Origin of the sequence: Chitinophaga sp. Hz27 (genome assembly GCF_042263525.1) — a bacterium.
Classification (GTDB): domain Bacteria; phylum Bacteroidota; class Bacteroidia; order Chitinophagales; family Chitinophagaceae; genus Chitinophaga.
Window position 1 is genome coordinate 230,686 of sequence record NZ_JBHKFJ010000007.1, and the last position, 115,343, is coordinate 346,028.

Below are 115,343 nucleotides of genomic sequence, written 5' to 3' on the forward strand. Positions count from 1 at the left end.
AGGCTAGGTTTGAGGTCGGCGCCCTTGCTGTCTACGCCTGATACCGGCACATATTGGCCGCTGGCATTCTGACGATACAATTTAAATTGTTTGGTAAATGTTTTATCGCCGTAGTTATTACGATCGAAAGCCGCCATGGCATGCGCACTTAATCCTTTTACAAAAGGAATGGTATAATCTATACGTAGTTTACCATTAAAGTAGTTAGCTGTTTTGCGGTAATAACCGGAAGAGGATTCCTGCACTACAGGATTCATAATCGTACCTGTGTAATTGGCTGCAGGCAATCCATTACTAAAGTATACCGGTTGCAATGGCGAAGCGAGGTATACGTTGTTCAGTATGGAATTGGTGCCTGCAGCAATAGGATCGTTCAGCTGCTCATATACATAGCGGACATCGAAGCCCATGCTCAGATTTTTATTTACCCTTGCATCGAGGTTGGAGATCAGTGTATAACGCTTAAAGCCATCATTGGAAACTAAAGAACCCTGGTTGTTATAACCGCCAGCTACATAGTATTTCATCATATCGTTACCACCCGTCATGTTCAGGTTATAGCTCTGCGATTTGGCCCAGTTCATCAAAGCGGCTTTCGACCAGTTGGTATTTGCATATCTGTCGGGGTTCAGGCCACGCTTAATGGTATCCAGTGTAGCATCTGAATAAATAATTCCTTTATTGGAATTGATGGAGAATTCATTCTCTAAAAGCGCTTGCTGATAGCTGTCAACAAACTTAGGTTGTTGTGTCGGCTGCGACCAGGCAGTATTTGCGCTGAAATTAAAAACTGTTCTTCCTCTTTTTCCCCTTTTGGTGTTGATGAGAATAACGCCGTTACCGCCTCTGGAGCCATAGATCGCAGTGGAAGCAGCATCTTTTAATACGGTTACTGTTTCAATATCAGCTGGGTCCAGGTCATTGATGTTCGCTTGTCCCACGAAACCGCCGGAATTACCCGGATCATTGAGCGGCACGCCATCAATTACTACCAAAGCAGCATTTGCTAATGAAGACCCACGTACCAGCAGGCGGGTGTTATCTCTTCCCGGAGAGCCACCAGCTTGCTTTCCGAACAAGCCAGGAATCGTACCTACCAGCGCATTACTCAACATAGGCGTTGGCATCTGCGTGATAGTCTTATTGTCTACCGTGCTAACCGCATTGGTGATCGCTTCTTTACGCTTGGTGCCATACCCTACATCCACTACTTTCACTTCATCCAGTGTATGCGTATTCTGATTTAGGTAAATGGACATATGCGCCCCCGTTACCTTTACTATTCTGCCGCCATAGCCTACAAAGCTTACAGACAGCGAGGCATCGCTGATATTATCTTTTGCTGTCTTAATCGTAAACTGCCCATTATTATCAGTTAAGGCGCCAGCGCCACCTGGAAGCAATCTTACCGTTACGCCAGGCAAACCTTCCCGGCTAACTGAATCATAGACCATGCCTTTAAGTTCATGTATAACACCTGCCGCTATTACAGCCTGCTCATCTACATTTGGCTGCGCCGCTGGTAATATAGGCGTGCTCGTTGTTCCCGCAGGCCGCTTAATAATCATATAGGTGTTATCGTTAACATAAACGAAAAGCAGGTTGTTAGGATATAATACCCGTTTCATCAACTCTTCCAGCGGCAGCCTGGAATTTTCATCTATGACAACATTGGTGAAATGTCCTTTTAGTAATGCTGGCTCAAATACAAACTGCGTTTTATAACGCTTGGTGATCTGGTCCAATGCATTGGTAACAGGTGTTTGTTTGCCATTGCCTGGCGACTGAGCATAGGTTCCCAGCGTCAGAATGCTGCAAAGCAATAGCAGCCAAAATTTCATTGAAATTTTTTGCATAAGAATTTGTTGGTTAGTAGCTGATTTGGTTGAAACGCTAGTTATGTTGCTTAAAAATCAGTTGGTGATCCTTTTTCTCTATGTTCATTTGTAATATCCCCTGGAGAATGAAAATGATATCATCTTCATTTTTTACAGCGATAGCTCCCTGTACTGTTTTATTTAGAATAGTTGTATCAGTGATGACGGAATGATAGCCATAGGTATCTTCCAGGAGATGCGTAATCTCTCTGACAGACATATTATCCATCATAAGCTGATGATTTTTCCAGGCGCTGACGGCTACCACAGCCTTGGGTGATAACATTATTAGTCCTGATGATGTGCTGAACTGGGCAACATCTCCTGGCTTCAGGCGCATCTGCTGCTGATTCTGCGCCAGGAGTTGCACTGCGCCATAGCGGAGCCCTACTTCAGTAACACCTCTACGCGCTTTCACATTAAAAGTAGTACCTAATACTTCCACATCCAGTTGTTGAGTATGCACGACAAACCGCTCCCCTGGCCGGATTGGGGCGCTATCTTTTTTCAGGTGTCGCACTTCAAAAAATGCTTCTCCCTGTAACCATATTTCGCGAGTAGCCCCTTCTTTCCAATATTTTTTATAAGAGATGACCGAATTGCTATTCAGTACAATAGTGGAACTATCTGGCAACACGATGTTTGCTACCTTTCCATAATCAGTATGGATAGTAGTTTTTGCAAGTCTATAGTAAGCAGTACTGCTAATAATCAGTAGCAATATAGCTGCCGCGGCAGCTATCCAACGCCTGCGAACTAGTCGCATGGCAGGTTGCCGGGCATCTACAGCAATCTGTTGTTGGATAGATATCCACACCGCTTCTTCCGTTTGTCTGGAAGGCAGGATACGCCTGGCTGTCAACAGGAGTCGTAGTTCATCCGCAGCATCCTCTAATGCTTTCAAATTATCAGGCGCCGACCGCACATATGGCTCCCAAACGGCCGAATCACGCGATTCTCCACGTATATAACGGATAAAACTATCGTCGTCCAGGAAATCCTGTTTACTATATTGCTGATACCTTTCACTCATTACGCTACATCCACACCTTTAGAGAAGGGCGATTTTTAATTAAACACCAGGGTAGATTTAATTACCCCACGGAAAAGAAAAAAATTTTTACTTTTTTTTCAGATCAATAAATAAATGCATGTAAATAGGGAGATAAGAGGAAGTAAATCACTTGCTGGCAGCGACTTTCAGCAGGCATATGACTGCTACCAGGGAGATGTCCAGTATTTCGCGTAGTGCTTCCAGTGAGCGGGCAGCAAGCTTGTACGCACCTTTCACAGAGACATCCATGATAGATGCAATTTCTTTGTAATCTAATTCTTGGAAATAGCGTAGATAGATGATTTCCTTTTGCCGGGGTGTAAGCTGTTCCATGGCTACTTTCAGGGCAGTCAGTTTATGATCGTTCACCTCCCGCTGAATATAGGCAGCTTCCGGCGAAAATTCCAGTTCAAAATCGTAAGACTCCGCCAACTCACTGATACGACGGCGTTTTTCGTCTCTAAACTTATTATAAATAATTGTCCTAAGAGAAAACAATAGGTAAGGCTTGATACGGTTCACTTCTCCCAGGTTGCTTCTATTGGTCCAGATCTTTACAAACAGCTGCTGGATACATTCTTTAATCAGTTCCTCCTCTGCCGAAAAACGCATACCATACTCATATAACATCGTAAAATGTGTATGGTAAACCTGTTGAAATGAATTGTCATCCCCTCCTACTATCGCTTTCCACAATTCATTATCATCAGTCATTATTTGCATTGGCAGATATTATTACTTCCGGAAAAAGCCGAAAAAATACAACCTTTCCGGGAAATTTGGGTAGAAAAATACTTTATCTGGCTAATAATCTGTACTATTTACCACTTCATCGAATAATAAACCTGCTTTATCCAATTTATTAACCTACCTTTATTGATATTACCTCAGGCTCCTGCCTCTGCTTCTGCTGATCTAGTCTGGATACCCTCTTTTCTTCCTCAGTCTTCGCTTTTCCAGCTGCCATATTAATCATATTAAACATTATTATAATGAACATCTTTATTGGCAATTTAAGTAGCCAGACATCCGAGCAACAATTATCAGACTTGTTTTCTCCATTTGGTATTGTACGCAGTACCAAAGTAATTTATGACAATTTCACCGGCCGATCTAAAGGTTTCGCCTTTGTAGAAATGCCTGATGAGGGAGCGGCAGAAAGAGCCATAAGGAACTTAAACAACACTGTCGTTGACACACAAAAAATCGTTGTCAATGAAGCAAAACCAAGACCTGAAAGGTCCAGATACTAATATCTTCTAATTTTTTGTATAGAAAACCTCTTTTCGCAATCACGCGATTTCACTTAAACTAATAATTATGGGAGAATCTTTTTCCAAGAAAGAAAACAGAAATAAAAAAGCCAAAGCAAAAGAAAACAAAGCGCAGAAAGCGCAAGAACGAAAACATAATAACAATAAAGGGAAAAGCCTAGAGGATATGCTGGCATATGTGGACGAAAATGGTAACCTGAGCACTGTTCCTCCTGACAACACCAGGAAAGCGGAAATAGATGCAAAGGATATCCGAATCGGTGCCACTCCACGCCCAGCTGAAGACCCTGTAAAAACAGGCATGGTCGACTTCTTTAACCAATCAAAAGGGTTTGGATTTATTTCTGATGACAAGTCCAGGGAAAAAATATTCTTTCATATAAATGATTTAACAGAGCCTATTAAGGAGAGAGATAGAGTTAGTTTCATTCAGGAGAAAAATGCAAAAGGATATTATGCTATGGACATAAAGAAAATCAGCTCTGTTAACAAACCTACCCGATAATAATTCAAAGTAATTAAATACTTCAATTAGCAATCAGTAATAATATTTTTGTTTAAATATTATTACTGATTGCTTTTTTTATGCTTAAGCAACTGCTAACTGTTTCTTTACAGTAGGAGCCAACTTAATAACCCTTAGCCATTCAAACAACCTGATAACATAATACACTGGATCAATCTCAAACCAGCGTCGTCCGAAGTTTACAGAAGAAGGATGCTTATGATGATTATTATGATAGGATTCCCCTAACATCAACACATCAACAAACAATAGATTCATTGCGGTATTCCTTAACCTGAAATTGATGTAGCCGTATTTATGCGCAAACCAGTTAACGATAGCGCCATGAAATGCGCCCATCGACACTACTATCGGCAATAATAAATACTGGTAAGGATTTGTTGCAAAATAAACAAAGAAAACTATGTATCCTGCAACCCAAAGCAACCTCGAAAAGGTACTGCTAGCAAATCTATCAAGCGATGCCCACTCTGGAAGGTTCTTGGTATAACGGGGTTCTACTACTTTCTCATCATGAAGTATTTCCTGATACGCTGCCCTTGTACCCCACATCATAGAAAATATATTGGACGAATTAGCTGGTGAATGTGGATCTAATTCCGTATCCGTATGTGCATGGTGCAATCTGTGCATAATGCCATATGCCCTGGGACTCATATAGGAAGATCCTTGTGTGATATATGTAAAAATAAAAAAGAATCGCTCCCATCCCTTGCTCATCGTAAATGCGCCATGCGCGGCATATCTATGTTGAAAAAAAGTTTGCGAAAACAGTGATAGGTACCATAAAGCGGCAAAAAAAATATAAATGGCCATACTTGATTTTTTGTAGAAGCGAGGAATAAGTCTCAAATATGCCAGTAGAATAGATGATAATATAAAGCGCTGTCCGGGTGAGTTATTGATTATATCTAAATGTAGCTGTTTTAATGTTAACAAAAAGGTAAAAGAAAGGAACAACTGTAAGAGGACATCTATTTAATTTGGATTCCAATCATAACCTTTTAGCATATGTAAAAAAGGCTGCTTACAATTACCCCAAGACTATTGACAGCAGGCCATTTGTTTTATTATTAATAATTCAGTTCATCAGTAATTTTATCCCTTTGTTCTCCATCATTTTTTTGCTTCCTATATTGTACGGAATTTATTTATCTCCATATCACCAGAATATACTTCGCTTTGCAATGGCCTTGGTGATCGCTGCTGGTGCTACTGTAAAACAAAGGCGCCCCAAACTATGGAGCGCCTTCATTATCTTTCCTGTAATTTAATATCTACCTTATTGTTTTATGAAACTTCCTCATAACTCACCGCTTGCTGCTGCTTTGTATTACGCTGCCGTGGCACACTGCAATTACCACCACCACAGCCAAAATTCAATATCGGAATGAGGCTCAGCAGGCCGCCTATCAATACAAACTGCATATCATGCGAATAAAAACCCTGTACCATGATGGCGATGCCCATACCTAATCGCAGCCATCGCATAAAGTTCCATCCTGTTAAAATTCTGCTTTTCATTCCTTCAAAATTAAGTTTCAAACTATATGTTGATGTAAATATCGGGAAACTGGAATGATTATATGGTGACTTTTGTTACATAAGCGTATTTACTCCATCGATACTACTACCTTTCCCTGGTACTGCCCTTTCAGATAGTATTGATAAGCTTCTTTAGCGTCCGTAAAAGGGAAGACGCGATCAATCAGTGGTCGCAACTTGTTTACGGCAACGGCACTGTTCATCTGCTGCTGATGCTGACGATGGCCGGCAGCAATTGCGCGTATAGTCGCGGCCGTAGTCAACAATAAATTAGGATTTGATAAAGGATCTCCAGTGGCCATGGAGCCAATCATACTGATCTGCCCTGTTGCCTGCACAGCCCTGATGGATTGCGGCAAGGTAGCGGCGCCACCTACTTCAATGATATGGTCCGCGCCCTTGCCATTGGTAAGCGCTTTCACGGCTATGTGCCACGCTGGTTGTTCTTTGTAGTTGATCACTTCATCTGCCCCAAACTGTTGAAGTAATCCAATCTTTTCTGAAGAAGAGGTAGTTGCAATCACCCGGGCACCCGCGGCCCTGGCAAATTGCAAAGCCATCATAGATACCCCGCCAGTGCCCAGCGTAAGCACTGTTTGTCCTGGTAGCAAAGCTGCCCCACCAAACAAGGCATTCCAGGCAGTAACGCCGGCACATGGATAGGCAGCAGCTTCCACATAGCTAAGGTGATCCGGAATAAGCACAACACCAGCTGCTGGGAGTATTTTATATTCTGTCAACATACCGTCCAAGGCCCCGCCCAACTGCCCGGAAAACTCCGCCTGGAAAGGCCCGGATTGCCAATAGGGAAACATCACCGCTGCCACACGATCACCCGCTTTAAAATTTGAAACCGCTGATCCCACCGCTATAATTTCGCCTACGCCGTCAGCCATTGGAATAAAGGTATCCTTCACTGGTAGCGGATATACGCCCGACTCTATGATCATCACCTCCCGGTAATTAAATGCTGCAGCCTTTACCTGTATCAATACTTCCTGTGAACCCGGTGCAGGAAGAGTTTCTGTCACCATACGTAAACTGTCGGCGCCCTTTGCCTTATCCGCCCAAAATGCCTTATTGATAATTTCGCTCATTTCTTTTTTCAGCAAATCTCTCTCAGCGATCACTCGCAAACAATAACGGAAAATTTTGTTCGTATCTTTAAGTATGCGAAAATTACAATCTACCAATACCAGTAATTTGCAGCAGCTGGTAACCCTCTGCCCTATTTCTTACACCCTAATCGTGATGGGTGGCCGCTGGAAGGCGCTCATCATCGATCGGCTGACAAAGCAGCCAATGCGCTACAGTGAGCTTAAAAAATCTATTCCCTTCGTTGCAGAAAAAGCACTCACACTACAGCTGAAAGAATTGGAACAAGATGGATTGATTCAAAAAATAATTTTGCAGGAGAAACCACCCCGAAATATAGAATACCACCTCACAGACAAAGGAAAATCCTTACATCCTGTACTCACAGCATTATATGAATGGGGCAAAGAAAATAATCAACCGATTTTTATGGAGATGCCCGCTATAGCTTTGTAAAGGAGATGAATAGCGAAATACCGCACAAGTGTGCGACGCAAGGATGTCATATAGTATTACAGAAGCTGGGACAAAAAACAAACAAATTTAATACTGATTACCGCCGCATAATCAGATCATGCTAAATTTCGCTATCATGGCGCCTAAAGATAGCCAACAACACCAGACTGTACTAACCGCCAGGAAACAGAAAGCGTATCTGGCTGTAGCAACCAAATCCGCTTTCATCGCCGTTATTGTAAATCTGTAGCCACCTTGTAATGAGGATCTTCCACTATATTTACGTCAATCACAGTTCCAGCATTTTTAAGTAGAAGACGACAGTCTGCACTTAGATGCCGAAGATGTAATTGTTTATTCACTTGTCGATAGCGATCAGTGAGTTTATGTAAAGCATCAATGGCACTCATATCCGTAACCCTGCTCTCTTTGAAGTCGATGATTACTTCCGCCGGATCGTTGGCCACATCAAATTTTTCAAGAAAAGTAGTCACGGAGCCAAAGAACAGCGGCCCGTAAATTTCATAATATTTGATCCCCTTTTCATCTGTGTACTTCCTGGCACGGATACGTTTAGCGCTTTCCCAGGCAAATACTAACGCAGAAATTATAACGCCAATAAGTACAGCCAACGCAAGATTATGCAACCATACCGTAATGGCCGCCACTAATATGCCTACTATCACATCATGACGTGGCATTTTATTGACAATACGTATACTGATCCATTCAAATGTACCAATAGCAACCATCATCATCACCCCCACCAATGCCGCCATAGGCAAATGTTCTATCACAGGCGCACCGAAAAGAATGATCATTAGGATGGTCAATGCGGCGATGATACCGGATAACCGTGCCCTGGATCCAGCGGATAAATTCACGAAAGACTGCGCGATCATCGCACAACCTCCCATGCCTGTAAAAAATCCATTGACAATATTCGCGGTTCCCTGTGCCATTGCTTCTTTATTACCTTTTCCTTTGGTACCGGTGATTTCATCTACTACATTCATGGTGAGTAAACTCTCAATCAGGCCAACACCTGCCATCACCAATGAATAGGGAAAAATTGTTTTGATCATATCCAGGTTAAACGGCACAGCAGGGATGTGGAATAACGGAAAACCGCCGCTGATACTGGCAATATCTTTCACTGTTTTTGTATGGATTCCGAAGCCCAGCACCAGCAGGAACACTACAACAATAGCCACCAGCGAGGCTGGCACCACCTTGGTAATTTTTGGTACAATGTATACGATCAATATCGTCAATAGCACTAGTCCTAACATGATCCAGAGTGGTGTTCCACTAAGCCATTCCGTACCAGCAGGTGTAGTTATTTTGAATTGCTGTATCTGTGACATGAAGATGATGATAGCCAGACCATTTACAAAGCCATACATCACAGGTTGTGGCACCAAACGTATGAATTTCCCTAACCTGAATACACCTACGGCAATCTGAAATATTCCCGCCAATGCCACAGCTGCAAATACATATTCGACACCGTGTGATTGCATTAATGCGATCAGCACTACTACAGTTGCGCCAGCGCCACCGGATACCATTCCCGGACGGCCGCCAAACACCGCAGTGATAAGGCCCATTAGAAACGCAGCATACAAACCAGTTAAGGGCGACAACCCAGCTAATATAGCAAAGGACAAAGATTCAGGAATCATGGTCATGGCTACGGTGAGCCCTGCCAATACTTCTGTCTTGTAATTGACTTTTTGCGAGAAGTCAAACAAATTAAAGTAGCCCTTCATGTTTGATGAAAGATTAAGACGTATAAAATAAATAATGTTATTAATGGACAGAACAGTAAGCCAGGCCGGAAATCCGCGCTTATACTGATAACTCATGATCAGGCTATCAAGGTGGTGTCAGCAGAGAGAAGTGCGTATTGTTGTTCATATCAGGCGCAAAGGTAATATAATACAGCTAAAAACAAAAGGAACTTGTAGAAAAACAAGTTAGGTACAAAATTGTGGCGTTTCACTTTCTATTAGTAAAGAATATATAGCATGATGAAAAAAAAATCATCAAAGTGAAAAGCTAATGCTAAAATCAATCAAATACTTATTATAAGAAGGCATCAACAACACTCAATTCACCTCGGTTATTACAATAAGTAACAATAAAAATCAGCTGTATAGATACAACAAAAATGAATTAAAAACTCAACGAACAAAAATGCTTTTGGAGGAATTTCACGAATGAAAATGGATAGAAAACAGTTGGCTTTTACCAGGTACCGTTTTTATCAATTGTTGGTTCTCTACTTATAAAAGTAAATGAATCATTCCTCTTATGAAAGTATAATAATTGGTGATAATAATAGTGCTTACGAATTCTTTAGTATAGGACCCAAAGGTGTCATATTGAAAAGGATATATTTTTCTCCAACAGAAAGCACAGAACTTGTTAATTTAAGCTTTGGCGATATTAATATCAATGGTGATATAGATGATTATAGTATAAGCAACAATGGTGACATGTATAAAATCATTGCCACAATATGTCAAACAATTGAGGTTTTTTTGCAAAAATTCCCAAACAGAAAAATTTATTTCAAAGGAAGTACAAAAGAAAGAACGAGACTTTATAGAATTGTAATAAGTAAATACATTAAGGAATTTGAATTACATTTTAATATTTGGGTTGAGCAAGAAGATCAATTCATTCCATTTCACCCCAATATTGAAGCGCAAGGCTTCGTAATTACCAGTAAAAAATATTAAATTCACTTTTATGAAAAAGAAAACTTTCCAAGTAAAAAGCACATTATTAAATCAAATTATTACTTATACCATTGATCAAAGATTAGACAAAATTGATCTTAGAATGGTCAATCCCAGAGCATTGGAGGAAGCCAATAAGGCTATCCCTAAAATGGGTAATATATTTTGTGACAAAAAAATCTAAGATATTAATAAGCCATCTGCTCCCGCAGATGGCTTATTAATATTATCTCTTTCTCTACCTGTTCTCCATCCACTCCAAAAAATGTGTAATCTTCTCCTTCCCCACTGTCAGCACTTCCTCCGTAGGAACACTCATCTGTAACGCCAGCTTTCGCGCAGAATAATGCTCCACCTCTTTGATAGCATCAAAATTCACCAGGTACTGCCTGTTCAAACGATAAAACTGTTTCGCCGATAACTGCGACTGCAACTGCTCCATCGTTTGCGAAATAGTATATTTCTGTTGCTGGAATGTTACAATATAGGGCGATTCAAACTTAATATATACATATGCGATATTCTCCGTTCGAACCGTGATATACTTGTTATTGTGCATCACCAGAAAACTGGTCTTGGTCTCCGGCTTATCCAATCGCTTGATCAGCTCCTGCCAATCAGATTGGGTACGCTGCTGGAAAAATGTTTTAAAGGTATCCACCTTTTCAAATGCCGCCTCTAAATCTGCTGCTGCAAAAGGTTTTAACAAATAATCTACACCATTGGACTTAATCGCGTCCATTGCGTATTCACCAAAAGCAGTACAAAATATCACAGGAGCCGTCACCTTCACCATCCGGAAAATCTCAAAACTCAATCCATCTGATAACTGCACATCCATAAATATCAAATCAGGTTGCGGATTGTTAGAAAGATAACTCACCGCCGTTTCAATACTGCCCAACATCGCCTCTATCGTGTACGAAGGCCTCAACTTTGTAATCATTGCTGATAAAGACTTTGCCGCCTTTATCTCATCTTCAATTATGACGATCCTCATGTATAACGGGTAATTTTACTGTAAACGATTTAGTGTCAGGTATAATTTCAATATTTTTGCTGATAAGATGATCATAACGCTCATTTATATTCTCCAAACCAATGCCAGTAGAGACTTCCGGCGTAATCTTCGGCTGAAGGTTATTACTCACTACAATAGTATCTCCCTCAGAAAAAATCTTTACCTGCAACGGCTTATCCCAGGAAACCACATTATGCTTGATCGCGTTTTCCACCAGTAACTGCAAGGTAAATGGCGGTACTACAGCAGCCTTATGCTCCTCGCTGACATCAATAGAAACATCCAGCCCCTCTTCAAAACGTGCATGCAGCAAATAAATATAAGCATCCAATATCTTCAGTTCCTCCGACATCGTAATCAGGTCCAGTTTTCTGTTCTCCAACGTAAAACGATAAAAATCTGACAATTTTAAAATAAAATCAACACTATGCTCGTCCCCACTTTCTACCATATACTTGAGTGTATTCAATGTATTAAAGAGAAAATGCGGATTTACCTGCTGACGCAACAGCTCAAACTGTGCAGCCAGATTATCCATTTTGCTGCGTTCCAGCTCTATACTCACGCGCTGGTTCTGATAGGTTTGATAGATCAGGTGAATGAACATATAGAAAGTCAGATTGATCAATACTCCTCTCACCTCAAACATCAGCATCGTAGGGCCAAAATTGATATGCGTCAGGATCTGCTGCTGAATATAGGATAAGAGAAACATGACCACCACACCCACCACGAGGTTTTTCATCAAAGGTCCTAAAGAAAAGCCTTTTGCTACCTGCCTGGAAGTATAGACCGGCAATGTCTGCATGTTATAATACCATACAAATAAGGAAAACAAAAAGGTAATCGTCGAATTGGCAATGACCTCATATATATTGTACTGATGCTGAATCAGACTGGGCAAAGCCACAATTACGCCCAAAAACAAGGAGCTTAACCAAATGATCCTGCCTGATATCTTAAATGGTTGTCTTTTATTCATGATAGCTCAAAGATAATCGTATTTGGTCTCCATAGGGAATATTCAACCATTGAAGCCGGCGTTTAGGCTCCTGAAGTGGACATCCTTGCTCCTGGTCCCGGCAACCCTTCCCCCCAGGCTGTTTGCCCGCTTAAACGGCGCCTGATTATTCACCCCGGTACTTGTCCGGCTCACCTCCAAATTTGCCGGATACAGGGTATTGCGTTTCCGCAGCGCCCCAGATTTTTTTCTCTTTGTGTCATAATACTTCGCCACATGAAAACAACAAATAAGATAAAGATCACCGCCATGAGCGCAGGCATAGCAGTAGTAGTAACTGCAGCCATGTCATTCACCACACATGTGGTTAATAACCCGCCAATTACTGCAGAAGTAAATATACCCGCTCCTGTAAAACAGATCTTTCAAAGGGCTTGCTATGATTGCCATTCCAATAATACCAAACTGCAATGGTTCGATAAACTGCCTGTTGTGGCGGGGATAGTAAAAAAAGATGTACAGGATGCACGCAAACACCTGAATTTCTCCGAGTGGGATAAGCTCTCCCCCGCTGAACAAGAGTCCATGATCTGGGAAGCTTACAATATGATCAAGGCAGGTAATATGCCTTTACCTTCTTACGCAGCCCTGCACAGCAATGCTAAAGTCACTGCGGATGAAATGACCGTCTTACGCAATTATCTCGATACTAAACGTAAAACAGTACAGCCAGACTGTGCACAAAGCGCACAAACATTACCACAGGTTACCAACCACGGTGCCTCCGCAAAAGCAATACCAGTGGCACCTACGGGTATCAGGTTCATGCCAGAGTTCCGCCAATGGCAGGTGATGAGTACTACTTCCCGCTTCGATAACACCACTATGCGCGTCATGTTTGCCAATCCTATCGCAATGAAAGCCATCAAGGAAAAGAATATCAGCCCATGGCCCGACGGTGCCATCGTTGCCAAAGTAGTATGGGAGAAACAAATCGACAACGATGGAAATATTCATCCGGGAAAATTTGTAAACGTACAGTTTATGGTCAGAAACCAGACACAATACGAAAGCACCGATGGTTGGGGCTACGCGAAATTTGAAACACAGGAACTCAAACCTGCCGGCACGCTACTCACCGCCCAAACCTGCGCTTCTTGCCACAAAGCAGCCAATAAAACCGGCGGCATCTTCGATCTATCCACCTTAAATTAATATAATCATGCGCGTTATCATACCCATCTACATCGCAGCAATGCTGTTTATTAGCTGCTCCGCCAAAAAAGATATTCCAGCTATACGTCCTTATGCTTTCAACGATAGCGGCTTACAGGTGATCACCACCGTTATCAACGAGAAAGCTGGGTCAGTGTCCTTACTGTATGGCAACAAAGCCGCCTTGACACAGCAGCTAAACCTAACCACTCCACAAACAACGACAGCACAGTATACCCTGGTAACCTATCGCAATCAGGATAATAAATTCTGGTACGGCAGCTACATCAACGGAGAATTATTAAGTGTAGAAAAACTGGATATGAGCGGACAACAACCTGCCTACTCCATCCAGCAATATAACGGCCCTGCCTTTACTCCTGAAGATGTCAACAAACGAAGCGCCTTCATACAAACATTAACACCTGCAGCTTTTCCCTGCGATCCTTATTAATAACACACTAACATCTAGATAAAATGAAAAAAATAATAGCATCAACACTCAGCATAGGTATGATTTGCCTCAGTACATTCATCGGCGCCTGCAATACCTTATACGGTAATAACAACGCTGCCGTTATCAATACCAACGACAGCACCAAAGGATTCGCAGTCGTAGAACTTTTTACATCCGAAGGCTGCTCCAGCTGTCCTCCCGCCGACGCACTGCTGGAAAAACTGGAACAACAAAGTAACGGTAAGCCACTTTACCTCCTCGCCTTCCATGTAGATTACTGGGACCACCAGGGATGGCGCGATAGCTTCAGTCAGCATGACTTCTCTACCAGACAGGAAGAATATGCAGGTTACCTCCGACTGAACACCGTATATACGCCACAGGTAGTAATCAATGGTAGCAGCGAATATATTGGCTCCAATGCAGCAGACATCACCTATGCCATCAACAAAGCCCTGGAAACGCCAGCAGTCACGGATATTAGCCTGAAAACCCAAACAAATAACCAGCAGATAAAAGTATCCTGGGAACTCCCTGCGATACAAAAAAATACACGCCTATTGTTGGCTCTCGTACAAAAGAATGCACAAAGCAATGTTAGGGCTGGAGAGAATGCAGGCAGGAAATTATCTCACGTACAAATCGTTAAAAATTTAACGACCGCTAATCCGGATGATACAACCGCTACCATCGCGCTACCTACCAACTTCCAGCAACAGCAATGGGAATTGATCGGATTTCTGCAAAACAGTAACAACGGTCATATCATCGCTGCAACAAAAGTTAACATTCAATAACCTCATATCATCTAACTAAAATTATCTAATCACAATAAACTTTTTAAATACAATAACTATGAATACTACAAACACACTCGCAACAAATGTCGTGTATACAGGTAAAACACATACTACTGGCGGAAGAGAGGGACAAGCGCTTAGCAATGATGATCAACTCCAAATTAAACTCGGATTAGCAGGAAGCGGCAAAGGCACCAATCCTGAACAGTTGTTTGCCGCAGGATGGTCCGCCTGCTTCATCGGCGCCATGGGCCTGGCAGCAAAAGCACTGGGCGTAAAACTGCCAGCAGATACCGCTGTTGATGCAGAAGTAGACCTCCTCCACGACAATGGTGATTACAGCTTGCAAGCCAGATTAAACGTTGCATTACCTGGCCTCCACAAAGAACTCGCCGAACAGATCATCAACAGGGCACATAATACCTGCCCATACTCAAAGGCTATACGAAATAATATACCGGTAGCACTCCAACTTATGTAAGATTTATTCTTATCAAGGTTAGAATGGCAACATGCCCGCAGATACTATATTTGCGGGCTTCTTTCTTTATTCAAAGGCATCACATACCACTATCATCAACAGCAATAAATTGGAAATCCAGTATTTTTTATGGAAAATTGCTTCCCGAAATAATCCCCTACAAACCTATGAAACAAGCATTTTTGACTGTATTGGTATGCCTGATTTCCCTGAGCACCGCTCATGCACAGAAACAAAAGAAATACAAGAAATTAACCGGTATAGATGAAGTGATGGCAATTGCTAAATGGGAAACCGCGCATATCAGACGCAGCTCCCCAGTCCCCTCTCCTACAACTCCCGCAGAATGGGAAGAAAAATACGGTAACTATACCTTCTCTGAAGAAGTGCTTAAACATATGTATACCCAAACCGAAACCCTTCAAGGCGATCCGGTAGTAAAGAACCGGTTTGAAAGAGACTTCCGCAGTCAGATGGACAAAGAAATGTTTTATCACGAGGAAGTATATGAAGACATGATGGATATCCACTATGCGTTAGATTCAACGTCTAGATACCTCAATAGCTATAGCAATGAAGCCCCCGTTTGGAAACTCGACACCATTTCTCAACGCCTCGAAGTATTCAAATCACATTATCCTAAAGTAAATGTCAGCAACCTGGAGAAAGAAATTGCCTTCTTTAAAGCGCATCCTAAAACGCGCGACCAGCTGAAAGCTGAAGAGAATGCAGAAAATGCCCGTAAGGATAGTATAAAAAATGCTGAATGGCGGGTAGAAGTAGCAAAAAGCCGTAACACCCTCGAAAATTTACGCATAGAAGATTCTATTAATGGCGTAAAATGGTATGGCAACTATAAAGAATACCGCTTCCAGCAAGACCTGAGAAAAGAAAGTAAACATGGAGATCTGGTAGTTTTCGGGAATATGAATTTTAACTGGATGGGCATGATTCATAACTACCTCCAAAGACAGGAATGGGAAATTACGAGCGAGTCTAAAACAGCCAATTCCAAAACATATCTCATGAATGGCCCTTGCGCACTTTGTGTAGATAGAAAGCCTTGGATCAGGATCACCTGTACCTATAACCCTGCAACAAAGAAAACTATCTCACTGACGATTACCGGTTCTGCAGGTGTGTTGGATAATATATTCGTGGGTTATTGGGAACGGACAGATATTTGGCTGCTCAGCAGATGGGACTATACATATTATTATACCTTTACTTCCGACAAAATCTCTTATGTCCGCAAGCCACAGGGAGGCGTCATTAAAGTGGTGAAAGACCCTAACCTGGAAGTAGACCTTGATTCCTTTACAAAGTGGAAGGAAAAACACCCTTACGGAAATTAAGCAATTGCTAATAAATAAATGCCGCCTTTACTGAGTAGAGGCGGCATTTTCTTTTATCGACCTTTATTAAATGATTCAAAAGCCGTTTTTGCATGGGGCGGCTCTATTTTAAATCTATATATATGTAACACCGTTTCCTCCGTTGAGGAAGTATCTGTCCAGATCATGGAATAATTCCCCTTCTCATCAAACCAGTCATATTGCATAACCTGACCTATGAGAAAGTCTGCCTCCAGTTGGCTCTGACAGTTTGCGGTATATAGGACGGCGCCATCCGGCCCTTTAAAATCTAATCTCGTTGACATCGAATCAATTTACTACCCACCTAATTTCAGAAATTATTCCCAATTATGAATATACCTGTTCATTTTTATGAAGCCGGTAGGTTATTTTATTGTACGTGATAACATTAAAATTCAGCGCCAATTCAGACTTCCTTCTTCCATGGCTATCGTTCACGGCTTATTTCGCTTGTTCATTTTGTTCAAATATACTTATCATGATCATTTTATTCAAATCATATAGAGATAATTTTACAAAGGTGATTTTTTTGTAAATTCAGTAATGTATCCTAACTACACGCATCTCCCCAAATTATATGAAGACCTAGTGTACACTAGTGATACCAGCGCATGTTTACAGTCTGGATGCAATACAAGGTATCGCATCCACCATTGTAGCGTCATATCATTGGCAAATATTTTTTTTTAAAAGATGAGGTATGGGTACAGGATCGATATCATTCACTATCCATTGCAGCTAACCATTGTACTGGTATTTCATCACTTTAATATCAGTAGGCAGATATTGTCTTCGCCATGGGCAATGCTGGCATTATTCTCCATATTAATAAGTAACAATATTGCTGCTTATTACTGGTACCAATTACCTATACAGGAAAAGATCAGGCGACTGGCTTTTCCTAAACATTCAAAACTGGCAGTGTAGGCGCCCGAATAAATAGGGTAACAACACTTCCAGTAACTATTGTATAACCATATAAATTGAACTGCAATTATCCATTGCAAATTAACCGATATCTTAAAAAAGAATGGCATTCATGCGATACTACTTACTAACCCTTTTCTTCGTCGTTACCGCTTGTCAGAGCAGTAAGAACATTACCTATTTTAATGATATAGCCATGGCTAACGGTCGCGATACTACGATTCATGTACCCCCACTCCGCGTTCATCCAGGTGATGTATTACAAATAACGATTACCACGCTGGACAAAGACATTTCCCTCATTTTCAACCCTAACCCAACTGGTACCAATGTTGTCAACTCCAATGGCATAGACCAGGGATACCTTGTAGATGCTACTGGAAATATCAATCTACCCATTGTTGGCCAGGTAAATGTAAAAGATAAAACAACCTCAGAAATCAATACAGAGGTCAGCGAAAAACTTGATAAAACTTTAAAAAATGTATACGTATCCACCCGCATCGTAAGCTTTAAAGTGTCTGTTCTCGGAGATGTAGCCCGCCCGGGCTCCTTCAAGATAGGCACGGAAAGAGTTTCTATACTGGATGCCCTTAGTATGGCCGGCGATCTTAATGTCACCGCCGAAAGAAATGGCGTCATGGTTATCAGGGAAGTAGATGGCGTAAAACAATACGCCAGCATTAATCTCAACGATAGTAAAACACTTAGCTCTCCTTACTATTACCTGGAAAACAATGACGTAGTGTATGTCAGACCCGGATCCAATAAGAAATTCCCGACATCAAAATCCGTCATTCTGCTACCAGCGATCATATCACTTATTTCTCTCGGTACCACCATCGTACTCCTGAGCAAATAATAAAACCTTTTATATGGCGCCACTGAAAGTAGTACATAATACCACCAAGGCATTGGACCTTTCCGACCTTCTCCGGAAAATGCTGTTCCATTGGCCTTTATACCTGATAGCAATCCTGTTAGCTACTACCGCAGGTTATACCTATCTCAAATATGCAAGGCCTGACTATATGTCCAGCGCACGCCTGTATATCCGCGATGATAAAAAAACCAGCGGTGATGAAGCTGATGCCCTCAAATCACTATCCCTCTTTAAAGATGGGAAAAATATGGAGAATGAAATGGAACTGTTGCAATCACCAGTACTGCTCCAGCGTGTCATCAGCGCTAACGATTTCAACCTTCGGTATTTTATCAGAGAACCGCTTCATACCAAAGAATGGTATAACAATCCTCCGCTACTGATTAAAGTGCTAAGCAATAAAGCCCGTATTGGTAATTACACATTTGATGTAACTGCTGCAAACAAAGGCTATACGTTGAAAGCCAAAGCAGGAAAGAAATCCGGGACAACCGTATTATCTGTACTCCCTGATCAGCCATTTACTTTTGGCAGAGATACTTTCGCCATTTATACCAATCCGGCAGCCACCGAGGCCTTACCAGGCAACTACCGCATTGCTATAGATTCTGTCATTGAGCTTGCTACCAAAACAGTGGAAAATATCAATGCTACATTAGTTAACAGAGATGCTACCGTTATATTGTTGAGCTATAAAGACCCGGTGGCACAGCGCAGCGCCGATTTCCTCAATGCGCTCCTGGATGAATACAATGAATACACGCTCAGCGACAAAAATAAATCCGGACTTAATACCATCCACTTCCTCAATGCACGCATCGACAGTCTTCAAGGAGAATTAGGCTTGCTGGAAGGTCAGGAAGAACATTTTAAAGTTCAACGTGGCATCACTGATATAGATGCCAGCTCCAAACTAGCCCTGGAACAGGTAAAAGAAGCCGACACTCGCCTCAGTGATGCCAATATGCAGGTTTCTGTGCTCGACCAGGTAGAAGATTATATCAATAATCCTAACGCTAATTACCCTTTTGCTCCTGTAGGTGGTAGCGTGGACGGCACACTCACTTCCATGATCAACCGGTACGAAGAAGCACTACGCGAAAATCGTAGGTTATCGCTTTCGCTCCAGCCAGGCAGCGTAATCATGGAAAGTGCCACAGCACAAGTAAACGACGCCCGAAACACAATCCGGGATTATATCAATGGCTATAAAAGAAATGCGGGTGTAATACAGCAGCAAACACAACAAAAAGTAAATGGTATCAATAATAAAATAGCTCAAATCCCTTCTTATACCAGGGAATATGTCAATATCAAAAGGCAACAGGGCGTTAAAGAAAACCTTTATCTCTTCCTGTTGAAAAAGAAAGAAGAAGCCTCCGTTACAAATGCAAGTAATGTTACTGATAATAAAGTAATCGCTCCTGCTTATGTACCAGAAGATCCGGTAAGCCCTAAGAAACCACTGGTGTATATCAGTTTCGTTTTACTGGCCGTAATAGCTGTCAGCATCTATATCTACACAAAATATTTCCTCAATCCAAGAATCATTAGCAGGCCGGAGATAGAAGAAATATTTGATTTACCAGTGATCGCCGAAATATTCCAGCAGAATGAAAAAGCGACTGATCTTTCTTTGCCACAGAGATCGGTGCTCACAGAACAAATACTCAACCTGCGCACAAACCTGCGTTTCCTGCTAGCGGATCATAAAGGCTCCGCTACTATCATGCTCACCTCCAGCGTCTCAGGAGAAGGCAAAACTTTCCTGACTACGCATATTGCCAATTCATTGACGGTGAATGGTAAAAAAGTAGTAATGCTGGAAATGGACCTACGCAAACCCAAGCTCTCCGCATTTGTAAATATGGACCATAGTACTGGGATTACCAATTACCTCCTGGGACATAAAACAATGCAGGAAATTGTACGTAAGGTACCGGATAGCGAAAACCTGTATATCGTGTCTTCTGGCCCCATCCCGCCTAATCCGGTGGAATTGATCGAGAGTCAACGCATGGTAGCCCTCCTACAGGAACTGAAATCTGCATTTGATTATATAGTAATAGATACTTCCCCTGTAGGTATCGTATCCGATGCTAAAAGCATCGCACAATATGTCGATTGCACACTCTTTACCATCCGTTACAACTACACCCTCCGAGCCAAGCTGGTACAGATGGAAGAGGTATTACGCGAGAGCTATTTCAAGAAAAAAGGACTTGTATTTAATGGTATAGAACAACACTCCTTCTATCCTTTTTATTACTATGGTAAATATAGCTACGAAGAAAACATCAGCCGCAAAGGTGGTTGGCGATCATTGATCAAAAAAACAGCGAAAAGAATTGCATAAACTATTTGAAAATACGGGTTGGTTGCTCGCTGATAAAATCAGCAGGCTATTTCCAGGAATACTGGTGCTGGCATTACTTGCTCGCCACCTCGGCCCCCGTGTATTTGGTATCTGGAGTTATACCATCGCCGTGAGCGCCATCATGGGAAGCATTGCCATACTCGGTATGGATAAGCTCATCATAAAGGAACTGATGAGCGAGCAAAGTTCGGAAATAACGGTATCGACTATACTTTCTATGCGGATGTTGTCATCCCTGCTCTGCATGGCCGCCAGCATAGGACTGGTATACTTCATGAACCCTGATCCATTATATCTGCTCTGTATTTCGTTTTCCAGCACTACTATCCTGTTTCAATCTTTCGATGTCATGGACGGTTATTACCAGGTTAGCAAAAGCCTGAAATCAGTGATCATTCCAAAGGTTACCATGTTTTTATCGTTCTCGCTTTTCAGATTGCTGGCGATATTCTTTAATGCCGACTTAGTTGTTTTTCTCTGGCTGGCCGTGTCGGAACTGGCTTGCGCCTATTCCTGGATAATTGTGAAATACTTGCGCCATGCGGCTTTACATACACGGTTTATTAACCTCAAAATGGCAGGCAGATTGCTAAAAGATTCGTGGGTATTGATACTGGGAGGACTGGTAGTGGTATTATTCATGAAAGTAGACAATATATTGCTCAACTTTCTCAGCACGCCTACAGAGCTGGGAAACTATGTGGTAGCTATCAGAATATCCGAATTATGGTACGCCTTACCTACCGTGATCAGTACTGCTATGTTGCCAATTCTTTTCAGGAAGAAATCTGAAGGCCAAGAGGTATATCTGCGTACTATTGAAAAATGGCTGCGCGCTTCCTGTTTGTTAAGTACAATACTGGCGCTGGGAATTAGTCTTACCGCCAAACCATTGATGAATTGGCTCTATGGCAGCGCTTACATACATGCAGGCATTATCCTGCAGATACATATCTGGGCGGTCATCCCGGTATTCTTAATGATGGTATTGGTACAATATCTATTTGTTGAAGGAAGATATGCACTTTATCTCTACGGCAATGTAGGAGGCCTGGTGGTCAACATAATTCTAAACTTCTTTCTTATTCCTGCTTTCGGCGGAAAAGGTGCTGCAATAGCCACAGTAGCCGCATACAGCACCGTATTTATTATGACTGTCTTGCTGGACAAAGGCAGACAGGCAGTATGGCTCAGCTGGAAAATGCTCTATCCGTCACGCATGTACGCAGATGTTGCTCAAGCCCTTGTTTTCGCTCGTCGTCGTTTCGGAAAACAACTATTCATTCACTCCAATAATCCCCTAACTGATGAATAATGTGAAAGATCTTACAAAAAGATTGGCAACCAGGCTATTTCCCCGGCTCAGGTACAGTGTGCTCGCATATAGCTCAGAAGGTGAAGATCTGCTACTCAAGCGAATCTTCGATGAAAAGAAAGATGGCGTATATGTGGATGTTGGCGCACATCACCCTTTTCGTTTTTCCAATACCTACCTGTTCTATAAAAAAAACTGGAGAGGTATTAATATAGATCCCATGCCCGGCACTATGGAGCTTTTCAACAAATACCGCCCCGGCGACATCAATCTCGAGATGGGTGTCAGTAGTGTGCCGCAGGAACTAACCTACTCCATCTTTAATGAGCCGGCATTAAATACCTTCTCTGCCGAGAAGGTGAAAGAATATACGCAGAAGTCATGCTACAAAGTCATAGGCAGTAAAAAAGTAGAAACAAGGCCATTGGCGGCTATCCTGGATCAGCACCTCAAATCTACTGCTATAGATTTCCTCACCATAGATGCGGAGGGTATGGACCTGGAAGTGCTTCGCTCCAACAACTGGCAAAAGTATCGTCCGGCTTTTGTGCTGGTAGAATCACAACCCTATGAATTGGAGAAAGGCACCAGCAGCGACCTGCTGAAATTCATGCACCAGAAGGGCTACGGCGTTTTTGCCAAAACTTATTACACTTATTTTTTCCGCGACATGCAGGGAAATTATACAGGTCCTAACGATTAAAATACCAGGAGATGAATACACCCGTGCTGATATTGATCTTTAACAGAAAAGCGAAGTCGCTGGAGCTTATCAGGCACCTGCGTGCGGTAAAACCAAGCCGTTTATACATAAGCGCAGACGGCCCAAGAAAAGACCGCCCTGAGGAAGGAGCGCAGTGTGAAGCTACGAGATCAGCCACCCTGGAAGCGATTGACTGGCCATGCCAGGTAACAACATTATTCCGGGACACCAACCTGGGATGCGGCAAAGCAGTGAGTAGCGCCATCAGCTGGTTTTTTGACCAAGTAGAAGAAGGTATCATACTGGAAGATGATTGTATGCCTGATCCTAGCTTCTTTAATTTTTGTACCAAAATGCTCCACTTCTATCGCAATGATCAATACATCATGCATATTAATGGCAGCAACTTCCAGTTTGGCCAGCGCCGTGGCACTAGCTCCTATTACTATTCCCGTATGCCACATATATGGGGATGGGCCACCTGGCGGCGCGCATGGAAGCACTATGATTTCTCACTGAACAAATACCGGCATCTTAGCACGGCAGGACTCAGCAGAACACTATTGCATGACTATAAATGGATACTTAATGGTAAACTAGACACCTGGGACATACAATGGTTCTTATCAGTCTGGTTCAACAAAGGATGGGTAATAGCTCCAAATGTAAGTATGGTACGCAATATAGGATACGACACAGAAAGTACACATACTCAGCGTATTCCATCCTGGTTCGATAAAATCTCTTATGGACAAATAAACGATGTTATACATCCTCAACAAAGAAAGATCGATATCGAAGCAGACAACTTCGAAAACAAAGTAATATTCTCTCCCAGCAGAACCTACCTGATGGTAAGAGATTTTATTAAAACAAGTCCAAGGCTGATGAAGCTGTATACACGACTAATGGCAAAATAGTAACCCTGTGGAAGCTGAAATTTTAAATCTAAAAAGCAGTAATCTCCTGGTGGAGATATTCAAAGAAATGATGCCACTCATCATTGCTGCGACACTGCTATTTCTCTATTATAAAAAACGTATCAACATTGTTGAAACTTTTCTATATGCCTTTGCCTCTGAGGCCTATACCATGATTTCCGTAGGACCTACTTTTACCGCTTCTTTCTTTGTCTCAGCATTTATCATGGTAGAACAGCTTCATCAGCTGTTTACCGGCAGATTGTATATTCGCAATTCTTATCTATGGCTGCTATTGATGCCATTGATATTACAGGTATCCGTGATGATGATCGCTGCATTCTATAAGAATCCATTTGAATGGTCAGGCAGTGGTACGAGCTTCTATTTACGACCCATTTATTTTTATCTCAAAACTTATATACCGATGTTCTCCATCGGCTCAAAGATTGTGCAAGACCGGCACTCTTTATCTTTCGAGGCTTTCACCAATACCATGATGCGTATAGCCGTTTTTTCCTGCTGGATAGGAGTTATACAGTTATTTGTACTCGTAATAATGAAAAACCAGATACTTGGACAGTTGCTGGGATTGCAGGAAAGATACATGGTACAGCAAATAAATGGCCCCCTCGGCATACGAATTCAGGCCTTTTTTGCGGAGCCGAAAGTATTCAGTGCTTTTATGTCGATCACCATACCCATCTTCCTCCATAACAGGAAATACAGGTATGCTATTTGGGCATTTGTGATGGCTACCATTACTTCTTCCCAAACATTTTGGACAAATATCCTCAGCGCCGCAATAGTGTTCCTGTTGCTCTCCCGTTGGCCGGTAGTACGGATGAAAATACTTGCCAGTTTAGGTATAATCGTAGCGCTGTTCATGTTCGTCGCAGGGATGAAAGATGTGATGATGAAACTTTACCTGAAAAACAGGAACCAACCTATCTACCAGATGTTGTTGCAACGTTCAGTTGATCGTTATGATACTAAATTCTGGCAGCAGGATAACGTATATCTCGGGATTCCATTACAGCGTGACATGGAATTGCCGGTAGTAAATTTTTTAGAGGACAATCCATACTTGCTGGTAACCGGTTATGGACCCGGAAATAGTATGTTCATTCCGGGTAGCTATTTTAATGGGAACCTCCGCTATGAGAACAGGTTTGAAGGTGTGGGCGGCCATAATCTCAATATGCGCTGGTTTTATGTATTGGCCGAATATGGATTGGTAGGCCTTTCTTTTATATTCTGGTTAGTTACCAGGACCAGGCCCGGCTTATCACAATTTCAAAAAAACTACCTGGCATTTATTGCCGTATGTTTCTTTTTTAGTCAGATAGATTTATTTCTGTTGATGACCTCTTTGTTATGCGTATATGGAGAAATATCGCCATCGCTGCATAGTGAGGAGGCTATCACTGCACTAGCTTAAATGTTATGAATATCTATTTGGACAATATTGTTTTTACTATTCAGCAGGCAGGCGGTGTTTCTGCCTACTGGTACGAGCTATTGAATGGGATCTGCAACAGCGGACAGCAGATTTCATTCCTTAATACCAATCTTACTGCTGATAATGTATTCGAACAACAGCTGCAATATAGTAATTGGCCATGCATACGTGAAAGCAAGCTACCAGCGGGCCTTTTACGCTATCTTCCTTTGCGGTATAAACTTCCAGCAGGCGCTGTCTATCATGCAGGATATCTACGGGTATCTCCACAAAAAAACATTTTGAATATACTCACCGTGCATGACTTTGCACATGAGCGCAAGCTAGTCACCAGATTTCCGAGAGGCTTGTTTAATACCACGCAGAAAGCCTATGGCATTAAAAAAGCGGATGGTATTATTTGCATCTCAGAAAGCACCAGGAACGAACTATATCATTTCTATCCCAAGGCAAGGTCAACAGCTGTCAGTGTCATACATCATGGTATTGGCAACAGCTTCTTCGTGATGGATGAGGAACGTTGGCCAGCGGTGCTAGCCCGAAAAAAAATGGCGGCATATGTGCTGTATGTCGGCGCCAGAAGTCATTATAAACATTTTAAAACAGCAGTACAGGCGGTTGCTTTGTTACCGAAAACCTATCAGCTGGTTGCTGTGGGTGGAGGTATGGCATCTGCAGCAGAAACGGCCATGCTAGAAAAACTCCTGCCTGACAGATATCACCTGTTACCGGTTGTAAGTAAAGAGACCTTGAATCATTTGTATAATCAGGCTTTTTGCTTGCTCTATCCTTCCGTTTATGAAGGCTTCGGATTTCCACCCGGCGAAGCCATGAAAGCCGGTTGTCCGGTGGTAGCCTGTAACAAAACATCTATTCCGGAAGTCTTGGGTGATGCAGGATTATTAGTGGATGAGCCTTTGCCGGAGGCATTTGCGTGTCGCATGCAGGAACTGGAATCTGACAGTTTACGGCACCAGGTAATACAGCGTGGCCTGATCCAGGTACAGCGATTTACCTGGGAGAAAACAGTAGCGGCTACATTAGATTTTTATCAAAATTGTTGGCAAAAAAAGTTTGAAAGATGAACCTGATATTTAAAATGGCAGATGCAGCAAAGGTGATGCTTCAATCAGGCAAAGGCCTGAGTGGATTGTGGCGCAACGGTGCATCCGTGGCCTCCACGCAGATCATGCACAACTGCAGCCATTATATCCCCAAATTAAACACAATCATTGATGTGGGTGCAAACAAAGGACAGTTTGCACTGGCGGCAGCCTATAAATTTCCTCATGCAAAAATACTTTCGTTCGAACCCCTCCCGGATGTTTATCAGACATTGAAACAAAATACCAAAAAAGCAGATCAGGTCAGCGCCTACAACTATGCGTTGGGAAGTAAAGATGGCATGTTAAAATTCTATAGCAATAATTATTCACATGCCAGCTCAGCACTGGAAGTAAGTGAAGAACTGATCGCATTGGAGCCTGGCGCCGCACACACCGTACTGACAGAGGTACCTGTTATGCGCCTGGACAACGTAATAGAACAGCATCCGGTTGTAGGGCCGGTACTATTAAAAATGGATGTTCAAGGATTTGAGAAAGAGGTACTGCTAGGTGCTGAGAATTGCTTACAGCAAATAGATTATCTGCTTTTTGAAACCAGTTTTGTTGCCTTATATAAAGGCGAACCATTGTTTGATGAAATGCATCATTTTGTAAAGTCACTAGGTTTTGAATTTATTGCCCCTGTAGGATTTCTACAATCTGGGAAATTGCAAATCCTGCAAATGGACCTGCTATATAAGAGAAGGTGATGTACCCGTTAAATGTATGATTTCAGTAGAGTCGATTTGTTAACTTTTAGGTGTTGTGTTATGAAACTCATTGTACAAAGACCCTTACTATTCCGCCAGTTGACAGACTGCATAGCGCTGGCGTGTGCATTCCTGTTTTCCCAGGAAATGGTCTTGTTGTTGAAACATCCGGGAATAGCTCCGCCTGCAGAACTGGGGCTGTTATTCATTAGTCAGATTACCTGGTTGATAACCGGGCAATATAGTACGCATCTTTATGATGATTTCAGATCGAGGCCGTTCTCTTACGAATTTATGGCCATTACCAAAACATTGCTGTTACACGTATGTATCCTCACATTCGTGTTGTTCTATTTCTTTAAACATTTCTATTCGCCTCGGCTCTTTATGGGCATCTATACTTGCAGCATGTATGTAACTATGCTGGTTACAAAGCTTGCTGTCAAAAAATTGCTGGTAAGACTGCGTTCCTATGGCTTAGGTAAGAAAAATATTCTGATCGTAGGTGCAGGTGAAACCGGGCAACATTTCCTGCAAACTATTTCTGCCAATGATCAGTACGGCTATCAATGTGTAGGATTTGTGGACATAGCCCCAAATGAAGCTGTTAACGGCAAATATCTGGGCAACATATCAGAGCTGACCCGCATCTTTGAAAAACATGAAATCGATGACGTAGTACTGGCATTGCCCCAAAGTACCAGGGAAGAAAGAGAACATATCATTGTAACCAGCGAACAAGCTGCTAAGACGGTAAAATTTATCGCTGATTGTCACCCGCATTGCACGAGTATGGTTAAGATGAGTTTGTTCGGCCATTTCCCATTAATAAGCATACGTGCAACCCCGTTAGATGACATAGGAATACAGCAGTTAAAACGTGCTTTCGATATTGTGTTTACGGTGTTGTTAATGATAGCATTTTCCTGGTTGTTCCTACTCATTGCTCTGCTGATAAAGGTTACATCTCCCGGCCCTGTGATCTACCGGCAGGAAAGATGGGGCCTGAAAAATAAACGTATGATCATTTATAAATTCAGGACCATGCGTGTGAATTGTGAAGAGATAGGCGATAGCGGCGAATACTTACAGGCGGCCAGAAATGATCCCAGGATTACTTCTATTGGAAAGCTGCTACGCAAAACCAATCTGGATGAATTGCCGCAGTTTTTTAATGTGTTGCGTGGAGAGATGTCGTTCGTAGGGCCACGCCCGCACTGTACGCCCATGCACATAGAAATGCGGAAAACCGTTAAACATTATATGCTGCGGCACCAGGTAAAGCCCGGCATCACCGGCTGGGCACAGATCAATGGTTGCCGTGGTGAATGCAAGTCATTACAGGAACAACAAAAACGAATCAATTTCGATATTTGGTATATAGAGAATTATAGTATTTGGCTCGACATACAGATCGTATTTCAGACCATTGTAAATATGATCAGGGGAGATAAAAATGCATTCTAATGACTAAACGGATATTATTAATCAGCGGATATTATACACCAGAACCCAGCGGCATAGGCAAATATAACGGAGAACTCATGCAGTGGCTCGCTGCCAAAGGATATGAATGTGGGGTAATCACCTCCTATCCATCCTATCCACAATGGAAAGTAGCACCAGAATATCAGCATAAAAAATTCTTCTTCTCTGATGAAAAACATCAGGCGGGCAACAATGCGATAAATATTTATCGTTGTCCGATGTATGTACCTGCAAAGCCCAGTGGCAGCAGAAGAGTATTACAGGATATCAGTTTTTATGTTTCCGCTACAATGCGGCTACTCCCGATGATGTTCGGGAAAAAATATGATATGGTATTGATCGTTGCGCCAGCTTTCCATCTTGGATTGCTGGGCTTATGTTATAAACTGACCAGGAGAGCTACTTTCGTGTATCATATCCAGGATATGCAGATAGAAGCCGCACGCGATCTGGGAATGATTAAATCTAACTGGCTGCTGAAGCAAATGTTTTCCTTAGAAAAATTTATTTTCCGCAAAGCAGATATGGTGAGCAGCATCTCCCCGCAGATGGTGACGAACATTGCCAATAAAGCCGGAAAACAGGTCAATTTATTCCCTAACTGGGTGGATACTAAGTTGTATTATCCGCTGCCTGATAAGGCAGTACTAAAGCAGAAATTTGGTCATCCGGAGAATCGGAAGATTATTTTGTACAGCGGCGCCGTTGGCGAAAAACAAGGAATTGAACATGTATTGGAAGTTGCCAGAAGATTGCATACCGACAACAATATACATTTTATAATATGCGGCTCAGGGCCCTATGCGCAAATACTGGCGGATAAAGCAAAAGCCGATCATCTTACCAATATCAGTTTTCTGCCATTGCAGCCTGCATCAATTTTTAATGAGTTTTTAAATATGGCAGATGTACACCTGGTATTATTGAAAAGCAAGGCCAGTGATCTGGTGCTGCCCTCTAAGCTAACAACGATATTAGCAGTGGGCGGCGTGGCTGTCATTACTGCAAATGAAGGCACCACATTGCATGATCTTGTAAAAAACCATCAGGTAGCTATCAGTGTTGATGCTGATAACACAGATGCGTTAGAAGCAGGTATCAGGCACGCGTTAACAAATGAAAATAGTGTGATATCAAATAATGCGAGGCAGTATGCGGAGCAATATCTTGGGGTAAACAGTATTATGCAGCAGTTTGAGGAAGACATTTTATCGGTATCAGCATAATCCTTTTCTTACTGCCACAATATTCTGAAAACAGAATATTTCATAATGTACCGGATGGTAAGTACCTAGTGATAAGGGGCCATCAGGCAGTAGTCTGAAGAAATCATAGTTGGGCAGCAAGTCAATAATATCTTTAAAGAACGTTTTAGAGATGACGTTCATTTCATTAAACTCTAACTGGATAACATCTATTATTCCGGCCTTAATGGTGTTGGTGGCGCCACGCAGCACATTCCTTTCATGCCCTTCGGTATCAATCTTTAATAGCGCTATTTTATTGATTTTATTCGTGGCGGCAAACTCATCCAACGTGGTCATGGAAATACGGATTTCTTCCGCCAAGCCATGGTGCAGCGTTTCAATCACTTCCTTGTACATGCTGGCATGTTCTGAACCTCCTTGTCCATTGTAGTCATAGATCACCGATTCCGATGATGCGTCACCTGCTCCAAGGCATACAGGTGTAAAATTTCTTTCCTGCGCAATAACTTTTAATTTGAGATAAGTAAGAGGATGTGGTTCAAACGCATATATTGGTAAGGTAACATTCGAGTTGCGCAACATGGTAGAATAGTGCCCTACATTGGCTCCAATGTCAAGTATAACGCCACTTTGCAGCAGTTTACGTGATTTCAGGAATCGGATAAATGCTTTTTCTCCGGTAACATAATCGTTTTCACTATTCCTTAAACCTAAACCGAACATACTAAGCTTGTAGAAAAAAAGATGCATAGGGTAAAACGCTTTCCTGACGAGAAGGAATACAAACACATTTTTAACGGATCTCCCTACCCTATTCATAGCAAAAGACATTTATACGGAAGTTAAGTATAAGTACTATTATAACCATGTTCATTTTGTTCATTCAATATCTTTTGCGTAGAATGAATGAACAACACAGATGACGAGTATCAGTGTTTTTCTAATAGGAATCGATTATTGTTTTCATACAACGTGGAGTTCATTTAATAATTAATGAATGCAAGAGGTTGCATACTACTGCGACACTATAGCATTTCAAACAAAATCTTACCCAAATTGGGTAACACCTCCCTCATTCTTTCATGTTGGCATGGAAATAAATTACACTAACGTGAAAGGACATATCAAACGCGCAATCTCTATATCTGAAAGCATTTGCGGGGATATCTCTTTTAAGAAAAATTCTGGATGGTATGTAAATTGTCTATGAATACCCAATAATATACTGTAACCAAAACCATCTTTATGATATCTATATTGAAAAACTGCTGTGCTGTATTATTGACGGCATTTGTAATGACTTCCTGTAGTAAGAATACAGATCCTGCGGATGTAGATATTTTTGCTGGAACATTTAGAGGGAGTATAGCCTACACCGATAGTGGCACCAATATTCAGGAGAACAATGGCAGTGTGTTCGTAACAAAGATTGGAACACAATATAATTTCAAATTTTCTGATAACATCCCTGCTTTAACTGGGATTGAATTTGAAAGGAAAGATGATAATACGATGGTAAATATCGGATCATCTGGAACTGGGCTAATTACTATCAACAAAGACAAGCTGGTAATAGGTTTCGCCAGAGATGGGAAAACCTGGACAGCCAATTGCAACAGGTAATTTTAAAGGCCTATATCACGAAAATTTTCAGGGTATAGGTCTTTATAAACTCAAATCTACATCAATTTCATGCTGTCAACTATTGTACTATTTTTCATTACTATTTTTCTGTGCGACTAGCTTCCCCTTGCTATTGTATACATTTTACAATATGTTTTTGAGAGATCGATTATTCCCACCAATTCCAACAAATCACCGGGACATTTGACAGAATGGCTCATCTATGTGACATTTATCCTATATTCGTTAAATGACAACCAAACAGCCTATATGTGTGTAAATGGTTGTTACGTTAAAAGAAGATTTATCTGTCGTCCATAGAAGGATGGCAGTAAAAAGCGGTAAACCCCGCGTGTTGTAGCTGGCTGGGCATTCTATCCGCAGCGATATAGGGATCAAGTAGATTTAGCATTAATTAGTTACTCATCATATGATTCACTCATTTTTAATGATTGGCCAATCTAATATGGCGGGTCGTGGTTTTGCAAAAGAGGTGCCTGTCATCCTGGACGAAGGCATCAAAATGCTGCGTAATGGGCGCTGGCAAACCATGACAGAACCTGTAAACTACGACCGGCCTGTTGCCGGGGTTAGTTTAGCGGTGTCTTTTGCAGCGGCGATAAGGCATGATGACCCATCAAGCGTGGTTGGACTGGTCCCTTGTGCTGATGGCGGCTCCAGTATCGACGAATGGGCGGTAGACGGCCCATTGTTTGAGAATGCAGTAACGCAGGCAAGACTGGCACAACGCAGCAGTACCCTGGCTGGTATACTCTGGCACCAGGGAGAAAGCGATAGTTTACCAGGTGCTGCGGAGCGATATAAAGATAAATTAGCTGTCGTGATAGCTGCTTTAAGGCAAGCATTGAATGTCCCTGAAATCCCGCTAATACTTGGAGGCTTAGGCGATTACCTTGTTACTGGCATGTATAGCAAAGCTTTTTCGGCTTATAATGTCATCAACGATCAGTTATGGAAATATGCGCTTTCACAGCCTAACTGCTACTTTGCAACGGCTGCGGAACTCAGCTCCAATGCAGACAAAATCCATTTTGATGCGGCTTCTCTCCGTCGGTTCGGCATCCGATATTTTGAAGCCTTCAGCAAAAAACAACATATTATTTCAGCACTGCCACATGAAAAGGCAATGTTGGAGGCCATCTACAACCGTGTACCCACCGTGGCAGAAAACACATATGCGTTACAGTTACAATTCGCAAATGGACATATCTCTGCAACAGAATTCCAGCAACAACTACAGCAATTACACCCAGTAGAAGAAAATTAAAAAAGAATGGACCAAAGGATCATCTAAATTAGCATGATGATGATCCTTTGGTCCATTCTTTTATGAAGAAAGCTTTGGCTCTTATTTTTTGTCGCTGATCAGTTTGAGCACATATTCCATCTGCGTGTCTTTCTTGTTCATATAGTCGTCGAATGTCTGCCATACCTCATGGTCAGGCATTGTTCCCCTTCCTTCGGCCTGATCTGGCTTTATTGGTGCATCCTGTACCACATATACAAAAGAAAACTGTGTTTTAATCCCGGAATTCGGCAACTGGTATACCAGTGGAGAGTGGCCGTTATGGCCATAATATCCACCTACTGTTTCCACTCCTACGATGGTAACGTTTCTTGCATAAGCTTTTACCAATGAGGCCAGGTGTGAGGCTGCAGACGCAGTATATTCATCTATCAGCAGGTACAGATGACCTTTATAGGCTGGCTGCTTAGCGTTATAAACCGGGTTCATTACCTGGTTCTGGAAGCTTTTTCCTTCTTTGGTATTATAGGGCAGATAATTTTCGTTGAGGAACTGGTGACCATTGGCCAAATCCGTGGAATCCATTCTTTTACTGGTGCTGACGCCCCAGAAGTGATCCATATAAGGAATAGAGTCGCGGTTGAAGATGATATACGCCAGTGAATTTTCCTTGAACGGATGATCTGTAAGGTACATCATCGGCTCTTCAAAGGTAGGGTCGCTGCCACCTGGATTGCTTCTGATATCGATGATCAGATTGGGTACGGCGTTTTTGTCCAGCTGCTGGAAAACGCTGTCCACAAATTTTGAATACACAGCAAACCTTGGATCTTGCGCGTCATCAGCCATGGTGAAAATGCGGAAATTGAGCAGGCCAGTGGAAGGATCTTTCATCTGGAAGCTGTATTTCGGCTGCACGTTATAATCAATAAGACTATCTACCGCAGCGCTGTAGCGGCTTACGAGGTTCTTTTTGCGCTCACTCAGTGTTACCGAAGCCAGTGTCGCCGTTTTGATTTCATTGGAATAAGGCGGCGTAAAAGCTACCTTAAAACTATCTTGTATGCCATATTCCAGGAGATAACGGACACCATAAGCTCGATTGACGCTACCGGAAAGCTTTTCCGTTATCGTATAGCCGTCGGCGGTCATGTATTTATAGAAGGACTGCATCAGGGCGGTATCCGATACACCATTGATACTCAGCACCCGCGATCCAGCCGGGATGGCCGCTGTTTGCTGGTTGAAGATCATTTTCCCCTGGATGTATTTCAGATCATAGGGGAAATAACCTTTCTGACGGTTCAGGAAGGCGTATAATTCAGTGCCTGGCTCTGTGTGATTATGACAACTACCTTCTATGTCGGTCAGTTGCAAGATAATTTTGAAGAATTCGATAGTCCGTATAGGCTTTCTTGTGACTGTCATCGCCCAATTATAGATACTGTCGATCTGTTTTTTGGTTTTGTAGCGATACAGTCCGGAATTTGCTTTTTCCCTGATTGCACGGAAGACCCTTATGTCTGCCTGCATCTGGTTGGGAGTAAGTATTTTGTTGAAGATCTTCAGGCTGTCTGCCGCAGGCAAAGGTTTAGTTTGGGCTGCCAAAAAATATGCAGGTAACTGGGCCAGCAAAGTTAAGATAAGTAACCGTTTCATATGTTCCGCTCGTGGGTTCTATTTTGATTGAATACACAAGCTACGAAAACTAATGCATGAAGCACTAATCATGATGAAATGCGCTCAAAAAATGCGATACTTGCCTAAAAATGGCGAAATAATCGTTGCAACATCTTATATTTGACCCATATGCGAATATATCCCGGAGATGAAATACTTGTTCCGAAGGCTATAATTTAAATCAATGCACGACACCCAAAAGGGGCGCCCATAAACTACGTCTATACAAACATGAATCAACATTGCGAATACAAATACCTATTCATCATCTCCCAGGAAGTGCTAACGATGAAACGCGGGTAAAATGCCAGCAAAAGTCTTCCTGAAATTTATTACTGTTATTTTGCGTTAGCTGATTATATTTTTTTGTAATTTAATATTCACCTGTGCCTGTATTTACTTATAAAACAAGTTATTAAATAATATATCAGCCAGCCAAGAGGTAACAATAAGTTAAAATAAAAAGCGAACGAAGGATTTAAAATTTAATAATTTTCCCTTGATAATTTTAAGGTTATGCTGACAATTTCAGAAGTAGGCCTATACAACTACCTTACCTGGAAACAAACTCCAGGCCTCAGGGAGAACGTTAAACTTATGACTGTAAAAAGAGGTAAGCAACTTTATGATACCTCACATAAGTATACTGATATCTATGAGATTATCAGCGGTGCTGTGAAACTGGGTGGTGTATCCGGGAAAGGCCGCGAATACATTTATGAACTGGTAACTCCCGGCGAATTTTTTGGTAACCTCGCTATGCTGGATGGCGACACCTTTCGTGAATTCGGAAAGGCCATCGCCGCTACGCAGCTGAGAATATACAAACCCGCTTTTTTTAAACACCTGATGACACATGATCCTGAAGTAGCCGCATGGTGTTTCGAAAAAATTGTATACCGATGGAACAAAACTGAATCCATGCTGGCCAACATCAGGTCCTACGAACCTCGTGAACGTATTCAACTTTTGTACGAAGAATTACAAAAGAAAGCCATCATGGTAGGCAACCGTGAAATAATTCTGAACAGGTTACTCACCCTGCAGGATATCGCTGACCTTACTGGCACTACCCGACAACTGGCCGCAGACACCCTAAACGCCGTTTAACTCTTTAACCCAATTCCTAATAATACAGCCACTCCGTTATTTCTACCATTCCTTTTTCTACGTAAGATTCTGACACGTTTAATATTTAAGTAACTATTTGGTGATCTTCTGTTTACACCATTTAAATTGCTATGCACTTACTTTGCACCTTCCTTAAGGATAAGGGTGATTCAATAAAATGAACCAGCCGCATCAAAACTTATGAGGAGTAATAAATTGTCGTGTGTACGTCTCAGTTAGCAATACTGTTAAATGGTCTATTGTTGCACCGTCGTGTAACGATCGCGGTAAACATCAACAACTACAGGCCATGCAGCTGAATGATACGACTCAACGGCAACACTGATCCATTAACTTATAAAGTTCCTAACTATCTATCGCTATACCTAAAACTTAAGCAAATGCTAAACTTATTATTCTATTACATCCTCCATAATAGTACCACTATCCGATGAAATGAGCTTTTCTGTTTTTGAGAATAGAATGGTATTTGCTGTCTGACGGACAATTGTATTCTTACAATTGTCCCTTTTTATTTTTGAATAACTGATCAATAAAAAAGAGCTGCAAAACATTGTATGTTTTACAGCTCCTATCAGTAATATTATTTTTAATTTTTAGTAAGGATAATTTTTCCTGTCAGACTCGTTCCATTTCTATGGACTACCTGTATGAAATATATTCCTGATAACAGATCAGGATTTAATTTGAACCTGTTTTGTCGTAATATCTCCCGTTGAACTTCTCTTCCGTTAAAATCCCGAACTATCAGCAATTGTCCTTCCATGGAATATTTCCCAGCAAATCTGACCTCGCCGCTTGTTGGATTGGGGGCTATTTCCAGTAAATGGTCAGATGAGGTAGGCTTTAGCCCTGCGCATTGATTGACGGTAACGTTCACGGCTATCCTGTCATTATTTCGACATGTACCTCTACTACCGGCATAATAAACGGTAGACGCAGGTGGAGAGGTGATGAAAGTATTGCCTGTGAATATTGGATTTCCGTCTGTTGAGGTAGTAAACCACTCCACCTGTAGTAAGCTGCTGCCAGGAACTGTACCATTGAACACCACAGTATCTCCCGCACAGATGCTGGCAACATTTGGTGTTATCACTGGTGGTCCAGGTACTCCCCCCACTGTAAATGACTGGCTGATACTATCGGACCGGCAACCACTAATTGTATCGATTGCCTGCACAAATACCTGGGCATTTCCACCTGTTATGGTACTGAATGACGCAACTGGTATCGTATCCTGATGATAGACTGTATAGCTGGTATCTTTCAACAGCGTAGAAAAAATGGTATAAATAATTCGTACACGATAGTTATACCCTGGATGATAATTGCTTACGGGCAGCTTAGAAGCGCCACAAACGAATCCTTGCGGCACTGTATATTGTGGGTCTGGCAGTTTAACAACTGTTACTTTTACAGGCCTGCGTTCCTTATGTTCGCAGTCAAGCGAAGAGGTCACCCAATAGGTTGTAGTAATGGCTGGAGCTACGGTAAAATATCTTCCTACATATAGCAAATTACCGCCTGTAGCGTCGCTATACCACTTGATAGTAGGTATAGTAGAACTCGGTGTATAGGCATATAACGTTGTACTATCGCCCTTACAAATGGTAACACTGTCTGCACCCACTGTAGGTATTTCAGCGTAACCTCCCTGAATGAAAGCCTGACGCGTTGTATCAGAATGACATCCTGTAAATGGATTTATTGCTTGCACTGCAATATTTGCCTGGAGGAAGATATAGGTTTGTGGGTCTGGCGTTACAATTGTATCATTATTAATGATATTGAAGGCAGTGTCAATTGGCTGAGGCAGGGTAAAGCTAGTATAATGCATATTGACGCGGTAATTGTTGCCAGCAATATGGTTTGTAATGATCAGTTTTTGAGGACCACATACCACCCCTTGTGGCACTTTAAACTGAGGAGCAGGAGGAATACCAGGATTAACATAGGCAAAATAGAGCCGCAAGCCAGTAAGCAAGCCTAATAATGAGCTGTTCAGCGTAACTTTCACCCTATCGAATGGCTGACCGGGTTTTAAAAGGATTTCAGCTAATGTATTAGATTGCAGTAATCTCACCATGCTGCTATCTACAATGCGGGCATCGTTATTAGCAGTGCTGCCGTTAAAAGTTTGGACAGTAATACCACCAAAAAGGTTGGCAGACAAACTATTATTTGTAGCACCAATGCGGACAACAAGTGAGTCGCAGCCTGATGTCCTTACAGCTGGGAAGATGAGCGTCTGGGAAACACTAACACCCAGAAGACCAGCTGTGATATTGAATTGGGAGTAGTCGCTCAGATCAGCATTCACCGGGTTATTTGGATTAGACACTCCACAAAGGAGACACAAACCAGCAACGCTATTCGTTTGTGCATTGGCGTAGGTGGGGGTTTGGCCAAAAGCATTTACCTGTAAAATTATATTACAGGCTAGCAATAGCAGGAAACTACGCAACATTAAGGAAATTGAGTAAAATCGGGCCATAGTACAAAATTTGATGAGGGATATTCAAAAGAAAATATTTACACCAAAGTATGTCCCTTTACTGCACCAAAATTACACAATTGAAAAAGATGCGTTCAACTAGTTCTAATAATAAGTTGAACGCATCTTTGCGCGATGCTAGATATTCACCGAAGGCCTGCCGGAGCCAATTACATAAGCCTCCTTCATTACTTCAGCATAGGTAGGATGCGGATAAAATGCTTTGCTCATTTCATCAGCTGTGATTTCAAATGTTTTGCCGGCAATTGCCTGTGCGATGAGATCTGCTGCACGGGCGCCAATAACATGTGCGCCGAGGATTTCACCATATTTTGTATCTATCAGTACTTTCACAAATCCATCAGTGTCCATGCCCGCTCTGGCCCTGGCATTGGCAGAAAACGGAAACTTACCTACACGGTAAGGAATACCATCATGCCTTAGTTCTTCTTCTGTGGCGCCAACGGAGGCAACTTCCGGCCACGTATATACGACACCAGGAATGCAATCATATTTTATCTGATGTGCATGCCCATGCATTTTTTCTACCACATACATTGCTTCTTCTTCCGCTTTATGTGCCAGCATAGCGCCGCCGATAACATCGCCGATCGCAAAGATGCCAGGAACGGCTGTTTCCAGGTCTTTATTTGTAAGGATAGTACCGGCAGGACTCAATTTCACGCCGGTATTTTCCAGTCCGAGGCCTTGTACATAAGGCTTTCTACCCACTGCTACCAGCACATAATCTGCGCTAACTTCCTGTTCTTCGCCTGCTTTATTTTTATACCAGACTTTTGCGGATTCGCCCAGATTTTCCGCTTTATACACTGCCTGTTGCAGGTGGATATTCACCCCTTCTTTTTCCAGAATTTTTTTCAGGGTGCTGCCTAACTCACGGTCCATGGTAGGAATGATCTGGTCAGCATATTCCAGGATGGTAACTGTCGTGCCTATACGACTGAATACTGCCGCCATTTCTACGCCTATCACTCCTCCCCCGATGATTACCAGGGTTTTGGGTTGTGCCGGCAACGACAATGCTTCTGTGGAGGTGATGATGCGTTTTTTATCTATCGTGACACCCGGAATAGTAGCCGGTTTGGAACCCGTGGCGATGATATATTTCGTTGCTTTTAAAGTAGTAATCGTTCCATCATTTCCTGTTACCTGCAAGGTGGCATTATCTTTAAACGAGCCAGTACCTTGTATCCGGGTGATTTTATTTTTTTTGATGAGATAGTCCAGGCCTTGTGTATTTTTCAGTACCACCTCATTTTTTCGTTTATTCAGCTGCGTGAAGTTCAGGTGTACCGGCCCGGTTTCGATACCATGGGTACTAAATTTATGCAGGGCATCATGATAGTGATGGGTGCTGTCCAGCAAGGCTTTGGTAGGTATGCATCCTACATTGGTGCAGGTGCCGCCGAGCGTTGCATATTTTTCTATCAGTGCGGTTTTATAGCCTAACTGTGCCGCACGTATCGCAGCTACGTAGCCACCAGGCCCGGAGCCTATTACCGCCAGATCATATTGTTCCATTATTTCTCTTTTTATCTTAATAAAATATTCATTTTTAAAATATACCAATCGGTATATTAAATATCAAAAAAATCAGGCTACTATTTCTTCTTCAATAATTTTATCGATTCTATTGAGCGCTATTTGCAGGTGTGTGGCTTGCCCCAGGGTTTTTGATAATAAGATGCCGCCTTCTATCAGCATAATAAAGAGCCGGGCATATTCTTTTGAGGAGATATGTGGTTGAAACTCCTGCTTTTTTTTACCACCATCGATAATGCGGGCTATTTCTTTTGTCCAGGTTTCGAAAGCCTTTACGGTACTTTCTTTCAGCGCAGGGAAAGTATCATCAGCATCAATGGCGGCGTTGATCAGTGGGCAGCCACCTTTCTTACAGAGCGTAAGCCAATGGTCTCTGTATAGGTCAGTAAGGCCATGCAGCCTGTCTTTCCAGCTGCGGTAGCTTTTGTTGAAATACTGCAACAGCAGCTGATGCAGAAAGTAGGCATTATATTCAAATACGGCCACTGCCACTTCTTCTTTATCAGCAAAATTACCATAGATACTACCTTTGGTAAGTCCGGTGGCAGTGGTAATATCCGATAAGGAAGTGCCAGCATATCCTTTTTTATTGAAGATATCTGCCGTTTGCCCGACAATATAATTTCTTGTCTGTTCAGATTTTTTCATGCGACAGCAGACACATTTTTCTGGCCTGCTGCACAAAGTTACAATATTTATACCGATTGGTATATTTTTTATTCCACCTAATTTTCTAACCATATTAGGATCAGGCTTGACGAGCTACCAATTGCGTTGCCAGCGAGCGTAAAATGTTCCTTCCTTCTTCTGGCATACTGAGTTCATCAATCTTCTGAAAGGCATAATCGGTATATATTCCAACTTCTTCTTTCGCCCATAGATCTACGCCACAGTCTTTAAAAATTGTCAGCACAGCCGGCACTTTATCAGGGCTTTGCATTGCCATTGCATCCAGCAACAGCTGTCGCTGTTGTGGATTACAGCGCTCCAAGGCTTTTATCAACAGGGCAGTATTTTTGTTTTCAATGATATCACCGCCTTGTTGCTTACCGGTTTTTGCCGGGTCGCCAAAAGCATCTATTAGATCATCTTGCAGCTGAAAAGCGATACCAAGATTTTTACCATAACTATATAATAGTTCCTGCTGATAGGAGGATACTTGTGCGGCCATTGCGCCCAGGGTTATGCTGGCCGCCAATAGCACGGCGGTTTTCCGGGTAATCATATGCAGGTAATCTTCATAAGTAACATTGCCAATACCCGCTGCTTCCTGATCCAGGTCCATCTGCTGGCCTTCACAGACCTCCCTGGCTGTTTTCAGGAATAGGCCAATGATCTTATTTCTGTTAGGTACAGCAATCCGGTTGATTTCTTCGACAGACCTGATCAGCAGCGTATCCCCTACCACTATGGCTGTAGGCTTGCCGTACCTGACATGTACCGTATCCATACCTCTTCTTGTTGGCGAATTATCCATAATATCGTCATGTACAAGCGAGTAATTATGAAAGAGTTCTATTGCCGTTGCAATATGCATGACATCCGTACCAGGGCCGTTATACAGCTCATTGCCGAGTAAACATAAGAGCGGGCGTATTCGCTTGCCGCCATTGGCAAGGAAATACCTGATAGCGCCATAAAGATTTGCAGGCTGGGGAGGAAAAGGCAGATCATGTAACCATTCTTCAAACAGATTCCTGAGCTGTTCCGGCGATTTCATGTTCATTGTATTTAGCGGTAAATAGATAACGATAATGACCTAAGGAAATATTCAACAAAACAAATCCCAAATGCCACTATGCTGCAGCAAAAGGAGGAATGCGTCTTATGGTCACCGGGAATTGGAAGCAATAAAGTCTTTACTGGTCAATATTGCATGACATATCAGTCTAATTAAACACCTACCTGTGTGACAGGGAACTAATCTCATACCCTCTTTCAGGAATGAGCGCTTACATGTGAGTATAGTATAACCATGAATTCCAATACCATTATTCTTTGAAAATCATGCTGAAATAAAATTAATGTGCCATGCTGAAATATTATTTCATTTTCGTGTATGCCATTGGTTAAGTAACGCGTTATGTAGATTTGATATTTATTATTTTTGGAGATAACGACCAGATAATCATCTGGCAAAACCATTGATTTAAAATCAATTAGAAAAACATACAAATAAATATTGTATCAATGTACTAACTTCATTTTGTAAAAGATAAAAAATTATGACCAGTGAAAAAGCCATTCTTGCCGGCGGTTGCTTCTGGGGTGTGGAAGAATTGATCAGGCAATTGCCAGGCGTAATTTCTACGGTAGTCGGTTATACCGGTGGCGATGTACCTAATGCTACCTACAGGAATCACGGCACGCATGCAGAAGGAATTGAGATTACCTTTGATCCGGGTATCTTACCTTACCGGAATTTATTAGAATTTTTCTTCCAGATACATGATCCTACCACCCGCAACAGGCAAGGAAATGATATCGGTACCAGCTATCGTTCTGCTATCTTCTACCTGAATGAAAAGCAGCATGAAACTGCTAACCAGGTTATTGCCGATTTAGAGACCTCCGGAAAATGGCCAGGCAAATTTGCCACAGAAGTAGTGCCAGCCGGCGATTTCTGGAATGCAGAAGAAGAACATCAGGATTATTTGCAAAAACATCCATTTGGATATACCTGCCATTTTATCCGTCCAGACTGGAAACTTTAAATACCAGCAAGTTATCATACCTACGCTGAGGCGTCTCCATAAAAAGAGACGCCTCATTTTTTATCCGTAATAATTCCGGAGTAATCTTCAAAATTGGCGCATTTTATCAATCCTTCTGCCCACCCCTATTATATCTTCGTACCACAAACATTAAAATTATGGTACAAGCAAAGAATAGCCAGGAAATAGCCACAGCATTGCTGAACGGCATGGGAAGCAGAAATATCAGTGATATCCTTTCTTTATTTGCAGACAATGTAGACTGGTACATCCCTGGAGATGAAACAAAAGTTCCCTGGCTGGGAAAGCGAAGCCACAAAAGTGAGCTGGCTGATTTCTACGCCTTACTTTGGGAGAATACGGTACCGATCCATGCTAATATTGCCGGGATTTTTGCTAGCGATAACCAGGCTGTTATTACCGGCGAATTCACCACCCTCATGACAAAAAAGAATGAAACGATCCAGTCTATGTTCTTTATCCATCTTATAATAGAAAACGGATTAATCACCAGATATAGGCTACTGGAAGATAGCTTTGCCGTATCCTGTGCCATGTAAAACCCGAGGCTGTGCAACGATCGTTTGCACAGCCACCTCATCATTCTTATTATCCCAAATCAAGTTTGCACTGCAAACAACCTGTACAAATACCGTCAAGCCCCGCCTATCAAGACAAGTTAGCTCCCGCTCCTGTAAAAATTAAGTCAGGTATTATTGGATTTTCAGTATATTAGATCAATTTTTGTACACTGTTTTAACGTATAGAATAAAAGTATTTACAACTGTTATCAGCAGCCCGTAGTCTGCTTATCCGAGACTATTGACATGTAATTAAGAGCTCCCTCAGAAACCCTGAACATAATGAAACTAATCGATGTAAACCTTACTAAACTCGTTACTGTAGGTATTAATAAAAATAATTCTATAGGGGAGAATGGCGCCATCAGAAATGTTAACCTGATAAGCCTGGTTACCATAATATGCACTTCTATCTTCTCTATTGTTCTTTATTTCCAAACTAAAGAACCGCTAATCTATGTTCCGGTAATTTTTGAAGGACTACTTTTTGGATCTCTTTTATGGTTCAATTATAAAGGCAAGTACCGCCTGACTGGTTATCTTGTCACCATCATCAACTGCTGTGCCATCACCTATTATAGTGCTGTGCTGGGCCGCATCATGGAAGTATACCTGCTTTTCATCTTTGTTCTGAGTGTATCCATCATTGTACACTTCGAGAAAAAGCAGCAGGTCATCTGTATGATCATTGCCATTATCGCACTTTGCGTTTGCACGGTTAACTATCATTTCCGCTTTGTTCATCCAATAGTAGATAAGCAGGGAACAGAAACGATCAACTGGGTAGTGCTGGCCCTCATACTCTTCCTCGATTGCGCCAGTATTATCGTCACGCATTCCTATATCCAGGACTTGTTCAAGTCTATACGTAAATCCAACCGCGACCTACGCATCGCCCACAATAAACTGAATAAAACCAACCAGCAACTTGCCGAAAACCTGGAAGTGGTAAATAAGCAAAGGAATGAACTGGAAATACTCAATAAATACAAGCAAGAATACCTGCAACTGAGCAATCATGAGCTGAGAGCGCCTTTGAATGCTATCACGCTAATCAGCCAGCTGCTCTACCATTCTTCTATTACAAAAAAAGAAAGTGCGCATCTTCGCTTCTATACACAGGCTCTCTACCAGGCGAGCATCTACGTAAAAGACCTGGTAAATCAAAACCTGTCTGTAGGCGCCATCGATTATGGCATCTTAAATAATATTAAAATCAGCTCTATCCATATCCGGTCTTTCATAGAAAACCTCATTGAAATCCACGCCTATGTGGGCATGGCAAAGAATGTGAAAATTGAAAGTCAGGTAAAAGATCTTCCTGAATGTATAGAAACAGATGAGAATATACTCCGTATTATCATCGCCAACCTCCTTTCCAATGCGGTGAAATATACGGCCAGCAATAGCACCATTACATTGCATGCCAGTGGCCAAGACGGCAAGCTGACCATCGCTGTGCTGGACCAGGGCCAGGGTATACCGGAAGATCAGCTGGACCTGATCTTTGAAAAGTATTTCAGCATGGAAACTAATCCTAATCAGATCATGACTTCCAGCGGCGTAGGACTCGCCTTTACGAAGAAGGCTGTAGAATTGCTGGGGGGCGAAATATTGGTATCCAACCGGCCGGAAGGCGGCGCCGTATTTGAGGTTTGTCTGCCTTTAGTACCTGGCGACCCTGCTGTGCCTCAGCGCAATATGAATGATATCGCCATCCTGAAGCTGAAATTCCCTCATTTGCGGGTGTTGCTGGTAGAAGATAATTATCTCTCACAAATCATGATGGAAAAGGCCATGCAAGAACTGGGCTGTCAGTTCAAGATTGCGGGCTCCGTAGAAGAAGGCATTGCTGCCGTGGCGCGTGAGGACTTTAACATTATCCTCTTGGATGCCATTCTGCCAGATGGGGATGCCGGGTCATTTCTTACCATCCTGAGAAAGACCATGCATAAGGAGATGCCGGTCATCGTTTGCAGTGGCAACCTCCTCGACGAAACCATACAAGGCTACCTGGATGCCGGCGCCAATGATTTTGTCAGAAAGCCTTATCATTTCTCCGAGATAGCGGGCATGATGCTGCTCTATGGCGCAAATGGCGCCACAGAAATTACCAAGGACCGATAAAGAAATAAGGCTGACTAAAAAGCCCCCGAACCAGCTTTTTAGTCAGCTAGCATACTATGAGTGAATAGGACGAACCCTGTAACGGATGGTATCCCTGCGGCTCCACTCAATATTACCGCACATCATCTGCTGCAATGCTTCCATATACCTGCGGAAGTTACTACGTTGCATCATGCGCGTTACCTTGTCAAACTCCACCGCATCCCTGTTGTGGATCTGGATCGCATATTTTACAGCATTATCAATAGAAAGATGGAAGTGCTTTTTAACGAGCATGACTATATTAAATTCGTCATTTTCCAGTAATTCTTTCTGATAAGAGAAAATATCATTGGCCAGGCAAATGGAGCGGGCACAGAAATCGCTCATTCTGCTGTACTCTTTGGAAGCATATTGCTCTGTGGTGAGCGAGTAGCCGGTCATCAGCTCCATCAGGAATACAAAAACGTTGGCGCCGCCGATGGCAGGGCGATGTTTCAGGTAATCGCCAATAGAGGTAACCTGGTTGTGGACATTCTGGATACGCCAGAAGTTAGCATCAAAGGCGATCTGCATGCTTTTAATAAATCTTGTTCTCCATTGCTGGTTACCGTGACTGATCATCCGCTCCCAGACGTCGGCAAAGGCGATAAGGATAGGATGATTTACCGCAATCCGGTTATGCTCCATTATCTGCATTAAACCGAATACGAATTTTTCATAGGCAGACTGTTCCTGCAATGCCGTTTTAGCACCAGAGTCCAGGAAATCATCCAAAACGAATAATAGGGAGTTGAAGTCTGATGCTACTTGTAATAATTCTTCCGTAGCATTCGGGAACATTCGGGCTACCATTTTGGGGAAGTCTGAGGCCATATGCAATTCTTCAGTGTCTGCGGTTAACAGCCCGTAACTGTAAAGCCAAATTTTAGTTTTCTCTCTTACGCATGACAGGTTTTTGTTGTAAATAGATGACGTGTTAGGGCAATAGAGGCCCTGAAATCTGTTGGACATACATTTTGATTTTAAGTGAGTAAATAGGGGATTGATTAATTATTTTGATTGGTTCGCACATGCTCATGACAGCAGCGAACATTAGTACTCATTTTAATGGCCAAGGATAATTCGCAATGATTTAAATTTATATAAATCATTATATGAATGAATTTGACGAATACGTTTCCTGGTTATTGCATTTTCTATTCTAAATGACGAGTTCCTGATAAAATTGAAAAATAATTCACAATCAGCGCAAAAAGTCGGGCCTTTTTTATGAACACCCGAAAAACCATGCGGTTTCCTGTAGGCATAAAAAAGCCAGGAAGCCCGCAAATATTGAATTTGCGCGCTCCCTGGTTTTTTTTAGTCATCTTGGCCCAATTTGGGAGAAAATAAAATTACTGTCGATAAACCACAGTAATCACCTCCTCTACCTCGATCATTATTTTTCTAAAATGAAACGTCATAAAATCCCCCTCGCCATCACCTGAAAAAAAAGCGTTTATACGCCGACGTTAATTTAATCAAATTCAATAGCTCACTCCTATCTCTGCAAAACCTGTCCTATCTCTACAAAACATTTACTGGCATTACATTCCAAGCAATTTACTTCAATTTATCATGTAAATAAATGTTGCGCTAAATTAAACTAAGATTATAGAGAAATTAAATCCTTCTAACCTGGTATTAGAATTCTTTAATGCTGTATTTCGGGGTATAGATAGGTACTATTTTTATGGGCACAATTAAGCTATGAATATCTTACTGATTGAAGACGAACCCAAGGTAGCAGCATTTATAAAAAAAGGGCTGGAAACATATCAGCATACTGTTACTGTAGCCTACGACGGCCAGGATGGCTATCATATTGCCATGCAACATGATTTTGACATCATATTATTAGACCGGCTCCTGCCTACCCTCTCTGGCATTGATGTTTGCCGCCGAATCAAACATTTGAAAAAGGGATTACCTGTACTCATGTTAACAGCATTAGGAACTGTTCAAGACATCGTGCAAGGCTTTGAAAACGGCGCTGATGACTATCTCACCAAGCCTTTTCATTTTGATGAACTGTTAGCCAGGATACAGGCCTTACACCGTAGAGGCATGACCGTTAGTCCTGCAGCCGTATACCAGGTGGCTGATCTGCAAATGGATTGCTACCATCATTCGGTAAAACGCGCTGATAAAGAAATAGCATTGACCGTTAAAGAATATGCCCTGCTGGAAGTTTTAATGACCAATAAGAACAAGGTACTGACAAGGACCTACCTCGCGGAAACGGTATGGGGCATTAGTTTCAGTCGCGGTACCAATCTCATAGATGTGTATGTGAATTATTTGCGCGGCAAGGTAGATAAAGGCTTCGATACGCCACTGATACATACTGTTGTGGGTGTAGGATATGTGATGCGAGAAAAATAATATATCTCACACAAGAGCTAACCGGCAGTAACATCAAATTCAGGCATCTGATATTTTTTTTGATGCTTGCATTAGAAATCTCTAATAACATTCTAACTGTATGCATCCACGCATTTAATGTCGCTCCAATAATGCAGTTCTAGTTTTGCTTTTGAAAGGAACAGTCATTCTGTACTCGCTTAACTAGCATTATTTTTATGAAGTTTTATTTTACCTCTTTGCTGGGCATGTTGCTATATACTGGTAGCGTATCTGCTCAGGACCGGCAGCTACACGGCGTTGTAGCCGATTCCACCAATGGCCAGCCGCTACCAGGCGTAACAGTAGCAGTTCCAGGTACAAGCACCGGCGTTATTACGGATGCACAAGGAAAATTTACTATCCAGCTTCCCTCAGGCGTGAAGAAGTTACGCTGTACGTTTATGGGTTACCGTGAGCAGGAAATCAATATAGGCGCTGCTAACCATACGCTGCAAATCTTTCTGGCAGGTTCCTCACAGGCTTTACAAGGTGTGGTTGTAACTGGTTATACCCAGCAAAGTAAATCGCGCACCACGGGCGCCATTACCAGTGTACCCGTTACCGTTACCACGCAAGCGCCTCTAGGTTCTTTTGATGTAATGCTGCAAGGCCGCGCGCCTGGCTTATATGTAGGTACGCCTACCGGCCAGCCTGGCGAACCTGGAAGAGTGTCTATACGTGGCCTCGGCTCTATCAACGGCGATGTAAATCCACTCTATGTCATCGATGGTGTACCTGTGTCTAACAATTCATTTTCGGCGCTCAACCCCGAAGATTTTGAAACCATCAGCGTACTGAAAGATGCGGCTGCAACAGCAGCCTATGGCTCTCGTGCCGCCAACGGTGTGATCATCATCACCACAAAAAAAGGAAAGGCCTGGGAAGATGGAAAAGCTCGTATCAACTACCGCAATCAGTTTGGGATTTCATCTGTCAATAGTTCCAAATGGGATATGATGAATACCAACGAGCGCCTACAATTCGAAGAGATACTAAAAGACCCTAGCCTTCCTGGCTGGGCCTATTCACCGAATAACCCGCAGAAAATAGTCAATGGCGTAGCTATGCCCAAATCATTGGAAGATTATACCTACGGCAATGCTATGCTCGATAGTTTACGACAGATAAATACAGACTGGCGCAAACATTTACTGCGACAAGGCCGCATGCAATCACATAGTCTGAATGTTTCCGGTGGAAGCGATAAAACGGTGTTTTATCTCTCTGGCTCCTATTTCAACCAGGAAGGAATTGCGTTGAATTCAGGATTAGAAAGATATAGTCTGCGTGCCAACATCCAGCATCGTAGCGGAAGATTCCGTACCACACTGAATATGGGCCTATCTGCGGCCACCGTAAAATATATTCAGGACGAAGGCGTAGCGGAAGAAGGTGGCGCGGCAGTTGGTGGTGGTGGCATCACAGAAAAAAATCCTATCGCGGCATTGTACTATGCGCTGCCATATGAATCACGCTATGGCAAACCCGGCGTAGGCAACTATGGCGCCAATGCACTGGATGCCTATGCCAACAGTCTAAAGAAAGATAATCAGTTGAAAGCTGTACTATCCCTGAACGAGGCGATTGATCTTACCAAAGACTTGCAGCTGACAGGTACCGTAGGCATGGATTTTCAGCAAAGCAATACCACCGAATACCTTAATCCTGACTCCTGGTATGGACAGCTCGTCAATAATGGTAACCAGGGTTATTATCAGCGCGGACTAACCAACAGACTGGGATTGGTGGGCACAGGAGGTTTCAGGTACAATAAGCATTGGAACAGCCATCATGAAATTGAAGCTAACCTTTTAGCAGAGATCAATAAGATTACGGGCAGCGGATTTGGATTCACCGGCTATGGCCTGGTATCAGAACTACATAACACACCGGTAGGCATCACTCCCGGTACAAGTGATAATAATTTTATTCCTGACATCAGCGGACAAACAACACCGAATCGAATGTTATTGTCGCAGATAGGACTGTTTCGCTACTCTTACGGTGACCGATATACGATTACCGCCAGTTTGCGCCGGGATGGCTCTTCTCAAGTACCGGCAGCTAATAGATATAAATTGTTTTATGCTATCGGCGGCAACTGGAATATCCTCGCGGAAAACTTCATGAAATCACAGACTGCTTTCAGCAACCTGCGTATGCGCGCCAGCTACGGCCTCACAGGCAATGCCGGCGGCTTTACCAGTGATTATGGTTACAAAACACTGTATGGCTCTGCTGATTATAATGGAAACAAGGCATTGATACCAATAACCCCAGGTAATCCAGCCTATAACTGGGAAATGAACAATATCGCTGACGTAGGATTAGAATTTGGCTTCTTTCATAACCGCCTCCGTGGAGAAGTAGATGTCTATAATCGTGTTACCAAAGGTTTGTTTGTAAATAGAAATCTTTCGTTGACTACAGGCTTTGCTACCATGGCTACCAATGCAGGAAAGGTGAGAAACCGCGGTGTGGAATTAATGCTGGAAGGTGATATCATCAAGCAAAAGGATTTCACCATGACGATGGGACTAAACTTGGCTTATAATAAAAATAGAATACTGAGTTTGGGTGAAGAAGAACAGATATTTTCAGATGAAGTGACTATGAATATGGTAGGAAAACCTTTAGGGAGCTTCTATGCGGTGAGGTGGAAGGGCGTGGACCCGCAGACAGGCGCTCCATTATATCTCGATAAAGAAGGCAAAGTCACCAGTATTTACAATCCTGATGATGCGGTACCTCTGAACGCCACCTATGATCCGCCGGTGATGGGAGGTGCTACGCTAAGCATACGCTGGAAGCGCCTGGAATTCAGTACCCTCATCAGCTTTATACATGGAATGTCGCGGCTCAACTATCCTGATATGTATGCGCATTCCGGTAGTGCAGCCTATCGCAGGTACAGCCAGTCCAGAGATATGTTGAGCATCTGGCAAAAACCTGGCGATATCAGCAAATATCCAGGGGCGCAATATGCCACATACGTTACCAGCAGAGATATTACCAGCGCAGATTATGTGAAGCTCAGAAACATCACCATTGGTTATAATATTCCTGTAACCGATGCCACCAAAGGTGCTATTAGAAACCTGAAAGTATTTGCTTCCGGCCAGAATCTTTTTTCTATCATGAAGTGGAGAGGTTTCGATCCTGAAGATGCCAATGACATTGCACAATATGAGTATCCAATGCCACGCATCATCACCGCTGGTATTCAGGTAGGCTTTTAAATAAAATTAATGTAAACACTATGATTTTCACTACTATAAAAAAATGGACATGGGTCGCTTGTCTGGCTACAAGTCCAATTCTATATACTTCCTGTAATAAGATGCTAGACATCAAACCTACCGACCAGGTAGATGAAGAAGATATCTTCCAGTCTGTTTCCACTGTAAACCGTGCTGTGCTAGGAGTATATGCTGGCTGGGCGCCAGAATACACATTGCGTATAGGTTCCGTGATGGCGGATGAATGTGTGATCGGCCCTAAAAACGCCGGTGTAAATGGCGACGCCCAGCTGCTGTACCGTTGGTCCTACACCGGCTTTGATCCTGCAATTGCCGCTCCCTGGACAAACGGCTATCAGGTTATCAACCGTGCAAACCGAATACTCGCCGGATTAAGTAAGGTGCCGGTGCAAAATGACGCGGATAACAGTGCGAAACAGCAACTGGAAGGCGAACTATTGGCGATACGCGCTTTTCAACATTTCGAACTGTATCGCATATACGCTAATTCCTATCTTCCGGAAGGATTAGCCGTTCCTTATATTACCATTACAGATAATAACAATAAGCCAGCACGCCCATCCACAGCTGAATTCATGGCAAAACTTCAGGAAGACCTGGACAAAGCAATGACTGAAATCAGTGAAGGAACTGACAATACAAGGATGAACAAACAAACTGTTTATGCCCTGAAAGCCAGGATAGCACTATATACTAGCCATTGGAGCGATGCGTTATTGTTTGCAGACAAAGCCATCGCCAATGCTACGCTGGCTACCAGAGCAGAGTTCCCGGCCATATGGACAGATAAAAGCAATGCAGAAGTAATCTTCAAACTGAAAAGAACGAACCAGAGCAGCATGAGGCCCGGAGATATCTGGAAGAATGCAGGTCTGGGTATTATTTACTTCGCACCTTCTCCGCAACTGCTACAGGCCTATGATACGCAGAATGACGTTCGTGCTGCTGCCTACTTCGACCATGACCCTACCCTGGAGGAGGAGGGGCAGTTAGCAGACATCATTACTAAATATAAAGGAGAAGACGGCGCCACAAACAGAAATGATGTGAAAGTCTTTCGGATTGCTGAAATGTATCTTATCCGTGCCGAAGCCTATGCTCAGCTGGGCAACCTGGCAGCTTCCATCGATCAGCTCAATACGCTTAGGGAAGCACGTATACAGGATTATAAGCGGATAACGTTTCCGGATATACGAACTATCAATGATGCGATTGCAACGGAGCGATGGAAAGAATTACCTTTTGAGGGACATCGATTTTTTGATCTTAAACGCCGGAGACAGCCGGTAGTAAGGGAAACGCAGGCAGGACAAGAGATACTTTCGCCGGAAGATATTTACTATAATATTCCAATACCACAATCAGAAATACTTAGCAATCCTAATATTAAACCCAATAATAGTGGTTGGTAACGATTTATATCATAGAGAAAGATAGGACAATTAAAAGATCAACGCAGTATCTACTGTCGGTTAGACAACAAAAGAGGCCTCTACTAAGCAGAGGCCTCTTTTCGCGATTAGAAACATAAGAATGTAGGGCAATTCTGAGAGCAGATAGTTGGGCAGATGTGGCCACAGCTGGAGTTGCTCTTCATAGCCTGAGCTTCTTGCAGATTTGCGCCGTTCATTGGGGCAATTTTAATTACACCCAGTTTAATTTTTTTTGGATTTACAGGTTTCATAACAAAAAAGTTTTTGTGTGAAAAAGAAATGTCCGAACTGAAATTACAGACAAACACTTACAATAGGAACTGCATCTCAATAAATCACGGAAAACCGTGATAAGTGAGCAAAACAGCAGATACTGCTACTAATTACTGACAATAAAAGCACTGTATATTTCAATAAAAATTAAACTGCGTACTGCATTTTTATAGCATGGTTTAAAGCAATATTTTAACAAGATGTTATAGAAAAAATCACCTTGCAGCTATTTAAATTTATTGGACTGATCAGATTTCCATTGCAGATATTTCTTGCGCAAACAGGCACCACAAGGCCGGTATCCATAGTTTAAGGCTTCTTGTTCATTTGCAAAAAACACTCTGTTCTCCGGTTTCATTTTCTTACCCGCATTACAGGAAAGTAAACCATAAATTTTATCCTTCTTATTACCGCCCATTTGTATGACGCCCTGATGTATCAGACGAAACAGGACTTTCTGTCTTTCTAACACGGTTTTTCCTAACTGGATATGATGTTGCATGCCATCTCATTTGTATGCGAATTTCCAGGTAATCCGTTTTAAAGACAACCCGAAACTTGCGGTTAAGTGCCAACAAAAGTATTGCAGTTACTGTTTTACATAAATATTATTTGTATCTTCTATTCACCGTAAAACATAACCTACTATGGCTCAGGAAGAAATCTGTCCACACATGAAAGCGCTGCAGGAATTAAAGCAGGCTACAAAGTATGAGTGCGAGGAGTGCGTAAAAATAGGCTCAGACTGGGTGCATCTCCGGACTTGCCAGACATGCGGCGCTACGTTATGCTGTGATCAGTCGCCACACCAGCATATGACGGCACATAATCATCAGACACATCATCCCGTTATATCTTCTGCTGAACCGGGAGAACGGTGGTTGTATTGTTATGAAGATGATAGTTTTGCAGAATATTAAATGGAGGATTTTATGTAAGATTATTGCATAAAATATATATTATATCTGAAAAAAATCTATCTTTATTACTCAACCAACTTCTATTTTTTGAAGAAAAAATTTGATGCTCTGTAGCACCCAAAGTGTTACAATTGAAAAAGTACAACATTTTAAAAGAGACCGACAACCGGCATACGTATAATGTTGCCCAGCAAATCCTGAATGACATTTATCCTCGTGATTCCATCTGGCATGATGATTTTCGCAACTTTTGCGAAGATGATCGCTTGTCTGCGCAATTGCGGCTATGTAATGATCCGGGGCTTCAGCTGAATTCTTATGGCGCTAATCATAGCAGGAAATCCATTTCCAAAAACAGGAAACAATGGATGCGAAAGTCTATTAAAATATTGGTCATGCGCCATGACAGATCATCTCATATTATCATTGGCTGGTAAAACACAGGTCATCTCTAATTAAAACTTATGAAGAAAAAATTTGACGCGCTGTAACACCAAAAGTGTTACAAATGAAAAAGCACAACATCTTAAATGAAACGGATCATAGTCGTACCTACCTACTGATCAGAAAGGAATTTCGTTTTGCCTGTCGTATTTGTGGCTGGAGCTCAGATTTTTATCGCCCCTGCCCTGACCGTAAAGAGAGATTTTCATTTTTCGAATGCGACGAGAACATGCAGCCAATAAGAAAGGTATATGGCGGCTATTATAGCTGGAAGCTGGTTTCCAAGAACAGAAAACAGTGGATGAAAAAACGATTCATTTCTCTCCGCAAAAGTAGGTTCTATGATCCGGCACTTTGCCGCCTCGGCTGGTAAAAATAAAGGCTTACAACACAAATGTTGTAAGCCTTCTTTATATCTTCGCTTTTGCTATTGCGGCCTTGTTTCTTTCATTCGTATCCAAACCAGCAGGCCAGAAAGGAAAGTGAGTATGCCTGCGATATGCACGGCCCAAATCAATCCTACGAGTTGCGCCACAATCCCTGCCATCAATGCTCCTACAGCATAGCCAATATCTCTCCAGAACCTATATACACCCAGAGAAGAAGCCCTCCAGGCAGGATGTGCGGAATCACTGACTGCCGCCAGCAATGCAGGATATACCATGGCCGTACCGATGCCTAGCAATACAGAGCCTACCAGCCCGGAAGCAAGTGGTGGTAAGAGTTCCAGGCCTATAACGATATGCCCCAGTACCTGAACAAACATCCCCCACACTATCAGCGGCTTTCTTCCTATTTTGTCGGCAAGCGGGCCGGTGATGATTTGTCCGGCACCCCATACTACCGGGTATATTGCTTTAATCCAGCCCACTCCTTCCAGGCCTACGCCTGCGGAAATAAAGAGCAGTGGAAATACGCCCCATGACATACCATCATTCAGGTTGTTGATGAGGCCCGCCTGAGAAACGGCAAAGAGGTTTTTATTTTTCAGCGTTGTTTCCTTGAAAACCCAGAGCAGACCTGGTTTATGCGCCTGCTCTCCAGCGGTGGTCATTTTCACAGAAGCCGCTTCTAATTGAGCGTGCTTCCTGGTATCTTTAACAATGAATACAGATAATAATAAACCTATTATCGTATAGGCGATACCGATATAGAAAGGTTGAGGGCGTAATCCATACCTAGCAGCCAGGTAACCAGTAAGTAAGGCGGTGAGTCCAACAGCCCCGTAACCAGCGGCCTCGTTGAGGCCCATTGCCAGCCCTCTTTTCTTAGGCCCTACCAGGTCTATTTTCATATTTACAGTCATAGACCAGGCAAATCCCTGGCTGACACCTAACAATATATTTGCTGCGATAATCCAGTTCCAGGAGGGCCCCCAGCCAAGCAGGAATGGAACAGGCAACCCTATCAGCCAGCCCCATATCAATACCCGTTTGCGGGTATACTTATCTGCCAGCATCCCTGAAATTAAGTTGGTAAAGGCTTTCACTACACCAAAGGCTATTATGAAGCTGAATACCACGAGGTCCGCATTGATCTTAAACTCCTCCGTTCCCACCAGCGGTACTACCGTGCGCTCCAAGCCTACCATGCCTCCCACCAGACTATTCACCAGTACCAGCAAACTGAATTGTTTCCAGTTCTCCTTTAACCCTAACTTAATCTCCACTTCTGTTAAATTATTTATCCTGCAAATATACAAAGAAAAAAACTATTCAATGAATTCATTGAATAGGTACATGTCAAGAATCGTCATACACGGATTCACCAGCCAAACTCATCCTATAAGATGCAGGGCATTGCTAGTTTGCGTGGTCGTAAGAAATAAAAAAGGCGCCTAGGGCGCCTAATAACTTTAATCTTTTTTAACTGATACCGGATAACCTTTCAGCACCCAGTCAGGAAATCCTTCCTGCAAGCGCCTGGCCTTGTAGCCCTTCTTCTTGAGTAAATGCACTGCCTCATCGGCGTATACACAAAAAGGGCCACGACAATAAGCCACTACGGCCTTATTTTTGGGCAACTTCTTTAACAGATGATCTAATTCTTCAATAGGTGCTGAAATGGCGCGATGTATATGTCCCCGGTTATATTCCTCTTCCGGCCTGACATCCAGCAGAATAACCTCATCCTGCTGGATCATATGTGCTAATGTAACCGCATCAACGCTTTCCAGGTTACTATATCCTTTACGGAAATCACTGACCACTTTTTCTATCTCTGCATTATAAGCCAGTCCAAGCTCCCTCAGCCCTGACCATGCGTTGTAAACGTTTTCACCTGCCAATGTGTAATTGATAAAATTCCCATCACGGGTAATTGTCACCAGTTTAGCGCTTTTCAGTGTTTGTAAATGCTGTGAAGCATTAGCTACAGACATGCCTGTATAGTTCGCGATCTGCTCCACCGTAAAAGGCCCCTGTGCCAATAGATCAATTATCTCCAGGCGATGCGGGTTCCCTAATGCTTTGGTCACTTTCGCCAATTCACCGTATACTCTATCTTTAAATACTCTCTTGTTCATATACATCACAGTTACAGTGTAAAGTAATTGTGTTAATCGTTAGTTGGATAATGTTTATCCAGCCAGTTCATTTTAATATTCTTTGTAAGATTCAGCAATTTAGCATTTTTATACCCCATCTCCTGTAATGCCTTAAATGCAGGCCTGATATTCGGACATTTATCAAATGGACAGCATCCGCAATAAATCACGATCTCCTTACTTTTGGGCAGCTTGCTCACATACTTTTTCAATTTGTCTAGATTTGCCTCATCAGAGGCCGGCCCCATATCCACTGAGCCTTTGATCAATGCACCCGGGCCTACAGACAAGATTACCACCTCCTTTTTATCAGTGATACTTTTAGCTAATGTTTCCGGCTGTATCAGCTGAGCGGCCGTCCATGGGTCCTGTTTGGCCTGTGACTGCAGCTTTCCCTGGAATAAAAACAAGACAACAACTAACAACAGGTAGTTTTTCATAGATATCATTTTTTGTAAAGGTAAAAAAACAGCAACAGCTATTCAAGTTTTTTATTGAATAGATAATATTCGCCATTTTCTCACTCGCGCTGAATACCTTATATTGCTTCCCCAATTGTATAACCCAATTAATTGAAATGAGTAACACGGAAACCATTACTACGGATATTGCCAGGGCATTAGCAATGCTACTGGAAAAACTGAATAACAGCAAAGACGCGGCCACCCTGATTTCCAGGACAAGCTTACAGGCTGGTATTTTCGACTTCGCCAGGTTCGTTTATAAAAACGGAGAAATGCACCTCTATACAACCAATGACGATTTCAGCGATGCAGACATGCACTATGAAGGGCTGCCACAAAGCATTACAGACGAGGCCACTGTTGCAGAGATCTCCGAACAACTGCCACCGCAGCTGAAAAAAGTGCTTGCCTCCTACGATAATCTTCCTATCCTTGATTATGTTTTTATCGTCCATGGAGAAATCATTATCGGTAACAGACGTCATAAGATAGCACCGTTTATCCATGTCAGTGAGCCGAAGAAACAATGGCTGCTTACCGCAATAGACAAATATCTGCAAGAAAAAATCAGTAACGGTACATACCCAACGAAAAAACTGGAAACCTTCTTCCTGGCGCGGCATCTGGTATCGCCACAGTTGTTTCCCCAACCTGATTACCATCAAATCATCCGGACATTTGATCTACTTCTGGAGCTCAATAAAAATAATAAAGATGCACAAAAAGAGCATCGTTATCATATCACCCGTGCACTGTCGGATTGGGCGGAAAACCACTTTCTGACCAGGTTCTACGATATTACTAAAATAGGTTTTCAGGCACCTGTATATCAGCTCAAAGCGGAGCATCCAGCTGCCGAACCTGCGGCATTGGATCTTTTGTTATATGTTGCCGGATCAATCATTCGGTACGAGCCAAATTATTCCAGACCAGGTGGCGTTACATACGTTAACCTTGCAAAAGAATTAGGTAGCTCTAAAGCCGCTACCCTATTGAGATCCGGCACTGGAAATTTCCAGCCGTATACATCGGCGGTCGTAAAACTTACCCCCAACGACGTTTTTGCTACCATTGATATACAGGTATTACAGGAAGATGGCAGTGCATACCAAGAAGCACTTGCCTACCTGCAAAACTTGCTCAACAGCGGTTTCCCACGCAGCTATAGCATTGTTCTCAAATCAAAGGAAAAGCAATTCCTGCCAATAAAAGGCTTAGCAAAAAACGGCACACATCGTTTCTTTGCCAACGCTTTGCAATATGTGGAAGTATATCCAGCATTGGAAGCCTATGCACGTATAGCCATGTCCGTAGAATATCAATGGTATGAAGATGCAGAAGCACAGCAATGTTGTATGCCTGGCTCCTATGCGGTATTTGGACTGGGTTTCGCTGATACCGGCTATTCCAATCTTGTAAAAGATTATATGGCGAGAGTTGACACAGAACATCAATCGGTACAAAATCAATTTACATTGGCATATATTGACAAACATGGCGCTGCAACAGAACAAATGCCTGTTATCACTACCTGTCTGCTGGCTTGTCAGGAAATGAAGCCTGTAAAGCAATTATCAGCAATCAGCCATGATGCGCTGTCCGCATTGATATTATCATTACAAAACGAACCATCATACAGCGTTGAACACGTTATCTTTCAGATCTGGGGTGGCAAAGAGAAACTTGCAGCTCTGGCTAAAAAGAAAGGTGCGGCGCCACAGCTACAAACGTTATTGCAGCTGGCTGCCAATTAATGCTGCCGTATAAACGACACTACAGCAGGGATTAGCGCAGGATGCAATGGCAAGGCCTCTTTCTGATTAACGCCAATCCCTGCTGCATCTTTCAAAGGATGCACCATATCTTTGATCAGTAACAATGCTGAATTAGGCTGACACTCATGCAGATGGGCCGCTTGCGCAGGAAGCACCTGTGTATCTTTTGTGCCATTAATAATCAACATCGGCATATTGAGATGCGACGCCTGTTCACAAGGCAGATAGCGAAAAGAACTACGCCAATAGGCATACGAAGCCGGACTCAATACGGATAACAAATAGGTAGGCACATCATTCGGCTCTGCCCCCGCTTTCAGCTGGTCCAGTATATTTTTAGCAGTATGCGCAAATTCAGCTGAATACATTTGGTTGATTTGTGCCACCACCACATCTGCCACAGGATCGGCTGGCCCGGCAATAGATATAAACGCATCATAATGCTGCAGAGAAGCCACCGCCATACCTATCAGTGATCCTTCACTATGTCCGATGATAATGATACGACTGAAATTGCCTGAATTACGCAGGTGTTGCACCCATGCAGCGGCATCGCTGATATAATCATCCAGCGATGTTTGTGCCATAGGCTTGCTGATTTGTGTACTGCGTCCTACACCGCGCTTATCATATCGTAATGAAGCAATACCATTGGCATTCAGACCATCTGCCAGTTGCAGATAGGAATGTTGAAAGGCCATTTCTACTGCACCGGCATCTCCATTCCGATCCACCATCCCAGACCCTGGAATAATCAATACCATCGGTACTTTATCATTCGCCGCAGGTTGCTGCAAAGTACCATATAACACACTACCATCCTGTGTTTGAACAGTATCCAGCGTTTCATTTTCACGTAGTCCAACTTTCGGTAATACTTTTGAAAATGTAAAGCCTACTATTTTTCTTTCTGGACTAATAGCAACATTTATTATTACTGTACTTCTCTGGAATTCGTTGTAAACGCGCACCAGGTCATACAATCCTTGTTTGCCGGCCTCCTGTACTTCCCCCAACTGCTCCCATTGTCCATATTGCTGCTGTACCTCCGCCCACATGTCGCGTAGCATTGCTGAATGATCGCCCTTCATACCCTGTCCATCCATCATGCTCATAGCGCTACTCCAATTTTCTCTGGACAGCAGTATACAAAATCTGGCTGCCAGATCTTTCGTTTGTGCATTGACGGTAGTAACAAAAAAGATAAAAAACAAGATACTCAGGTAACGCATGATCAGGAATTAACTTGTTGACGATAGAGATACCAGGAATAAAAAATAGGGATAAGCGCGGTAACCAGGATAACAGTAATCATAATGTATTTGGTAGCGGCTGCCTGCATGAATATTGATATTATAAAGCCTGTGAGGCCACCGATAAACAACAAGGTGCCACCCAAATGATGGGTTTTACGCCATATCAATTCACTGCTGAATGTCCAGGGTGTTCGGATACCCATCATGCTATTGGGTTTCACATTATACAACAGGTTACCCAGCACGGTTAGAAATACTAACACAAATTGTGGAATAAGCTTTTCAACATTGAAAAAATTTGGTGCAATGATGGCGCATAAAGGCCCGATTGTAGTCACAGCATGCGTTGCCACCCAAAGGATATTATAGTATTTATGATGTATGGCCTTTGTACTGATGGTAGGCTGGGCAATTTTAAAGACAGCAAACACCAATGCATTTGCAAGCAACAGAAATAACAACATAAACCACAACGCGCCTGATTCAGTGGAACTTTGCGGTATATAATTCGTCGCTTTCAGCATCTCCACCACAGGGATGGCAGCCAACAATACCAGCAGGGCTATTTTGATCCAATACTTCGCTTGAGGCATGGCGGGCAAACTAATGAGCTGCATGGATGGGTTTCCACGTAGGAAAGTCATAGCGGCCCATATCAGCAGCATACCTGGCAGTAAAGCCAGCAGCATTGGCAATGGCGCCATGTGGCTATCTACGACCATGCCTTTGCTTGTAAAACTATAGTGCGAAGGTATTTTTGCGGGCAACTCCGCACGCAGTAAAAGGTACACCAAAAATGGTGTAGCCATAATCAGCACGGAAAGCCATTCCTTTCTCCAGTTATTTGCCTTCATAATTCACCTTTTTAGCTGATTTAAAAGAGAAAGCCCCATTCGAAAACTGCATCATCCATTTCAGCAATTCATCCATTACCGTTGTGTTCAATGAATACGTAATAAACTGCCCGTTCTTTTCACTCGTGATCAATTCTGCCTGCTTCAATAAATCCAGGTGATGAGAGATGGTAGGCTTGGAGAAATCGAAATGCTCCGCTATCTCTCCAGCGGTAAGGTCCTGCTGCTTCAGCAGTTCTAATATGTCGCGGCGCGTCTTATCATTTAGCGCCTTAAATATGTTATTCACAAGAAGATATTTAGACAACTATCTAAACACTAATTTAGACATTTATCTAAATACACAAAAATAAAATTTCGGGCCTGAGCCCCCACTGCGCTACATGTAGAACGCAATCAGCTGATACCGAAGGCATCAGCTGATTGCATAAAAAATTTTACAATTAAAAATCTGTTAATTATGTTAGCGCTTAGAATTTCAGGGCGAAAGTACCGAGGAACCTAGCCGGTGGCTGAGGAGTGAGTCGAACAGACCATGCCTGTTCACTAGTAAGATTATCCACCTTAACGCCTACACGAAATTTAGGACGCTCATAAAAGATAGATGCATCCAGCATCAGGTAGCTTGGAATCGTGATCTGCACTTTTTGTGTATTGGTCTGATAAGACATACTACCGGCATTTCCACCAAATCCAATGCCCAGGCCATTCAGCTTACCCTTGGTAAGGCGGTAGCTTGCCCAGAAATTCCACATATTAGCCGGGCCGGACAATGCAGGGCGTCGGCCTTGTACAGTGGAATCGGCCTTCGTGTATTTACTATCGTTATATGCATAACCTGCTACGATGTTCAAGCCCGCAACAGGGTTTGCAGTAATTTCGGCCTCTACGCCTTTACTACGCTGCGTTCCATCCTGGATCTGGTAGTTCACATCATTAGGATCAATGCGCAGCACATTCTTTACCTGTATATCATAAACGCTTAACGTACCTACCAATTTGTGATTCCATACATCCGCCTTCACACCATATTCCAGCTGATTGCCCTGCTCAGGTTTGAAGCTATTGCCTTGCGCATCAGAACCGGCTTTGTTGAAGAACCCATTCATATAGTTACCAAACAAGGATACTCTATCTTTCAGCACCTCATACACCAGGCCCAGTTTAGGCGACAAGGATGTCTGGTTATAAGCACCTGTTGTTACACCAGTGGCTATATTATAAACGCCCTGATTACGGTAGTGATCTACACGCAAACTCACCATAGCCATCAGTCGGTCTGTAAAGTTGAATACATCCGAGAAATATGCAGCATAGCTATTGTCGCCATTATTTTCTGTACGTGGCGTTCCTGTTGGCAACAGGGAATCGATCTTATAACTGTAAACCTTATACGAAGAACCAGGATTGATAAAGTTTACGGTGGGGCCGTTTACAGCGATCCTGTCGAAAGAATTAGCATTGTTGTAATAGTCCAATCCCAGCACCAGGCGGTTGCGGAAGTTACCGATCTTAAAGTCACCGATAAAATTCTGCTGCATATCTGTAGCTATAAATGCCGTATAACCTTTCATGACATTGGCGCGTAACGTAGAATCCGTGCGGCCGTTAAGCGCAGTGATATAGCCATCAATAGAAGATCTGGCACGGGAGACAATGGTTTGTGAGGTCCAGTGTTCCGAGATTTTATAATTCACCTGTGCAAAGATGTTCAGCATTTGTGTGTTATAGGCAATATCATTGCTCAGGAACATCTTATTATATGGGAATCCCATATTGGCAATAGAAATATTTTTGGTACCGCCGGTATATGGATTAAAACGCACTACTGACGTGCCTTTGGCCTGACCAAATTCCACGTCCAGTAATAAAGACAAGCGATCATTGATCTGATAGGAAAAGCTTGGGGCCAGACTAACGCTTTTGGTAAAACCCATATCCTGGAAGCTCTGCTCAAAGGTGGTAGCACCATTCACACGAAACAGCATGGTCTTGTCTTTATTTACAGGTGTGTTTACGTCTACTGTCAGTCGGTTGAAATTCCAGGAACCGCCGGTATATGCTACTTCTCCACCGAAGCCGTTGTAAGGTTTTTTGGTAACGCGGTTATACAATCCGCCATAGCTGCTGGATACGTTGGTCCCAAACAAAGTAGCAGAAGGCCCTTTGATGGCCTCTATCCTTTCCAGGTTGGCATTATCAATGCTGGAAAAAGCCTGACCAGCCACGCCGTTGCGGGCATTAGGTTCCGTTTCGAAGCCACGGGAGCGGAAAGTAACCCTTCCCTGGTTGGCGATCATCGGGATACCTGCGCCAGGAACGTTTTTGGAAACGCTGCCCAGGTCTACAGCCATCTGCTGTTGTATCAATTCTCTTGGAACGATATTATATACCTGTGGATTTTCCAGGTTCTTCAATGGCAGACGAGAAATATAATAACTTTCTTTTTTAGATAGTCCATTCACATTACCCACTACGCGCACTTCCTGTAATGCCTGGATATTTTCTTTTGGCAGCTTATAATCCAGGGTAGCGGCTTTACCCGCTTCGATATCTATCTGGAAATCCTTTTCCGCAGCGCCCAGCAATTGAATGCGAAGAATATAATGCCCTGCCGGAATACCTTCAAAGCTATAACGGCCATCATTATCGGTTAAAGTACCCTTATCCAATTGCACGATGGTAACAGATACCAGCTCCAGTGGCTGACCAGTATTGGAAACCACCTTCCCTACCAGGGAACCGCCATTAATGGTTTTATCATCAGTTTGCGCAAAGGTTAGTAAAGGGAAAGATAAAAGAACGAATAGCAGTAGGCTCCTCAGCAGTGTTGGCATGTATAAGAAATTTCGGCAAAGGTAGCGGCCGGAATTTTTAATCATTTATCAAATCGGGAAAAATTTGCAGGTGATATTTTTTCCAATTCCGAATAAATTTTAAATAGAAATATTTTATTTAGATTCTCCAGCTAATGTAAAATATTACAGACGATCAGGACACCACACTAAATATAGCACTGCTACTTGCAGGCAGTAATATATAAAAACGCTTATAAATCACAGCAAGGCAAATAGTTGCAAACACACCATCCATGCAGGAATACAGCAATCTGCATCTTCATAATTATTTATTATTACGCGAAATAAAATCTACCTGAAAATGTTTTAATTTGGCATTACCCAAAAAACTACATCAATGAAATATCTGCTTATGTTTGTGTTGACTTGTTACCCCCGGATAATCTACGGCCAATCCGCACCCCATGAGTTGTATACCGTGGGCGTTGCCATTGGTCTGTTAGGCGGACTTTATGAAGGTTTCTATCCTATCGGAGAATTAAAAACCAAAGGAGATTTCGGCCTAGGCGCGCCAGACAAAATAGATGGAGAGTTGCTACTATTCAATGGAAAGGCCTACCAGACCACCGTTGATGGTAAAACCAGGGAATTACCGGATGATTATAAAGTTCCTTTTGCTATGGTCAATCATTTCCGGCCTAGCATACGTATAAGCATAAACGAAAAGATAACTAAACAGGAATTATTTCATCGCCTGGACAGCCTGTTTCCAAACCAGAATGGCATGTATGCCATTCATATCAAAGGAAGATTTTCTTATGTAAAAAGCAGGGCGCTCCCACCTGTGGATCAACCGCCTTACCCTACCTTTAAGAACTGGGCGAAGCAGCAACACTTCTTCGAATTCAAAGAAGCCGACGGAGACCTTATTGGATACCGATTACCAGCTTATATGGATAATACTAATATCTCTGGTTATCATTTTCATTTTCTCTCTGCTGATAAAAGTGGTGGCGGACATATGATCGATACGGAATTATCATCGGTAATAGTGGAGCTGGAACCTTTAGATGGCTATACGGTTAAAATCCCGCAGACGAAAGGGTTTCAGCAGTTCAACTTCCATGAAGGACGAAGTACGGAAGCAAAAGATATCGATGAAATCTACGAGAAGAAATAACGCCTGGTAACAACAGCTGCCTTAGGGCAGCTGTTGTTCTCTTTCGAAAAAGCTTTTTGCAGCCATCTGGGCTTCCACTTCGCCAATGGCCAGCATGAGGTTATGTTGCGTGCTAGTGAGCGCTGATAAAGCCTGCTCCATACGTTTCCAGATAGGCTCCATTGCGGCTATGAGTGCTGCGCCTTTCTCTGTGAGCAACAACAGGCGCTTACGCTCATCCTGCTTGTCTTTTTTAGAACGGATCAACTTTTGTTTTTCCAGTTCCTTCAGCAAACTGATGGTGGAAGGATGCGTATAACCTATCTCCTGGGCTATCTCCATTACACTCAGCATACCTTTCTGATGCAAACAGAATACTACCGGAAACCATTTCGGTTCAAAATCGATACCATGTGCTTTATAGATCTGCTGCCCGTCTTTACGGAGTTGTTCCGCAACACGCTGCAGCCGCGTTGAGATGGCAAGAATCCCTGAATCGTCGATTACATTCCGCATAGTAGCATTTTTATAAAGCAAGATGGTAAAATACATTATCCGCGTTCATCAACGGGAAATACGAAGGTAAGTCGACTTTAGCGATTATCTTAAACTGATTGCGTTCATAAAAGCGCATCGCCGCATGCAAAATATCCACAGTACCCAGATAAAGGTCTGTAATACCATGCACTTTGCAATAGGCAATAAGATGCTCCAGTAGCTGTTGCGCCAGCCCGTATTCCTTTCCACGGTATTCCTTTTTCACAAACATCTTCCTGATCGCGCCTGCATGATGACCGATATTAATCAGTGCAATTGTTCCTGCCAGCGTCTCTCCTACATAAATACCCCAGAAACCACCGCCAGATCCATGGTAAAAGTTATCTATATTACTCAGGTCCGGCTGATCTGCCAGGGTTACGTTTACGCCAAATTCCTTTGTCTGAATAGGAAGTATAATATCTATTACCTCCTGCGATGAGTCATCGTGAAGCTTTGCTATGCTGATTTTAGGCAACATAAATATATATTTTAGTATAAAACTACGTAGTTAACTACATATATCCAAATAATAAAAAAAAACGATTCTCACAGAATCGCTTTTAATGTAGCTGTAGGAGTAGGAGTCGAACCTACACGAGGCAGTTAGCAGTAGCAAAAAAAGTTAGTGGTTAGCTGTTTACGCTGCTGTTTGTCCTGTTATCCTCACCCTCGAGACAAGAGGGCATGTCTGCCAGTTTCATCATCCCACAGTATGTGTGTTTCTTTCAATGACAATACAAACATACAACATTTTGTGTTTTTAATCCAAATTATTCAATAAATAATTAGATTTTATTGATTTAATCTAAAAAAATAAGATTTTGTTTAAATAAAATAAAATAAACACCTTTTATAGTATCCTGCATTAGATTTCATTTATTTGGGGAGAAATAGCATGCAAATACCGCTACGTATATACTATAGCGTTACTATTCTATGTGGATGTCATACTTGGTAAGCAGCCCAGCGACGTCTTGTAAAGAGAATTTAGCCTTCTTGATTTTATTACGTTCGGGGTCAATTATGTAGCCTGTAGCTTTGCGTAGATCTGCTTTTTCGAGGTTGGTATTATCAAAGGTCGCACCAATAAGGTCGCAATTCAGCAAGACAGCCTGGCTGAGATCTGCCAGTGTGAAATCTACTTCACGCAGTATGGTGTCTTTACATTTAAGCTTTTTCAGATTGCGGTTATAAAAGGAAGCATGTTGCAGGTTACATCCATCGAAACTCACTTCAAATCCGAAATCATTACACGTATCAAAATGAAGTCCCAACATTTTACAGCCGATAAACCTGACTTCTCTAAGCGCGGTCTTGTTGAGCTGCACCATGCTCAGGTTACAATCTGAAAATTCACATTCCACGAAAATACTTCCAGAGAAATTCACATTGGAAAAATCACAATGTTGAAACTTACAATTTTCGTACTCTCCCGCTGGAAACCCACTCAGTGAGAAGTCTTGCTGCTTAAAGATTTCATCCGTAAATACCTTTTCCATACCTCGCTTTTTTTACCAGCGAATGTAAAAATTATTCAGCGGAATGTTTTGTTATTTATGATTGCTAAAAGTAAGTTGTTGTGCTGGTGCCACGGTGGTGGCTACATAGGGTCGTATAAGGCTAATCATCTTCTCCGTTCTCCAAATTCTTGTTTTTTTTGTAAGATGATAATAAGAATCGAAGAATAAACTATCCGGGTACACGAAGTCTTCGGGTTTATTTAATACGGTAACTTTCAGATCGGCCAGAATGCTTGCCTGATATTGATGAATCACAGATTTATTGAACTCATAGGACGACTTAGCAAAGGTAGGAAACAGGAAATATAGCTTTGCTCCTTTTGCACTGATTATATCATTGGCTTTATTGATTTTTGCAATACCGTCCCAATAACCACTCTGTAGCTTCAGCGGCGTGGCCGGCGCGCCATCAGGGCGCAAGTCCAGGTGTGCGATCACATCGCCATAACTATTAAATGCATGACGAGAATACACCTGTTCCAGCTCCGCCTTCCTCTCTCGGATAGCTGCAGGCTTGAATCGTAACATCAACCTATCGCGATTATAGCAAACCTGGTCAAACTTCGCTTCTACCAGGTGTTTGAATGTTGTATAAAAGTCCTGTTCATAATAATTACCTGCATCTGGCAAAAACTTGCCTGCAGCATAATCCAGGTCATATCTCCCTTTCTCTAAAAAATATTCTGCAGATAAAAATACCACATCTCCAGCGCGTACATTATGTTCCAGTTCCTGTAAAATAAAATCAAGTCCTAGTCCGCCGTGTAACCCTAGATTCACTACTGGCATATGAATAGCATCTTCCACCATTTTACTATCGAGTCCAAATGCCACATTAGATCCCCCTGCAAATATCACGCGGTTACCCTTCATTTCATTGAGCCTTGCATGTTTCACCACAATGCCGCCTACATAATCGAATTCGCCCGGCACCGCTAATGGTGGCCCCAACAGCAGCAGTAATCCTGTGAAGATTGCAGTAAACAAAAATATGCGCAGTAAAAACGACTTCATATTAAAACTGGAAATAAATGAATTGTTGTTGTTCTGATTTCAGGAGGATTATAACAAACAGCAGCACCAGGTATACAGCCCATCTGACGGGTCTTCCCAATCGCAGGCTGATATTGCCTAGCGCATACGGATAGGCTCTCCCCTGCCATTCTATTACCATGAATAATGCTACAAGCAATAACATCGTCATTGGAAATACAGTAGGCTTGTGAAAGAGGCCTGGCGAAAATATTTCCCGTAAATAAGCGAATGCATGCGCCGCATTTTCCGCCCTGAAAAATACCCATGCCAACGTCACCAGCAAGAAGGTTGACAACATCTGAAAACCCTCTCTGAAAGAAGGCAACAGCCTTCCCTGCGCCACAATTTCCATATTTTTTCTATTGCGATCAGATAACAACAGCGGTAGGAAGTAGATAGCATGAATACCGCCCCAGATGATAAAAGTCCAGTTAGCACCATGCCAGAAACCGCTCAGCAGGAAAATGATAAATGTATTTCTGACTGCTTTAAAACGCCCTTCCCTACTGCCTCCCAGCGGAATATAAACATAGTCTTTAAACCAGGAGGAAAGGGAGATATGCCAGCGTCGCCAGAATTCGGCGATATCACGCGAGAAATAAGGATAAGCGAAATTTCGCAACAACTCAAAACCAAACAGGCGCGCGATTCCCAACGCCATATCAGAGTAGCCAGAGAAGTCGCCATAGATTTGAAATGCAAATAATACCGCGCCCGTCAGCAAGGTACTACCGTTATAATCTGCCGAATGATTGAAGATCTGGTTAGCATAAGAGGCACAACCATCGGCAATCACCATTTTTTTCAGAAGCCCCCAAAGTATTTGCCGTAGGCCATCTGCCGCTTTTTCACTATTAAAAATCCTGGGCTTTTCTATCTGCGGCAGCAGATGCGTAGCACGCTCTATAGGGCCTGCTACCAGCAATGGAAAGAAACTAACGAATAAGGCGTAATTGATGAAATTTCGCGTAGGCGTTACCTTTCCATAGTATACATCTATCACGTAAGACAAGCCATGGAAAGTATAGAAGGATATGCCTACCGGCAGGATAATGCGCAAGGTCCACAGATGAGGCTGAAAGCCCCCCGCCTGCAATAACTCCGCAAAAGAGCCAATAAAAAAGTTGTAGTATTTGAAGAAAAAAAGGAATCCTAAATTAATACCAATGCTTGTTGTTAACCATATTTTTTTCTTGCTGATACCTGCAGCCTGGTGTATCATGATCCCTGAAGTATAATCCAGTAAAATCGAAAAAAACAGAAGAAACAGGAAGCGATAGTCCCACATGCCATAGAACACAAAGCTGGCTACCAGTAAAATTAAATTTTGAATCATTAGGGAGCTTCGCGCCACCAACCAATACAGGATGAAAACGATCGGCAGGAATAATGCAAACTCGAATGAGTTGAAAACCATAAACAGTATAGGGGTTTACCGCAGTCTAAAGTTGGATTGATAACTGACTCCGAAAGTAGCGCTTTCAGGTGAAAATTCAAAGTTGCGCCATAGACTAGTATGGCTCTCAACCATTTAAATCCAGCACCAATGAGGGAAAGCAAAAGACAATCATTCTAAAACAGATAATAAATATTTATAAATTATAAACAAATATTTATGTATAGAAATAATTATCAGAAAGGGCCCACTCAGTGGTGAAAGGTGCGGTCCAACTGTACCCTATATTCCGGATGTTTCTTCAGAAAACTGGCTACAAAGGGGCAATATACCATTACTGGTTTATTGAGGGATTTAGCATAATCGAAGGCCGCTCTTGCCAGCAAGGTAGCAATACCTTTACCTGTCAGGCCGGCAGGCACGGTCGTGTGCATGAAAGCGATATCTTCTTTATAAAAACGATAAGTAAGGATCGCTTTCTCCATTCCCTCGCTGATTTCAAATTGCAGCTCCTTCGTATTATTGACAATATTGTAAATAGTATCAGACATATATCCGATAACAACCAGTAATTAATGGTTGTTTTAAAAATGAAAAAGTCCCGTCTCTACCGGATAGAGACGGGACTTAAAAAAATAACAAGATCAATATCAGAGTACGCTCACAGGTCGTTTCTGATCATCTATTGCCACAAAGGTAAAAGTGCCATTGATGGCCAGTTCCCGGCGGTCGGAGTACATTTCTTCCGTGTATATTTCCACGGTTACTTTCATGCTGGTATTACCCACTTTCGATACTCGGCCAATGAGTTCAATGATAGTACCCGCAGGAATTGGTTTGTTAAAATCAATTTTATCAGAGGATACTGTCACCACTTTTTTCCTGGTAAAGCGTGTAGCGGTAATGAAAGCTACTTCGTCCATAAGATACATGGCAGTACCGCCAAACATGGTATCGTAGTGGTTGGTACTATCCGGGAATATCGCTTTAAAGATATGTGTCTGCGATGCCTGTATACGTTCTTCTATTGTCATTGTATAAAATTTATGAGCTGTCACGGTTTGTCAGGCAGGAATTTTATTACGCAATGTTTTAGCGGCTGCTACCATGGCAGCTACTGCAGCTTTGGTTTCCGGCCAATCCCTGGTTTTGAGGCCGCAATCAGGGTTTACCCATAATTGCTCGGCAGGAATTACTGCCATAGCCTGTTCCATCAGGTTTACCATTTCTTCTTCTGAAGGAATGCGCGGTGAGTGAATATCATAAACACCCGGGCCAATATCGTTAGGATATTTGAAACTAGCAAAACCTTCCAGCAGTTCAGACTGAGAACGGGAGGTTTCAATAGTGATCACATCGGCATCCAATGCGGCAATACTTTCAAAGATATCATTGAATTCGGCATAGCACATATGCGTATGAATCTGCGTTGCGTCTTCCACACCGGAGGATGCTACTTTAAAGGCCCTTACAGCACCATCCAGGTATGCGTTCCAGTTCTCCTTGCGCAAAGGCAAACCTTCCCTTAATGCTGGTTCGTCTATCTGTATTACTTTGATGCCGGCAGCTTCCAGGTCTTTCACCTCATCACGGATCGCCAATGCGATCTGCAGGCAGGTAGCAGCTCTTGGCTGGTCGTTTCTGACAAAGCTCCATTGCAGAATAGTTACGGGGCCTGTCAGCATACCTTTTACAGGCAAAGTTGTGAGAGACTGCGCATATTTGGTATAGTAAACGGTCATGGCTTCCTTACGTTCCACATCACCGAAGATGATAGGAGGTTTTACACAACGGCTGCCGTAGCTCTGTACCCAACCATTTTTAGTGAATACAAATCCTTCCAGCTGCTCTCCGAAATATTCGACCATATCGTTTCGCTCAAACTCACCATGTACCAATACATCCATTCCGATAGACTCCTGCCATCTGATGGAAGCGGCGGTTTCTTCTTTGATGAGTTGATCATATTCTTGCGGGGTGAGTTCTCCTTTCTTCCATTTACTGCGCCAGGAACGTACCGTAGCCGTTTGCGGGAAACTACCGATGGTAGTGGTCGGGAACATAGGCAGTTTCAATACCTTTTGCTGCGCTTTTTTACGGGCTGCGAAAAGGCTTGTACGCTGCGCATCAGCCGCAGTGACAGCTGCTGCTCTTGCCGTTACTGCTTTACGGTGAATCAACGGAGATGTTCTGCGAGACGCCATTGCAGCATCATTATCTTTCAGCTCCTGTTCTGCATTCACAGTTGGATTCTCCCCTGCAAGCACCGCCAAAGTTTTTACTTCATCCAGTTTTTGCTTTGCAAATGCCAGCCAGTTTTTAATGGTAGCAGGAAGATTCTTTTCATCTGTTTCCTGGTCCAGGTCACATGGAGAATGCAACAGAGAGCAGGAAGGAGCTACCAGCAGGCGATCTTCTCCCAGCACGGCTTTTGCTTTATTGATCAGCTCCAGCGATTGACGGAAATCATTTTTCCAGATATTACGACCATCCACTACGCCAAGGGATAAACGAAGTTTTGTTTTTCGTATATCCGTTGCCAGGATATCATCTAGCTGTGAAGGACAACGTACGAGGTCCAGATGTAATGTCTGTACCGGTAATTTAAGCACTGCCTCCAGGTTAGCGCCGTAACATTCGAAATACGATGCCAAAATCAGGTGCAGCTGCGGAAATGCTTTCTGGATAGCGGAATAGGCACTGCTTATTGCATCCAGTTCTACTTTATTGAGATTGAGTGAGAGACAAGGCTCATCAAATTGAATATAGTGTGCATCCAGTTCATCGAGTTTTTTCAAAACTTCCAGGTATACCGGCAGCAAACGATTGAGGAGCTGTAAACGATGGAAGCCTTTTTCTTTTTCCTTACCTAATAACAGGAAGGATACAGGCCCCAGCAATACAGGCTTAGCATTAAAGCCTGCACGTTTTGCTTCATTGAACTGATGAATAACTTTTTCAGAGAAGAGAGAGAACTGCTGATTGGCAGTAAATTCAGGAACGATGTAATGATAGTTGGTATCAAACCATTTAGTCATTTCCATGGCTGTAACATCCAATCCTTCTTTCTGGTAGCCGCGTGCCATAGCAAACTGTAAATCCAGCTGTGGCAGCTGCTTTTCGACCAGCAGATCATGGTAACGCGTTGGAATGGCACCTGTCATCATACTGGTATCCAACACATGATCATAGAATGAAAAGTCGTTACAGGGGATGATATCAATGCCGGCATCTTTTTGCAAATACCAGTTATTTAAGCGTATATCCCTGGCCGTTTGTTCCAGTTGAATAGCGGTGATCTTACCACTCCAATAGGCTTCACTGGCCTTTTTCAGTTCACGGTGGGCACCAATTCTTGGATAGCCCAGGTTATGTGTAATCATTTCCCAGTTGGTTTTAAAGTGATTGATGATATCCTGTCATCTTTACTTCAACACCTTCTGCGGGAATAGTGGGGAGGATACCTGGCCTGTTACTGCGTACGTCAGTAATAGCAAGTATACCCGAAAGCTGACCCCACTTCAATCCGCGAAAGTATTGTCAACATGCAGAAAAGGCAGGTCTCCTGGCTCGTAGTATCCGTGTCCGTTCTTCTCGTCTTCAGGTGACAATGAACATAAGTTGGACAGGATTCAGGTAACTACTTACAGTTGCGGGACAGCCGGCGATTTAAACACCGTTCCCTTTTAATGCTGCGTTGGCAGCAACCATTTCTGTATCAAAAAGTAAATTAAATAGATATTGAGGGCAATTTAAGGAATAAATATCTTCATAAACAAATTTAAAAGAAAAAAAGAACATTAATCTACCCATATATCAGAACAAAACAATTGTTTTAACAAAACAAACAGAAATATATTCCAATACAACAATAGTTTAATTACTACTTATTTGATCTTTCGTTCTGCCCTGCTGACAGCACTTGTTCCAAACCAACCTAACATTTTCACTTTCCCTTTAGGCGTTGTATTCTGCATATTGGAAGGCACATTTTCCAGGACCTTTGCAAACAGGCCAGTAGTCGTAATTTGCTGATACACCTGCGCCATAAAATCATAGCTTTTTTTGCTTAATGATGATAAACGCACCACCACCGTTTCGTTTAGGCGGAAAGGATGTTCATAATCCGTGATATGCTGTGTCAACGGCAGAATAAAAGGTGTGCCGTCAGAGATACCTCCTTCCAGCGAACCATCAATAGAAAGTAAATCTTTCAGCCGATGCAGGGTATCATTCCTGTAAGAGCGGATCCAGTAGTTGTCGCCAGCGCCAGGGATATCCACCGCAAAAAACTTAGCATAGAAACCTTCCTTTCCGGAAGTAGCTTCTTCTGCTGTTTTATGGCCGAATAATATAGAATCAATAGGCGGCACCCTCTTGATGGAGTCTGTGCCTTCAAAAATTTCATTCTTATATTCTATATGCAGCTTATATACATGATTTACATAGCCAATAGGCCTGGCGCTGGCATCATACGTATATACGCCACCGTTATAGGTGAATGGATAGCTGTTACCAGAAGTGAGATCATTCAATATTATCCTTGCCTCCTTCACCGCAGGAGCTGAATCCTGAGCAGTATAAGGCACGGACATGGTTAAACGAATAGTCTGTACGCCCTGATCGGTAGTGATCCAGGCATCCAGTACCGGGTACGACTGGCCTTCTGCCACGTTGAGATCAATTGCATCTTCACATGCAGTAAAACCCAAAAGCAACACCAACGATATCATGCTTATTATTTTTTTCATGGAGATAAGTTTTACTGTTATCAGAAACTAAAATTATAGGTGATGCCCGGAATGATGGTTCCAATAATAGAAAGGCGAACAGCTTCTCTCTTATTAGGATCGTCAGGGTCTTGGCGGAAGTAAACGGTATAGGCATTTCTTCTTGCATAAACGTTATAAAGAGAAAATACCCACTCCCCTTTCCATCGATGTAATTGTTTGCCACGGAGGGTCATAGAGAGGTCGAGCCGGTTATACGGAGAAAGGCGGTAAGTATTCCGTCTGTTAGTGCTGTTATAAGGAATATCCCAGCCCTGGAACTCGAGGCGGTTATCCGCGAACGTTGCTGGTGTGCCTGATGCAAAAACAAAATTACCGGAAACGGATACACGCTTACTAATAGTACGCGTGGCGGTGATGTTTAGATTATGGGTACGGTCATACCTGTTGAGGAACCATTCGCTCAAACTGATACCTGGCGTCCTGCGTTCACTACGAGACAGCGTATAACTGATCCAGCCCGTTGTTTTACCAATATCTTTTTTCGCATATAATTCAAGACCATACGCTCTTCCTTTGGATGGCAGCAAATCGGCTTCTATCAAGGGATTTAGCTGCAAGTCAGCATTGTCGATATAATCCACCTGGTGCTCAATCCACTTATAAAACACTTCCGCTGATATTTCAAATTTATTATCGGGCGCATGGTAAAAATAGCCTGCGGTATATTGGTCGGCCACCATCGGCTGTATGTTATTGGTGCTTGGTGTCCAGATGTCTAAAGGCGTTGGCGACGCAGTATTAGATAACTGATGCATGAACTGCGTGGTTCTGCTATAAGCCAGTTTAACAGCATGTTCATCGGTGAATGCATACCGCAAGGAGATCCGTGGTTCGAAGTAAAGATATCTTTTCATTGGGGCCCAGGCGTCATAATTCTTCTGTCCTACCAGCCGTTTGCGAACACCAGCAGTAGTATCTGCATAATAGTAGGCAATACCGGTACCTAAAAGCTGGTAAGCTGAAAAACGGGCGCCATACTGAATACCGAATTTTTTTCCGAGCTGATATTCATGATCTATGTAAACAGCTGATTCCAGCGCATGCTGATCGGGCAATTGTTTCACCGTTTGTGTGAGTCCTTCGCTACCCACGCCAGTACCGGGTTTGATGGTGTAATAAACACCCTGCGCCCCGAAATGAATAGTATTGCTTGCATTCACATACCAGGTAAAGGAAGGTTTAAAGCCATAGTTAATGATGTTGGAAGTCCAGTCGTAGCCTTGCTCCGGTTCGTTTGATGTTTTCTTGCTTAGGTTTGTAAACTTCAGACTATAATCATATTTACTGTAGTAGGTAGAGAGATTCAGAAATAGTTTATTATTAAAGACATGATTCCAGCGTAGTGTGGCTGTGGCATTGCCCCAACTCATATCGATATCATTACCGAGTCCGAATATATCTCTTCCGAGATAACCACTCAGAAAAAGTGTATTGTTATCATTGATCTTATAATTTACTTTAGCAGTGAGATCATAGAAGTTCAGCTTGGTATCTTTCATATCTCCTGTGGTAAAGGGTTTCATAAGAACATCTATATAAGATCTTCTGGCAGCAACAATAAAAGAAGATTTATCTTTTACGATCGGCGCCTCCAGTGATAGTCTGCTAAAAATATTGCCGATACCTCCGTTCATATTAAACTGCTGGTTGTTACCATCTTTCATACGTATATCCAGCACAGAAGAGGTACGGCCGCCATATTCAGCAGGGAAGCCGCCTTTGAGGAGGTTCAGGCTTTTCACCGCGTCAGGATTGAACACCGAAAAGAAACCTAGCATATGGGTGGCATTGTACACTGGTGCTTCATCCAGTAGGATAAGGTTTTCATCACTGTTGCCTCCACGAACATTGAATCCGGAAGCTCCTTCGCCCACGGTTTGTACGCCTGGTAATGTTTGTATCGCACGCAATACATCTACTTCACCCAACAGTGTCGGCATCTTTTTCATCTGTTGTATATCCAGTCTGTTGATACTGGGATGAATGGCATTGATGGAATTCTCTTCTTTGTCACCCATTACGGTAACTTCATTGAGCTGGCTGCTGACTGGTTCCAGGCTGATGTCTTGCTTAATGTTATGCTGAAGATGAATAGTGGTTTTAAAAGTTGTATAACCTACATACCGAAATTGCAGTTCGTGATCACCAGCTGGTAAGGTCAATGAATAGAAGCCGTATTGATTAGTAACAGCGCCAATGCTTGTACCTGCTTTACCAACGGATATGCCTATCAGGGTTTCGCCATTATGCTTGTCTTTTACATATCCGCTAATCGTATATCGGGCCTGCTGTGCATATACACAGGACAAGCTCAGTACCGAACATAGTACAGACAACAGTACGACGATAGTCTTATTTTCCATAGAACTAAATGCAAAGGTTTTTAATAAAGATGATGATGGTTTCAGCTCATGGGCAGGGCAATAAGACGTAGGCGTATGCGTTATCCGGAAAAAAATTTAGTAAATTCATTAGCGATATGGTAACAAAAAATTCACATGAGATATGGTATACGTAACGCAATTTACTCGCCCTAATCATCAAGAATAATGCCAGCGGCCTTCGTTTTTTTTATAATTAAAAGACTGCGGTCACACTTCATTCGTCATGTATTTAAATTTGATTTAAATTCCCCAACAATCTTCCCCTTATGAGATTCATTTTTACATCCCTGCTAATTGTATTGACGATAAATATCAATGCGCAAACTCTTACAGATAGCGCCTACGTACTGCATACCTCAACCGGCGATCTTTATGGTACGCTTACCTATCCTGTGAGCAACCTGCAGGTGCCGGTAATGTTATTAATTGCGGGTTCCGGTCCTACCGACAGGAATGGCAACAATAAATTTGGTGTCCGTAACGACACCTATAAACAACTTGCTGACTCTTTGGTACAATATGGTATTGCTACCTTACGATATGATAAACGCGGGATAGCCGCCAGTAAAGCAGCTATGAAGTCGGAAGCTGAAATGTTGTTCAGTACTTATGCAGATGACGCCGCTTCATTTCTACATGCATTAAAAGCGGATAAAAGATTCAGTAAAGTTTATGTTGCAGGTCATAGCGAAGGCTCGTTGATAGGTATGCTGGCCTTTGAAAAAGAGCCAGTAGCTGGTTATATCTCTATTGCAGGAACGGGAGAAAATATAGGCATCACCCTAAAAAAACAAATAGCTGTCAGCGCTCCGATGGTAAAAGATAAGGTGGGTAGTATGTTGGACAGTCTGGCCAATGGTATGCATGTATGGTCTGATGGCAGTCCGGTAATGCAGTCACTTTTTCGTCCTTCACTACAACCGTATTTAATCTCCTGGCTGAAATATGATCCTGCAGTGGAGATAGCAAAAATCGATGCACCGGTACTGATTTTACAGGGCACTACCGACATGCATGTACACGAAGAAGATGCTGAATTGTTGAAGAAAGGAAATCCAAAAGCAGCTTTACATATTATAGCTGGTATGAATCATATATTAAAGGCAGCTCCGGCCGATCAGGCAGCCAATCTGGCTACCTATAGCGATCCGAAACTGCCTTTAAACAGTGAATTAGTGCGATATATTACGCAATTTCTGAAATAGCTTCCGTAACGGGAGACGGAGTGCTATTCGCACGTTTAGTCTTCACCATTTTACTTACGCGGCCTAACAATACGATACTGATCAAACTAAAGGCTACAACGACCCAGCCTACAATATCATAATGTTGGAGCGGAGAAAAGCTATCCTTACGTGTTACGATCATGCCTGTTAATACAGCAGCCACGCCACCTGCAATCTGTTGCAGCGATGCGTTGATACTCATAAACGCGCCTCTGTCTTCCATAACAGGAATGGCAGTCACCATGGTAGTTGCCGGCACCATACGTGCTAAAATACCTGCAAGCATCAATACGTTGATAACTACGAGTATCCATAAAGGTTGTGGTGTAATATTGGTGTAGATGACCACCATTACCATCAACCAGCAGGCAGCAACGGTATACAAACCGAATTTGTCTACCTTATCACTCAGTTTACCTATTAGCGGCATAATTATCAACGAAGCACAACCAGAAGCAGTAAACAATATTGGTAGTTGCTCCTGTGTAACATGCAGGTTGTTGATAGCATAAGTGCTACCAAAAGGCATCATCATAAAACCACCAATAGATAATAACGCAGTAGCGGTAAAGGCTACACGATAATCTTTCTTCTTAATGGTATGCAGCAGGTGCTGAACAATTGATTTATCATGCTGCATTTTCAGATGCGCTGTCACTGGTGGCAAGCGGAAAATGATCAGGTTCATGATAAGTCCGGCCAGTATCACCACCATAAAGAAAGGTGATTCCCAGCCCCAGCGATTAGCGATATACAAGCTTACAGGAATACCAAGTACCTGGCTAGCTCCAAAGCCCATCTGGGCAAAGCCAATTACGCGACCACGCTGTTCCAGAGGAAACAGGTCCGTCACAATGGCCATAGATATGGAGCCGATAACACCACCAAATAACCCGGTGATGGTACGCGACGCAACCAACATGGTATAGTTAGTAGAAAGGCCACAGCACAAGGTTCCTAGCATAAAGCCGCCGTAGAAAAATATCAACAGTTTCTTGCGGTCATATTTATCGGCAAAACCTGCGGTGAGCAATCCGGAAGCGCCAGCACTGAAGGCATACGCAGCTACTACGATACCAAAGTGGTCAGGCGTTATTTTCATAGACTTCATCAGTATATCACCTAACGGAGATAACACCATGAAATCTAGTACAACTGTAAACTGAGTAAGGGCTAACATTAATACGATGAGCTTCTGCTCACCACTAAAGGGGATTTCTTTTTTCATATACAACGATTAATAAGCATGCTCTCATCCTTTGAGATGCAAAAAATAATTAGTTTCCGGTTGAGAATAGAGCGGTTACATAACTTTAAGATTTAGATCGTTATTTAAAGGATTTAATTACTTTTTCGAAGGCCTCTCTCAATATTTCATCAGTAAGCTGAAACTTTCTACCACCAAAGCTCTTGCCTTGCTGGTGAAATCGGATCAACGTATACAATGGCGAAAAAGCCACTGCCCAGTATACTTCCAGCGACATACAGGTTAGCTCTCCCCGCTCATGAGCTTTGGTCATAAACGTAGAAGAATGTTTCTTCATCTGGTCGTTTATCTGTACCTGTTGGCAGTTACCAATGTCCGTATTACGCATACGCTCCATGAAAGTATTCATCATGGGTTCTTTCAGACAATATGCCGCCCTGTTTTTCCACTGCTTCCACAATCCTTCCTCAAAGCTTGATTCAGGATCAAAATCATGAAAAATGGCTTTTACCATGGCATCACTCGCCTCCGATACAATATTTGAAATCAGGTCTTCCTTATCCTTATAGTAGATATAGATGGTAGCCGGAGATACCCCCGCCGCCTTTGCCAAACGATTAATCCCGAAATTTTCATACCCCTCTTTTGCTATCATTTCGATAGCTTTTTCTTTAATATTCTGGATTTTATTCTCGTCTCTATATCTCATGACGCAAAAATAAGTAAGCAATCGCTTATTTTAAAATTATTTTTCTCTGCTGAATAGATCCCGGAGTTAGAACCTTTGATTTTTAAGGCGTTGAATTGGGAAATAATAATAAAAAATACGCCTGGGCACAGGAGTCAACTCCCAGCCCAGGCGTATTTTTTATCAAAAACTATTATATAATTACTGCGGCAACTGCTCTGGCCTTCTCATCTTATAAGGTACGCCTGTAATAGATTGCAGGAAAGCAATCAGGGCTTGCTTTTCAGTAGCAGTGAGATTCAATGGCTGCATTAGCCTATCCGTGCGAGGAAACAGCGAATCCTGCTCTTGTCCTGGCTTTGGCTTCATCATCTGCATACCGCTGTTATAAATGTTGATCAGCCCTTCTATGTTGTCGAATAATCCGTTGTGCATCCATGGCCTGGTCAGCATCACATCACGTAGCGAGGGCGTTCTGAAACGGCCTACATCTGCCGGATCTTTGGTAATCGCATATCTTCCCAGATCTTCATACTTACGCTGGTAATAGGTAAGACCGATATTATGGAATTCATCGTCAGTAAAGAACTTACCATTATGGCAATTCATACATCTTGCCTTGGTACGGAATAGGTGCAAGCCTTGTATTTCCTGGTCGTTCAGGCGTTTGTAGTTGCCCATAACAAACTGGTCAAACTTACTGGTGCGGCTTTTAATGGTGGATTCAAAAGCTGCCAACGCCTGTACGATCCTATCTATCGTGATCTTATCGGAGCCATAGGCCAGCTTGAATAATTTTTTATAGCCCGCGATCTTACTCAGCTTATCTGCCAGCAGTACAGGCTCCATGTCCATCTCGTGGTGGGTGGCAATAGGATTGATAGCCTGATCTTCCAGGCTTTCGGAGCGGCCATCCCAGAAAAAACTGCGATGCGCCTCGCCTATATTAAGCAAGGAAGGCGTGTTGCGGGAACCTTGCAAATGATCATTGCCTAACGACACCCTGCGTCCATCTGTCCAGGCCATATCCGGATCATGACAGCTGCTACAGGAGATCTGGTTGCTGCCAGACAAACGAGGATCAAAGAATAACATCTTCCCGAGGTTAACATCGGGTAACTCCAACAGATGTGATAAACTAGTGTCTGGCAAAATCGCTTCGAACTCTTTATACTGCACGCCTGAGTCTATGGTTGGCCTGGGCCATTCTGCCACCGGGCGCGCATATAGCGCACGTAAGCTATCAGCCTCCAGCTGTGCATAGCCGTTGCCTGTTGTCAACGCCGATGCAAACACCAGCAACAGCAAACAGGAAATGATAATAATTGTACGTTTCATCGTTGATATAAATACTGCTTCCTTATAGATAAAGATTAAATGAAACTCCATAATGCAAACGGTATGGGCCCACTTCTCTGATTTCCGCCAACGGATAATTATCTGAATTTAACTTACCGGTATACTTCACCTGCGCACTCAGTCCTGCTGGCATTGTTTTAAATATACGTCCTGTGATATAATTTGCGTATAGTCCAATACTTCCTGCCAGACTTTTCCAATAGTAATAATCATGGTATAAGACATCTGTTACCATTTCATTTATCTGCAATGGCGCTACCTCCACGGCTGTTTGTACAGGAAGATATGCGCCCACAGTCAGTTTCACTTTAATGCGGTCATTGTTTTGCAGCTGCCCATTCAATGTACCTCCTATCGTTGGTGTGATAACCGTATAATCCAAAACTTGTGTACTCAAATAGTCTTGTTTAGCGGCATGTTGTAATCCTGCACCTGCATCAACGCCAAAAGATAATCCTTTATGCGCAGCCCCAGCATAGGCATAATAGGCCTGCATTTCCGTGGCACGATATACGTAGTTGGTACCATTCAGTGCTACTTGTGTATTCCCGGCGGAATAACGATTGATATCATCCCCTGCCGAAACTTTTCCACTCAGCTGAAAACTATGCCTGTTGCCTTTGTAGAAGCCCAGATTAAACGTATATTCTTCCAGTGTATAGGTCCCCCACAATGATTGATTTAATGAGTTATCCAGGTAGCTACCGGTTTTATACCTACGCCAATCGTAGCCCAGTGAGGCCTGTAAGGTCCAATCATTTCGTTGATACATTTCCGTTATACGCAATCCTTTTGTATTGGAATTGGTGCGGATATTCCCGTCTGCACCGGGTCTTGGCTGCCGATAGCCCATGCCCATGATCATCCAGGTACGTCGTTCCGGGAAGCTATCGATATTATTCTGATATTGTTTGTTGAGGTAAGCTACTTGCGTATTTTCAAAAGAATAACCCATAGAAGGCGAAACGGCGATAGTGTGCTTACCTGCTATCAGTGCCACTTCCGGACTCACACGCATTTCAAAATCTTTCACGCCGGGCCGTGGATCAATATTACGAAAGGCAGTGTTGTAGAGATAATAAATTCCACTACCCACCAATAACTTGTTGGGAATGGCTTCATAAGATACTCTCCCGTTGATTTTATATTGCTGACGCTCAAAGCTGCCGGCCTTGCGGGCTGCAAGAAAATAAGGACGGTTTAGGTCTGGCAGCCCTTGTAGCTGCCAGGATACGCTGTCATCACTAGTACGGCTATATGAAAAACTACCATATACCCTGAATCGTCCTAATGTACGAATACCTTCACTTTCAAAAGATATTACCGTATGTTGCTGTGGCAGTTGTGCCAGCCGGAAGCCGCCATCCTCTCTATTAATGCCCACCGATACGATACCCACATCATTGGTAGTATATCGGTGTAAGCTGGCAATAGACTGTGAAGCCCATTTATAGCGGCTCAACGCTGGCTCATAACTGAGGATACTGTCCGCTGTAATAGCCTTCTGTGCAAAGGCTGCAACAGAAAATAACATCGCCGGTATCAACATCGATAAATACTTCATGATATAATAAATTCTCGCTTATTTACTGGTAAATGCATTCTTAGAAGGATCTGCCTTGATCACAACAAAATCCAGAATTGAGTTATTGGTATCCTGCAATACGATACGGCCGTCTACTTTATGCAACGTTTTACGCAGGATAGACTGCCCACTATACGAACCATTGCTGACATAACTGTAACCCGCATCCAGATCAGCTGGAAGGCGCTTAGGGGTATGTTTAGCCATTTCTGTGGTTTGCATTTCTACAGCATCAAAAATCTGCATACCTGCTTTTGGCATACGGAAAAACAGTTTGGTATCTTTAGGATTGTTATCCGGCGTTTTGAACAGCTGCCATGCAGACTTAATATCAGCGGTTGTTTTAAACAGCATCAGTCCTTCTCTGCCCAGGTTATCGAGAATCAGATCGCGGTTGCTGTTGGCAATAACGGTAACGTGTGTAGTAGCCGTGTTGAGATCAGAAGCCAATGGATTGGTACCTGGAAAATTACCCATGTACACATCAAAATCTGCTTTGCTCAAATCCACCGTCAGGTCTGGATTACGTACTCCTACTTCTTTACCATTGATATCAACAAACGGCACTTTGTGATTGATGGCTGTTTGTGCAATGATCAGACTTTGGCCTGGCTGCACCGGGTAAGTAGTACCATTACCAGGGATGCGGAAGATCATACCTGAATAGACATAATCCGTATTAGCATTGGCAACGGTATTACCATCGGATTTAGACCAGTCCCATTGTCCGGTTGTAAGTTGGTAGTAACCTTTATTAAAGTCGATACTTGCCAGCGCAGTTGCTACACCTTCCACCTGCGCGAAATACAGACTGTCGGCATACAACACATGATCCGAGTTGTTATAAATTTCAAAAAACTGATCTCTGAAAAGTGCGCCATCCTTAGTATCGGAGCCAGCATAATAAATTTGTTTGATCACCCAACTTTCAGAACCGCCACCCGTTTTAATACTCACGGTTAAATTGTTTTGAGGCGATACTGCGGCTGCAGTAAGCGTACCCGTGAAAATGACGCTGCTGCCCACTTTCTGACCGGTTGCTTTAAAATAATCATCTGCAGATAATTTCAATTCTACAGAAATATTATAAGTCCCGGGGGTCATCTTACTAAAAAATACGGTATTGGTATCTGTAGTAATACTGTCTTTATACTTATTACTATTTGTAGTATTGGTAAGCGTAACCACAGCACCCTTATATGGAATGCTCACACTATTATCAGCAGATAACTGAAGCGATACGGCTATATCTACCGGCTGCAAAGGCGCTGCTTTATCTTTACTGCAGGAAGCAAAAACAAAGATGGACAGCACGACAAAAAGAATTTTTCTCATAGAAAGTTTTTTAGAATTTCAACGCTATTTCTCCGGACAAAACCACTGGCTGAGAGAAGCTCCGCACAGTTTTGGTCATGTCGCTGTATTTCTGATTAATTAAATTGAAAACATTGTAGGCATTCACCGAAAACCTGATTTTCTTCTTGATTTCTTTCACCACCTGCATGTTGAACGTGAGGTAAAATGGATCTGAATTGTCGTAAGCAGATGTATCCAGGTTGCCTAATATTTTGATGATCGGATCATCTGGTGAGAGTTCCGAATTCGGATGATAAATGCTGTTCAGGTCCGTATATCCCAGCAACCTGTTACTATTATTAAAATTCGACTGTCGTTTGTAGAGGGCAAGATTGGTAGTAAGATTTACAATAAAGCCCAGTTTAGGAATATGTGTAGACGAATTCACTCTGGCGCTGAATGCCCATGATTCATAGTTCAACGGAGAATACACGCCATACCAAACGTTGTTGGCAACAGCCAGCGAGCTAGTTTCTACATAAGTCCGGTTCAGATGACTGCCATACTTGCTATACGCCGCCGCTGCTGAAAAACTGAAGCTGGTAGCAATCGGTTTTATCTTTCCAATATTCAGCATCCAGTCGGCGCCTATATCATCCGTATTCACATCATTCATTACCTGGCTCACAGCCATGCCTGTCAGTTTCTTATATTTCCCGGTAGGCCAGTAATGAATTTTACCACCGATGGTATCATAATCATATTCAGGCACCTGGTACATTTTCTGATCAGAGCCTGTATTAAAGCCACCACGCATATTTCTGTAGTAGAGAAACAAAGAAGTCGCGATTTTTTTATCCTTGTATTTCCAACCCCACTCTACCTGTGTGGAGCGTATAGGCTTCAGGTTATTATTGTTTGGTGTCACTTTTTCGGTATACATCAGGGCTACGCGTTTATTAGGGTCCTGGTCATACACCAGCAGCACGGGAATATCAAAATAAGATGGCGCTGGATAACGGTAAGCCATACCCGGCGCTTTGCTGGAAGTTCCCAAACCCAATGTGGTAGTAAAGCGGCTATTCAGCTCTAAAGCTGTATTGACACGAGGCTGCAGCGTTCCGTAACCATTCTGTATATCATATCTCAAGCCTGGATCAAGCGTAAGTTTTTTATCTCCCAGGAAAACATTAAAATGGTCTTGCAAATAAAAACCTGTGTTTATCAACGCTGGTAAAAATTCATAAGAATAAGGGCGCTGGTTCTGATAACTTTGGTTTACAAACCTTGGCGTGGTGGGATCTACGATCACTCCATCTCCATTGTTATAACTGATAGCAGTTTGCCATCCCATATTCCAGCGGTGCTCTATATTGCCCGTAAGCCAGGTACCATCAGCATTTAGGTCGGCGCTGGCATTATCCGGTTGCCCCAAAACATGATCTATCGCCATATAGTTGCCCGGAATATAGTAGCCTTCATAAACGCCTATAGTATCTTTGTCTGCAATGGCTTTAGGCTGCGAATTAATCAGAAATTGAGCATATGATTCCTGACGTGCATGCGAGTAGCCAATATTCAGGCTGACACTGCGCAAGGCTTTTGAATTTACTTCATAAGCCATTCTGTTAGTGATGCTGAGGTTATTCGTTTTCGCGTAAACGGCCTGTTCACGGCTATCTTCAGGGTCTGATTTTAAATTATCATTTCTGTAGCCATAAGAAACTGATATAGTATTCTTTAATTTTTTAGAGAGATAATCTGTCCACATTACATTCAGATTTGTTCTGTTGTATGATTGCAGCATGTTACGTGGATCAGTGTTATTACGGAGATGACTGACAGAGATATTCAACGCACCTAATTTCTTTCCAAGATCAAAACCCTTTCCCAGAGAGTATTGCGTGGTATAACCATTGATACCCACGTTCATAGACCAGGGCGAATATCCTGCCTGCCGATCGATGATGACTGCCCCGGTAGTAGCATTACCAATCCTTGCGGAGGCAATACCAGACACGATTTCAACACGTTCAATATTACTCACCGGAATATCGCGCATATCCAGTCCGGTGTAAGGAACATCAAATCCCCTTTCGCCGTAAGGCCTTACCATAGCGGTGCTTAGCCCAAACATGGAAAGACTTTTAGACTGCATATTTGCATCATTGGATTGTGCAATACCATCAACAATATAGGTAACGCCCAGTGCGTTCAGGTCTGAAGCTACGTCGGTAGCTGCTGTTCTTATATTCAGCACCTGTACATTTTGCAGGTCTGGCGCCTTCACTTCACGGCCTGGTAATGTGCTCAGCAGATCCGCCAGGGAAAAGGCCTGCGACTGTTCAATCACATCTCTGTCGAACACGATGGACGAATTGGAGTTGGTCCCTTTCTGTACCGCATTTACGTGAATACCATCGAGGGTAAGACTTAACTCTTTTAGTATATAGGTTGGTATTTGTTTGTAATCACTGGCAGTCAGCAGTATTTCCAACGTTTGTTTTCCCATATAACTGATGGTCAGGTGAGATGCCTGCCTGGTATCAGGAATTTTAAAGGAAAACATACCATTATTATCAGTTGTCTGCTGATCGCGGTTATCGTCCAGCTTTATGCTGGCAAAGGCCAACGGCTTATTCTTTTCATCTATTACCCTTGCGCTGAATATCCCTGGCTGCATGGGCATACCGTTATGATTTGAGAGCTGCTTTGGCGTAGCTGCAATTATATTTTTTGGATAGATGACATAACTGCTGCCATTATATTTAAAGTCATAACCTGTCTCTTTGAGCAGGTCTAACACAATACCACTAATGGTTACATGACTATACTTCTTGGTACCGGTTTTAAAGCGGCTGAGGTCAGCAGGATTATAGGTGAAAGTGCAGGAAGTTTCTCTTGCCAGCTGCTGTAATACTTGTGGTAAAGGGCCACCTTTGAGTACAACGTCAACGTATGTTCGCCGCGCCTGCTGAGCGGCTACCAGTAAGGCCGACAACAGTATGACCAAAAGTAATGAGAGCTGCTTATATGAATTTAAAAATTTCATTTCTTTAAATTATTGACAAGGCTGTCCTTTAATATGAATGATATTACCAGTATTCGTATAGGTGATACCGTAAATCATATGTAATGCGTCCATAATCTTTGTAAGTGGATCAGTGCTGTTGAAACTGGCGGTGATCCTACAATTGCCGATGCCAGGTGTATCAAAAACAACCTGGATGTTGTATAAGCGTTCCAGGTCTTGACGTAATTCCTCGAAGCTTACATTAGTGAGCGTGATGGCGCCATTTCTCCAATTAGCCGTTGCGATGGCATAAGGCTCCATGCGCAGGGTGCCAGTGATTTTATCTAAAACTGTTGCCTGTCCGGCTTTTACAGCATCTGCTTTATATTTTGAATTGCTTACGGCTACTATGCCTTCTACTACCCCTACCTTTTCTTCGGTGAGTGTTGTATAACTTTTGATGACAAACGCAGTTCCCAGGTCGGTTACTTTCATCCCCGAAGCGGTGGTAACAGTGAATGGTTGCAGACTATCGTGTGCCACCTGAAAATAAGCTTCTCCATCCAAGAGTTCCAGTGACCTATCACTGGCAAACTTTTCTTTAAAACGCAGCGTAGTAGCGGCATTGAGCCATATAACAGAATTATCAGGCAATACAAATTTCTTCCGCTCACCTTTCTGTGTGCCGACAATAATATATTCAGGTGAATAGGAATTTTTCCATTGATAGTAAGCACCGAAAGCAATAAACAGCAGTGTTACGGCAGCGGCTATACGAATAAATAGCGGGTATACTTTAGGCCGCTGTGGCGTCTCTCTTTCTGACTCTTGCCACATCAATTGCCGGAGCTTTATTTTCTGCGCAGCACATTCGGCAAGCTCACCATGGAGATGCAATGCCAGCACCAATACAGCGGCTTCCTGCAACAGTGGATGCAGTTCAGGATGGCTTGCCTCAAACTGTTGCCAGTAGGCAATATCTGCTGCATTATTATTCAGACAATAATTGATGAATGATTCATCACTGGCAAGGTTTGTTATTGTTAAAGGTGGCTGCATTTTCGCTGTGCTTTATTATAAGAGAGCAGCACCCCTGATTTTTTACCCGCCTGAAAGCATATTTTTTTCTACAGTAATAATAGCTGTATCGCAGAGATGATTTCTTTTGAGTGCCCGTCCGCTGTCAGGTTGGCTCTGAGCGTTTTTATGGCCTCATGAATTTTGTTGTATATAGTTCGCTCTGTTAATTTAGTTTTGTTCGCTATTTCGCTATAGCTCAGTCCCTCGTAGTACTTCAATCGTATCAGTTCCTGTTTCCTTACGGATAATCGCCCGATGGCTTTAGCCAGTATCAGTTCCAGTTCTTTGATCTTGATCTGGCTGATAAGTAGTTGTTCATGTGAATCTTCTACCTGGTCTATGCCTTCATTTACAAGGTCGCCGGGAAACTGTAGCAGCGCATTCGTTTTTTCTGCGGCAGTGATCAGCCTTCTTCTGAAAGAAGTATACATATATGCGGATGGGTGCTCTACAGTAGCGAGTATAGCGCGTTTCTCCCAGAAGTAAAGGAATGTCTGGTTGATCGTATCTTTTACCAGCTCCCTATCGAAAGTAATACGTAGTCCATATGCCAGCATCCCGGGATACCAGGTATCGAACAGTTCAAAAAACCTGGCTTCATCGCCTTGCAACAGTCCCTCCCACAATTCGCCCACTGCTGGTATTTCCATTAATAACTACTTTAAGTATTACTTTCCTCCTGTAAGGGAATGCAAAAGTACGGGGAGTTCTCTCCCGCTGTTTACGCAATCGGGAATTTTTAAAACGAGAGAAGTGAGTAGTAACAGAGGGGGAATCATCTACCTAAACCCAATACCACAAAAGATTGCAAGCGAATTTATCCCCGTTTACAAATCGGGAAATATTACAACAATGGAGGAATTTTTTCGTGTATTCATGACAGATACCCAACAAAAATGTTGTTATCAGCCCTCAACCATCTGTTGATTTTCGCTGAAATAATTAGGAAGATGCGCAGATTTATTCCGGATGATCTGCCGATAAGTTTCAAAGAAACCAGTGGTGATATCACTTTGAATAGGCGCCAGCTTTTGGTATGCTTCCGGCAACCGAAACCAGGGTATGGTAGGATATTTATGGTGGATGTAATGAAAGCCGTTGTTATGGGTAATCAGGTTGGTAAATGTGTTGATATTGGTGCGTGTACCAGAGATGGTATGGAAATGATCGGAGATCTCAGACCAGTATAAATAGGCGCTGCCACTCCAGAACAGTGGTATTAGCCAGAATTCCAATAGCCATAATAGTTTGCCGGTGATCGCAAACAAGGTTACCACCACTACCCAGAATGCGATTATTTTCCAGCCACTTTTAAAAGGTTTAAGGCTGATGGTACGCATATAGTGTATGCCTGGTAATCCGGTGAGTGGTTTGATAAACCAGATATATGCAAAATGATAGCGTGGGTTAAATAAACCCATACGGCGATAGTCATCTACCAGGTGGTCTTCCATTTTTCCAAGGCGGCTGTGATGCACCAGGTGTTCGTGGCGGAACTGCTCTACCGTTTTAAAAAAAGGAAGGGCGTATAAAAATTCCAGGTCGTAATTCAGCTGTTTTTGCTGGAAGAGATTATGATGTGATGCCTCATGCAATAATGATTCACCAATCGCAAATTGAAAGGCGCCAATTACCCATACGGATGGAATATAAAGATAAATAGATGGATAACGGATGTTTAGCCAGGCGATCAGCACAATAACGCTCCAATCTCTTGCTATGGCTAATGCTGCCTTGCGGTTATTATGGATGAGATATTCTTTCATCTCCGACTCCTTTTTGAGGGTGAGTAGTAAAATGCGATGTTAGCAGGGTTAGGTCGGGGCTAATGCCAGTTCTCAAGGAATACACGCCAAGGTCAATGACGTTGTGTCGTGTTATAACGAAGATAAAGAATTATTTCAAGAAAGCGGGCAGCTACTTTCCCGCATTTGACCGGGTGTACCAGCGGGTATTTTCACGGTATGCGGATAATAAAAGGACTGCCTTATTAGTTGGATAACTAACGAGGCAGCCCAGGAAATATAATAAGCAGGCAACTATTTTACACGCACAAATTTCAGCTTCTGATAGGCATCACTATTTACTTTTCCTTGTAACCCCTGGATATCAGTAGTTACGTCTTTCTGTATCAGCCTTCCTTCCATGGTCAGGGTATCACCGCTGATAAGATAGCCGTAGGTGGTCACTTCAGGGAAGGAAATATCTGCGCTAAGCCCCAATCCTGACAGGTCTGGCGCCATTAACGGCACCTGGATAGAATCCTTGCCAATCAGTTGATACGAGGACTCGCTATCGGTGGCGGGAATGGTATATTCCAGGTCCTGCGTCATTGGCTGTGAAACACCGGAGGTCACCATGGTGGTGCTCAAGGTTGTTTTCACCTTAAAGGTCATTCCTTTGGCTGTGGCATGATTGGCCGCAAAAGTGAATAGGCCTGCAGCGTTGACATTATCCAGGAAGTTCATTACGGTAGTGGAAGAAACCGTGGTACCACCGAAATCGTAGGATGTCTGCGTGAAGTTTTTTGACTCAATAGAGGCCAGTTTCCATGTACCGGTAATATCTGTGGAAGTACTACCACCGTTGTTTCCATTGTTTCCGGTGTTTCCGTTTCCGTTGTTGTTACCATTATTACCACCAGACGAAACCGGACCATTAATATTAGGTTCGACGATCACCTCTTTATTACAGGCGAAAAGGAATGCCGACAATAATACGGCACTCAATATTATACGGGCTTTCATAGGACAATCTTTCTACCCGCAAATATAGTAATTATTTTTATTATACGAAGTATTTACGTATATACAATAACGTTAGGGTCAGTTACCAAGTGTTTTCAACGCTAGGTAGGTCATCAGTCCGGCGCCGGTTTCCAGGCAGATCTCATCAGCATCAAAAGTGGCAGTATGCAGTCCGGAAACGATACCTCGGTCTTCATTGCGCACACCAAGGCGGTAGAAGCAGGCTTCGGCCGACTGAGAATAATATGCAAAATCTTCGGCTGCCATCCAGATATCCAGGTCCACAACATTTTCTGCACCCAAAAAGTCGATCGCATGTTGTTTAGCAACAGTGGTCAGCACTTCATCATTGATCAGTACAGGATATCCTTGCTGTATATCTATTATGCATTCCGCCTCCATCCCTTCTGCAATAGAAACGGCCATCTTACGGATTTTTTCGTGAGCCGCCTTGCGCCAGCCTTCGTCCAGACTCCGGAAAGTGCCTTCAATACGTACTTCGTCTGGTATCACATTGGTAGCGCCATTAGCGATCATCCTTCCAAAAGATAAAACAGAAGGCAATAAAGGATTGGCTCTTCTGCTCACGATCTGTTGCAATGCAGTGATAATATGACAGCCAATAACTACCGGATCAATACCCAGGTAAGGCATGGCCCCATGGCTCCCCTTACCTTTTACAGTAATAAATATTTCGTCGTTGCTGGCCATATATCTGCCACCACGGAAACCCACCTTGCCAGCTCTCAGCTCCGGCATCGTATGCTGCCCGAAAATATGGTCTGGCTTGGGATTTTGCAATACCCCTTCTTTGATCATCATGCTAGCGCCGCCAGGGATCAGCTCTTCAGCAGGTTGAAAAATCAATTTCACTGTGCCACTGAAATCTGGCTTCATCCTTTGTAGAATACCAGCAGTGGCCAATAAGGAAGAAGTATGTACATCATGGCCGCAGGCATGCATGACGCCTGAGTTTTGAGATTTATAGTTCACATCGTTCAACTCCTGTATGGGTAAGGCATCGATATCTGCCCGCAGGGCGATAACTGCATCAGAAGCAGCCTTCTCTCCTTTCAGCAGCGCCACTACGCCCGTATCAGCCATCCTTTCATGACGGATGCCATAAGCGTCCAGCTGTGCTTCAATAAATTTTGCAGTATTATATTCTTTGTAAGATAATTCGGGGTTGGTATGCAGATGTCTGCGATTAGCTATGGTTGAAGGTTGCAGCTCTTTTGCGAGCTGTCTGATTTTATCTTTGAGCATATTATTTCCTTTTTGATAAGCGGCAACTGATTACAATAACCAGCTGCCGCTTACCCGAAAATAACATTTATCAATCTCCCGAATCGATTTTTTTTACCAGCTCTGTTCTTACAGCTGCAGGCAGTTTGCTCAGGAGCTTCAGATTTGTGGCTTTTTCAATTTCTTCAATAGAAGTAAGATAAGCATTCCATTTGGTGCTCACATCATTCTTATTAGGCGTATTCACTGCGATTATACGTGTATTCTTCGTGATACGCTTCAGGTCATTATTGCCTTCAGGAATTACGACAATTACTTTCCAGATATGATCAGGAACAGTGATATTATCGCGGTCAATTTTCTTGCGAAGGCCTTTGGCACCATATCCGCCCACACCATAACTTCCCATGATTATATATACTTCGTTGCCATCTTTTACAAGATCACGAGTATAATTTTCCAGGTTTGCCCAGAGATGCTGATTATGCATTGGCGCCTGCGGGATCATGTTAGTCATTAGGAAAGTGGCCTCATTAGCATCGCGCGAAAATGTTCTGTCGCCGGAAGGACAGTTATGTCCACGATCAAAACCACTACCAATATAACTCGACTGTGAAACCTGGTACCAATTGTCTGGCAGGTCTGCATCCGGGCGGAAATCGTTGGCACGCGACATTGGACCAAGGTCATCGGAACCCACATGCCAGCTCACCCAGTTAGGCGTACCACGATCACGGTTATACGATAATTTGTAATAGCCTTTATCCATCAGATAGTTGTTAGGCATTACCAGCGCTTGTTGTGCATCGCTAGGGTTACCCAACAAGATATTGTCATTATCGCCGGTTACTTCATTGCCGGTATTACCTTTGTTGCCACCAGTGCCGGCAGGTGATTCAATACTACTACTGCTGAATACCACACTGAGTGCATCAAAATTGATACGTCCATTATCCTTATCTGCATTTCTTATTTGTAGTCGTAATGTTTTTTCTGTGGAGATAGTAAAGGTAGATGTTTGTAGTGTAGCAGAACTTGTTTTCACCGCATTACCTATCTGGAGGAAGCGCTGGCCTTTATTTACAGAAGCCCAGAGTTCCCAGTTGCCACCAGCGTCCGTACCATAAGCAGCATGCTTTAGCGTAACCGTTACCGTACCGCTTACATTCACATCGAAGTTCATGGTAGCACTACCGCCGCCGCGTATACGAAGCGCATAGTTACCCTGTTTATGATCTTCTGCCTTCCCACCTATCACTGCATCTTTCAGCGTCCAGCTACCAGAAGGAAGCGTAATGGTTTCGCTGTTATAGTTTTCTTTAACAGGACCATCGGTCTCAAAATTCTCTCTGAGTAATTCAGTTTTTTTCTTTCCGGAAGAAGTTTTCTTGTGAGCAGTTTTCTTAGGAATTTCCTTCGCCTTGTCTGCTGTAAACTTACGTGTACAATATGTTACCACAAAGGCTATGATAGCCAGTATGATGACGAGGGAGCTACTATTACTACTCTTACTTTTTTTCTTTGGCATAGTGCAGGTTACGAGCGCGCGAAGATATCGATTTCCTGTGTTCCTGCAAAGCAGTAGAGCTGCTAAAAAAATAAATGTCGTTTATACTTCACCGTTTCAACGGCTAAGTATAAACGACATTAAAAAAATGACGGGCAGATTATCAGAAGAATAACTGAGATAACAGATTGGTAGCGTCGCTGGTCTTAGGTTTCAATCCCAGGAACTTGGAGTACTGCGCTACGGTAAGTACTGTTTTTAATTTTCCAAAGAGTCCTCCTTGCAGTCCTTTGAATTTCGACGTGTAGTCAGCAGGGTTAGTTTGCTGTAAAGGCATGATACCTGCTTTTTGCTTGAGGAATCCAGATACCAGGTCAGTGACTTTTGGTTGCTGGATGTTGTTGAGACCTAAATTCGGTGTCAGTTGTCCCATGATGCCACTGGTCAGGTTAGAGAGGTTTCCCAATGAAGACGAAGATCCGGTGGCTTTTTTGGCGGCATCTAAAATGCCCTGGGCCTTGGTTTGGCTAATAGTCAGCATGCAGGCTACTGCTGCGAGCAGGAGGATTTTTTTCATTTGTTAATGTTTTAGGAAGATGATTTACCGGTTTCCTATAACAACAACATTGAAAAATGGTTGGCTGGCAGACAATGGCCGGTTTGAACAACATTTTGACCCTTTATCATATTTGAGCCATCCGGATTGCGCGTAATTTTATGCCGTGCATGTGAATGCAATTAACCATCATCAAAACAATGTACGAAGATAGAATAAAGAGATCTGGCCTGCAAGGAAAGATCACCAGTGCAGCCAATGCCGCTTCATTTATTAAAGACGGCATGGTGGTAGCAAGTAGTGGTTTTACCAAAGCAGGCGACAGTAAAGCCGTACTGAAAGCTTTGGCTGCTCATGTACAGGACAACCCGATGAAGATTACGCTGCTTACCGGCGCATCTCTCGGCCACGGTACAGACGGACTACTGGCAGAAGCCCACGCCTTGAAAAAACGTATGCCTTTCCAGGTAGATCCTGTATTGCGCAGTAACATCAACAATGGTGATGTTTTATTTATGGACCAGCACCTTGGAGAAAGTGCAGAGTTGATAAACGAACATATCATCACACCAGATATTGCGGTCATTGAAGCACTGATGATAGAAGAAGATGGCAGCATCGTCCCTACTACATCGGTAGGTAATACTGCCAGCTTCGCTGCCGCAGCGGCCAAAATCATTGTAGAGATCAATATATCTGTTCCATTGGCATTACATGGCGTACATGATATCTTCTCTGCAGGCATCTGGCCAAACAGGCAAATTATTCCAATAACCAATGCAGGCACCAGAATAGGACGTACGTCCATCCCCGTAGATCCTGAAAAAATAATTGCGATAGTAATAACTGAAACAACGGATAGTCCTGCACAAATCAATGAGCGCGATGATAAAACTCGCGCCATTGCAGGACACCTGCTTCAATTTTTCGAACATGAAATAAAAAGAGGTCGCCTCACTCCTTCCCTGCGCCCATTGCAGTCAGGCATCGGCAAAGTAGCCAACGCTGTATTGGAAGGCTTTATCGACGGCAACTTCCACAACCTAACCATGTATTCGGAAGTGCTGCAAGACAGTACTTTCAATTTGATAGATGCCGGCAAAATGGATTTCGCATCTGCTTCCAGCATCACCGTTTCACAACCTTGCTATACAAGGCTGATGAACGATATCAATAAGTATAAACCTAATATCGTATTGCGTCCACAGGATATCAGCAATGCAGCGGAAGTGATACGGAGACTTGGTGTTATCAGTATCAACACCGCCATCGAATTTGATATTTACGGTAACGTCAATTCAACACATATTGGCGGAACAAAGATGATGAATGGCATCGGTGGTTCCAACGATTTTGCACGCAACGCATATATGAGTGTGTTTGTAACGCAGGCATCATCTAAAGCAGGTGCCATATCACATATTGTGCCGATGGCATCTCATGTCGATAACAGCGAACATGATGTAGATATCCTCGTTACAGATTTTGGTCTGGCCGATCTGCGTGGACTGGCCCCTCGTGAAAGAGCAAAACTCATTATCAGCAATTGCGCTGATCCTGCTTATAAAGAAGAATTAAAAGATTATTTCCTGGAAGCATGCAAGAAAGGCGGACACACGCCTCATCTGCTACAGGAGGCATTAAGCTGGCACCAACGAATGGAAAGCACCGGCGCAATGAAAAAAATAGTGGTTCCGCAAGAAATGTAACCATGCTTATGAGGAACAGGTGTGAAAGGCAAAGAGGTCGGCTCCGTAAAAAGAGCGGCCTCTTTTTTTTCAAAAAAAAAGTCCCTACCGAAGTAGAGACTAATAAATTTGTCATGAGCAGACAATAACGATGATCAGCTGTGCTAACCTAAACGTTTACGCATGCAAATGCTGTTGTCCATGCCAATGTACTGACCATAGTTATCCATGATCGTATATCCGCTTTTCTGGTAAAAACTGATTGCTTCCGGCTGACGCTTTCCTGTTTCCAGGATAGAATAGCCATAGTTCAGTTCTTTAGCCCAGTTTTCCAGTTCCTGTAATATGCCCATTGCAATGCCTTTTCCGCGCAACTCCGGCATTACAAACATACGTTTGATCTCTATCGTGTGATCATTGAACTCACGGAAACATGCACACCCTACAGCCGCTCCGGCTGCATACGCAATTACCACCGTATTAATGGCTTCTATTACGTTGTGCTCATCATAAAGGTCCTGCAACTCATGATAGCGGTCGCGAAGATCATCATCCAATGCGCTGGTTAATGACTCAAAATCCCGTTGTTCATTGTTTGTGCGGAGATAGGTTACCGTGTTCATTACTTTTCTGTTTTTTACGGGCTACAAAATTCACCCCAATGATATAACCAAAAAATATATCTACAAAAAAAATAAAATCGCGGTGAGAGAAAGTGAAATTCGTATATCCATCAACGTTATACTATCGCTGCTCAATGGTCTGACACATACACATAAAACAAAAAAATATAATTTAACGATAGTTATAAAGTATATATATCATTGTATAATTATTATCAATAGCTCCGGGGCATGGACGCTGGGTATTTCTATAGTATCTTTGGCACGTTAAGCGAAAACCATAAAACAAATACCCATTGACAACAACAACGATATCGCCCTCACGGTTCTTTTTTTTGATTTTAATTTTAGGCGCACTGACTGCTTTAGGGCCTTTTTCTATTGATATGTACTTGCCGGGATTTCCGGCCATAGCAAAAGATTTCAGGACAGACGTTACGACCATCGGCTTTTCCCTGACCAGCTTCTTCATTGGCATTTCCGCCGGACAGCTGCTCTACGGCCCCTTACTGGACCGATACGGCCGTAAACGCCCGCTGTATGCCGGACTGATTCTTTATATCGTCGCTTCTGTAGGATGTATCTATAGCCATAGCATTCAAAGCCTGATCATACTTAGGTTTTTCCAGGCAATAGGCAGCTGTGCCGCCACGGTAGCCGCCGTAGCCATGGTAAGAGATATTTTTCCGGTAAAAGACAACGCCCGCGTATTTGCCTTGCTCATGTTGGTGGTAGGAGCTTCTCCAATGGTAGCTCCTGCTGTAGGTGGTTATATCACCTCCGTATTTGGCTGGCATACTGTATTTCTTATCCTGACTATCTTAGGCATCGTTATACTGGTTTCCAGTCTGTTATGGCTCCCCGAGAGCTATGAGCCGGATCCGGCCATCTCCTTAAAGCCTAAACCTATTATTACTAACTTCCTGGCGGTACTTGGCAATGCGCAATTTACCACTTACGCGTTCGCAGGTGCATGCAGCTTTGCTGGCATATTTGCCTATGTTTCCGGCTCCCCGAAAGTATTCATGGAGCTATATAGTGTAAGCGCTAAAGTATATGGCTGGATATTCGCCGGGCTCTCCGTAGGATTTATCGGCTGTAGCCAGGTAAATAGTATTTTGCTTCGCAGATTCCACAGCACACAGATTCTCCCTTATGCGCTCACTTTCCAATCTATTTTTGGTATCCTGATCGCACTAATGGCAATGTTACATCTGTTGTCATTACCTGTGCTCATCGTACTTTTATTTGGATATCTCTGCTGTCTTGGGTTCGTAAACCCTAACACTGCAGCGCTTTGCCTGGCGCCATTTTCAAAAAATGCCGGCAGTGCATCTGCTGTGATGGGAGCCCTACAACTTGGAATTGGTGCAGTTACTTCCGCAGCTGTAAGTGCTGTAAAAACACCTGACGCTATGCCCATGGCCGTTACCCTCGCTGCTTGCGGCGTAGCTGCGTTAGCGGTACTCCTCATAGGCAGGAAATTTATTAAAACAGAAATGGTACAATCCAGCGGCAGCACCGCTGTACTACACTAAGTCTCCTAACAACAATCATAGCCGTCCACTTTCGTGACAAATCCTGTCCGAAAGTGGACGTTTTATTTCCCCCTGTATGCCGGAAACGCCCTATTTTCAGTACTTTCATAAAATGGTACACTGTTAGTTCTTTATCTTGTCATAACACTCGTTTTATGATTAAAAACTATTTCAAAACAGCCTTTCGTAACTTATTAAAACATAAAACTTTCAGTTTACTGAATATATTCGGCTTAAGTATCGGTATCGTATGCGCCGGACTTATCCTGCTTTGGGTGGAAAATGAATTATCCTATAACGCTCACATCACACAAAAAGAAAATATACAGCAGATAGAACTCAATTGGAACGGAGATAATAACCTGCGTACCTATAGCTCCACTCCTGGCCCGCTTGGCCCTGCAGCCCTTGCCAGCATTCCTGGCATAACCGCTTATTGCCGTAGTACTGAAGGACAATCACAAGCACTATTTAATTTTCAAAACAAGCCTGTTTATGCCGCCGGTAGATATGTAGACAACTCTTTCTTCTCCATATTTCAGTGCCGCTTCCTGGAAGGCAATGCCACCACTGCTTTCAGCCAGCCAAACAGCTTAGTCATCACCGCCCGCACCGCAGAAAAATTCTTTCATACCAAACATAACATAGTAGGAAAAACCATCCTGGTGAATAACCAGATCGCCTATACGATTGCAGGTGTAGTAAACGATGTACCAGACAATGCTACCATACAATACGAATGGCTCGCGCCTATCACCAACGCATTCAATGACCAGGGCCAAACACTAAACCGCTGGACATCCTGCGGACTCGAAACTTATCTCCAAACAACACCTGGCACAGACCTCACAAACATCAATAATAAACTGTCTGACATCATGCGCAGTAAGATGCCTGGCTCCATTCACAGCACAGTACTGCTCAACATGAACGACTGGCACCTGCGCGATGTATTTAAGAATGGTAAACAATCCGGTGGCAATATCGAATTTGTACAACTCCTCAGTATCATTGCCTGCATCATACTCATCATCGCCTGTATCAACTTCATGAACATGGCCACCGCCAGAAGTGAACAGCGATCCAAGGAAGTAGGCGTACGTAAAGCATTAGGAGCAGCCAAAAGTAAACTGGTAATACAATTCCTCATAGAATCAGTGCTGCAGGCATTCCTGGCCGGCATTGTTGCCATAGGTCTTATCGCGCTGCTGCTACCAGCATTCAACGCGCTGGTAGGTAAATCCTTGACGCTCGACTTGTTCCTACCTTCCCATTCTATCGCCATCACTGGCATCATTATTTTATCAGGACTGCTGGCAGGTAGCTATCCAGCCCTTTACCTGTCTGGCTTTCAGCCTTTAACCATTCTTAAAGGTGGAAAAGTAAATACTGCTGGTGCAGCTTTTATCCGCAAAGGACTTGTGGTTACACAGTTTACCATTTCCATTTCTCTAATCATCGCCACTATCATCATCTACCAACAAATAAAACATGCCAAAACAAGAGACCTTGGCTTTAATGTAGATCAACTAATTTCCATTAATATAGAACAGGAAGATGTAAAACAGTTTGATGTAATCCGCCAGGACCTGCTCAATACGGGCATGGTGAAAAGCGCTGCCCTCTCTGACTATAACCCACTCGAAAGCGGCAACAATACTGATGCATTCTCCTGGGAAGGAAAGTCAGCCACCATCACCATGACCTCCATGCGCTTTGTCAACAAAGACTTCCTCAGCACTACGGGCATGAATATCCTGGATGGTAACAACTTTCAAAGTGAAACCGATGATAGCTCCAATGTGATCATTAATGAAACACTGGCTAAACTGATGGGTAGCGGCAGTGCCGTTGGTAAAAGTTTATACCTGAAACATAGTAATGGCCCACAAATGAATTTACGTGTAGCCGCTGTCGTTAAAGATTACATTTATGGGGATATGTATGGCAATCCTGATCCCGTAGTGTTTTTTAATATGCCATCTGCCACCAACAGCATCTACCTAAAACTGTTACCTGGTAAAGATCCTGAGGCCGCGTTATCCAAAATAGGCGCTGTTATCACACAACATAATCCGGCATATCCTTTCCGCTATAGATTTACCAATGATCAGTTCAATGCCAAGTTCAATACGGAAATGATGCTCCAGAAACTCACGCGCATCTTTGCATCTATCGCTATCCTGATCAGCTGCCTCGGCCTCTTTGGCCTCTCTGCCTATACTGCAGAACGCCGCACCAGGGAAATAGGTATACGAAAAGTTTTAGGCGCCAGCTCCTTCAGCATTACGAGTATGCTTTCGATAGATTTTCTGAAACTGATCGTACTAAGTATTTTGATTTCCTTCCCGGTATCCTGGTGGTTGATGAGTCACTGGCTGCAACGCTTCCCATACCGTATCAGCATAGGCCCAATGGTATTCCTGCTGGCAGGCATTACGGCTTTGCTCATCACCATGGTGACTATTTCTTTCCAATCAATTAAAGCATCGCTGACAAATCCTGCCAGGAGTCTGAAAGCAGAATAATAACCCTGCTGCATTTTAGAAACTAAAAAAACAAGTAACGTTTCCTTTTTATGCATTATTACTTATAAAAAAATCCAAGGAGCTACATTGTTATTCATCAGCCTGATGGGCTATAAAACGCCCTATAGTACAGTATTTGGCCCATCAGGAACCAGGGAGGAAATATTTTCTTCCCTATAAGTCAACTTTTTTCCTCTTCAAATCCTTATTTAATTACCACACTGGTTTCCGAAAACCCCTGTGTTTGTTTTCCAACTGACATGATTACCCCAAAATAGATAAGTACTGTCCGAATTGTTGATGAAAGACTGGCTATACCCGCCTGGCACTGAACCCAGAAATTTTGAAATACAAACAACTTTTATTGAGAACCCGAAGTTGAAATCGCCATTTCAGAATTTTTACTCACTCAAAAACTCAAAAAATGGAAACATCATTTATGAAAATGCTTACCTGGCCCATTAAAAATATAGCAGCTCCGGGAACAACGGTGATTCTGTCTATTTTTTTATTAGTAAGTACCAGCTGTCATAAAAACAATCACAATGAATGTCTCTCCTGCGATTGTTTGTCTAAAAACAACCAACAGGTCAATCTCGTTTCTGATACCGCTAGTTTTACAGGTGTTATCATTGATAATAACCTGGTGAATGCCTGGGGCATCGCACTGGGCCCAACTGGTGCATTCTGGATTTCTTCCAATGGAGCTGGCCTTAGTGTTATTTATAATAACAGTGGAAACACCTTATTATCGCCTGTGACAATACCAGCGCCGGGCGGTGGAGCTGGTGCGCCTACAGGTGCGGTATTTAATAATACCACCAGTTTTCTTGGCACCAAATTTCTTTTTGCTACAGAAGATGGTACGATTGTTTCATGGACTTCCGGAGCAACGGGCGTCATTCAGGCTGATAGATCAGCTACCATGGCAGTATACAAAGGGTTAGCCATTGCCAGTAACCAGGGAAATGATTATATATATGCTACCAATTTCCGTAGTGGAGCAATTGATGTTTTCGATACTAACTTCCATTTAGTGAATGGCATGTCATTTACTGACCCTCAAATACCGGCAGGCTTTGCACCCTTTAACATCAGGAACATAAATGGAGAGCTATTCGTTACCTATGCAAAACAAAAACCAGACAAACATGATGACTTAGCCGGATCTGGTAATGGCTATGTAGATGTTTTCCGGCCAGATGGTTCATTAAAGAGAAGGTTTGCTGCTCAAGGCACATTAAATTCTCCATGGGGAATTACACCAGGTTGTGCAGGTTTAGGAGGAAATGCTAATGATGACGTGATCCTAATAAGCAATTTCGGAGATGGTCGTATAAATGTATACAACGGGAACGGCAATTTCCTTGGCCAATTAAAAAATGGTAATACCCCCGTTACAATTCAGGGTATTTGGGCTATTGAAAGTAATGTATCATCTGCACCAGGTAAAATATATTTCACAGCAGGGCCTTTTGATGAATCACATGGATTATTTGGTTATTTGCAGAAAAACTGATCTCTTAATGATAAAAGAGGTTGTAGATTTTAATTCTACAACCTCTTCTGCATAAAATTAATGATGAGAGAAATACTGATTTGTTGTAATGATCTTTTACTCTCCTAGCGATACCGCCCACAAATACCAGGCAGTATGGGGCAACCACTGTTCTGCCCAGCGCCAATCAGCATCTTTGCCAGTAACCGCATATGGAATATTAAAGGAGATATCATTTTCGTCTTCAAAACCGGAAGTAATACCATTGACGATACCTCCCGGCGCATTGGTGTATTCAAATGTACCAAAGAAGCCATAGGCAGGATTATTATGCCCTGTCCCTTGTAACATACAGGCGTCATAAGGATTCAGGCCGAGTATCCAATTGAGCTGATCACCGGCAAAATTGCGCAGGCTATCAGCAAAAGGTTTATCAGCTGCAAAAAATTGAGCGCCCATGCGCGCTGCTGCAGCCAGAGAAGCCAGTCTTGCATTCTCTCCCTGCCACCACGGTGCCGCCTCGCTGGCATGCGGGAAAAAGAAGCTACTCCTTCTATTGCCAAGGGTATCCTGTACTAACTGTCTGCTATAGCCAAATGGATTATTCACTTCGTTGGTTACTGCCAACTCGAAACGCAATGAAGCAGCTACGCCATTACGTATAGCCGTTTGCGTTTTAGGTGTGGCATATGGATAGTATTTCAGCAAGGCCACCACCGGCAAACCTGCATCGCTAGGATGGAAAAAAGGTCGGTCTTTATCGTCTGCTCTCCAATAATTGCGGTATTTGCCCCAGCCAGAAAGCCGCGACAACAAGCTGTTGGCACGTTTCTCTGCTGCTATTTTAAAACGTGCATCACCCGTGGCTTCCAACAGTCCTGCCGCAGCAGATAATGCGCAATAATCATCCACGATATTTTCCTTTCCATCGTTGGTCATCGCTGCATTATGTACTTCCAGGTAATCAAAGGCACGGATAGCGGCCTTCAAATAATCTTTGTTGCTATATTCTCCACTGGTATCATACATGGAAGCTCTTGCCAGTGCAGCAATCGCAATACCTCCACCAGAGCGATAACTCGCCTGAAAACTTTGCCAGTTGGCATCATCTCTTCCGGTAGTAAAAGCCGTCTGGTCTTTGGTCTGCTTGATTTTATAATTCTTTTCTTCCGGGCGTATAACCCTGTCGACTGCACGTTTTCCCGGGCCAGGTGCATTCACGCTTCTGTAAAATGAACCTTTCTTCGCTTGCATACGTGCAAGATAGTCCGCACCATACATGGCCTCATCCAGTAAACGGCGGTTAAACTGCCTGTAATCTGTTCCTGGCTTATGTGTGAGCAAATCATAGGTATTGAGCAGGCTCCATACCGTAAGTGAAATTTGTTGTGGATTGAAGTAAGTAGAAAAAGAAAGATGAGAAAGGTGTTTACCATAATCTCCTGTAGCATCATACCATCCGCCATGCGCATCTACAGTATCTTTTGTTCCAAGCAGTCCAACATGATGATCGGCCTGATCCAGGAGCCCGGAGCTACGTTGTCCTTTGAAATAATATATCACATCGGAAATCGTCTGGCGTTCTAAAACATGCGCCCCTACAGTGAAAGCATAGGAGCTACATTGGTGATCAGGCAGTGCAACTACCAATCTGTATTTGCCTGGTGTGGAGAAAGAAGAAAAGTTGATACGCCAGAAGTAGAGGTTATGCCATTTATCGACGGTGCCTTTATCCGTCAACTGGCCGCTGGCGCTTACATGGTTGGTGGCGTCATCTATCAGAGTCCAGCCGGAAGGCTTCACTGGCTGATCCGCCACCAACATGGCTGTTTTCTGTTGGGAGGTTTCGTAGCCAACGTGATTGGTGACTACTCGTATTTCTTGCGAACTGGCTGCCAGAGGCAACAGGCAGCATACAAACAAATGTCTGAAGGATAGTGAAAAGGGCATGGGCGGGAATGTTTTCTTTAAGATAATAATTCCCGCCACAAATCCTTAACCTTTTATGTTGAACGGTTTAGACAACTTAAAATGTTCTGAATCGGGTCCAATATTAATAGTATAGTTCCCTTTATAGAGTTTCCACTGTTGTTGTTGTAAATCCCATTTCTGTAGTTCCCTTACTGGAATACTCAGCTCAGCTACTTTGCTACCAGCTTTGTCGGTATGTACGCGTGCAAAGGCTTTCAGCTCTTTTACCGGCATACGGTCTACCGCAGGGTAGCTGATATAAGCCTGTACAACTTCATCAGCCGCCATATCGCTGCTGTTACTCACGTTTACTGCTATACGAATTGTATCACCTGCTTTATAATTAGCTACAGGCTCTTGTTTCCACGCATAATCGAATTTAGCATAGCTCATACCAAAACCGAAAGGCCAGGCAGTTTGTCCCTTAAAATAACGATAGGTGCGATTCTTCATACTATAATCTGTATAATCAGGTAAATCATTTACAGATTTGTAGAATGTCAAAGGCAGTTTACCAGAAGGAGAATATTTTCCGAAGATGATATCTGCGAGTGCGTTGCCACCTTGTTCGCCAGGGTACCAGGCCATGATAACAGCATCGGCATATGGTGCGATCTCGGCCACATCTACGGCGCTACCGGAAGTGATTACAGCGATAATCGGTTTTTTATGGGCAGCACGTAATTTCTGCATGAATACTACCTGACTGCGAGGCAAGCTCAAAGTGTTTTTATCGCCACCATGAGCGGCCAGGAATGCGTCGCCGTCTTCTCCCTCCTGTAAGGCTGTCAGACCTATAACGGCAACGGTTACATCACAGTTTTCTGATGCCCATATACCTCCAAAGTGCAGCGTGTCGGTAAAGTCGCAGCCTTGATCGTATTGAACGGCCATGCCCGGACCCGCTGCTTTCGTCAGTCCTTCTACGAAAGTGACCATATCACCAGAGAGGCCATGATAGTTACCCATCAAAGCTTCCAGCGAAGCGGAATTGGAGCCGGTTACCAGCATAGAGGCCATCTTATCCTGGCGCAGTGGCAGTACGCCATCATTTTTCAGGAGCACCATGCTTTCGCGCGCTGCCTGACGAGCCAGTTCCTTATGCCAGCTGTTATTAACGCTATCAGCGCCATATCCAGCGTAGGGGCGATGTGCTGCATCATTGTACAGGCCCAGCTTCATTTGGGTACGTAAAGAATGTATCAAGGCGCTGTCGACATCTGCCATCGTCAACCATCCTTTATCCATTGCTTTCTGTACATCATCCTGCAGGATATTGGCGCAGTCGAGGTTTACACCCGCCTTGATGGCTGCTGCCGCCACTTCTACTCTTGTAGGAATAGATTTGTGGCGTGTCCAGATATCTTCTAATGCCCAGCAGTCTGTAACTACCTGCCCGGTAAAGCGCCATTCTTTACGTAGGATATCCTGCAATAAAGTATTACCTGTGCAGCATGGCTGGCTGTTGACACGGTTATAGGCGCACATGATAGACGCTACATTCCCATCCACCATTTTCTTGAAGGCATAGAGATAAGTCTCGCGCAAATCTTTCTCATCAACGATTGCATTGAATTGGTGGCGGTCTGCCTCAGGGCCGCTATGCACTGCGAAATGCTTCGCACAAGCCGCTGTTTTCAAATGCTGTGGATCATCTCCCTGCAAGCCGTTAACAAACGATCCGGCCATGGTAGCAGTAAGAAAGGGATCCTCACCATATGTTTCCTGGCCCCTACCCCAACGGGGATCACGGAAGATATTGATATTGGGCGTCCAGAAGTTCAGCCCCATGTATTGTACATGTCTGCCCTGCGCCACTGCCAGGTTATACTTAGCCCTGGCTTCTGTGGAAATAGTGTTGGACACAGCCTTCGCCAGCTGAGGATCAAATGTTGCCGATAATGCAATCGCCTGCGGATATACGGTAGATTCACCTCCACGGGCAATGCCATGCAACGCCTCATTCCACCAGTTATAGGCAGGTATTTGCAAACGCTCAATAGCAGGACTGTTATACCCCAGCAAAGAGATTTTCTCTCCTAAAGTCAGGTTTTTTAACAGGTCCTGTACTCTCGTTTCATTGGGAAGGTCTGCCCGCCTGAATACAGGCTCTTGGGCATAGACATGCGTCAAACCCAGGAAAGACAGGGTAATAGTAAAGATGCTTTTTCTCATCATTTCGTACGAAAAATCTGTTGGCTAAATAATATCTTAAAGCCAAGATATCAATAAATTCTTTTACTTACTAGCCATGGATGTAATCGGTTAATGCAGCATTAATAAACGAGACAATAGCATAAAAAAGCCAGGCCTCTACTGAGTAGAGGCCTGGCGGCAAATCAAGTATCGATCAAATATTAGAAATTGAAGTTATCCGGATCAGGACCTACGCGAGTTCCTTTATCCAGCGCGTCAATTGCCGCAATATCTTCTGCAGCAATTTCAAAACCGAAGATATTTGCATTATCTACAATTCTCTTCTGCTGAATGCTCTTCGGAATAGTTACAACTCCTTTCTGCAGATCCCATCTGAGCACCAGTTGCGCAACAGACACACCGTATTTCTGTGCCAGTTCTTTCAGCTCAGGCATATCAAAGATTTGTCCTTGCATCAATGGGCTCCAGGCCTCGTACTGGATGTTATGTTTCTTAGTAAAATCCAGCAGGGAAGGCTGTACCAGACGAGGATGGAACTCCAGCTGGTCTACCATCGGATTTACTTTTGCACCTTGCATCAGGTCTTCCAGCTGATGCTGCAGGAAGTTACTCACACCGATAGCTTTCACACGACCTTCCGCATACAATGTTTCCAATGCACGCCAGGTTTCTTTATACTTTCCTTTTACTGGCCAGTGGATCAGGTAAAGATCCAGGTAATCAGTTTTCAGTTTAGATAAAGATGTTTCAAACGCTTTTATAGTACTATCATAACCCTGGTCAGCATTCCAAACTTTTGTTGTAATGAAGATATCCTTTCTGTCTGTTGCATGATTGGCAATAGCCGTTCCTACACCATCTTCATTACCATAAATTGCAGCAGTATCAATATGACGATAACCTGCGTCCAGTGCATATTTAACTGCATCGATCACCTCTTGTCCTTCGTTTGTTCTCCATACTCCTAAACCGAAATATGGCATTTGTACACCGTTTGCAAGTTGTACAGTTCCTTTAATGTCTGTAATTTTCATAAAATTTTCTTTTGCGTCTTAAATCAGAACCTGTTTATGATTTGCTCGTGACCACAAATATAGTTCCGTATTTACAAATTCGTTATTGTAGATATAATAGCTTCTATTAGAAAAATGATAACTGGCTACAGTGGCCGTTTTTTATTCACTGAGTCCAGCGGAAGATTATAAAATTTCTTTACCAGCCTGCTATCCGGAAGAGAGTTTAATGTTGCAATCAACCATTTGTCATTCTTCTTTACCATCTTGCCCTTATAATAACCCACACTTAATAACTCAATTGCTCCGCTCTTCAGGTCTGTCCATAAATTTGCGCAATACATACTTACTTTCACCGTATCGCTAGTGGTAGGTTCAAACTGCATGTTAGACAAAAGGTGGCGCTGTTGGAAATGCGCATCTTTCACACTTTCTGCAAGATCAATAATACGCGCGGAGAAATCTGTTTTACCTCTGAGTACTATTCCATCTATTTCTCCGCTGATGCTATCATCCATATATTCCAAACATTTATCCAATTTCACGTTATCAAAATTTTCTGCAAATCCATAAATGACTTTTTCTATCTGTTGTTGATCACGGAACCGGACTTCATACCGAACGGTACTATCAGGGAGCTCTGTACTACTTTTCGTAAGTGGGTTTTGTTTGTCGGGTGGATAAGTACAGGAAATTGCGGCGAGGCAAATAAAAACAACAGTCAGGGTCTTAAAATTCAGCATGCGTAGGGGGAATTTAATGGTAGACAAATCGCACATGGACAACCTCATTACGAATATAACAAAAATGGACCAAGGCTTGTTCCCTGATCCATTTCATTTATTTCTTAAGATTTATCTGCCTTCAATATTCCTATAGCGGGCAATTCTGATGATAATCTATCAATTCTATTTCCTGACGTTGCAGCTCAATGCCTTTGTAGTAAGCTTCTATCTCATCCAGCACTGCTACTACTTCTTCTTCAGTTTTGAGGGTAACCAGGCGACTTCTGAATTGCTTTATCTCAGGCAATCCTTTCAGGTAGCCGGCATAACAACCTCTCATTTCATTGATACCTTGCACCGGACCTTTCCATTTCACTGATTCGTGCAGGTGTTTCTTACTCACTGCTATACGCTCTTCGAGGGTAGGGCCGGCCATTAGCTCGCCGGTTTTCACATAGTGCTTGATCTCACGGAAGATCCATGGATAGTGTATGGCAGCACGTCCTATCATGATACCGTCAACACCATAGCGGTTTTTATATTCCAGCGCTTTTTGCGGTGTATTGATATCGCCATTGCCTATGATGGGAATGTGGATACGGGGATTATTCTTCACTTTGCCGATGAGCGACCAGTCGGCCTCGCCTTTATACATCTGGCAGCGGGTGCGGCCATGGATCGTCAGCGCTTTAATTCCGACATCCTGCAGCCTTTCAGCAACTTCCTCAATATTTTTGCTATCATCATCCCAGCCAAGGCGTGTTTTAACTGTAACGGGTAGCTTAGTGGCCTTTACACAGGCTTCTGTAAGCTTTACCATCAGGTCCAGGTCTTTCAGTACGCCAGCGCCGGCGCCCCTCCCTGCAACCTTTTTTACCGGACAGCCAAAATTGATGTCCAGCAGGTCTGGATTGGTAACATCTACGATCTTGGAAGCCATAGCCATACTGTCTTCATCTCCTCCAAAGATCTGAATACCAATAGGTCGCTCAAATTCAAAGAATTCCAGCTTACGACGACACTTGATAGCATCACGGATCAGGCCCTCACTTGAAATAAATTCTGTATACATCAGATCGGCCCCGTTTTCCTTGCACACCACACGAAACGGCGGATCACTGACATCCTCCATAGGAGCCAGTAACAGTGGAAAATCAGGGAGCGTTATGTTATCAATTTTCACCAAAATGCTGAATTTTTGAGGGTGCAAAGTTAGGCTTTTTCTCGTCTCTACCCAAGTAGCGCCAGCAAAGACTTCCCACCTATTTTTTTCACGGATTGGATGGATCAATTAGTTTGAATAGTGGCATGAGATACATATATTAAAATGTATCAGAATTAATAACAGATTCTGCCCTGTTTTGCATAACTTCCGTACGTTTTTTGATTAATCCTGAATAATGCTTTCCAACATTTTCATATAAATACTGTTTTCTCTAAAAATATTATAACAACAACGCACAAACGACAAAACAAAATCCTTTGCTGTCTCTACTGAGTAGAGATAGGAAAAACCTTATAAGCCATGGAAAAATTTGACGCTATCATTATAGGATCAGGCCAGGCAGGAAATCCACTAGCATTGAAACTTGCCGCCAAAGGGCTGAAAACCGCCATCATTGAAAAACGTGCGCTTGGCGGCACCTGTATCAATGATGGCTGTACGCCTACAAAGGCCATGATAGCCTGTGCGAAGGTAGCCGACACCATTCGCAACAGCCAGCGCTGGGGCATCTCCATTGACGACAACTCCCTGGAAATAGATCTCCCATTTATCGTTCACAGAAAAAATGATATCGTTCAAAGCTTTCGTCATGGGATACAACGCTCACTGGAAAGTAAGTCGGATATAAAAGTTTTCTATGGCACTGCTACTTTCTCCGGATTAAAAAAAATCAGCGTAGCAAAACTGGATGGCAGCGCTGCAGAATTAGAAGGAGATAAAATCTTTATCAATACTGGCGCTACTACTATCATTCCTGACATTCCAGGAATTGACACGGTGCCTTTCCTTACCTCTACTACCATTCTTGATCAAACCACCGTACCACCAGAACTCATCGTTTTGGGAGGCAGTTATATAGGCCTTGAACTGGGCCAGCTCTACCATCGTTTAGGCAGTAACGTTACCATCATAGAACCTGGTATACACCTGATGTCCAGGGAAGATGACGATGTAGCTGCCACTGTAAAAAAGTTTCTGGAAACAGAAGGCATGGACATTCATCTTTCTTCCCATCCAGATAAAATCGGTTATGATAATGGTGTGATACAACTGGATATTGTATCAGGCACCTCCCGCAAAACAATTACGGGTAGTCACTTGCTGGTGGCCACCGGGCGTAAGCCGCAATCGGCCGCATTACAACTCAGCAAAACCAACGTCACCACGGATGATCATGGTTTCATACAAGTCAATGATTATCTGGAAACCACTTGTCCGGGTATTTATGCACTCGGCGACGTGAAACCCGGGCCTGCATTCACACACATGTCATACAATGATCACCTGATCGTTTACCATAACATTTTTGATAACAAACATGAATCTACCAGAACAAGACCGGTGCCCTACTGTATGTTCACCGACCCTCAGCTGGGGCGTATCGGACTATCAGAAAAAGAAGCCGTACAGGCAGGATATCCTATCAAAGTAGCAAAACTGGGCATGGACAAAGTATCAAGAGCCATTGAAACAGGGCAAACTACTGGTTTCATGAAAGCCATTGTACATGCGGCCACAGATAAAATTCTCGGCGCCGCCATCATCGGAGATCAGGGCGGAGAAATCATGTCCATGCTTCAACTGGCCATGGCAGGAGATATTACTGCACATCAGCTGAGTGAAATGATTTTCGCTCATCCATTATATGCTGAATCTTTAAATAACCTGTTTTTAACATTGGAAAAATAAAACCCAGTATGGGTAAATAATTCCTCATCAATCCTGATAAACGGATGATTCAATTAACGCATGTCAGCAAAACTTTTGACAACGAAAAAAACGCAGTAAACGATATTTCTTTTGATGTACAGGCAGGTGAAATTCTTGTATTACTTGGCACCAGCGGCTGTGGCAAAACCACTACGCTGCGTATGATTAACAGGTTACTGGAACCCTCTGCCGGCAGTATTCTCATCGATGGCACTGATACCTCCACTATCCCTCCTACGGAGCTACGTAAAGGCATGGGCTATGTTATGCAGAATAATGGCCTCTTTCCACATTATACCGTATTGGAAAATATTAGCACTGTTCCGCAGCTGCTGGGATGGGAAAAAGATAAAACCATTGAACGTTGTATCACCCTCATGCATAAGCTGAAATTAAATCCTGAAGCCTATGCCTCGGTATATCCGGCGCAACTCAGCGGTGGACAGCAACAACGTGTCGGCCTGGCAAGAGCGCTGGCCGCCGATCCTCCCATACTCCTGATGGACGAGCCTTTCGGCGCATTAGACCCACTCACCCGGGCGGGCGTACGAAAAGAGTTTAAAAACCTGGATGAATTAAATAAAAAAACTGTAGTACTGGTAACACATGATATTGAAGAAGCACTGGAATTAGGCCACCGCATATGCCTGATGAACGAAGGCCGTATCCAGCAAATCGGTTCCCCCATCGACCTACTGTTTCGACCAAACAATGATTTCGTGCGCAACTTCTTCGACGGACAGCGGCTACAGCTAGAGCTTTCAGCCCTCCATCTGCAAGACATCTGGCAGCAAATACCGCCGGCAGACATCCCCGACAGCTACCGGGAAATCCCTGCTACCACCAACTGTTGGGAAGCCTTCTCCTTGCTTAGTAAAGGTAATGTGGTAGCACGTTCGGGCAATATTTGCAAACCCGTTACCGCCAGCAGTATCATGGACGGTCTTCACGCATTCCAAAAACATTAATGGCCATGGACACATCACCAGGATTTTTCACTTTCATACAACAGGAGTCCGGCAAACTGCTGCAACAAACCATTACACATACTGGCCTTACTTTTATCTCTGTGCTCATAGCCATCGCCATTGGCCTGCCCGCTGGCATTATCATCACCCGGCGTAAAAAGCTGGCAGCCCCGGTACTGGGGATTGCAGGTGTATTACAAACCATCCCAAGCATTGCGCTGTTAGGCTTTATGATCCCCCTGCTGGGCATTGGCCCCAAACCAGCCATAGTAGCACTGTTCCTCTATGCATTACTGCCCATCATCCGCAATACCTACACAGGCATTCAAGGCGTAGATCCCGCGGTCACTGAAGCCGCTACAGGCATGGGTATGAGCAGCAGGCAACTGCTGATGAAGGTGCAGCTGCCACTAGCAATGCCGGTGATCCTCGCAGGTATACGCACAGCGACAGTAATCAACGTAGGTGTGGCCACGCTGGCGGCTTATATCGCCGCTGGTGGACTTGGCGAATTCATCTTCGGAGGAATCGCGCTCAACAATACCAATATGATTCTCGCAGGGGCTATCCCCGCAGCATTATTGGCTATCCTATTCGACTGGCTCATCTCATTACTACAAAAATCAAGGATTAGCGGCTCACGGTGGCGACTATACGCACTACCATTAATACTACTAGGCTTATCATCTTTCTACCTGATACCCACCACGGGAAACAACAAGCTAACAGCGGGTTTCACACCTGAATTCATGGGCCGCCGTGATGGTGATATCGGTTTAAAAGCAGTGTACGGCCTTCATATGCGCACACTTGTTATCAGTGATATGATCATGTATAATGCAGCCTATGAAAAAAAAGTAGACGTTATCAGCGGTAGCAGCACTGACGGGCGCGTTAAAGCATTTAATTTAGTGGTTCTGGAAGATGACAAACATATCTTCCCACCTTATTATGCGGCGCCAATAGTGCGTGATGCTACTTTACAGCAATATCCCGAATTAGCCCCCGTTCTTGACCAGCTGGCTGGTACAATTAATGATAGCATAATGACGGCACTCAATTATCAGGTAGACTTTCTGAAATATAGTCCGGAAAAAGTAGCAAAGGACTTCCTGGTGTCAAAAAACCTCTGGAAACCCGCGCGCAACGGAAGTAAAGGAAACATTACAATTGGCTGCAAAATCTTTGGCGATGGCTATATCCTTGCCAATATGTATAAAATGCTTATAGAAGGGAATACGGAGTTACAGGTAAGTACCAAATTAGGTCTGGGTGGCACCAAAATTTGTTTCGAAGCATTGAACAATAATCAGCTTGACTTGTATCCCGAATACAGCGGTACCGGTTTGCTGGTCATACTACAGGCGCCCCAGGCGGTTACAGATAGTATCATCGGCAGCAGCCAGCAAGTGTATGATTATGTAAGCAGCGAATTTGAGAAAAGATATCAGATCAAATGGCTCAAACCCATCGGCTTCAATAACACTTATGCGTTGATGATGCGAAAGGAACAGGCCGACAATTTAAATATTCACAGCATTTCCGATTTATCTCGTTACATGAAAAAATAAACTATCGTATGGCTTTGCTCGAAAAATACAAAACTGTAAGATCACGTTCTGAATATATCTGCGCACCGCTAAAAACGGAAGACTATGTAGTGCAACCTGTTGTAGATGTGAGTCCACCGAAATGGCACCTCGGCCATACTACCTGGTTTTTTGAAACCTTCATTTTACTTCCTAACGCACCCGGATATACGGAGTTTGATCCGCAATACAACTTCGTTTTCAATAGTTATTATGAATCGGTGGGCGCTCGTGTAATTCGTACAGACCGCGGTAATCTTAGTCGCCCGGCTGTAGAAGATGTAATGAGATATCGCCGCCATGTAGATGCCGCTATGGAAAAATTTCTGGCAGGCCCGCTGGAAGCCGATTTGAAAGCATTGATAACACTTGGACTTAATCACGAAGAACAGCACCAGGAATTATTATACACTGACATCAAATATATTCTTGGACATAATCCATTGATGCCCGCTTATGATGAAAACAAGCAGCCTATTGGCGCACAGTCAAAGCTTGCCAATTGGATAACGCTACCTGCAGGGATATACGAAATAGGATTTCAGGGAGATGGATTTTGTTTTGATAATGAGTTAGGCAGACATAAAGTTTACCTAAACGAATATGCAATCAGTTCCGCATTGGTCACCAACCAGGAATACCTGGAATTCATTAATAGTGGCGGCTATCAGGATTTTAAGTACTGGCATGCAGAAGGCTGGGATTGGGTAAAGAAAAATGAAGTGCGATGCCCGATGTATTGGTATCAGATAGATGATCAGTGGCAGTACTATACCTGGCAAGGGTTGCGGACATTAGATCTGGATGCGCCGGTATGTCATATCAGTTATTATGAAGCAGCTGCGTATGCCGCCTGGAAAGGATTGCGCCTGCCTACAGAAGCAGAATGGGAAACGGCCGCCGGCAAATTCGACTGGGGACAACGCTGGGAATGGACAGAAAGCGCTTATCTACCCTACCCTGGCTTCACCAAAGCACCAGGGGCAATAGGCGAATACAATGGAAAATTCATGGTGAGTCAGATGGTGCTGAGAGGCGCCTCTGAAGTAACACCTCCTGATCATAGTCGGATTACATATCGCAACTTCTTCCATCCGCCACTACGGTGGCAGTTTACCGGAATAAGACTTGCAAAAGGCTAATTATTTACTCATGACTCAAACATGATTTATGGCACATTCACCTGTAATTTCCACACCAGTAAACGTTTTCCGGACACGCCCCACTAGTACCTTCTACCACGACGTGGTGCAAGGGCTGCGCGCACCACAAAAATACCTGGACCCTAAATATTTCTATGACGCAGCAGGCGATGTACTTTTTCAGCAGATCATGCAATGCCCTGAGTATTATCTAACCAGCTGTGAAATGGAAATCATGACGCAGCAATCTGCCGCCATAGCAGCAGCTTTCAGCAAACATGCAACAGACTATGATATCATCGAACTGGGCGCAGGAGATGCATCGAAATCTATTCACCTGCTTCAAGCGTTGATTGATAACGGTACCGACTATACGTATTACCCGATAGATATTTCCGGTAATGTCATAGAGTTGCTGGAAAGCACTTTACCGAAACAGTTACCACAGCTCAATTTCCGCGGATTACAGGGAGAATATTTTGAGATGTTGAAATATGCATCTACGATATCTTCGAGAAGAAAGATTCTGTTGTTTATGGGTGGTAATATCGGTAATTTCTCGCCAGCAGCGGCGCGTAGCTTCTGTCAGCAGCTAAGGCAACATTTGCAGCGTGGCGACTTACTACTCACCGGTTTTGATCTGAAGAAACATCCACAGTTGATTTTACATGCTTATAATGATAGCGCAGGTATCACGAGGGAATTCAACTTCAACCTGCTGAGACGCATCAACAGAGAGCTAAACGCTGATTTTGACATCTCCCGTTTTGAGCATTTCCCTACATATGATCCGCAATCCGGTTCCTGTAAAAGTTACCTGATCAGCTTATGTGCACAACAAGTGCATATAGGCGATGACGTTATCATCAATTTCAGGGAAAATGAGCCGATCTATATGGAGATCTCACAGAAATATGATCCTACAGAAATCAATCAGCTGGCTGCTTTTGGCGGTTTTGCACCAGTGGTGGAATTCCACGATCAAAAGAATTGGTTTGCTGATTGTTTATGGCAGGCGG

99 protein-coding genes and 1 riboswitch (2 of these 100 only partly in view) are annotated in these 115,343 nt (G+C 43.1%); of the genes, 46 read left to right on the forward strand and 53 right to left on the reverse strand.

Annotated elements, in window-relative coordinates; all coding sequences use genetic code 11:
• The 3 genes from ACE38W_RS17945 to ACE38W_RS17955 all read right to left on the reverse strand — a co-directional run.
• On the reverse strand, window positions 1-1,841 hold the 5' portion of the coding sequence (locus ACE38W_RS17945; protein WP_375832796.1) for a SusC/RagA family TonB-linked outer membrane protein. 1,579 nt of this gene lie to the left of the window's left edge; the window shows 1,841 of its 3,420 coding nt (coding positions 1-1,841); its start codon is at window positions 1,839-1,841; its stop codon lies beyond the left edge, outside the window.
• Between the two features lie 52 nt (window positions 1,842-1,893).
• Window positions 1,894-2,910, reverse strand: coding sequence for a FecR family protein (locus tag ACE38W_RS17950; protein WP_375832798.1), 1,017 nt, complete (start codon window positions 2,908-2,910; stop codon window positions 1,894-1,896).
• 147 nt (window positions 2,911-3,057) lie between these two features.
• Window positions 3,058-3,654 carry an RNA polymerase sigma factor gene (locus tag ACE38W_RS17955; protein WP_375832800.1) on the reverse strand — a complete coding sequence of 199 codons (597 nt, stop codon included), beginning with the start codon at window positions 3,652-3,654 and terminating at the stop codon, window positions 3,058-3,060.
• 269 nt (window positions 3,655-3,923) lie between these two features.
• Between ACE38W_RS17955 and ACE38W_RS17960 the strand changes: the two genes are divergently transcribed.
• Together ACE38W_RS17960 and ACE38W_RS17965 are read left to right on the forward strand one after the other, a co-directional pair.
• On the forward strand, window positions 3,924-4,184 hold the full coding sequence (locus ACE38W_RS17960; protein WP_375832802.1) for an RNA recognition motif domain-containing protein: 261 nt from the start codon (window positions 3,924-3,926) through the stop codon (window positions 4,182-4,184).
• A gap of 67 nt (window positions 4,185-4,251) precedes the next feature.
• Entirely contained in the window at window positions 4,252-4,710 is a 459-nt protein-coding gene (locus tag ACE38W_RS17965) for a cold-shock protein (protein WP_375832804.1), read from the forward strand.
• A gap of 84 nt (window positions 4,711-4,794) precedes the next feature.
• On the opposite strand, the gene ACE38W_RS17970 is transcribed toward ACE38W_RS17965, so the two are convergent.
• The 3 genes from ACE38W_RS17970 to ACE38W_RS17980 all read right to left on the reverse strand — a co-directional run bounded on the left by ACE38W_RS17970 (window position 4,795) and on the right by ACE38W_RS17980 (window position 7,406).
• Window positions 4,795-5,547, reverse strand: a complete 753-nt coding sequence (locus ACE38W_RS17970; RefSeq protein ID WP_375832806.1) for an acyl-CoA desaturase — start codon at window positions 5,545-5,547, stop codon at window positions 4,795-4,797.
• Window positions 5,548-6,021: 474 nt separating this feature from the next.
• Window positions 6,022-6,255 (reverse strand): hypothetical protein, encoded by a 234-nt coding sequence (locus tag ACE38W_RS17975; protein WP_375832808.1) that lies wholly within the window; start codon window positions 6,253-6,255, stop codon window positions 6,022-6,024.
• An 89-nt stretch (window positions 6,256-6,344) separates the two neighbouring features.
• Entirely contained in the window at window positions 6,345-7,406 is a 1,062-nt protein-coding gene (locus ACE38W_RS17980; RefSeq protein WP_375833356.1) for an NAD(P)-dependent alcohol dehydrogenase, read from the reverse strand.
• Between the two features lie 40 nt (window positions 7,407-7,446).
• Between ACE38W_RS17980 and ACE38W_RS17985 the strand changes: the two genes are divergently transcribed.
• Window positions 7,447-7,827: a winged helix-turn-helix transcriptional regulator gene (locus ACE38W_RS17985; protein ID WP_375832810.1), complete on the forward strand. Its 381-nt coding sequence runs from the start codon at window positions 7,447-7,449 to the stop codon at window positions 7,825-7,827.
• Window positions 7,828-7,945: 118 nt separating this feature from the next.
• Window positions 7,946-8,077, forward strand: a complete 132-nt coding sequence (locus ACE38W_RS17990; RefSeq protein ID WP_375832812.1) for a hypothetical protein — start codon at window positions 7,946-7,948, stop codon at window positions 8,075-8,077.
• Here ACE38W_RS17990 and ACE38W_RS17995 read toward each other — a convergent pair.
• A complete protein-coding gene (locus tag ACE38W_RS17995; protein WP_375832814.1) occupies window positions 8,061-9,599 on the reverse strand; it encodes a SulP family inorganic anion transporter in 1,539 nt (512 codons plus the stop codon). The genes ACE38W_RS17990 and ACE38W_RS17995 overlap by 17 nt on opposite strands.
• Window positions 9,600-10,127: 528 nt before the next feature.
• Here ACE38W_RS17995 and ACE38W_RS18000 point away from each other — a divergent pair.
• Window positions 10,128-10,574 (forward strand): DUF6934 family protein, encoded by a 447-nt coding sequence (locus ACE38W_RS18000; RefSeq protein WP_375832816.1) that lies wholly within the window; start codon window positions 10,128-10,130, stop codon window positions 10,572-10,574.
• 10 nt (window positions 10,575-10,584) lie between these two features.
• The gene (locus ACE38W_RS18005) at window positions 10,585-10,758 is read left to right on the forward strand and encodes a hypothetical protein (RefSeq protein WP_375832818.1); all 174 of its coding nucleotides are present in this window, start codon (window positions 10,585-10,587) and stop codon (window positions 10,756-10,758) included.
• 54 nt (window positions 10,759-10,812) lie between these two features.
• Here ACE38W_RS18005 and ACE38W_RS18010 read toward each other — a convergent pair whose 3' ends face one another.
• Window positions 10,813-11,574 (reverse strand): LytR/AlgR family response regulator transcription factor, encoded by a 762-nt coding sequence (locus tag ACE38W_RS18010; protein ID WP_375832820.1) that lies wholly within the window; start codon window positions 11,572-11,574, stop codon window positions 10,813-10,815.
• On the reverse strand, window positions 11,555-12,577 hold the full coding sequence (locus ACE38W_RS18015) for a sensor histidine kinase (RefSeq protein ID WP_375832822.1): 1,023 nt from the start codon (window positions 12,575-12,577) through the stop codon (window positions 11,555-11,557). Before ACE38W_RS18015 ends, ACE38W_RS18010 begins: the two co-directional genes overlap by 20 nt.
• A gap of 255 nt (window positions 12,578-12,832) precedes the next feature.
• On the opposite strand from ACE38W_RS18015, the gene ACE38W_RS18020 reads away from it, so the two are divergent.
• From ACE38W_RS18020 to ACE38W_RS18095, 16 genes are all read left to right on the forward strand, one after another.
• Window positions 12,833-13,771, forward strand: coding sequence for a heme-binding domain-containing protein (locus tag ACE38W_RS18020; RefSeq protein ID WP_375832824.1), 939 nt, complete (start codon window positions 12,833-12,835; stop codon window positions 13,769-13,771).
• 7 nt (window positions 13,772-13,778) lie between these two features.
• The gene (locus tag ACE38W_RS18025; protein WP_375832826.1) at window positions 13,779-14,225 is read left to right on the forward strand and encodes a hypothetical protein; all 447 of its coding nucleotides are present in this window, start codon (window positions 13,779-13,781) and stop codon (window positions 14,223-14,225) included.
• 23 nt (window positions 14,226-14,248) lie between these two features.
• Window positions 14,249-15,025 carry a DUF1223 domain-containing protein gene (locus tag ACE38W_RS18030; protein WP_375832828.1) on the forward strand — a complete coding sequence of 259 codons (777 nt, stop codon included), beginning with the start codon at window positions 14,249-14,251 and terminating at the stop codon, window positions 15,023-15,025.
• Window positions 15,026-15,083: 58 nt separating this feature from the next.
• Window positions 15,084-15,509 carry an organic hydroperoxide resistance protein gene (locus tag ACE38W_RS18035; protein ID WP_375832830.1) on the forward strand — a complete coding sequence of 142 codons (426 nt, stop codon included), beginning with the start codon at window positions 15,084-15,086 and terminating at the stop codon, window positions 15,507-15,509.
• Window positions 15,510-15,676: 167 nt separating this feature from the next.
• A complete protein-coding gene (locus tag ACE38W_RS18040; RefSeq protein ID WP_375832832.1) occupies window positions 15,677-16,864 on the forward strand; it encodes a hypothetical protein in 1,188 nt (395 codons plus the stop codon).
• A gap of 714 nt (window positions 16,865-17,578) precedes the next feature.
• Window positions 17,579-17,812, forward strand: a complete 234-nt coding sequence (locus tag ACE38W_RS18045; RefSeq protein ID WP_375832834.1) for a hypothetical protein — start codon at window positions 17,579-17,581, stop codon at window positions 17,810-17,812.
• A 112-nt stretch (window positions 17,813-17,924) separates the two neighbouring features.
• Window positions 17,925-18,674 (forward strand): polysaccharide biosynthesis/export family protein, encoded by a 750-nt coding sequence (locus ACE38W_RS18050; RefSeq protein WP_375832836.1) that lies wholly within the window; start codon window positions 17,925-17,927, stop codon window positions 18,672-18,674.
• Between the two features lie 13 nt (window positions 18,675-18,687).
• The gene (locus ACE38W_RS18055) at window positions 18,688-21,051 is read left to right on the forward strand and encodes a GumC family protein (protein ID WP_375832838.1); all 2,364 of its coding nucleotides are present in this window, start codon (window positions 18,688-18,690) and stop codon (window positions 21,049-21,051) included.
• Window positions 21,044-22,387, forward strand: a complete 1,344-nt coding sequence (locus ACE38W_RS18060) for a flippase (protein WP_375832840.1) — start codon at window positions 21,044-21,046, stop codon at window positions 22,385-22,387. Before ACE38W_RS18055 ends, ACE38W_RS18060 begins: the two co-directional genes overlap by 8 nt.
• Complete coding sequence (locus tag ACE38W_RS18065; RefSeq protein WP_375832842.1) at window positions 22,380-23,090, forward strand: FkbM family methyltransferase; 711 nt, start codon at window positions 22,380-22,382, stop codon at window positions 23,088-23,090. The genes ACE38W_RS18060 and ACE38W_RS18065 overlap by 8 nt, the downstream gene beginning before the upstream one ends.
• 11 nt (window positions 23,091-23,101) lie before the next feature.
• Window positions 23,102-24,010: a glycosyltransferase family 2 protein gene (locus tag ACE38W_RS18070; protein WP_375832844.1), complete on the forward strand. Its 909-nt coding sequence runs from the start codon at window positions 23,102-23,104 to the stop codon at window positions 24,008-24,010.
• Window positions 24,011-24,017: 7 nt separating this feature from the next.
• Complete coding sequence (locus tag ACE38W_RS18075) at window positions 24,018-25,451, forward strand: hypothetical protein (RefSeq protein WP_375832846.1); 1,434 nt, start codon at window positions 24,018-24,020, stop codon at window positions 25,449-25,451.
• 5 nt (window positions 25,452-25,456) lie between these two features.
• The gene (locus ACE38W_RS18080) at window positions 25,457-26,557 is read left to right on the forward strand and encodes a glycosyltransferase family 4 protein (RefSeq protein WP_375832848.1); all 1,101 of its coding nucleotides are present in this window, start codon (window positions 25,457-25,459) and stop codon (window positions 26,555-26,557) included.
• On the forward strand, window positions 26,554-27,288 hold the full coding sequence (locus ACE38W_RS18085; RefSeq protein ID WP_375832850.1) for an FkbM family methyltransferase: 735 nt from the start codon (window positions 26,554-26,556) through the stop codon (window positions 27,286-27,288). The genes ACE38W_RS18080 and ACE38W_RS18085 overlap by 4 nt, the downstream gene beginning before the upstream one ends.
• A gap of 60 nt (window positions 27,289-27,348) precedes the next feature.
• Complete coding sequence (locus tag ACE38W_RS18090) at window positions 27,349-28,755, forward strand: undecaprenyl-phosphate glucose phosphotransferase (RefSeq protein WP_375832852.1); 1,407 nt, start codon at window positions 27,349-27,351, stop codon at window positions 28,753-28,755.
• Complete coding sequence (locus tag ACE38W_RS18095) at window positions 28,755-30,002, forward strand: WcaI family glycosyltransferase (RefSeq protein WP_375832853.1); 1,248 nt, start codon at window positions 28,755-28,757, stop codon at window positions 30,000-30,002. Before ACE38W_RS18090 ends, ACE38W_RS18095 begins: the two co-directional genes overlap by 1 nt.
• Here the strand turns inward: ACE38W_RS18095 and ACE38W_RS18100 are convergent.
• Complete coding sequence (locus ACE38W_RS18100; RefSeq protein WP_375832855.1) at window positions 29,994-30,734, reverse strand: FkbM family methyltransferase; 741 nt, start codon at window positions 30,732-30,734, stop codon at window positions 29,994-29,996. The two genes, ACE38W_RS18095 and ACE38W_RS18100, sit on opposite strands and share 9 nt — an antisense overlap.
• 495 nt (window positions 30,735-31,229) lie before the next feature.
• Here ACE38W_RS18100 and ACE38W_RS18105 point away from each other — a divergent pair, with 495 nt between their 5' ends.
• Window positions 31,230-31,607, forward strand: coding sequence for a hypothetical protein (locus ACE38W_RS18105; protein WP_375832857.1), 378 nt, complete (start codon window positions 31,230-31,232; stop codon window positions 31,605-31,607).
• Between the two features lie 430 nt (window positions 31,608-32,037).
• Complete coding sequence (locus ACE38W_RS18110; protein ID WP_375832859.1) at window positions 32,038-32,895, forward strand: sialate O-acetylesterase; 858 nt, start codon at window positions 32,038-32,040, stop codon at window positions 32,893-32,895.
• Window positions 32,896-32,976: 81 nt separating this feature from the next.
• On the opposite strand, the gene ACE38W_RS18115 is transcribed toward ACE38W_RS18110, so the two are convergent.
• A complete protein-coding gene (locus ACE38W_RS18115; protein WP_375832861.1) occupies window positions 32,977-34,533 on the reverse strand; it encodes a S41 family peptidase in 1,557 nt (518 codons plus the stop codon).
• A 537-nt stretch (window positions 34,534-35,070) separates the two neighbouring features.
• On the opposite strand from ACE38W_RS18115, the gene ACE38W_RS18120 reads away from it, so the two are divergent.
• Window positions 35,071-35,664, forward strand: a complete 594-nt coding sequence (locus ACE38W_RS18120) for a Crp/Fnr family transcriptional regulator (protein ID WP_375832863.1) — start codon at window positions 35,071-35,073, stop codon at window positions 35,662-35,664.
• Between the two features lie 610 nt (window positions 35,665-36,274).
• On the opposite strand, the gene ACE38W_RS18125 is transcribed toward ACE38W_RS18120, so the two are convergent.
• The 4 genes from ACE38W_RS18125 to ACE38W_RS18140 form a co-directional block, all read right to left on the reverse strand.
• Complete coding sequence (locus ACE38W_RS18125; RefSeq protein WP_375832865.1) at window positions 36,275-38,179, reverse strand: T9SS type A sorting domain-containing protein; 1,905 nt, start codon at window positions 38,177-38,179, stop codon at window positions 36,275-36,277.
• Window positions 38,180-38,317: 138 nt separating this feature from the next.
• Window positions 38,318-39,721, reverse strand: coding sequence for a dihydrolipoyl dehydrogenase (lpdA, locus tag ACE38W_RS18130; RefSeq protein WP_375832867.1), 1,404 nt, complete (start codon window positions 39,719-39,721; stop codon window positions 38,318-38,320).
• A 72-nt stretch (window positions 39,722-39,793) separates the two neighbouring features.
• Window positions 39,794-40,390, reverse strand: coding sequence for a TetR family transcriptional regulator C-terminal domain-containing protein (locus ACE38W_RS18135; protein WP_375832869.1), 597 nt, complete (start codon window positions 40,388-40,390; stop codon window positions 39,794-39,796).
• 100 nt (window positions 40,391-40,490) lie between these two features.
• The gene (locus ACE38W_RS18140; RefSeq protein WP_375832871.1) at window positions 40,491-41,462 is read right to left on the reverse strand and encodes a polyprenyl synthetase family protein; all 972 of its coding nucleotides are present in this window, start codon (window positions 41,460-41,462) and stop codon (window positions 40,491-40,493) included.
• A gap of 505 nt (window positions 41,463-41,967) precedes the next feature.
• Between ACE38W_RS18140 and msrA the strand changes: the two genes are divergently transcribed.
• The 3 genes from msrA to ACE38W_RS18155 all read left to right on the forward strand — a co-directional run bounded on the left by msrA (window position 41,968) and on the right by ACE38W_RS18155 (window position 45,164).
• The gene (gene msrA, locus ACE38W_RS18145; protein ID WP_375832873.1) at window positions 41,968-42,456 is read left to right on the forward strand and encodes a peptide-methionine (S)-S-oxide reductase MsrA; all 489 of its coding nucleotides are present in this window, start codon (window positions 41,968-41,970) and stop codon (window positions 42,454-42,456) included.
• A 158-nt stretch (window positions 42,457-42,614) separates the two neighbouring features.
• Complete coding sequence (locus tag ACE38W_RS18150; RefSeq protein ID WP_375832875.1) at window positions 42,615-43,016, forward strand: nuclear transport factor 2 family protein; 402 nt, start codon at window positions 42,615-42,617, stop codon at window positions 43,014-43,016.
• Window positions 43,017-43,319: 303 nt separating this feature from the next.
• Window positions 43,320-45,164 (forward strand): ATP-binding protein, encoded by a 1,845-nt coding sequence (locus ACE38W_RS18155; RefSeq protein ID WP_375832877.1) that lies wholly within the window; start codon window positions 43,320-43,322, stop codon window positions 45,162-45,164.
• A gap of 54 nt (window positions 45,165-45,218) precedes the next feature.
• On the opposite strand, the gene ACE38W_RS18160 is transcribed toward ACE38W_RS18155, so the two are convergent.
• Window positions 45,219-46,157 (reverse strand): hypothetical protein, encoded by a 939-nt coding sequence (locus ACE38W_RS18160; protein WP_375832879.1) that lies wholly within the window; start codon window positions 46,155-46,157, stop codon window positions 45,219-45,221.
• A 738-nt stretch (window positions 46,158-46,895) separates the two neighbouring features.
• Here ACE38W_RS18160 and ACE38W_RS18165 point away from each other — a divergent pair.
• From ACE38W_RS18165 to ACE38W_RS18175, 3 genes are all read left to right on the forward strand, one after another.
• A complete protein-coding gene (locus ACE38W_RS18165) occupies window positions 46,896-47,570 on the forward strand; it encodes a response regulator transcription factor (protein ID WP_375832881.1) in 675 nt (224 codons plus the stop codon).
• A gap of 197 nt (window positions 47,571-47,767) precedes the next feature.
• The gene (locus tag ACE38W_RS18170) at window positions 47,768-50,830 is read left to right on the forward strand and encodes a SusC/RagA family TonB-linked outer membrane protein (protein WP_375832883.1); all 3,063 of its coding nucleotides are present in this window, start codon (window positions 47,768-47,770) and stop codon (window positions 50,828-50,830) included.
• A gap of 20 nt (window positions 50,831-50,850) precedes the next feature.
• Window positions 50,851-52,263, forward strand: a complete 1,413-nt coding sequence (locus tag ACE38W_RS18175) for a RagB/SusD family nutrient uptake outer membrane protein (RefSeq protein ID WP_375832885.1) — start codon at window positions 50,851-50,853, stop codon at window positions 52,261-52,263.
• Between the two features lie 520 nt (window positions 52,264-52,783).
• Here ACE38W_RS18175 and ACE38W_RS18180 read toward each other — a convergent pair.
• Entirely contained in the window at window positions 52,784-53,059 is a 276-nt protein-coding gene (locus ACE38W_RS18180) for an Ada metal-binding domain-containing protein (protein ID WP_375832887.1), read from the reverse strand.
• A 145-nt stretch (window positions 53,060-53,204) separates the two neighbouring features.
• On the opposite strand from ACE38W_RS18180, the gene ACE38W_RS18185 reads away from it, so the two are divergent.
• From ACE38W_RS18185 to ACE38W_RS18195, 3 genes are all read left to right on the forward strand, one after another.
• The gene (locus tag ACE38W_RS18185) at window positions 53,205-53,477 is read left to right on the forward strand and encodes a UBP-type zinc finger domain-containing protein (RefSeq protein WP_375832889.1); all 273 of its coding nucleotides are present in this window, start codon (window positions 53,205-53,207) and stop codon (window positions 53,475-53,477) included.
• Window positions 53,478-53,608: 131 nt separating this feature from the next.
• Complete coding sequence (locus ACE38W_RS18190; RefSeq protein WP_375832891.1) at window positions 53,609-53,914, forward strand: hypothetical protein; 306 nt, start codon at window positions 53,609-53,611, stop codon at window positions 53,912-53,914.
• Between the two features lie 71 nt (window positions 53,915-53,985).
• Window positions 53,986-54,294 (forward strand): hypothetical protein, encoded by a 309-nt coding sequence (locus ACE38W_RS18195; RefSeq protein ID WP_375832893.1) that lies wholly within the window; start codon window positions 53,986-53,988, stop codon window positions 54,292-54,294.
• Window positions 54,295-54,348: 54 nt separating this feature from the next.
• Here the strand turns inward: ACE38W_RS18195 and ACE38W_RS18200 are convergent, their stop codons facing one another.
• From ACE38W_RS18200 to ACE38W_RS18210, 3 genes are all read right to left on the reverse strand, one after another.
• The gene (locus tag ACE38W_RS18200; RefSeq protein ID WP_375832895.1) at window positions 54,349-55,590 is read right to left on the reverse strand and encodes an MFS transporter; all 1,242 of its coding nucleotides are present in this window, start codon (window positions 55,588-55,590) and stop codon (window positions 54,349-54,351) included.
• A gap of 186 nt (window positions 55,591-55,776) precedes the next feature.
• Window positions 55,777-56,445, reverse strand: coding sequence for an ArsR/SmtB family transcription factor (locus ACE38W_RS18205; protein ID WP_375832897.1), 669 nt, complete (start codon window positions 56,443-56,445; stop codon window positions 55,777-55,779).
• Between the two features lie 32 nt (window positions 56,446-56,477).
• Complete coding sequence (locus tag ACE38W_RS18210) at window positions 56,478-56,906, reverse strand: rhodanese-like domain-containing protein (RefSeq protein WP_375832899.1); 429 nt, start codon at window positions 56,904-56,906, stop codon at window positions 56,478-56,480.
• 137 nt (window positions 56,907-57,043) lie between these two features.
• Here ACE38W_RS18210 and ACE38W_RS18215 point away from each other — a divergent pair, with 137 nt between their 5' ends.
• Complete coding sequence (locus ACE38W_RS18215; RefSeq protein ID WP_375832901.1) at window positions 57,044-58,684, forward strand: DUF6138 family protein; 1,641 nt, start codon at window positions 57,044-57,046, stop codon at window positions 58,682-58,684.
• Here the strand turns inward: ACE38W_RS18215 and ACE38W_RS18220 are convergent.
• From ACE38W_RS18220 to ACE38W_RS18235, 4 genes are all read right to left on the reverse strand, one after another.
• A complete protein-coding gene (locus tag ACE38W_RS18220) occupies window positions 58,681-59,937 on the reverse strand; it encodes an alpha/beta fold hydrolase (protein ID WP_375832903.1) in 1,257 nt (418 codons plus the stop codon). The genes ACE38W_RS18215 and ACE38W_RS18220 overlap by 4 nt on opposite strands.
• A gap of 2 nt (window positions 59,938-59,939) precedes the next feature.
• Complete coding sequence (locus tag ACE38W_RS18225; RefSeq protein ID WP_375832905.1) at window positions 59,940-60,815, reverse strand: SdpI family protein; 876 nt, start codon at window positions 60,813-60,815, stop codon at window positions 59,940-59,942.
• Window positions 60,802-61,104, reverse strand: a complete 303-nt coding sequence (locus tag ACE38W_RS18230; protein ID WP_375832907.1) for an autorepressor SdpR family transcription factor — start codon at window positions 61,102-61,104, stop codon at window positions 60,802-60,804. The genes ACE38W_RS18225 and ACE38W_RS18230 overlap by 14 nt, the downstream gene beginning before the upstream one ends.
• A 181-nt stretch (window positions 61,105-61,285) precedes the next feature.
• On the reverse strand, window positions 61,286-63,652 hold the full coding sequence (locus tag ACE38W_RS18235; protein ID WP_375832909.1) for a TonB-dependent receptor domain-containing protein: 2,367 nt from the start codon (window positions 63,650-63,652) through the stop codon (window positions 61,286-61,288).
• A 358-nt stretch (window positions 63,653-64,010) separates the two neighbouring features.
• On the opposite strand from ACE38W_RS18235, the gene budA reads away from it, so the two are divergent.
• Entirely contained in the window at window positions 64,011-64,793 is a 783-nt protein-coding gene (gene budA / locus ACE38W_RS18240) for an acetolactate decarboxylase (protein WP_375832911.1), read from the forward strand.
• Window positions 64,794-64,814: 21 nt separating this feature from the next.
• Here the strand turns inward: budA and ACE38W_RS18245 are convergent, their stop codons facing one another.
• The 10 genes from ACE38W_RS18245 to ACE38W_RS18290 all read right to left on the reverse strand — a co-directional run bounded on the left by ACE38W_RS18245 (window position 64,815) and on the right by ACE38W_RS18290 (window position 76,419).
• Window positions 64,815-65,288 (reverse strand): MarR family winged helix-turn-helix transcriptional regulator, encoded by a 474-nt coding sequence (locus ACE38W_RS18245; RefSeq protein WP_375832913.1) that lies wholly within the window; start codon window positions 65,286-65,288, stop codon window positions 64,815-64,817.
• A 10-nt stretch (window positions 65,289-65,298) separates the two neighbouring features.
• Window positions 65,299-65,790, reverse strand: coding sequence for a GNAT family N-acetyltransferase (locus ACE38W_RS18250; protein ID WP_375832915.1), 492 nt, complete (start codon window positions 65,788-65,790; stop codon window positions 65,299-65,301).
• A 451-nt stretch (window positions 65,791-66,241) separates the two neighbouring features.
• Window positions 66,242-66,811: a pentapeptide repeat-containing protein gene (locus tag ACE38W_RS18255; RefSeq protein ID WP_375832917.1), complete on the reverse strand. Its 570-nt coding sequence runs from the start codon at window positions 66,809-66,811 to the stop codon at window positions 66,242-66,244.
• A 51-nt stretch (window positions 66,812-66,862) separates the two neighbouring features.
• On the reverse strand, window positions 66,863-67,846 hold the full coding sequence (locus tag ACE38W_RS18260) for a hypothetical protein (protein WP_375832919.1): 984 nt from the start codon (window positions 67,844-67,846) through the stop codon (window positions 66,863-66,865).
• A gap of 1 nt (window position 67,847) precedes the next feature.
• A complete protein-coding gene (locus tag ACE38W_RS18265; protein ID WP_375832921.1) occupies window positions 67,848-69,284 on the reverse strand; it encodes an MBOAT family O-acyltransferase in 1,437 nt (478 codons plus the stop codon).
• Between the two features lie 230 nt (window positions 69,285-69,514).
• Window positions 69,515-69,814 (reverse strand): GNAT family N-acetyltransferase, encoded by a 300-nt coding sequence (locus ACE38W_RS18270; protein ID WP_375832923.1) that lies wholly within the window; start codon window positions 69,812-69,814, stop codon window positions 69,515-69,517.
• Between the two features lie 99 nt (window positions 69,815-69,913).
• Window positions 69,914-70,297, reverse strand: a complete 384-nt coding sequence (locus ACE38W_RS18275; RefSeq protein WP_375832924.1) for an acyl-CoA thioesterase — start codon at window positions 70,295-70,297, stop codon at window positions 69,914-69,916.
• Window positions 70,298-70,327: 30 nt separating this feature from the next.
• Window positions 70,328-72,646, reverse strand: a complete 2,319-nt coding sequence (gene metE, locus ACE38W_RS18280; protein WP_375832926.1) for a 5-methyltetrahydropteroyltriglutamate--homocysteine S-methyltransferase — start codon at window positions 72,644-72,646, stop codon at window positions 70,328-70,330.
• Window positions 72,647-72,800: 154 nt separating this feature from the next.
• A riboswitch (cobalamin riboswitch) is annotated at window positions 72,801-72,990 on the reverse strand.
• A gap of 160 nt (window positions 72,991-73,150) precedes the next feature.
• Window positions 73,151-74,014: a DUF4249 domain-containing protein gene (locus ACE38W_RS18285; protein WP_375832928.1), complete on the reverse strand. Its 864-nt coding sequence runs from the start codon at window positions 74,012-74,014 to the stop codon at window positions 73,151-73,153.
• 20 nt (window positions 74,015-74,034) lie between these two features.
• Window positions 74,035-76,419: a carboxypeptidase-like regulatory domain-containing protein gene (locus ACE38W_RS18290; RefSeq protein ID WP_375832930.1), complete on the reverse strand. Its 2,385-nt coding sequence runs from the start codon at window positions 76,417-76,419 to the stop codon at window positions 74,035-74,037.
• 287 nt (window positions 76,420-76,706) lie between these two features.
• Between ACE38W_RS18290 and ACE38W_RS18295 the strand changes: the two genes are divergently transcribed.
• Complete coding sequence (locus ACE38W_RS18295) at window positions 76,707-77,645, forward strand: alpha/beta hydrolase (RefSeq protein ID WP_375832932.1); 939 nt, start codon at window positions 76,707-76,709, stop codon at window positions 77,643-77,645.
• On the opposite strand, the gene ACE38W_RS18300 is transcribed toward ACE38W_RS18295, so the two are convergent.
• The 13 genes from ACE38W_RS18300 to ACE38W_RS18360 form a co-directional block, all read right to left on the reverse strand.
• Complete coding sequence (locus ACE38W_RS18300) at window positions 77,626-78,894, reverse strand: MFS transporter (protein WP_375832934.1); 1,269 nt, start codon at window positions 78,892-78,894, stop codon at window positions 77,626-77,628. The genes ACE38W_RS18295 and ACE38W_RS18300 overlap by 20 nt on opposite strands.
• 100 nt (window positions 78,895-78,994) lie before the next feature.
• Complete coding sequence (locus ACE38W_RS18305; protein ID WP_375832936.1) at window positions 78,995-79,582, reverse strand: TetR/AcrR family transcriptional regulator; 588 nt, start codon at window positions 79,580-79,582, stop codon at window positions 78,995-78,997.
• A 180-nt stretch (window positions 79,583-79,762) separates the two neighbouring features.
• On the reverse strand, window positions 79,763-80,899 hold the full coding sequence (locus ACE38W_RS18310; protein ID WP_375832938.1) for a cytochrome-c peroxidase: 1,137 nt from the start codon (window positions 80,897-80,899) through the stop codon (window positions 79,763-79,765).
• 22 nt (window positions 80,900-80,921) lie between these two features.
• Window positions 80,922-82,484: a DUF6850 family outer membrane beta-barrel protein gene (locus tag ACE38W_RS18315; RefSeq protein WP_375832940.1), complete on the reverse strand. Its 1,563-nt coding sequence runs from the start codon at window positions 82,482-82,484 to the stop codon at window positions 80,922-80,924.
• Between the two features lie 18 nt (window positions 82,485-82,502).
• Entirely contained in the window at window positions 82,503-83,840 is a 1,338-nt protein-coding gene (locus tag ACE38W_RS18320; RefSeq protein WP_375832942.1) for a DUF4876 domain-containing protein, read from the reverse strand.
• Between the two features lie 10 nt (window positions 83,841-83,850).
• Complete coding sequence (locus ACE38W_RS18325) at window positions 83,851-86,853, reverse strand: TonB-dependent receptor domain-containing protein (protein WP_375832944.1); 3,003 nt, start codon at window positions 86,851-86,853, stop codon at window positions 83,851-83,853.
• Between the two features lie 9 nt (window positions 86,854-86,862).
• Window positions 86,863-87,873 carry a FecR family protein gene (locus ACE38W_RS18330; protein WP_375832945.1) on the reverse strand — a complete coding sequence of 337 codons (1,011 nt, stop codon included), beginning with the start codon at window positions 87,871-87,873 and terminating at the stop codon, window positions 86,863-86,865.
• 68 nt (window positions 87,874-87,941) lie between these two features.
• Window positions 87,942-88,544, reverse strand: coding sequence for an RNA polymerase sigma factor (locus ACE38W_RS18335; RefSeq protein ID WP_375832947.1), 603 nt, complete (start codon window positions 88,542-88,544; stop codon window positions 87,942-87,944).
• Between the two features lie 255 nt (window positions 88,545-88,799).
• Complete coding sequence (locus ACE38W_RS18340; protein ID WP_375832949.1) at window positions 88,800-89,660, reverse strand: fatty acid desaturase family protein; 861 nt, start codon at window positions 89,658-89,660, stop codon at window positions 88,800-88,802.
• A 273-nt stretch (window positions 89,661-89,933) separates the two neighbouring features.
• Entirely contained in the window at window positions 89,934-90,641 is a 708-nt protein-coding gene (locus ACE38W_RS18345; RefSeq protein WP_375832951.1) for a hypothetical protein, read from the reverse strand.
• 78 nt (window positions 90,642-90,719) lie between these two features.
• On the reverse strand, window positions 90,720-91,907 hold the full coding sequence (locus ACE38W_RS18350; RefSeq protein ID WP_375832953.1) for a M20 family metallopeptidase: 1,188 nt from the start codon (window positions 91,905-91,907) through the stop codon (window positions 90,720-90,722).
• A 70-nt stretch (window positions 91,908-91,977) separates the two neighbouring features.
• A complete protein-coding gene (locus ACE38W_RS18355) occupies window positions 91,978-93,414 on the reverse strand; it encodes a DNA/RNA non-specific endonuclease (RefSeq protein ID WP_375832955.1) in 1,437 nt (478 codons plus the stop codon).
• Window positions 93,415-93,556: 142 nt separating this feature from the next.
• Window positions 93,557-93,970: a hypothetical protein gene (locus ACE38W_RS18360; RefSeq protein ID WP_375832957.1), complete on the reverse strand. Its 414-nt coding sequence runs from the start codon at window positions 93,968-93,970 to the stop codon at window positions 93,557-93,559.
• A 155-nt stretch (window positions 93,971-94,125) separates the two neighbouring features.
• Between ACE38W_RS18360 and ACE38W_RS18365 the strand changes: the two genes are divergently transcribed.
• Window positions 94,126-95,658, forward strand: a complete 1,533-nt coding sequence (locus ACE38W_RS18365) for a succinate CoA transferase (protein ID WP_375832959.1) — start codon at window positions 94,126-94,128, stop codon at window positions 95,656-95,658.
• Between the two features lie 143 nt (window positions 95,659-95,801).
• Here ACE38W_RS18365 and ACE38W_RS18370 read toward each other — a convergent pair whose 3' ends face one another.
• A complete protein-coding gene (locus ACE38W_RS18370) occupies window positions 95,802-96,260 on the reverse strand; it encodes a GNAT family N-acetyltransferase (protein ID WP_375832961.1) in 459 nt (152 codons plus the stop codon).
• Between the two features lie 335 nt (window positions 96,261-96,595).
• Here ACE38W_RS18370 and ACE38W_RS18375 point away from each other — a divergent pair, with 335 nt between their 5' ends.
• The 3 genes from ACE38W_RS18375 to ACE38W_RS18385 all read left to right on the forward strand — a co-directional run bounded on the left by ACE38W_RS18375 (window position 96,596) and on the right by ACE38W_RS18385 (window position 101,845).
• Window positions 96,596-97,798, forward strand: coding sequence for a multidrug effflux MFS transporter (locus tag ACE38W_RS18375; protein WP_375832963.1), 1,203 nt, complete (start codon window positions 96,596-96,598; stop codon window positions 97,796-97,798).
• Between the two features lie 155 nt (window positions 97,799-97,953).
• On the forward strand, window positions 97,954-100,326 hold the full coding sequence (locus tag ACE38W_RS18380; RefSeq protein WP_375832965.1) for an ABC transporter permease: 2,373 nt from the start codon (window positions 97,954-97,956) through the stop codon (window positions 100,324-100,326).
• A gap of 424 nt (window positions 100,327-100,750) precedes the next feature.
• The gene (locus ACE38W_RS18385) at window positions 100,751-101,845 is read left to right on the forward strand and encodes a TIGR03118 family protein (protein WP_375832967.1); all 1,095 of its coding nucleotides are present in this window, start codon (window positions 100,751-100,753) and stop codon (window positions 101,843-101,845) included.
• 96 nt (window positions 101,846-101,941) lie between these two features.
• Here ACE38W_RS18385 and ACE38W_RS18390 read toward each other — a convergent pair whose 3' ends face one another.
• The 5 genes from ACE38W_RS18390 to dusB all read right to left on the reverse strand — a co-directional run bounded on the left by ACE38W_RS18390 (window position 101,942) and on the right by dusB (window position 108,876).
• Window positions 101,942-103,774: a glycoside hydrolase family 9 protein gene (locus tag ACE38W_RS18390; protein ID WP_375832969.1), complete on the reverse strand. Its 1,833-nt coding sequence runs from the start codon at window positions 103,772-103,774 to the stop codon at window positions 101,942-101,944.
• A 45-nt stretch (window positions 103,775-103,819) separates the two neighbouring features.
• Window positions 103,820-105,973: a glycoside hydrolase family 3 N-terminal domain-containing protein gene (locus tag ACE38W_RS18395; protein WP_375832971.1), complete on the reverse strand. Its 2,154-nt coding sequence runs from the start codon at window positions 105,971-105,973 to the stop codon at window positions 103,820-103,822.
• A gap of 179 nt (window positions 105,974-106,152) precedes the next feature.
• On the reverse strand, window positions 106,153-106,986 hold the full coding sequence (locus ACE38W_RS18400) for an aldo/keto reductase (protein ID WP_375832973.1): 834 nt from the start codon (window positions 106,984-106,986) through the stop codon (window positions 106,153-106,155).
• Window positions 106,987-107,111: 125 nt separating this feature from the next.
• Entirely contained in the window at window positions 107,112-107,708 is a 597-nt protein-coding gene (locus ACE38W_RS18405) for a nuclear transport factor 2 family protein (protein WP_375832975.1), read from the reverse strand.
• A 130-nt stretch (window positions 107,709-107,838) separates the two neighbouring features.
• Window positions 107,839-108,876, reverse strand: a complete 1,038-nt coding sequence (gene dusB, locus ACE38W_RS18410) for a tRNA dihydrouridine synthase DusB (RefSeq protein ID WP_375832977.1) — start codon at window positions 108,874-108,876, stop codon at window positions 107,839-107,841.
• 339 nt (window positions 108,877-109,215) lie between these two features.
• Between dusB and ACE38W_RS18415 the strand changes: the two genes are divergently transcribed.
• The 5 genes in view from ACE38W_RS18415 to ACE38W_RS18435 are tightly spaced (at most 44 nt apart) and all read left to right on the forward strand, a layout consistent with a single transcriptional unit that may run on beyond the window.
• A complete protein-coding gene (locus tag ACE38W_RS18415; RefSeq protein ID WP_375832979.1) occupies window positions 109,216-110,604 on the forward strand; it encodes a mercuric reductase in 1,389 nt (462 codons plus the stop codon).
• Between the two features lie 44 nt (window positions 110,605-110,648).
• Window positions 110,649-111,593, forward strand: coding sequence for an ABC transporter ATP-binding protein (locus ACE38W_RS18420; protein ID WP_375832981.1), 945 nt, complete (start codon window positions 110,649-110,651; stop codon window positions 111,591-111,593).
• A 5-nt stretch (window positions 111,594-111,598) separates the two neighbouring features.
• On the forward strand, window positions 111,599-113,164 hold the full coding sequence (locus ACE38W_RS18425; protein WP_375832983.1) for an ABC transporter permease/substrate-binding protein: 1,566 nt from the start codon (window positions 111,599-111,601) through the stop codon (window positions 113,162-113,164).
• A gap of 8 nt (window positions 113,165-113,172) precedes the next feature.
• Complete coding sequence (egtB, locus tag ACE38W_RS18430; protein ID WP_375832985.1) at window positions 113,173-114,324, forward strand: ergothioneine biosynthesis protein EgtB; 1,152 nt, start codon at window positions 113,173-113,175, stop codon at window positions 114,322-114,324.
• A 28-nt stretch (window positions 114,325-114,352) separates the two neighbouring features.
• Window positions 114,353-115,343 carry the 5' portion of an L-histidine N(alpha)-methyltransferase gene (locus tag ACE38W_RS18435; RefSeq protein ID WP_375832987.1) on the forward strand. 5 nt of this gene lie beyond the right edge of the window, so 991 of the gene's 996 nt are visible here — the first part of the coding sequence; its start codon is at window positions 114,353-114,355; its stop codon lies off the right edge, out of view.

Coding starts and splice junctions, on each gene's coding strand:
- ACE38W_RS18405 (WP_375832975.1), bottom strand. CDS start 107,708: ATGCTGAATTTTAAGACCCTGACTGTTGTTTTTATTTGCCTCGCCGCA.
- ACE38W_RS18215 (WP_375832901.1), top strand. CDS start 57,044: ATGAGTAACACGGAAACCATTACTACGGATATTGCCAGGGCATTAGCA.
- ACE38W_RS18015 (WP_375832822.1), bottom strand. CDS start 12,577: ATGAATAAAAGACAACCATTTAAGATATCAGGCAGGATCATTTGGTTA.
- ACE38W_RS18275 (WP_375832924.1), bottom strand. CDS start 70,297: ATGACAATAGAAGAACGTATACAGGCATCGCAGACACATATCTTTAAA.
- ACE38W_RS18355 (WP_375832955.1), bottom strand. CDS start 93,414: ATGCCAAAGAAAAAAAGTAAGAGTAGTAATAGTAGCTCCCTCGTCATC.
- ACE38W_RS18245 (WP_375832913.1), bottom strand. CDS start 65,288: ATGCGGAATGTAATCGACGATTCAGGGATTCTTGCCATCTCAACGCGG.
- ACE38W_RS18235 (WP_375832909.1), bottom strand. CDS start 63,652: ATGCCAACACTGCTGAGGAGCCTACTGCTATTCGTTCTTTTATCTTTC.
- ACE38W_RS18390 (WP_375832969.1), bottom strand. CDS start 103,774: ATGCCCTTTTCACTATCCTTCAGACATTTGTTTGTATGCTGCCTGTTG.
- ACE38W_RS18020 (WP_375832824.1), top strand. CDS start 12,833: ATGAAAACAACAAATAAGATAAAGATCACCGCCATGAGCGCAGGCATA.
- ACE38W_RS18225 (WP_375832905.1), bottom strand. CDS start 60,815: ATGAAGGCAAATAACTGGAGAAAGGAATGGCTTTCCGTGCTGATTATG.
- ACE38W_RS17960 (WP_375832802.1), top strand. CDS start 3,924: ATGAACATCTTTATTGGCAATTTAAGTAGCCAGACATCCGAGCAACAA.
- ACE38W_RS18175 (WP_375832885.1), top strand. CDS start 50,851: ATGATTTTCACTACTATAAAAAAATGGACATGGGTCGCTTGTCTGGCT.
- ACE38W_RS18010 (WP_375832820.1), bottom strand. CDS start 11,574: ATGAGGATCGTCATAATTGAAGATGAGATAAAGGCGGCAAAGTCTTTA.
- ACE38W_RS18365 (WP_375832959.1), top strand. CDS start 94,126: ATGCAATTAACCATCATCAAAACAATGTACGAAGATAGAATAAAGAGA.
- ACE38W_RS17955 (WP_375832800.1), bottom strand. CDS start 3,654: ATGCAAATAATGACTGATGATAATGAATTGTGGAAAGCGATAGTAGGA.
- ACE38W_RS17995 (WP_375832814.1), bottom strand. CDS start 9,599: ATGAAGGGCTACTTTAATTTGTTTGACTTCTCGCAAAAAGTCAATTAC.
- ACE38W_RS18380 (WP_375832965.1), top strand. CDS start 97,954: ATGATTAAAAACTATTTCAAAACAGCCTTTCGTAACTTATTAAAACAT.
- ACE38W_RS18270 (WP_375832923.1), bottom strand. CDS start 69,814: ATGTCTGATACTATTTACAATATTGTCAATAATACGAAGGAGCTGCAA.
- ACE38W_RS18415 (WP_375832979.1), top strand. CDS start 109,216: ATGGAAAAATTTGACGCTATCATTATAGGATCAGGCCAGGCAGGAAAT.
- ACE38W_RS18330 (WP_375832945.1), bottom strand. CDS start 87,873: ATGCAGCCACCTTTAACAATAACAAACCTTGCCAGTGATGAATCATTC.
- ACE38W_RS18185 (WP_375832889.1), top strand. CDS start 53,205: ATGGCTCAGGAAGAAATCTGTCCACACATGAAAGCGCTGCAGGAATTA.
- ACE38W_RS18050 (WP_375832836.1), top strand. CDS start 17,925: ATGCGATACTACTTACTAACCCTTTTCTTCGTCGTTACCGCTTGTCAG.
- ACE38W_RS17965 (WP_375832804.1), top strand. CDS start 4,252: ATGGGAGAATCTTTTTCCAAGAAAGAAAACAGAAATAAAAAAGCCAAA.
- ACE38W_RS18220 (WP_375832903.1), bottom strand. CDS start 59,937: ATGCGTTACCTGAGTATCTTGTTTTTTATCTTTTTTGTTACTACCGTC.
- ACE38W_RS18115 (WP_375832861.1), bottom strand. CDS start 34,533: ATGAAACGGTTACTTATCTTAACTTTGCTGGCCCAGTTACCTGCATAT.
- ACE38W_RS18040 (WP_375832832.1), top strand. CDS start 15,677: ATGAAACAAGCATTTTTGACTGTATTGGTATGCCTGATTTCCCTGAGC.
- ACE38W_RS18420 (WP_375832981.1), top strand. CDS start 110,649: ATGATTCAATTAACGCATGTCAGCAAAACTTTTGACAACGAAAAAAAC.
- lpdA (WP_375832867.1), bottom strand. CDS start 39,721: ATGGAACAATATGATCTGGCGGTAATAGGCTCCGGGCCTGGTGGCTAC.
- ACE38W_RS18025 (WP_375832826.1), top strand. CDS start 13,779: ATGCGCGTTATCATACCCATCTACATCGCAGCAATGCTGTTTATTAGC.
- ACE38W_RS18035 (WP_375832830.1), top strand. CDS start 15,084: ATGAATACTACAAACACACTCGCAACAAATGTCGTGTATACAGGTAAA.
- ACE38W_RS18290 (WP_375832930.1), bottom strand. CDS start 76,419: ATGGAAAATAAGACTATCGTCGTACTGTTGTCTGTACTATGTTCGGTA.
- ACE38W_RS18005 (WP_375832818.1), top strand. CDS start 10,585: ATGAAAAAGAAAACTTTCCAAGTAAAAAGCACATTATTAAATCAAATT.
- ACE38W_RS18065 (WP_375832842.1), top strand. CDS start 22,380: ATGAATAATGTGAAAGATCTTACAAAAAGATTGGCAACCAGGCTATTT.
- ACE38W_RS18315 (WP_375832940.1), bottom strand. CDS start 82,484: ATGAAGTATTTATCGATGTTGATACCGGCGATGTTATTTTCTGTTGCA.
- ACE38W_RS18295 (WP_375832932.1), top strand. CDS start 76,707: ATGAGATTCATTTTTACATCCCTGCTAATTGTATTGACGATAAATATC.
- ACE38W_RS18210 (WP_375832899.1), bottom strand. CDS start 56,906: ATGAAAAACTACCTGTTGTTAGTTGTTGTCTTGTTTTTATTCCAGGGA.
- ACE38W_RS18180 (WP_375832887.1), bottom strand. CDS start 53,059: ATGCAACATCATATCCAGTTAGGAAAAACCGTGTTAGAAAGACAGAAA.
- msrA (WP_375832873.1), top strand. CDS start 41,968: ATGACCAGTGAAAAAGCCATTCTTGCCGGCGGTTGCTTCTGGGGTGTG.
- ACE38W_RS18305 (WP_375832936.1), bottom strand. CDS start 79,582: ATGAGATATAGAGACGAGAATAAAATCCAGAATATTAAAGAAAAAGCT.
- ACE38W_RS18325 (WP_375832944.1), bottom strand. CDS start 86,853: ATGAAATTTTTAAATTCATATAAGCAGCTCTCATTACTTTTGGTCATA.
- ACE38W_RS18285 (WP_375832928.1), bottom strand. CDS start 74,014: ATGAAAAAAATAATAAGCATGATATCGTTGGTGTTGCTTTTGGGTTTT.
- ACE38W_RS18000 (WP_375832816.1), top strand. CDS start 10,128: ATGAATCATTCCTCTTATGAAAGTATAATAATTGGTGATAATAATAGT.
- ACE38W_RS18160 (WP_375832879.1), bottom strand. CDS start 46,157: ATGTCCAACAGATTTCAGGGCCTCTATTGCCCTAACACGTCATCTATT.
- ACE38W_RS18100 (WP_375832855.1), bottom strand. CDS start 30,734: ATGCATCTTTTTTTCTACAAGCTTAGTATGTTCGGTTTAGGTTTAAGG.
- ACE38W_RS17975 (WP_375832808.1), bottom strand. CDS start 6,255: ATGAAAAGCAGAATTTTAACAGGATGGAACTTTATGCGATGGCTGCGA.
- ACE38W_RS18255 (WP_375832917.1), bottom strand. CDS start 66,811: ATGGAAAAGGTATTTACGGATGAAATCTTTAAGCAGCAAGACTTCTCA.
- ACE38W_RS18140 (WP_375832871.1), bottom strand. CDS start 41,462: ATGAAATCGCCGGAACAGCTCAGGAATCTGTTTGAAGAATGGTTACAT.
- ACE38W_RS18095 (WP_375832853.1), top strand. CDS start 28,755: ATGACTAAACGGATATTATTAATCAGCGGATATTATACACCAGAACCC.
- ACE38W_RS18165 (WP_375832881.1), top strand. CDS start 46,896: ATGAATATCTTACTGATTGAAGACGAACCCAAGGTAGCAGCATTTATA.
- ACE38W_RS18150 (WP_375832875.1), top strand. CDS start 42,615: ATGGTACAAGCAAAGAATAGCCAGGAAATAGCCACAGCATTGCTGAAC.
- ACE38W_RS18260 (WP_375832919.1), bottom strand. CDS start 67,846: ATGAAGTCGTTTTTACTGCGCATATTTTTGTTTACTGCAATCTTCACA.
- ACE38W_RS18090 (WP_375832852.1), top strand. CDS start 27,349: ATGAAACTCATTGTACAAAGACCCTTACTATTCCGCCAGTTGACAGAC.
- ACE38W_RS17990 (WP_375832812.1), top strand. CDS start 7,946: ATGCTAAATTTCGCTATCATGGCGCCTAAAGATAGCCAACAACACCAG.
- ACE38W_RS18030 (WP_375832828.1), top strand. CDS start 14,249: ATGAAAAAAATAATAGCATCAACACTCAGCATAGGTATGATTTGCCTC.
- ACE38W_RS17970 (WP_375832806.1), bottom strand. CDS start 5,547: ATGGCCATTTATATTTTTTTTGCCGCTTTATGGTACCTATCACTGTTT.
- ACE38W_RS18085 (WP_375832850.1), top strand. CDS start 26,554: ATGAACCTGATATTTAAAATGGCAGATGCAGCAAAGGTGATGCTTCAA.
- ACE38W_RS18170 (WP_375832883.1), top strand. CDS start 47,768: ATGAAGTTTTATTTTACCTCTTTGCTGGGCATGTTGCTATATACTGGT.
- ACE38W_RS18250 (WP_375832915.1), bottom strand. CDS start 65,790: ATGTTGCCTAAAATCAGCATAGCAAAGCTTCACGATGACTCATCGCAG.
- ACE38W_RS18105 (WP_375832857.1), top strand. CDS start 31,230: ATGATATCTATATTGAAAAACTGCTGTGCTGTATTATTGACGGCATTT.
- ACE38W_RS18385 (WP_375832967.1), top strand. CDS start 100,751: ATGGAAACATCATTTATGAAAATGCTTACCTGGCCCATTAAAAATATA.
- ACE38W_RS18120 (WP_375832863.1), top strand. CDS start 35,071: ATGCTGACAATTTCAGAAGTAGGCCTATACAACTACCTTACCTGGAAA.
- ACE38W_RS18340 (WP_375832949.1), bottom strand. CDS start 89,660: ATGAAAGAATATCTCATCCATAATAACCGCAAGGCAGCATTAGCCATA.
- ACE38W_RS18070 (WP_375832844.1), top strand. CDS start 23,102: ATGAATACACCCGTGCTGATATTGATCTTTAACAGAAAAGCGAAGTCG.
- ACE38W_RS18425 (WP_375832983.1), top strand. CDS start 111,599: ATGGACACATCACCAGGATTTTTCACTTTCATACAACAGGAGTCCGGC.
- metE (WP_375832926.1), bottom strand. CDS start 72,646: ATGATTACACATAACCTGGGCTATCCAAGAATTGGTGCCCACCGTGAA.
- ACE38W_RS17985 (WP_375832810.1), top strand. CDS start 7,447: ATGCGAAAATTACAATCTACCAATACCAGTAATTTGCAGCAGCTGGTA.
- ACE38W_RS18370 (WP_375832961.1), bottom strand. CDS start 96,260: ATGAACACGGTAACCTATCTCCGCACAAACAATGAACAACGGGATTTT.
- ACE38W_RS18395 (WP_375832971.1), bottom strand. CDS start 105,973: ATGATGAGAAAAAGCATCTTTACTATTACCCTGTCTTTCCTGGGTTTG.
- ACE38W_RS18350 (WP_375832953.1), bottom strand. CDS start 91,907: ATGCTCAAAGATAAAATCAGACAGCTCGCAAAAGAGCTGCAACCTTCA.
- ACE38W_RS18135 (WP_375832869.1), bottom strand. CDS start 40,390: ATGAAAAAATCTGAACAGACAAGAAATTATATTGTCGGGCAAACGGCA.
- ACE38W_RS18400 (WP_375832973.1), bottom strand. CDS start 106,986: ATGAAAATTACAGACATTAAAGGAACTGTACAACTTGCAAACGGTGTA.
- ACE38W_RS17950 (WP_375832798.1), bottom strand. CDS start 2,910: ATGAGTGAAAGGTATCAGCAATATAGTAAACAGGATTTCCTGGACGAC.
- ACE38W_RS18345 (WP_375832951.1), bottom strand. CDS start 90,641: ATGAAAGCCCGTATAATATTGAGTGCCGTATTATTGTCGGCATTCCTT.
- ACE38W_RS18300 (WP_375832934.1), bottom strand. CDS start 78,894: ATGAAAAAAGAAATCCCCTTTAGTGGTGAGCAGAAGCTCATCGTATTA.
- ACE38W_RS18265 (WP_375832921.1), bottom strand. CDS start 69,284: ATGGTTTTCAACTCATTCGAGTTTGCATTATTCCTGCCGATCGTTTTC.
- ACE38W_RS18080 (WP_375832848.1), top strand. CDS start 25,457: ATGAATATCTATTTGGACAATATTGTTTTTACTATTCAGCAGGCAGGC.
- ACE38W_RS18125 (WP_375832865.1), bottom strand. CDS start 38,179: ATGGCCCGATTTTACTCAATTTCCTTAATGTTGCGTAGTTTCCTGCTA.
- ACE38W_RS18055 (WP_375832838.1), top strand. CDS start 18,688: ATGGCGCCACTGAAAGTAGTACATAATACCACCAAGGCATTGGACCTT.
- ACE38W_RS18045 (WP_375832834.1), top strand. CDS start 17,579: ATGAGGTATGGGTACAGGATCGATATCATTCACTATCCATTGCAGCTA.
- ACE38W_RS18205 (WP_375832897.1), bottom strand. CDS start 56,445: ATGAACAAGAGAGTATTTAAAGATAGAGTATACGGTGAATTGGCGAAA.
- ACE38W_RS18155 (WP_375832877.1), top strand. CDS start 43,320: ATGAAACTAATCGATGTAAACCTTACTAAACTCGTTACTGTAGGTATT.
- ACE38W_RS18320 (WP_375832942.1), bottom strand. CDS start 83,840: ATGAGAAAAATTCTTTTTGTCGTGCTGTCCATCTTTGTTTTTGCTTCC.
- ACE38W_RS18110 (WP_375832859.1), top strand. CDS start 32,038: ATGATTCACTCATTTTTAATGATTGGCCAATCTAATATGGCGGGTCGT.
- ACE38W_RS18360 (WP_375832957.1), bottom strand. CDS start 93,970: ATGAAAAAAATCCTCCTGCTCGCAGCAGTAGCCTGCATGCTGACTATT.
- budA (WP_375832911.1), top strand. CDS start 64,011: ATGAAATATCTGCTTATGTTTGTGTTGACTTGTTACCCCCGGATAATC.
- ACE38W_RS18195 (WP_375832893.1), top strand. CDS start 53,986: ATGAAAAAGCACAACATCTTAAATGAAACGGATCATAGTCGTACCTAC.
- egtB (WP_375832985.1), top strand. CDS start 113,173: ATGGCTTTGCTCGAAAAATACAAAACTGTAAGATCACGTTCTGAATAT.
- ACE38W_RS18310 (WP_375832938.1), bottom strand. CDS start 80,899: ATGAAACGTACAATTATTATCATTTCCTGTTTGCTGTTGCTGGTGTTT.
- ACE38W_RS18335 (WP_375832947.1), bottom strand. CDS start 88,544: ATGGAAATACCAGCAGTGGGCGAATTGTGGGAGGGACTGTTGCAAGGC.